Origin of the sequence: Vreelandella aquamarina, assembly GCF_900110265.1 — a bacterium.
Lineage (GTDB): Bacteria > Pseudomonadota > Gammaproteobacteria > Pseudomonadales > Halomonadaceae > Vreelandella > Vreelandella aquamarina.
In genome coordinates this window covers 1-83,911 of record NZ_FODB01000007.1, presented here as the reverse complement: position 1 = coordinate 83,911, position 83,911 = coordinate 1, and the positions used below count along the sequence as shown (strand labels likewise).

Genomic DNA, 83,911 nt, shown 5'->3' with positions numbered 1-83,911 from the left:
GGGTAAGCGGATTAAATGGTTGATCTTACCTTTGCATGAGAGTGAGACAGACCGGCATCTCATCGGATTATCTGGTTGATGCTTCACCTACTGCTGGTGCATGTTTCCTTCGCTAATTCCAGCAAGAATCCCACACGCCTCAACCTCCCGGTCATCGTTGCAACTCGCTCTCAGTGAAACGAGTTGTTTCTCAAGCGCTTGCAGAGCGGTTATCTGCGACCGCACATGAGAGATGTGATCATCGAGCAAGGCGTTGACGGCGGTACAAGGCTGATGAGGGTCGTCCTGATAGCTCTGTAGTTCGTGAATCTCAGCCAGTGACAGGCCCAGGATTCTGCAGCGACGGATGAAGGCCAGCCCCTCACCATGCTTCTCGGTATAGACACGGTAACCGTTGTCCTGCCGATCAGGCGGCGGCAACAAGCCCTGCTGTTCATAGAAGCGGATCGTCTGTGTTTCGACCCCTACCAACTGCGCCAACTGACCAATGCGCATCAGCCTCCTCCCCAACGGATTCTTTACTCTATTGACCTTATAGTAGCTTTATAGTTTTAAATGGTACCACAACATTGTTCAAGTGGAGTCGTATCATGAGCAAATCCTGTGGTGGCGCCTGTGGCGGTGATGCAACGTCCGCAGCGGATACCGATATACAGGCCTCCTCCGAGGCGCCAGGGAGATGGGTCAGTGTTTATGCCGTGCCGAAGATGGACTGTCCATCAGAAGAACGAATGATTCGCCTAGCCCTGAACGGCTTTGAGGAGATTCGGGCGCTGTCCTTCGACTTGTCGAACCGCCGGCTGAAGGTCGTGCATGACGGCGAGGTCGAGCCCGTCACCTCGAAACTGAAGACCTTGGGGCTAGGCGCCTCGCTTCAGGAAACCGTCGCTGCAAATCCGGAGACCATCAAGGCCGCCGAGTTTTCGGCAGCTTCTGCTAAGCAAGAATCCGGGACCCTGCGCTGGTTGCTCGGCATCAATGCACTTCTGTTCGTGGTGGAAATGACTGCCGGTCTGATGGCTCAGTCAACTGGCCTCATTGCAGAGTCCCTGGACAATTTTGCTGATGCGGCAGTGTACGGACTCGCTCTTTATGCGGTTGGGCATAGCGTGAAAAGGCAGCTACGTGCCGCGCATGTTGCTGGTGTACTGCAACTGATCTTGGCTGTGGGCGTACTCATAGAGGTCGTGAGGCGCTTTGTATTCGGTAGTGAGCCTGAATCGCTGGTGATGATGGCTATCGCATTCGTCGCATTGATTGCCAATACCAGTTGTCTGCTGCTCATATCCAAACATCGGGAGGGCGGGGCGCACATGAAGGCAAGCTGGATATTCTCGGCCAACGACGTGGTGATCAACCTGGGGGTCATCACCGCCGGCGCCCTGGTCGTGTGGACCGGTTCCAATTATCCGGATCTGATTATCGGCACCATCGCGGGGGTCATTGTACTTAACGGTGCCAGACGCATTCTGGCGTTGAAGGGTTAAATAATGCTCATTATTGGCAAAAAGCTCTCGCCGTATGCCCTATTGTCCATATCGGGCCTGCTGGCAGCGTCTGATCAGGCTGTAAAGTGGCTGGTGCAGCAATCAATGGCCTATGGCGAGTATGTTTCGGTGACCCCGTTCTTTAACTGGGTGCACCTATGGAACACCGGTGCCGCATTCAGTCTTTTTGCGAATGGTGGAGGCTGGCAGCGCTACTTTTTTATCGGAATCGCGGTAGTGGTCTCGATTTTTCTGATCAAGCTGATCCTTGAAAATCGTCATAAAGGAGAAGCCATCGCTTACAGTCTTATCCTCGGTGGCGCCATGGGCAACCTGATTGACCGGGTCTTTCGCGGCTATGTTGTGGATTCCTTTGATTTCTATTGGCGAGACTGGCATTGGCCGGCCTTCAACCTGGCTGATATTGCAATTGTCCTCGGTGCCTTACTTTTCGTTTCCAGCAGCTTGTTGGGTAAAAAAGCAAACACCAATGCCGAGTCGGATGGATCTGACTGACACCTACGCCTATACAACACCATGACCGAACTTCCCGACAACATCCTTCACCTGCCGCAATACCAAGTACTGGGCTGCAAATCAACCGACGACGAAATGCACTTCCAGGTGGACGTGCCCGATCCCATCGCCTGCGAGGAATGCGGCGTGCAGGGTGAGTTCGTACGGTTCGGCAAGCGTGACGTTCCCTATCGTGATCTGCCCATCCACGGCAAGCGGGTCACTCTCTGGGTGGTCCGCCGCCGATACACCTGCCGGGCCTGCAAGACAACATTCAGGCCCCAGCTACCGGAGATGGTGGACGGATTCCGTATGACACTGCGGCTGCATGAGTACGTGGAGAAGGAATCCTTCAACCACCCCTACACCTTTGTGGCGGCACAGACCGGCCTGGACGAGAAGACGGTGCGCGACATCTTCAACGCCCGCGCCGAGTTCCTGGGGCGCTGGCACCGCTTCGAGACGCCCCGCATCCTGGGCATTGACGAGCTATACCTGAACAAGCGCTACCGCTGCATTCTGACCAACATTGAGGAGCGAACCCTGCTCGACCTGCTGGCCACCCGCCGCCAGGACGTGGTGACCAACTACCTGATGAAGCTGAAAGACCGGCAGAAGGTCGAGATCGTCAGCATGGACATGTGGAACCCCTACCGGGCAGCGGTCAAGGCTGTGCTGCCCCAGGCCCGTATCGTGGTCGATAAGTTCCATGTGGTGCGCATGGCCAACGATGCCCTAGAGAGAGTGCGCAAGGGCCTCAGAAAGGAGCTGAAACCGTCCCAGAGCCGGACTCTCAAGGGAGACCGGAAAATCCTGCTGAAACGCGCTCACGAAGTCTCAGACCGGGAGCGCCTCATCATGGAGACCTGGACAGGCGCGTTCCCGCAACTGCTGGCCGCCTACGAGCACAAGGAGCGCTTCTACGGCATCTGGGACGCCACCACACGGCTCCAGGCAGAAGCCGCCCTGGACGAGTGGATAGCCACCATCCCGAAGGGCCAAAAGGAAGTCTGGAGCGATCTGGTCAGGGCAGTGGGAAACTGGCGCGAAGAGACCATGACCTACTTCGAGACGGACATGCCCGTCACCAACGCTTACACGGAGTCCATCAACCGACTGGCCAAGGACAAGAACCGTGAAGGGCGCGGTTACTCCTTCGAGGTGATGCGGGCACGAATGCTCTACACCACGAAGCACAAGAAGAAGGCACCGACTGCGAAGGTCTCTCCTTTCTACAAGAAAACCATCGGTTACGGACTGCCGGACTTCGCAGAGGAACTCAACTACGGAGTCGATCTATCAACCATCTGAGGGTGGTATCAGATTGATGGGGTGAAGGTGCCCCATCAACCATTAAATCCGTATACCCAAAAAATCTTAACCACGTCACTACTGGACGTGCTGATTATTTGCTTCTAAAGTGGATTTGGTAGGTAGGCAATGAGCCACCTGCTCAATCATTAAGCACGCTAAGGATATGAACGATGGCAACTGGCACTGTCAAGTGGTTCAACGACACCAAAGGTTACGGCTTCATCTCTCCCGATGACGGCGGTGACGATCTCTTTGCCCACTTCTCCGAAATTCAAGCTGAAGGTTTTAAGACCCTGCAAGATGGTCAGAAAGTCAGTTTCGAGGTGACTCAGGGTAAAAAAGGCCTTCAGGCTTCCAACATTCGCGTTGCTTGAACCGCACCGAATGGATAAAGGCCCGGAATGCGGGCCTTTTTTATAGGTTGGGGTTTACTTCTTAAGACGATGTATCCAACGTGTCATCCGAGGAGCTTTCGGCCTCTTGCGCTTCGCTATCGTCATTGGTGGGGCGCTCACTCTCCAAGGCTTGGAACTGCTCTTCTAGGCGCTGCTGGGCCTCTTCGAATTGACGTTCGGTATCTTCGATGAGCGCATCCACATCTTGCGCTTCTAACCCACCTTCCACGGAAGAGCCTTCGGGTAAACTGCTTTCGCGCTCCCAGCTTGGCTCGATGGGATCGTTCTCCATGGGTGCCAGTTCGGGCGACTGCTGCTCGATTTCTTGAAACTGTTGCTCCAACTGACGCTGTGCCTCTTCGAAACGACGCTCAGTCTCGGCAATCACGTCATCGACATCAGAACGCGTGGTTTCACCCGGCATTGCGCTGGCTTCGTCAAGGGCTTCGTCGGGGTCGGCGGCCAGCGTCTCTTCGTCCGCCTGCAGGGGCTCCGAAGTTGACTCACTGACGGTGGAAGACAGGTCTTCCTGAACATTGGAAGGCTCGGACGCCTGACGTTCAATGTCGTCTTCCACCTGGGAGGGCGAAGGAACATCGTCACTACTGGTGTCAGGTGCAGCGGCTAGCGTCTCACTGGGCTGCTCGGCCGCGCTCTCTTCCGGTACGACATTTGCCTCTTCTTGACTGTCGCCGCAGGCACTCAGCAGTAGGGCCAAACTGGCCAGTAGCGGCATCCATACACGGTAGCTCATCGAGTCATGCTCCTTAATGGTTCGAATTCATTAGTGGCGGTCGTTGGCAGACAACAGCGAACAGCCTTCTGGTAAGCGTACCTTCAACGCTAGCGGGACGACTTCAGCGGTGAATCGTTGATAGCGTTTTGCCTCACCATCCAGGGTCAGCGGCCAAGGTTCATCATCGGACCGAGTGGTAACGGTCAACTGGCTGGCAGTGAAGTAGCGCACATAACGCCCTTCTGCGGGGAACTGCTGTAGCTCGCCTAGCAGCGCAGGGAGCTCCGTCACCGAATGAAAATCTTTGACCAGCAGAACGTCCAATCGCCCATCATCAAGCTTGGCACGAGGGGCCAGCACCTGCCCCCCACCCGATTGACGCCCATTGCCCAGTGCCAGCAGCAGCAGTGACGCGGCCTGCTCATGATCGCCCCAGTGCAACGTGCCGCGATAACTGCGATGCCGCCACGCCTTGAGCGCCCCCATCAGTGAGTAGGCTCCTCCCCCTAACATGCGTTTTAACGTTTTGGGGGTAGAGGAGGTAATTTCTGCGCCAAAACCACCGGTGGTCATATTGATGTAATAGCATACCGACGGTTCGCCACTGGTTTCTGCTGTCATACGAATCACATCGATGGGCGCAGACGGCAAGCGAACGGCATCCGCCAGTGCGCGATCCGGCTTCAAAGGTAACCCCACCGAAGTGGCAAAATCATTCGCGCTGCCCATCGGCACCACGCCCAAGCTCGGACGATGGTCATGGGGGATGCGCATTAGCCCGTTAACCACTTCGTTTACCGTGCCATCGCCGCCACAGGCGATCACACTGGTAGCTCCTAGTTCAACGGCTTGGGCCGCAAACTCGGCGGCATCGCCACCTTCCCAAGTAGCGCGAACAATCATCGGCGTCCCTGCCTTGCGCTGCGCTTCAACGGCCTCGCGTAGCGCCGGATTTCCGGCAGACTGACCGTTAATAATCAGTAAATAACACTGCTGTGAATCTGTCACCGGTGTCTTCCCTCTCCATGGTTAATTCACTGGATGCACGTTATGCCAGCGCTTTCTCGACCACCTCGAACACGTTGGACGACAGCGGTTCTTGTTTGATCCGCTCTAGCTCTGCACGCATTAACTGCTGACGCGCCTCATCAAAACGCTGCCAGCGGGTTAAGGGGGTGATTAACCGCGCGGCAATCTCTGGATTCAGGCGGTTTAGCTCAATCACCACATCTGCCAACAGCGCGTACCCTTTGCCATCCAAGCGATGGAAATTGACCCGATTTTGCGCAAAGGCACCTACTAACGCACGCACCTTGTTGGGGTTCTTGATGGAGAACGCTGGGTGCTGCATTAGGTACTTTACGCGCTCCAATACGTCCGGCTGAGGGCGCGATACCTGAATCGTAAACCACTGATCCATCACAAGCGGGTCGTGTGCCCACTTTTCACCAAACGCTTTCAGCGCGGGGTTAGCCAAATCATCACGGTCGCTGTGTACTAACAGTGTCAACGCATGGCGTACATCGGTCATATTATGATCAGCGGCAAACTGCGCTTCACAAAGTGCCACACTCTCGTCGTCCTCAATGGACATTAAGTAAGATAGCGCTATGTTTTTGAGACTGCGCTGGGCAATTTGTTCAGGCGTCGGCGCATAAGCTTCATCAGTGCTATTCTCTTTATACACGGCGATAAATTCATCACGCAGCGCCTGAGCCAAGGATTGGCGCACAAACTCACGCGCGGCGTGAATCGCATCCACATCGACAATCGGCTGCTGCTCGGCGATGTAGGCTTCCGATGGCAGCGTTAGCATCTCAGCCAGTACCGCCTTGTCATCCATGGAGGAAGTCAGGAGCGTTCTAAAGGCTTCTACCACCCGGCTATCCATGACCTTCTCTACCCCGTTGCGGTGGGCGGCGATCAAGTCATCCAGCGCCAACAGTGCGAGCCTTTGCCCCGCGTCCCAGCGGTTGAAACCATCGCTATCGTGGGTCAACAGAAAGGCCAAATCTTCGCGAGAGTATGGGAAGTGCAGTTTTACTGGGGCGGAGAAATCGCGCAGCAGCGATGGAACCGGCGCCTCTGCCACATCGGTGAAGATGAAGGTCTGCTCATCGTCGGTCAGGTGAATGACCGCGTCCTTACCCAGCTTTTCACCTTCAAGCGTCAGAGTAAGATCCTGACCGGACTTTGTGCCCACTAAGCCCATGCGCACAGGAATATGCAGCGGCTGCTTGTCGGGCTGGCCGGGAGTGGCGGGGGTACGCTGGCGCAGCGTCAAATGGTACTCGGCGTTGGCGTAGTCGTACTCACCGTGGGCATCGATTTCCGGCGTGCCCGCCTGGGAGTACCAGCGCATGAACTGGCTTAAATCGATGCCCGATACCTCGGCCATGCAGCCCACGAAGTCTTCGATCGTCACGGCCTGACCGTCAAAGCGCTCGAAATAGAGATCCGAGCCACGGCGGAAGGCCTCCCAGCCCAGCAGGTTACGCAGCATGCGCACAACTTCCGCCCCTTTTTCATAAATGGTCAGAGTGTAGAAGTTGGTGATCTCGATATAGTGATCCGGACGAACCGGATGCGCCGTGGGACCTGCATCTTCGGCAAATTGCGCGGTGCGGAAAAACGAGACGTCTTGAATGCGCTTGACAGGGGCTGAATTGATATCCGCAGAAAAACACTGATCGCGGAAGACCGTAAAACCTTCTTTTAGCGAGAGCTGGAACCAGTCGCGGCACGTCACGCGATTCCCCGACCAGTTGTGGAAGTATTCGTGGGCCACAATGCTTTCGACATTCTGAAACGCCGCATCGGTGGCGGTATTGGGGTGGGTCAGCACGGCAGCGGAGTTAAAGATGTTTAATCCTTTGTTCTCCATCGCCCCCATATTGAAGTCATTCACCGCCACGATCATAAACAGATCTAAGTCATACTCGCGGCCGTAGGTCTCTTCATCCCAAGTCATTGCCCGCTTTAGCGAGGCCATGGCGTGGTCGGTCTTATCGAGATTCTCTTGTTCCACCCAGAGCTGTAACGTCACGTTACGGCCACTCATGGTGGTGAAGTGATCTTCGACCTTGGTTAAATCTCCTGCCACCAGCGCAAAAAGATAGCAGGGCTTGGGGTGCGGATCTTCCCAGGTCACAAAGTGCCGGCCGCTCTCTAAGGTGCCCTGATCAACTGGGTTACCGTTCGCCAACAGCACTGGCTCCCGCTGCGCATCACCTATCACGGTGACCTTAAACGTGGCCATGACATCCGGGCGGTCAGGGTAATAGGTGATACGGCGAAATCCTTCCGCTTCGCACTGCGTGCAGTACATGCCGTTCGATTGATACAGCCCTTCTAAGGCAGTGTTACTGCTAGGAGAAATCTCGACTTCGCTCTCCAGGGTAAACGCTGCCGGAACACTGGGAATTGTGAGCGTCTCATCGGTGAGCTGGTAATCGGCCTCAGCGAGCGCCTGGCCGTTGATCGCGAGCGCGTGCAGCGTCAGGTGTTCGCCGTTCAGCACCAGCGGCGTAGTTTGTTCAGCACTGGCGTGGCGCTCTACGGTAAGGCGTGCTTTAACACGGGTCGCGGTGGGGTCAAGATCAAACGTCAGCTCGGTATGGGTCACTTGGTAGGCGGGCGGCTGATAGTCGCTTAAATAAACCGGCTGCGGATCAGACATAATGCGAAACTCCTGTAAGCTTTAAGTAGTCGAGTAGCGCAAACGCTGCGCTACTCAATGAATATTTCTTATAATCGTTAATCGCGGAAATTATCAAACTGCAGCGGCAAATCAGGCCCTTCTTCACCGCGCAGTAGTGCCATCACACTCTGCAAATCATCGCGCTTTTTACCCGTTACGCGCACCTTCTCGCCCTGAATTTGAGCCTGTACTTTCAACTTACTGCCTTTGATACGCTTTACCACATCTTTGGCTTCTGCTTGGTCGAGGCCCTGCTTGAGCTCTACTTCCTGGCGCGCCTTCACACCAGACAGCACCGCGTCTTTAACGTCCATGCAACGTGCGTCGATACCGCGGGCAATCAGTCGGTTACGCAACACGTCCAGCATTTGCTTGAGCTGGAAATCTACTTCGGCCTCGAGCAGCACCTTATCGCCTTCCAACGTGAAGCTGGCATCGACGCCTTTAAAGTCAAACCGTGACTGTACTTCACGGTTTGCTTGGTCAACCGCATTGGCGGCTTCGTGCTGATCGAATTCTGACACGATATCAAATGAGGGCATGACACTATTCCTGACAAGACATGACCCACCATTCTAGAGCAGCAAGCCCCCAACCGGCCAATTCTCTTAGAAAAAGCTGGACAAAAACTCTGCAAGCCGGTCACATCAAGCTTAAAAGCTATACAAACACCTCTCAGGGCGATGTTAAATTGTGCGCCTCTGTCGTAACCTGCTGACATAGCCCTGTACTCTTTCAACGAGGAGAGACCATGAGTGATCGCGATACCCGCCATAAAGCATCGATGGAAAAACTCAAAGCGCGAGTGGACGAAAAAGTCGCCAATGCCACCGAGCAGCGCGGAATGCTGCTCATCAACACGGGCAACGGAAAAGGCAAAACCACCGCCGCCTGGGGCACCGTCACGCGCGCGCTGGGTTATGGCTACAAAGTAGGCGTGGTGCAGTTCATCAAGGGGTTATGGGAGTGTGGCGAGCGCAATCGGCTGGAAGACGATCCTCATTTGAGCGTCGCTATCATGGCAACCGGCTTTACCTGGGATACGCAAAATCGCGAAGCGGACACCGCCGCCTGTCTGGAGGTCTGGCAAGAAGCGCAGAAAATGCTGGCAGACCCCGAGATGTATCTCGTGGTGTTGGACGAACTCACCTACATGCTGAAGTTTGGCTATCTCGATATCGCCACGGTCAAACAGGCGCTACTGGACCGTCCGCAGGAACAAACCGTGATCATTACCGGGCGAAATGCCCACCGTGAGCTAGTGGCCATGGCCGACACCGTGACCGACATGCAGGAGGTGCGACACGCTTTTAACAACGGCCTTCAGGCCCGGCGAGGCATCGATTTCTAAGCACGAAAAAGGGCGACCAAGCCGCCCTTTTAGTATCACCTGAAGGTGTACGACCTAGCCTTCGAACGGGTTGCGCAGCACGATGGTTTCAATACGATCGGGACCGGTAGAAATGATATCGATGCTAGTGCCTACCTGCTCTTCGAGGAAGCTGATGTATGCACGGGCATTAGCCGGTAAGTCTTCCACCTTCTTAGCGCCCAGCGTGGACTCTTTCCAGCCTGGCAGATCGTGATAGACCGGCTCTACCGCTTCGTAGCCCTCTGAATCCACCGGGTTATCCAGCACGTCGCCATCTTTGCTGCGGTAGCCGACACACACGCGGATATTTTCCAAGCCATCCAGTACGTCCAGCTTGGTCAGGCAGATACCCGATACCGAGTTGATCTGTACCGCGTGACGCAAGGCAACGGCATCAAACCAGCCACAGCGACGCGGGCGGCCCGTAGTAGCACCAAACTCATGGCCACGCTCAGCTAGGTGACGGCCGTGATCGTCAAACAGCTCGGTGGGGAACGGGCCGGAGCCGACACGAGTGGTATAGGCTTTGGTAATACCCAGCACGTAGTCCAGGTAGAGCGGACCAACACCAGAACCAGTCGCCGTACCACCCGCGGTGGTGTTCGAACTGGTCACATAGGGGTAGGTACCGTGGTCGATATCCAGCAGCGAGCCTTGAGCACCCTCAAACAGGATATTCTCACCGGCTTTACGCAGGTCATGAACCATACTGACCGTATCGCTGACCATCGGACGCAGCTCCTCGGCCATTTGCATGGCGCTATCCAGCACTTCCTGGAAGTCTACCGCCGGCTCACCGTGGTAATTCACCAGTACAAAGTTGTGGTAGTCGAGCACTTCACCGAGTTTGGAGGCAAACCGCTCGCGATGAAGCATATCGCCCAAACGCAGGCCGCGACGAGCCACTTTGTCTTCGTACGCCGGGCCAATACCACGACCAGTAGTACCGATTTTGGCAACACCGCGGGCTTTCTCACGCGCTTGGTCTAGGCGCACATGGTAAGGCAGAATCAGCGGGCACGCCGGAGAAAGACGCAGGCGCTCACGCACGGGCACGCCCTTCGCTTCCAACTCGCGGATCTCTTTGATCAGCGCTTCCGGCGAGAGCACAACACCGTTGCCAATCACGCAGGTTTTACCAGGGCGCAGCACGCCTGAAGGAATCAGGTGAAGAACGGTTTTCTCACCGTCGATGACCAGCGTGTGGCCTGCGTTATGGCCGCCTTGGAAGCGCACCACAGCAGAGGCGGATTCGGTGAGCAGGTCAACGATCTTGCCTTTGCCTTCATCACCCCATTGGGTACCCAGGACTACGACATTCTTACCCATTATGCACTCGTCTCTTGTGTCAGGGTCGTTGTCTGCCAACGACCATCGATAAACTCAAGACGGCGGTCACAGCTGTGCTCCGCCGGCCCAGTACGCTGCCCAGGCAGCGCTTGAATTACGCGTTCACCCTGCTCACGCAGCGCCACAATGGCAGCGTTAAGCGACTCTTCTTCTTGGGCAGGAGCCCAAATTGCACCCCGGCTGGGTGAAGCCAGTGCCAGCGATGCCAGTTGTTTCAGGTCCATCGAGAAACCGGTGGCAGGCCGTGCACGGCCAAACGCGCGCCCGGTATCATCATAGCGCCCGCCTTTGGCCAGCGCATGGCCATAACCCGGCACGTAAGCCGCGAACATCATACCGGTGTGGTATTGATAGCCGCGCAGCTCTGCCAGATCAAAATAGAGCGAGACATCAAAGCGCGCCAGAACGCCTTTATAAAGCGCTTCTAGCTGGTCGAGGGCTGCAGTTACAGGCGCAGGCGCACCTGCAAAGCGCTCGCGGGCCTGGGCCAACACACTGGCATCGCCATGTAACTCACCCAAGGCCATCAGCATATCGGCCAGCACAGGATCGCTCACACTGTCGTTCACTTGCTCTGCTAGCTGACCCGGTGATTTTAACGCCAAGGCCTCAAATAGCGCACGCTCTTGCTCATCGCTGAGTGCAGCGGCCTCTACAAGGCTACGGTAAATACCAATGTGGCCCAACGCCAGGTGAATTTCATCAGCGCCCGCCGCATGCAGACTTGCTAATGCTAAGTGGATAATTTCACTATCAGCCTCTAAGCCTGCATGACCAAACAGCTCCACACCAACCTGTACGGGGCTTCGGCCGCCCTGATGCTGGTCGGCCTTTGCGCGCAGCACATTGGTGCAGTAACACAGACGCACCGGGCCTTGGCGTTTTAGGGAGTGAGCATCCATACGCGCAACTTGAGGCGTCACATCGGCAGATGCGCCCATCATACGGCCCGTCAGTTGGTCGGTAAGCTTGAACGTTTGAAGGTCGAGGTCTGTGCCGGTACCTGTCAGCAAGGAGTCCAAAAACTCCACCGGCGGCGGCATTACTTGGTCGTAGCCCCAGCAATGGTAAAGATCAAGCAGCGCACGGCGCAGCTCTTCCATGCGGCTTGCCTGAGGCGGCAGCACCTCATCCATGCCGTCGGGCAATAGCCAGCGGTCAGCGATGGTCATGTGAACAATCCTGCGAGACGATGAAGGCCCCTTCTGACGACACCACCAACAGCCTCACAAGGCGCTGCGTGGAAACGTTCACGAAACGAGGGCCACAAAAAAACCGGGCGACGCCCGGTAGATAAAGTCTATCACGTTTATGCGCTAGATGAACCCCGCCAAGCACACCGCTTGACGGGGTTCCGCGCCATTACTCAGCGCTATTAGGCACTGCGCTACGCAGGTAGCGGAAGAAGTCGCTATCCGGCTCAAGCACCAGCAGGTTGCCATCGCCAGAGAAGCTTTCACGATAGGCGTTTAGACTGCGCCAGAAAGCGAAAAACTCCTGATCCTGGCCGTAAGCCTGGGAGAAGATCGCAGCTGCCTCGGCGTCACCTTCACCACGCAGGGTTTCGGCGCGCTCGTTTGCTTGAGCAAGCAGAACCTGACGGCGGCGGTCGGCGTTAGCACGAATACGCTCAGCTTCTTCTTGACCCTGGGCGCGCCACTCACGGGCTTCACGCTCCCGCTCTGAACGCATACGCTCGAACACAGCGGCAGAGACATCTTCCGGCAGGTCGATACGCTTGATACGGATATCGCGAATCGCCACGCCGAGCTCTTCACGCATCAGCTCGTCAAGCTCTGCTGTCGGGCCTGTCATTAGGTCATCACGGCGCTCGGCAATGATTTCCTGAAGGTTCAAGCGACCAAACTCGTTACGCAGACTCTCATCGACCCGTGGCTGAATCAGGCGAATCGCCATCATCTCATCACCTGCGGTCGCCTCGTAGTAGCGAGTGGGGTTAATCACTTGCCACTTTACGTAGGAGTCTACGATTACCGCTTTCTGCTCAAGGGTCAGGTAACGGCTGGTATCGGTATCCAGTGTCAGCAAACGCGTGTCAAATTTACGAATTGTCTGAGCAATCGGAATTTTGGCATGCAGGCCCGGCTGAATATTCTCTTCGATGACTTCACCAAAACGCAGCTTCACCGCACGCTCGGTTTCATCCACTACGTATAGGCTGTTACTTGCTAGCCACGCCACGGCGGCCAAGCCACCTACGATAAGCAGGGATCGATTATTAATCATTTAGCGGCCCTCCCTGCGGATAGGGTTATTACTAGACGACGATGAGGAGCTGCTTTGGCTGCCCCGCAGCGACTCCAGCACGCGCGGATCAATCGCATCGCTGCTGCTATCGCCACTGCTATCAGTCGTTGAACTGCTGTCACTACCACTGTTACCGCGCATCTGGTCTAGCGGCAGGTACATCAGCGGAGCATTTTCGCTCACATCCAACAGCACCTTGGGCGTGCTACCAAACACTTCTTCAATTGCATCCAGATACATACGTTCACGCATGACCTCTGGCGCATTACGGTACTCAGTTAACAGCGCATTAAAACGGTTGGCTTGACCTTGCGCTTCAGCGACTACTGACTCCCGGTAACCCTGGCCCTGCTCTACAACACGCTGAGCTTGGCCTTGTGCAGCTGGGATGATCGCGTTGGCATAAGCCATACCTTCGTTGATGGTCCGCTGGCGATCTTCGCGAGCACGAATAACGTCATCAAAGGCATCAATAACCGGTGCAGGTGCAGATGTTGATTCAATGTTGATGGTTTGCAGACGAATACCGGCACCATAGGCATCTAAGTATGCTTGCAGACGGCTCGCCACCGAGCTACCCAAAATCTCACGACCAGAGGTCAGGATATCAATCATATCCGTACCACCGACCACATGACGCAGTGCAGAATCCAGCGCATTCTCAATAGAGAGAGCGGGATTACGTACGTTAAGTACAAAGTCACGCGGGTTGGCGACTTGGTACTGCGCAGAGATTTCCACTTCAACGATGTTCTCGTCGCGAGTCAGCATGGACTGGGTCTGAGAGACGGAACGAACGCGTGTTACGTTTACCATGCGCACATCATCAATCAGCGGTGGATTCCACTGCAGGCCTGGCTCAACAATGCCTTGGTACTCACCAAAGCGCAGTACAACCCCACGCTCAGACTGGTCAACCAAGTAAAAGCCTGAGGCAGCCCAAATGGCAAGCGCAACAATAATCAAGAGGCCCGGCAACGCAAAGGAATTGCGAGGTTTACCGCCCCCGCTTTTACCATTACCGCCCCCGCCACTTTTCTTATTGCCGCCGCCAAGCATGCCGTTCAGCTTGTCTTGGAATTTTTTCAGCGCTTCGTCAAGATCGGGTGGCCCTTGATTGTTGCCACCTTTATTGCCGTTATTGCCACCACCATTGCTCCCACCGCGATCGCCGCCGCTGTTACCACGTCGACCACCACCACTCCAGGGGTCGTGCTGGTTGCCACCACCGGGCTCATTCCAGGCCATACTTCGTCTCCACTAAGGTGTTCACCTGCACTTTGCCTTGTGCTTATGCAAGGCCGGGTGCTTTTGATATTGTTGCTATATCAATCGTGTACCGCAACTCCACAGTCAATGACTGTGGAGTAGGTACTTGATGGGCTACCATTCGTCAGATTCGCGTAATGCTTCTGGTAAATAGGTATTGGCACGCTCACCCAGTTGAGCCATCAACTGGTTAAAGTCGCGCCTGGGCAAGCGCACATCCAACACGGAGCGCCCTTGCTCATCAAAACTCTCTTCGCGTACGGCGTTAAGCTCATGCAAGCCAGCGCGTAACTTACCCTGCTCTGGTGACAGTGTAAGCGAAAAACCAATCACGTCATTGGCAAGGCGCTCGGTCAAAGCTTCATGCAATAGATCAAGCCCGTGGCCCTGCTGAGCAGACAGCCAAACTACCTCTGGCACGCCATGGCCGTCGCGCTCAATGCGCGGGGCGCTGTCTAGCTTGTCGATTTTATTCATGACTTTGAGCACCGGCACGCTGTCAGCACCGATCTCTTTGAGCACATTATCGACTTGCTCAACGTTTAGCTCTCGATCTGGGTCAGCTGCATCGATGACATGCACCAGCAAAGTTGCCTCGGCCGCCTCTTGCAGCGTCGCCTGAAAGGCCTCCACCAGCTTATGCGGCAAATGGCGAATAAAACCAACCGTATCCGCCATAACAACGGGCCCAACGTCTTCGATTTCAAGCCGACGGAGCGTTGGATCCAGGGTAGCAAACAGTTGATCAGCCGCATAAACCTCAGCGCTGGTCAACGCGTTAAACAGCGTCGACTTACCCGCGTTGGTATAACCCACCAGCGAAACACTGTGGATCTCCGCCCGAGCCCGAGCACGCCGATTCTGCTCGCGCTGGCTGCGTACTTTATCGAGCCGTTTATGAATAGATTTAATGCGGCCGCGCAGCAGCCGTCGGTCAGTCTCTAGCTGGGTTTCGCCAGGACCGCGCAGGCCAATGCCGCCTTTTTGGCGCTCAAGGTGTGTCCAGCCGCGAATCAGGCGTGTGGACATATACTCAAGCTGGGCAAGCTCTACTTGCAGCTTACCTTCATGTGTTCGTGCCCGCTGCGCAAAAATATCGAGAATCAGACCGGTGCGATCCAAGACACGACACTTGAGTTCCTTCTCAAGGTTACGCTGCTGGGAAGGGCTTAAACTGTGGTTGAAGATCACCAGTTCCGCTTGATGAGCTGCGAGCATTGCCCGCAGCTCATCCAACTTACCTGACCCAATAAACGTACGGGAATCAGGGCGCTGTCGGCTGGCTGTGAGCAATGTCGCGGGCTCTGCGCCAGCAGAGCGCACGAGCTCCAAGAACTCACCCGGGTCTTCACGCGCCTGCTCATCATAGAAATCTACGTGAACAAGAACTGCCGTTTCACCGGCTTCTGGGCGTTCAAAAAACAATCAATACCTCGTGGACTCTCTTGCTATCCAGCAGTGTTAGAGTTCAGCATCAGATGCTGAAGGGTCTTGTGCCGGCAAACGCACATTGCGTGAAGGCACTACCGTGGAAATAGCGTGTTTATAAACCATCTGACTGACGGTATTGCGCAACAAGATGACAAACTGGTCAAACGATTCAATCTGGCCCTGCAGCTTAATGCCGTTTACCAGGAAAATAGAGACCGGAATGCGCTCCTTGCGCAAGATGTTCAGGTACGGGTCTTGAAGGGACTGCCCTTTGGACATGTTGCTCTCCCTAAAACTGTCGTTGGGGTTGGTTATCAAATGGCGTGCCCTACTGGTGCTACGCCGCAATCTTGTTGCCCGAAAGGCCCGGTGTGTCAAAAGCGCTCGCCGGCCACTCGAAATCACTTGCTTACGAAATCACTATCTTACGCTAAGCACCGCTGTCACGCACGAATTTCAGAAGCTTATCCAATGCGTCTGGCTGCTGCGAGTCTATCCAGTTAAGTGACGGCCAGCTACGCAACCAAGTGAGCTGACGCTTCGCTAGCTGCCGAGTGGCAATGACCCCTCGTGACACCAGCTCGCCCTGATCGTAAGCGCCGTCTAAATATTCCCATACTTGACGGTAGCCAACACTCTTCATCGATGGCAAGCCAAGATGAATATCATTACGCTTTCTGAGGGCAGCCACCTCATCTATCAAGCCCTCACCCAACATTGTTTCAAAACGTTGGGCAATACGTTGATGAAGTATCTTACGATCATTAGGCGCTAGCGCTATCGACAACACCCGCCACGGAAAGGTTTCAGGCTGCTGTTCGGCCCACAGTTCGCTCATGGGTCGACCGCTGGCGTAAAACACCTCCAAAGCCCGCATTAATCGCTGGGGGTCATTAGGATGAATACGCGCCGCCGAAGCCGGGTCCACTTCAGCGAGTGCGCGATGCAAGCCCGCTAAGCCTTCGGCTTGTCGCTTCACTTCAAGCTGTTCACGAATAGCGGCATCCGCAGAAGGCAGGTTCGCGACACCTTCCACTAAGCGTTTAAAGTAAAGCATTGTGCCGCCTACCAGCAGCGGCACTTTCCCAGCCGCGCTGATTTGCCGCATCTCTTGCAGGGCGTCTTCACGAAAATCTGCCGCGGAGTAAGGGTCGGCAGGGTCGCGAATATCAATAAGCCGATGGGGTGCCCGCGCAAGCTCCTCAGCGCTGGGCTTAGCGCTGCCCACATCCATTCCCCGGTAGACCATGGCGGAATCCACGCTGATGAGCTCGTGACCTAACTGCTCGTGGAGCGCTATTGCCGCGTCGGTTTTTCCAGCGGCAGTAGGCCCCATCAAAAATATCGCCCAGGGGCGTGTATCAGCCATCTGTTTACCGCACTCCGTTTATTGTCTTCATCATTACTGGCCACGTAAAAAAAGTCGGTCGAGCGCTTTCATGCTCATTTGCGTCCAAGTAGGGCGACCGTGATTGCACTGATCGCTGCGCTCGGTGCGTTCCATATCGCGCAACAGGGCATTCATTTCATCGAGCGTTAAACGACGATTGGCACGCACGCTGCCATGGCACGCCATGGTAGACAGCAACTCATGAATACGCGCCTCTACCTGATGCGTACGGCCAAATCGAGCTAGCTCTTCGAGCATTTCACGCACCAGCGCTTCAGGGTCGGCCTGAGCCAGCAGAGCGGGCAGTTGGCGCACCAGCAGCGTCTCGGGGCCTGCCACATCCAACTCAACGCCTAGCTGAGCAATAGCGTCACGTTCGCTCTCTGCAGTGGCCACTTCGCTGCGACTCGCCGCCAGCGATACGGGCACTAACAGCGGCTGCGTATCGATCCCTTTAGCCGCCGCCCGTTGGTTTTTCATGCGCTCATATACGATCCGCTCATGAGCCGCATGCATATCGACCAACACCAACCCCTGGGCGTTTTGAGCCAGGATATACACGCCATGCAACTGGCCTAACGCAAAGCCCAGCGGCGGTGCCGCGGTGGCATCGTGGGCAGGCATAGCAAGCGGCGCTTCGTGCACTTCGTTAGCAGCTGGGCGCTGGCCGGGCGGGCTTGGTTGAGGCGTTAACAGCGTCTCTTCGTGATCAGGATGGAGCGCCTGATACCCCTGCATAAACCGGCGCACCCGCTCGGCGCCGGGGTGCCGATCCGACCCTTCCGATAGCGGTATGCCCTGCTGCTGCCAACGTGGCGCGGGCGGCTCTTCCGTTGTGGCCGCTTCAGGGCCAACAGGCACCGGATGATCTTCTGGCGAGGACTGCTCCTCTTCGGAAGGCTTTGAAGCCGCCAGACAGTGGTGCAAGCTTGAATAGAGAAAGTCATGGACCATCCGGCCATCACGAAAGCGCACTTCATGCTTGGTGGGATGGACGTTAACGTCGACCACATCCGGGTCCAGCTCAAGATAGAGTACAAAAACCGGATGACGACCGTTATACAGCACGTCTCGGTAGGCCTGGCGCACCGCATGCGCCACTAAGCGGTCACGCACGACCCGGCCATTGACGAAGAAGTACTGCTGGTCAGCCTGGGAGCGGGAGTGGGTCGGCAGCCCCACCCAGCCGCTTAACCTAAGGCCACCCGCTTCGCGTTCAATATAACGCGCATGCTCAATAAAATTTTTACCCAGCAGGGAGGCAATACGGCGCTCGCGCGCAGTGGGCGTATTGCCCGGCGGCAGCTGGTGCACCACTTTTTGATTGTGCCTCAGTACCCAGGCAATGTCGTAGCGCGACAGCGCTTGACGACGAAACGCCTCTTCCACGTGGGCAAACTCGGTCTTTTCAGTGCGCAAGAACTTGCGCCGCGCTGGCGTATTAAAAAACAGATCGCGCACAGAAACACTGGTGCCTCGGGGGTGCGGCGCGGGCGTTACCCTGGCCTCCATGCCACGGCCCTCCGCCACTACCCGCCACCCCTGGCGGGGGTCTTCGTCAGCATTAGAGACTAGCTCTAGGCGCGAGACGGAGCTGATAGATGCTAGTGCCTCGCCGCGGAAACCCAGCGAACTAACGCCTTCTAGATCCTCCAGGCTGCTGATTTTGCTGGTGGCATGGCGGGCCAGCGCCAGCGGCAAGTCCTGCTCGCCAATACCGATGCCATCGTCGCGCACTTTAATCAGCCGGGCACCGCCCTGCTCGATCTCTACTTCAATACGCTGGCTGCCCGCATCAATGGCGTTCTCAATCAGCTCTTTTGTCACTGACGAGGGGCGCTCGACCACCTCGCCCGCCGCGATTTGGTTCGCTAAGCGGGGGTCGAGCACATGAATACGGCCAGGCAGCGAGTTTAATTCAGTCAACCAACACCTCAGAAGCTAATCATCAAAACGATTTCTTAAGCACCCGTTTCTAGCCCAGACGCTTAAACAACGGCTTAAGAACTGGGGATACGCAGCACTTGGCCCACACGGATCACATCGCCATTCAGGTCGTTCGCTTGCTTTAGCTGGTTCACCGGTACGCCGTGGCGAATCGCAATCGCCGATAGCGTATCACCGGACTGAATGCGGTACTCGTTTCCGGTAGGGCTACGCTGATTATCGCGCTGCCACGCCAGCAGGCTCGCTGGGGGCGGGTTACGCTGAAAATGATCGCGCAAGCCACTGAAAATGGCCGTTGCTAGCCCCTGCTGATGCACCGGGTCGCGCAGGCGGCGCTCTTCATCTGGGTTTGAGATAAAGCCCACTTCAATCAGTAGCGAGGGAATATCCGGCGATTTCAGCACCATAAAGCCCGCCTGCTCTACCCGCGATTTATGCAACCGGTTCACGCGTCCAAGCTGTTCAAGCACTTGCCCGCCAATCGAGAGCGAGTCGTTGAGCGTAGCCGTCATGGTGAGATCCAGCAGCACGCCGCGCAGTACTTGGTCTTTATCACGCAGCGACAAACTGCCATCGACGCCACCAATCAAGTCGGAGCGGTTCTCGCTATCCGCCAGCCACTGAGCCGTTTCTGACGTTGCCCCCCGCTGTGAAAGCGCATAAACCGAGCTACCCTGGGGCCTTGGACTGGTAAACGCATCGGCATGTACCGATACAAAGAAGTCAGCTTTCTGCTCGCGGGCAAGCTGAGTACGCTGGCGTAACCCCAAATAATAGTCGCCGTCACGAATCAACACAGCCTTGAAGCCTTGGGTTCGATTGACCTCAGCAGCCAGCCGTCGGGCGATATCCAACACCACATCCTTTTCACGAGTACCCGATGGGCCAATCGCACCGGGGTCTTCGCCGCCGTGCCCCGCATCAACAGCAATAATTATGTCACGCTGTGGGTGAGGCTGAGCGGGCTGAACCTCGACGGGAGGCTGCGCGGGCGTAGGTGTAGAAACGTCAGCTTCCACACCGGACAACTGGGCCTGAGCCGAGCGCTGCGCCAGCATCTCCTGGTCACGAATCATCGCCTCAATAGGGTCGATAGGGTTCTCCACAGCGCTTTCGCCAGGGTACTCCAAATCCACCACGAGACGGTGGCCATACTGATCATTAGGCGGTAGCGTAAAGTGGCGCGGCTCAATATCACGATTCAACTCAAGCACGACCCGCAGGCCACCACCATCCCGCACGCCGGTTCGCACTTCCGCAATCGCACTGCCATCTAGCGGCAGTGTTGATACGTCGGTATTCAGCTGGCTCTCATCAAGATCAATGACTAGGCGCGACGGGTTTTCTAATGAAAACACATTGGCCTCTGCGGCAGCGGTAAGATCAAACACCAAACGAGCATGATCGGGTGCTGCCCAGAGTCGCATGCTCTCAACGGTGGCCGCCTGCAGAGTGGCGGTACCTACCAATAAAACCGCGCAGCCAGTTGCTAACTGACCTATTAAACGAGCCAGTGGGTTTTTCATATACATTGAATCACACCACACTCCTGTTGCACCCCGACACACTGACGCGCCAGTTGCTCTATGACATCTTCGCCAAGAGAACTACCGGCGTTTAATAGCGCGACGCGTCCAGTTTCAGCAACGCTCAGTTGAATACGCAGATCTGGGGCGGGCAACCAGCCCTCCCCTCGGCTCGGCCACTCAATCAGACATAGCGCATCGTCGGCCAGCACATCGCGTCCACCGATGAACTCCAGCTCTTCCGGGTCTGCTAGGCGATACAAATCAAGGTGATAAATACGTTGATTGCCAAGCTCATAAGGCTCTACCAAGGTGTAGGTGGGGCTTTTCACCGCCCCTTGATAACCGTAGGCCCGCAAAATGCCGCGCGTTAAGGTCGTTTTACCTGCCCCTAAGTCGCCTTCTAAATAAACACGCCCGTGACCTTTTAGCGCTTGACCCAGCGCTTCGCCAAAAGCGACGTGGGCCACTTCATCGTTCAATTGCACCTGCATGTTGGCCGCCTTCACGGGTTAATTAACACTCGTGCATAGGATGCCAGATCACTTGCTAACAGGCCACGCTCGCCCGCTGCTTTAGCGGCTTCATCCCCCGCTAAAGCGTGTGCCATCACGCCCAGCCATGCGCTCTGCTCCAGGCTATTAAACTGCCCCACCAAAGCGCCTAACATACCGCTTAATATATCTCCCATCCCGCCACTCGCCATGCCTGGATTCCCGTAAGGGCAAACCACCAATCCGCTCGGCCCGGCAATCAGGCTGCCTGCTCCTTTCAATATCACTATACCGCCACGAGCGCGTTGCAATGCACGGGCAGCCTCAGGCCGGTCGGCTTGGACATCAGACACAGAGCACCCCAGCAGCCTTGCTGCCTCACCAGGATGAGGCGTGAGTATCCAGTTATCCCGGCGGAGGTCTGGCCAGCGGCTTGCCAACAAGTTGAGCGCATCGGCATCCACTACCAGCGGTGAAGAAGCCTTAAGCGCGCTTTGCAACATCGCCTGCCCCCAGGACTCTTGCCCAAGCCCTGGCCCTATCACCACCACATCCGCTGAGGCAGGCAAATCTGCCGCATCAGCACCACCACGCACCGCCCGCACCATGACTTCTGGGCAGCGCACTAGGCTTGCGGTGATATGTTCGTGTGCCGTGGCCAACGTTACCTTACCGGCACCCAAGCGTGCAGCCGCCTGGGAAGCCAGCAGCGCTGCGCCACCAAAGCCCGGCGCACCGCCCATCACCAGCACATGCCCCAAGCTGCCCTTATGGCTAGTACGAGAACGTGGAGTGAAAGCCTCGCCTAGCAGCGCATCATCCAGCCGCCAAGCGGTAGGTGGAATATCAAAAAATGCCTGGGCTTTGACGCCCAGCGGGCGAAAATCGATATCGCCGGTATACGCCGGGGCATCACCGGTATGCAGACCAATTTTGTCGCCAATAAAGGTTACCGTGCAGGTGGCTTCCACTGCTGTGCCTAACATCGCGCCAGTATCGGCTGAAATGCCCGACGGGATATCCAGCGCCAGCACTGGCTGAGATGCCGTATTCATCGCTTTAATGGCCTGCTTAATGCTGCCTTCGACCTCGCCGGAAAGCCCGGTACCCAGCAACGCATCGACAATGACCTCACCGGCAAGCGTAGTGTGCGGGTGCCACTCTTCAAACCCTACCCCGGCGGCCGTTGCCAGCTCCGCGGCACGGGCAACGTCGCCAGAAAGCGCGTCTCGCGGCTTGAGGGAAAGGCGCTGCACCTTAAGCCCCGACTGCATGGCCAGCGCCGCCAATACATGCCCATCGCCGCCGTTATTACCGCCGCCGCAAAGCACCGTGACACTGCGCGCCTGAGGCCAGCGGGAACGAAAGCTGTGCCAAGCGCTAGAGGCGGCTCGCTGCATTAGGGCAAAGCTCTCTATACCGCCTGCAATGGTGCGCTGATCCAGCTCGCGCACTTGAGACGCCTTATAAAGGGGGCGTAGCGAAGAGGTACTCAACGTAGACACGATTGCTCCTTAAATAGGGTACTAAATCAACGCTTAAACACGGCCAGTGTCAGCTTAGGCACGCACGGCATGTTGTGGCAGAGGCTAATGCGTTAGCATAGCGCGCTTAACGCACCACCGTTGACTGACCATGCCAAGTTCCACGACTTTTTCACTGTCTCGCAACCAGCCGTCGCGTGAACACCCGACTCACGAACGGCTATCCGCAGAACAGCTTCGCCAGCTTGCCGCACTGATTAAACAGTGGGGGCGCGAGCTGGGCTTTCAGCAGGTGGGTATCACTGACACTGATCTAAACGACCACGAAACGCACCTCACCAACTGGCTGGATAAAGGCTACCACGGCGAGATGGGCTTTATGGCGAAGCACGGCACCAAACGCACGCGACCTGACGAACTGGAACCCGGCACCCGCCGGGTCATCAGCGTGCGCATGGACTACCTGCCCGCCGAAGTAGAGAGTGCCAAGGTGCTTGGCCAACCCAGCCGTGCCTATGTCTCCCGCTACGCGCTGGGCCGTGATTATCATAAATTAATGCGCAAACGCTTGGCGCAGTTAGCAAAGCACATCGAGCAAGAAGTAGGAAAATTTGGTTTTCGCGCCTTCGTCGACTCCGCCCCGGTGATGGAGCGTGCGCTCGCCCAAAAAGCAGGCTTAGGGTGGTTCGGTAAAAACGCCATGTTGCTGAATCCCAAAGCGGGCTCGCTGTTCTTTCTTGGGGAGCTGTATACCGACCTACCGCTGCCTGTCGATGCACCTTTTGCGCAAGAGCATTGCGGCAGCTGTAGCGCTTGCCGCACCGCTTGTCCCACAGGGGCCATCGTGGACGATAAGGTCGTCGATTCGCGCAAGTGCATCTCTTATCTCACCATTGAGCTGCACGGCGCGATTCCCGTGGAGTACCGTCGCGCCATGGGCAATCGCGTGTATGGCTGCGATGACTGTCAGCTCGTTTGCCCGTTCACACGCTTCACAAAAATCACCCAAGAAGAGGACTTCTCCCCACGCCATGACCTTGACCGCGCATCGCTTATTGCGCTGTTTAGCTGGGGCGAAGAGGAGTTTTTGGACAAAACCGCAGGCAGCCCCATTCGCCGCATTGGCTATGAGCGCTGGCTACGTAATCTTGCCGTCGGGTTAGGCAATGCTCCGTGGAGTGATGCCGTCGAGGCAGCGCTGTGGGCACGTCGTGCCTATCCCAGCGCGCTAGTACGCGAACACGTTGCCTGGGCGCTCGACGAGCAGCGCCATAAGCGAGATGCGCGTATCGCGACACGCGCATGAGGGCTACTCCTCTTCGTCGCCACCACTTTCAATACGCAAAAACGTGCTGCGGTAATGGGCAAGCTCCGCAATCGACTCCTTGATATCATCCATCGCCAAGTGGGCATTCTGCTTTTTGAAGCCCGCCAGCGCACCGGGGTTCCAGCGCTTCGCCAACTCTTTGACGGTCGAGACATCCAAGTTGCGATAGTGAAAGAACGCCCACAAGTCGGGCATTTCCCGCTCTAAGAAGCGGCGGTCTTGATGAATACTGTTGCCGCACATCGGCGAGGAGCCCGCCACCACGTACTGGCGTAAAAAGTCGAGAGTTTGGCGCTCGGCTTCTTTAGTTTCGATGGTGCTCGCTTTCACCCGCGCCACCAGCCCAGACTCACCGTGAGTTTTCTGGTTCCAATCGTCCATTCCGGCCAAGAGGCTATCGGGCTGTTTGACGGCGATCACTGGGCCTTCTGCCACGACATTCAACTGAGCATCGGTGATGAGTGTCGCCACCTCGATAATGCGCTCTTTATCCGGCTCCAGGCCGGTCATTTCCAAATCAATCCATACCAACAGGTCGCTACGCGGTGCGCCGCTTTGCTCGCTCATTGCATTCATTCCTTGGCCAGTTTCGCCCTGACATCGGCGAATAAAGTAAAAGTGTCGCTTATATTGCGCTAACCCGCACCCCATACAGGACAGTTGACCGCCCTGGTGGGTACAATGACGTCTATTGTAACGATCATCAGGTGGTCATGAGCAAACGTAAATTAAGCCGCCAGCAGCAGTGGCGAGTCGAGAAGATTCAAGCCGAACGCGCCCAGCGCGCTGAAAAGCGCGATTCCAAGGATACCGAAAAGCTCTCTGCAGGCGAATACGGCCCAGAGCAGCCGGGTCGAGTGATGGCCCACTTTGGCCGTACGCTGGAAGTGCGTGACGCCGACGGCACACCTATACGCTGCCACCTGCGCGCCAACCTAGATGGCTTGGTAACCGGCGACCGAGTGATCTGGCGGGCAGGCCAGGATGGCTCTGGCGTGGTGGTTGCCCGTGAAGAGCGCGACAGTATTTTGAAGCGCCCTGACCCACGCGGCCAGCTTAAGCCGGTAGCCGCCAATATCGATCAGCTGCTGATTGTATTCGCCGTCGAGCCTGCGCCCCACCCCAACCTGATTGACCGCTATCTGGTAGCCGCTGAAGCTACCGGCATCGCGCCTGTGCTGGTGCTGAATAAAACCGATTTACTGCCAGACGATGGCGGCGAACTCGGTCAGCTGCTGGAGCGCTATCACCAGCTAGGCTATCCGGTGGTACGCACCACCACGGCCAACCCCGAAGGGCTGGACAAGTTGCGCCAGCAGCTCGCGGGCCGCACCTCGGTATTCGTCGGCCAAAGTGGCGTGGGGAAATCATCGCTGATTGACCTACTACTGCCCGACGAAACCCTGCGTATTGGCGCGCTATCGGAAGATTCGCGTAAAGGCACGCACACGACGACCACAGCGCGTCTCTATGCCATGCGCAGCGACGAAGTCAGCAATGGCGAACTTATCGACTCGCCCGGCATTCGCGAGTTTGGCCTGATCCATCTGGACGAGCAGGAAGTGACCGATGGTTTCATCGAGTTCCACCCCTATTTGGGCCTTTGCCGCTTCCGGGACTGCCGCCACCGCAATGAGCCGGGCTGCGCTTTACTGGACGCCGTCGAGGCAGGCAAGATTCATCCAGAGCGTTTTGCCAGCTATCGACGTATTCTCGATAGCTTGAATTCGCAGTGACGAACCTACAATGACCAGGGCGACACCGTCGTTAACCTCGTTGCAGTTGTCTTAATGTTAAGGGAGCCGGATATGAGCACCGCCAGCCACTCATCAGAACACAATCTATTGCCACTCATCGTGGAGCCGGAGCAGTTACAAGAGCACTTACAGGCGCCTGAACTGCTGATTATCGATGTGCCCGCCAATGGCGAAAGCTACCGTCAGGGCCACGTTCCCGGCGCCATTTATCTGGATTTTCGCTACTTGATGCGCGGCGAAGGCCCAGTGCCCAACGACGTGCCGTCGGTGGAGTTTCTCTCCAAGTTATTCAGCGCGCTGGGATTAACCCGCGACACCCATGTAGTGGCTTACGACGACGAAGGCGGCGGCTGGGCAGCTCGCCTGCTCTGGACACTGGAGCTGATCGGCCACACCCGCTACTCCTATCTAAACGGCGGCATTCACGCCTGGCGCGACGCAGGCCTGGAAGAGAGCACCGAGCCCACCGCGCCAACGCCAAGCGAATACCACGCTGAGATTCTCAACCCTAGTGCCGCCATTACTTGCGATGAGATCAAAGAGAAGCTCAGCAACAAACAGTTTGCCATTTGGGACGCCCGCTCCAAAGCGGAGTACGACGGCGAACGCGGCAACAACAAACACTTGGGACATATTCCTGGTGCAGTGAACATGGATTGGCTAGACGCCATGGATCGCAGCCGGGCGCTGAGAATCCGCGACTACGCCGAGCTCATGACCGAACTTAATGCCCTAGGGCTCACTCCCGATAAGGAAATTGCCACCCACTGCCAAAGCCACCACCGCAGCAGCTTTACTTGGCTTGTAGGTAAAGCGCTAGGCTTTAATATACGCGGCTACGCGGGTTCCTGGGGTGAATGGGGCAACCGCGACGATACACCCATCGAGAAATGAAGATATTACTGTGACCCTCTCCCAAAAAGCCTTTTCACTACTTCAATACCCCTTGCCTCAACACGCGCTGTCGCGCCTGACGGGTAAGTTTGCCCAGTGCGATAACCCCTGGGTGAAAGACACCCTGATTAAAGCGTTTATCAAGCGCTTTAAGGTGGATATGAGCCAGGCGCTGGAGCCAGACCCCACCGCCTACGCCACATTCAACGACTTTTTTACCCGCGCGCTGAAAGCGGATGCTCGCCCACTGGGCGAAGGTCTACTGAGCCCTGCGGATGGCACGCTTTCACAGTTTGGCCGCCTCACCACGGCGGGCAAACTGGTGCAGGCAAAAGGGCATACGTTTTCCGTCCAAACCCTGCTGGGCGGCGACAAAGCGTTAGCTGATGAGTTTTTGAACGGCAGCTTCGCGACGGTTTATCTCTCGCCAAGCGACTACCACCGCGTGCATATGCCAGTGACCGGCACGCTGCGGGAAATGATCTACGTGCCGGGGCGACTCTTTTCGGTCAACCAAGCCACCGCCAACTACGTGCCCGGCTTGTTCGCCCGCAATGAGCGTTTGGTGTGCATCTTTGATACCGAGCACGGCCCTATGGCGATGGTGCTGGTCGGCGCCATGATTGTAGCCGCCATTGAAACCGTCTGGTCTGGGCAAGTAACACCGCTGTCGGGCCACCCTCAGCGCATGCGCTTCGGGCAGCCGATTGTGCTGGAGAAAGGTGCTGAGATGGGCCGCTTCAAGCTCGGCTCCACCGTCGTGTTGTGTTTCGCTAAACCCGTGGCGTTTGGCAACCACGCGCTAGGGGCAACAGTGCAAATGGGGCAGAGCCTCGCTACCCCAACGCCCTGAGCCAGGCTGGCCGCGTTGTTAGCAGTTAGCCGTCGAAAACGCCAAGACCTCTTCCAGGCGCGTTTTACCCAGCGCTAATTGGATCAAACGATCCAGCCCCAGCGCCACGCCGGAAGAGGCTGGCAGCCCCTGTTCTAGCGCTGCCAGTAGATGAGCATCGACATCTACTTCAGGTAGCCCCAACCGGCGACGCTCGGCATTATCTGCATCGAAACGCTGGCGCTGCTCCTCGGCATCGGTCAACTCATCGTAGCCATTGGCGAGCTCGATACCGTTCAGGTATAGCTCAAAGCGAGAGGCCACCCATTCGCCATCGGCATCCTGATGACGTCGCGCCAGCGCCGCTTGGCTCGCAGGATAGTCAACGACTACGCTAAGTTCCTGTTGCCCCAAGGTTGGCTCGATAACCATTCCCATGAGCAGATCCAGGCAAGTATCGCGCCCCTCCTCGGCTAGCGCTTGGGCCGACATATTGCCCCGCTCTGCTGCTAGCGACCGCAGCGTGACCAGCGACGTGGTGAACGGGTCCACCTCCAAGTGGCGATGAAAGAGTTCGCGATAACGGTAGTACACCACAGGGCCAGGTGACTGGGGCAATACGTGCGCCACCAGCGCCGTTGTCTCCTCTATCAACTGCGCCAGCGTGAAACCAGGGCGGTACCACTCCAGCATGGTGAATTCGATATTGTGCCGAGCCCCCACTTCGCCATCACGAAAGCTTTTTGCCAGCTGAAAAATGGGGCCGCTGTCGGCCGCCAGCAGTCGCTTCATATGAAACTCAGGCGAGGTTTGCAGCCATAGCTTGCGCTGACCTTTATCGGTGCGGGCAAGCGACGATAGCGACACTAGATGCACGTCGGTGCTGCCCCCTTGGCCGAGCACTGGCGTCTCCACCTCCCATATGCCCCGAGCAGCAAAAAAGGCGCGCACCGTCGCGATCAAACGTGCGCGCTCGCGCAAGGTGCCCATCGTTGCCGTTGGCTGCCAGTTCAGTGTCATTCCCTTCTCCCTAACAACATAAAGCCACGCAACAGTATCGCGTGGCTTTATGAACGAAACGCTTAAGCGACTATGTCTGCCGCTTTTATCATCGCGCGGTTAAGCGCGTGATACGTACTCACCAGAACGGGTGTCGATTTTCAGCACTTCACCCTGATTGATGAACAGCGGTACGCGAACCACAGCACCCGAAGATAGCGTAGCAGGCTTAGAACCACCCTGTGCCGTATCGCCTTTTAGGCCTGGGTCAGTCTCTACGACTTCCAGCTCGATGAAATTAGGCGGCGTTACGGAAATGGCCTTATCGTTCCACAAGGTAAGAATGTAAGGTACCTGCTCTTTTAGCCACTTGACGGTATCACCCAGCGCTTTTTTCTCTACCGCATACTGCTCAAACGAGCCGTCGGTCTTCATGAAGTACCACATATCACCGTCGGTATAGAGGTACTCCATTTCCAGATCCATGACGTCAGCGCCTTCTAAAGAGTCGCCAGACTTGAAGGTTTTCTCACCCACACGGCCTGTCATCAGGTTGCGCAGCTTCACGCGGTTGAACGCCTGGCCTTTACCCGGCTTCACCAGCTCGTTCTCAACGATCGAACAGGGGTCGCCGTCGAGCATTACTTTCAAACCTGCTTTGAATTCGTTGGTAGAATAGTTCGCCATAATGCCTCTCAATGGTCTGTTTCAATTGTCTATGTCGTACGTGCGGCGATCTGCCAGCCACTTACGTTACCGTCAGTTGCGTCATTGCGAATAGCAACGCCGCTAAGTGCGCGCATGATAACCCGAAGGAGGGCTTTTTGCAGGAGAACATCATTATCGCTGGTCACCACGCCCATGCCCAGGTTTCGACCTCCTGGCAGCAGCAGCTTTCTCATGCGATTCGTGATCCCGACACGCTCTGCCAACGCCTTGGTTTAGACGCCCAATGGCTGCCCGAAGTGCAGGCCGGACATCGTCTGTTCGATATTTGCGTGCCCGACGCTTACCTTGCCCGCATTAAGCCCAACGACCCTAATGACCCGCTGTTGCGTCAAGTGCTGCCTATAGGCGATGAAACACTGGCCTCACCGGGCTACGTCACAGACCCGTTAGAGGAAGCCGACCACCGCCCCGTCAAAGGGCTGATCCATAAATATGCAAACCGGGTACTTCTGATAGCAAGCCCAGCCTGCGCAATCAACTGCCGCTACTGCTTTCGCCGCCATTTTCCTTATAGCGAGAACTCGCCTTCCCGCGCCCAGTGGCAGGAAGCGCTGGACTACCTACGTGCCGACACCTCGATTCACGAAGCCATCCTATCAGGAGGCGACCCCTTTGCCGCCAGCGACCGGCAGCTGGCGTGGCTGGTCGAACAGCTAGAGAGCATTCCTCACCTAAAACGGCTGCGCATTCACACCCGCTTGCCGGTGGTCATTCCCGACCGTGTGGATGAAGGCCTGCTAAGCTGGTTAGGCAGCACCCGCTTACAAAAAGTCGTCGTGCTGCATATCAACCACGCCAATGAAATTGATCAGGCCGTGGTGGATGCCTGCACGCGCTTAAAACAGGCAGGCGTCACGCTGCTAAACCAGAGCGTTCTATTACGGGACATTAACGACAACGTGCCTACCCTCGCAGCCCTCTCGGAACGGCTGTTTGAAGCAGGCGTGCTGCCCTACTACCTCCACGTACTCGACCCAGTTCAGGGCGCCGCGCACTTTGACGTGCCTGACAAAGAGGCGCAAGCGCTCATACAAGCACTATTGGAACACTTACCCGGCTTTCTCATGCCACGGCTGGTGCGTGAAGTGCCAGGTAAGATGAGCAAAACGCCTTTGTGATCCTCCCCTGCCATTGGCCTCTTTGTTTCATTGCGGTGCGTAGCGCACCGCTCTACGCACTACGATAATGCATTACTCTATCATCAGCTTCTTAGAGTTAACTATAAAACCTCTATAACCTATTAAAATTAATGATTTTTATAGATGACGGCCAATATTTTGCTGTGTAGTTAAGTGTTACACATGGGGTATTGGCTGCCTTCGCTGCCACACAATCGAGTTTCCAATAGATCGCTAGGGTTCCGACGCCATCAACGATATGCCCCTGATGGACGTGGCTGGTCCGAGAGCAATCGACCTTGCAAGCGCAAGGTTACACGGCGGGATAAAAGCCCGGGAGGATAAGGCACAGTGATGCGCCGATGCCCCTGAGTTTTTTCTTAGCCGCTGGAGGCTCTCATGACCCGTTCCAATCGCTCTGCCCTCAAAAGCCTGTCCCTAGCTCCGCTGACCGCGGCGCTACTAGCATCATCCTTGACGATGACGATCACACCTACCCAAGCGCAAGAACGCAGCGACTTTAGCGTCTGCTGGTCGATTTATGCCGGCTGGATGCCCTGGTCCTATGCCGACGTAGAAGGCGTGGTCAATAAGTGGGCCGACGAATACGGCATTAGTATCGATGTCGTGCAGGTGAATGATTACGTGGAATCCATCAATCAGTTCACTTCTGGCAACGTCGATGGGTGTGCCATGACCAACATGGATGCTCTAACGATTCCATCGGTCAGCGGCGTCGACTCCACCGCACTGATTATCAACGATTACTCCAACGGCAATGATGGCATCGTGCTGAAAGGCAGCGATGACCTAGCCGATATTGCGGGCCGTCAGGTCAATCTCGTTCAATTCAGCGTCTCTCACTACTTTCTGGCCCGTGCTCTCGAAAGCGTTGGCTTGACTGAACGCGATATCGAAACGGTGAATACGTCCGATGCGGATATCGTCGGCCTGTTCGCGAGCGACACCACAGAAGCCGTCGCTGCCTGGAACCCCCAGTTAGGTGCCATCGAGGATATGGCGGATAGCAACGTGGTGTACACCTCAGCTGAGATCCCCGGCGAGATACTCGACATGATGGTCGTAAATACGCAAACCTTGGCGGATAACCCGGCACTGGGTCATGCCCTGGTAGGCGCTTGGTATGAAGTGATGGGACTCATCGAGGCAGATGATGAAAATGCGCTTGGCATCATGGCAGATGCCGCTGGCACTGATATTGACGGTTATCGTCAGCAACTTGCCGCCACCTACCTCTACACCGACCCCGCCGAAGCCATCGCGCTCATGGAAAGCCCAGAGCTGCTCAACACCATGCAGCGAGTGGCTGAATTCAGCTTCCAGCACGGCCTACTAGGCGACATGGCACCAAACGCAGAAGTCGTCGGCATTGAGACACCCAGTGGCGTCTTCGGAGACGAGAGCAACGTGCAACTGCGCTTCGACCCCAGCTTTACCCAAGCTTACCTCGACGCTCAGTAACTAGCCCATGGGAGTAGCCACGGCTGCTCCCTCTGCTTTTATCTTCGATGGACATCCGCCATGAAGCGACTCATTAATCTAGCCCCATCCCGAGGGAGCAGATGGCTGCTGGGACTGTTGCCTTTCCTGTTATTGGCCATGGTTTACCTGAGCCTTTCCAATGCCCGGCTGGCCGAGAACCCTAATGATCGGCTACTGCCCACTCCGGCCACCATGGCAAGCTCATTTTATCATTTGGCCACCGCAGAAAACGTACGCACTGGCCAAATCGTTCTATGGACAGACACTTTCGCCAGCTTAGAGCGGATTCTCATTGGCGTGGCGATCAGCGCTTTCATCGGCCTCGTAGTGGGTATTTTAAACGGCGGCATTCCGCTCATCCGCGCCAAACTCTCACCGCTGGTCACCGTCGCGTCGCTTATCCCTCCGATGGCGATACTTCCGATTCTATTCATCGCCTTTGGCACCGGTGAGGCCGCCAAGATCGCGTTGATCGTGATTGGGGTGACGCCGTTTCTGATTCGCGACCTGCAAGGCCATGCGCTGCGACTTCCCGATGAACAGCTGATCAAAGCACAAACCCTGGGAGCCAGCTCCTGGCAGGTACTGTTGCGGGTGCTACTGCCCCAACTCACGCCGCGGCTACTGAATGCCACTCGCTTGGCCCTCGGCAGCGCCTGGCTGTTTTTAATAGCTGCCGAAGCAATTGCCGCCCAAGAGGGGCTTGGTTACCGCATTTTTCTGGTTCGCCGCTACCTGTCGATGGACGTGATTCTGCCCTACGTGGCGTGGATTACGCTGCTGGCGTTCCTTCTTGACCAGATTCTCGCCTGGACATCGCGCCTTGCCTTTCCCTGGTACCACTCGGGCGAAGGAGACAAATCATGAGCCTACTGTCCGCCAAACGCCTAGAAAAGCATTACGGCCATCACGTCGTGCTTGAGAACCTTAATTTCAGCGTCGAGCAAGGAGAATTTGTCACGCTGGTAGGTGCCTCTGGCTGCGGTAAAACCACGTTTTTAAAGATGCTGCTAGGCACCGAAGCCATTTCAAAAGGCAACCTTCTGCTAGATGGTAAGCCCATTCCTAACGAACCCGGCCCGGATCGAGGGGTGGTATTTCAGAAGTATTCCGTCTTTCCACACCTGACTGTGCTGGGCAACGTGATGATGGCCGATGAGCTGCATAGTGCCAAGCTGCTTGGAAAAAGTTTTGGCACTGCCAAACGGCACGCGATTGAGAAAGCCCAAGCACGTATTGAAGAAGTTGGCCTAAGTCACGCGCTTAATAAGTATCCCCATGAGCTGTCCGGCGGCATGCAGCAACGTCTAGCCATCGCCCAGGCGCTCATGATGCGGCCACGCATGCTGTTGCTGGATGAGCCATTTGGTGCCCTGGACCCCGGCATTCGCCAGGACATGCACGAATTAATCACGCGACTTTGGCAAGAGCAGCAGCTCACCATCTTCATGATCACCCACGACCTAAAAGAGGCCTTTGAGCTGGGCACACGGCTATGGGTGTTTGACAAAACCCGCCACGACCCTCAAGCCCCGGAAGCCTATGGCGCCACCATTACCTATGACCTGCCCATTTCGAGAGACCGTCCAACGGCAGCCTTAACGGAAGCACTTCATCAGGGCGGACTGAAAACCCACACCCAGGAGACGCTGCTATGAATAGCCAGCCCGATTACACCACTCATTTACCCGGCGGGCACCACTGGTCACTCCGCCTACGTCGCGGCACAACACTAACCCTGACCGCCCAGGAGGCCAACAGCAACGTAGGATTACTCTGCTACAACCCAGAAAACCTGCTGGAGCGCTTAAACCTGCCGGACACCTTGAAGTGCCAGCACACGTTCAAACTGACCCAAGGCCACTGCCTTTACTCGGACATGGGCCGCATCTTTGCCTCGATCACGCATGATGACCTTGGCTGGCACGACAGCGTTGGCGGTAACCTGCTGCCCCAACACCTGCTGGCCAAAGGCTGGCAGCCAGTGAGCTACCAGCAGGCCCACAATGACTGGACGCGCACCGGCTTCGACGCCTTCCTGGTCGAACTCGCCAAGTATGGGCTTAGCCGCCGAGACATGGCTGCCAATCTCAACCTGTTCTCTCGCGTCGAGAGCGATGACGAAGGCAAGCTGCACTATGTCAGCAACCACTGCCAGCCGGGCAACAGCGTCACGCTGCGCTTCGAGATGGATACCCTAGTGTTGTTGCATACCTGCCCCCACCCGCTGGACCCTGCCACTGACTACCCGCGCCGTGGCGTCGATATCGCGTTAGGTACGGCTGAGCCACCAACAGAGGACGATCCTTGCTACCGCTCACGGCCAGAAAACGCCCGTGGCTTTGCCAATAACCGCCTATACCACCTCGGCCTTTAAGGGGAAAACCATGATTATCGAGAGTACCTTACGCCCCGAAAACGCGCTTAGCCGCACTACCGTTAATGCGGGCGATCACTATATTGGCACCGTGAAGCAGGGCCAAACCTTGCGGATTTTAGACCTGGAAGGCAACCAAGCGGCTGACACGCTGTTCTTCAGCGCCGACGACACCGCCGAGCGCTACAGCGCCATGGATACCGTTCGCGAACAGGGAGCGGTCTATCTCACGACGGGCTCCAAGCTGATCTCCAGCGAAGGTCGCACGATGCTTACCCTCACCGCCGACACCTGCGGCCGCCACGACACCCTAGGTGGTGCCTGCGCCAGCGAAAGCAACACCGTGCGCTACGACCTGGAAAAGCGCCACATGCACTCCTGCCGGGATAACTGGATGCAGGCCATCGCCAACCACCCAGAGTATGGCCTGAGCAAGCGGGACATCACCCACAACATCAACTTCTTCATGAACGTACCGGTGACCGCTGACGGCGGGCTGACGTTTGAAGACGGTATCTCCGCACCGGGCAAGTATGTGGAAATGGTCGCAGAAATGGATGTCATCGTGCTGATCTCCAACTGCCCTCAGCTCAACAACCCCTGCAACGGCTACAACCCCACGCCCATCGAGCTACTGATTTGGGGTTAAGTAATTCGCCCTAGGGACGACCCTAGAAGGCCAAACAACCTGCGGGACGACCCGCCTTTGTTTGCAGGCAGTGCCATGTCCATCCATAAAACGTTTAGCAAAGTCCTGATTGCCAATCGCGGCGCGATTGCCACCCGTATTCTACGCACGCTTAAAGCTTTAGGTGTGGGGAGCGTGGTGGTGTACGCCGATGCCGACCGCGACGCCCCTTATGTGCATCAAGCCGATGAGGCCTACTCACTCGGTGAGGGGGCGGCTAGCGATACCTACCTGAACATCGACAAACTGATCGCTATCGCCCAACAAAGCGGTGCCCAGGCCATCCATCCTGGCTACGGCTTCCTCTCGGAAAACACGCGATTTATTACCGCCTGCGATGCCGCCGGGCTCGTCTTTCTAGGCCCCACCGCCGAGCAGATACAGCAGTTTGGCCTCAAGCACGAAGCCCGCGCACTCGCCGAAAAGGCAGGCGTACCGCTGGTGCCAGGATCACAGCTGCTGGAGACCCTCGAAGACGCTAAGCAAGCCGCCGAACGAATTGGCTACCCGGTCATGCTGAAATCCACTGCTGGTGGCGGTGGCATCGGCATGCAGGTCTGCCACTCTCACACGGAGCTGGCACGCGCCTTTGAGTCAGTGAAAGGCCTTGGCGAGCGCAACTTTGGCGATGGCGGTGTCTTCCTGGAAGCCTATATCGCACGTGCCCGCCATCTGGAAGTACAGCTGTTTGGCGATGGCCAGGGCAGTGTTATCGCCCTCGGTGAACGAGACTGCTCTACCCAGCGCCGCCATCAAAAAGTACTAGAAGAGTGCCCAGCCCCGAACCTCCCCGAAGCCGTGCGCCAATCACTGCACGCCACGGCGGTGCAACTAGGCAAAGCGGTCAACTACCGCAGCGCGGGAACCGTCGAGTTCATTTACGACGCCGAGCGTGAAGCTTTCTATTTTCTGGAGGTTAATACTCGCCTACAGGTGGAGCACGGCGTCACCGAGCTGGTCTACGGCGTCGATATCGTCGAATGGATGGTAAAGCTCGGCGCCGGAGAACTCCCTCGCCTGGAAACACTTGCCCAGACGCTCTCTCCCACTGGTCACGCCGTCCAGGCACGTCTGTACGCCGAAGACCCTGCTCACGATTTTCGCCCCAGCGCCGGGCTACTGACGGAAGTCATCTTTCCTGAAGCCAGCGGCCTGCGCATCGACCACGCCATTGAGGCAGGCCTGGAAGTGTCACCGCTATTTGACCCCATGCTAGCCAAAGTGATGGTGCATGCCGAAAGCCGCAAGCAGGCGACGGCACAGCTGGCGGATACGCTGGACAACACCAGCGTTTATGGCATTGCCACCAACCGTAGCTGGCTTGCCCACGTTCTGCGTGCCGAACGCTTTCAGCAGGCGGATATCGACACCCACTGGCTTACCACCCTGGCGTGGGCACCTCCCGCCATGGAAGTGATCGCCCCTGGCACGCTCACCACAATTCAGGATTTTCCCGGTCGCCAGGGTCACTGGGATGTGGGTGTGCCGCCTTCCGGCCCGTTTGACGACTGGTCGTTTCGCCTTGGCAATCGCCTGCTCGACAATCCCACGGATGCCGCTGGCCTAGAAATTACCCTCCAGGGCCCCACGCTGCGCTTTCACCGGGCCACACAGGTCGTGCTAGCAGGCGCCAAGTTGCCCGCCTCGCTGGATGGCAACCCCATTAATCACTGGGAAGTCATTGATGTGCCGGCCGGTGCCACGCTTACGTTAGGCAAGGCCACCGCTGGGGCACGCGCTTATCTTCTAGTGCGCGGCGGCATTGAATGCCCTCGCTATCTGGGCTCTCGCAGCACCTTCACTCTAGGCCAGTTTGGCGGCCATGGCGGGCGGGCACTGCGCAGCGGCGATATGCTGGAGCTGCCCACGCTGATGCCTGCGCCCTCACGCACGCTGGATAACGCGCTAGCCCCCGCCATTGGCAACGGTTCCGAAAGCGTGACGGAAATTGCCGTGCTTTATGGCCCCCACGGCGCGCCAGACTTTTTCACTGATAGCGATATCGAACGCTTCTTCGACCACGATTGGGAAGTGCACTACAACTCCAGCCGCACCGGTGTACGGCTAATTGGCCCACGCCCAGAGTGGGCACGGGCAGATGGCGGTGAAGCGGGCCTGCACCCTTCCAATATTCACGATAACGCCTACGCCTTTGGCACTATCGACTTTACCGGCGACATGCCGGTCATTCTTGGACCGGACGGCCCGTCACTGGGTGGCTTTGTCTGCCCGGCCACCGTGGTGCGCGCTGAACGCTGGAAGCTGGGGCAACTCACCGCTGGTGACAAGGTCCGCTTTGTCCCGGTAACCCTCACCACCGCCCGCGACTTAGAGGAGCGCCAACTCACTCAACTCGCGTCACTAGCACCTATCCCCAACGTTGCGTTAACCACAGAGCGGGCTAGCCCGATTCTACGAGATGTACCTGCCTCTGAGGCCGGTGAACGGGTCGTATACCTCCGTGCCGGAGATGACTTCCTGCTGATCGAATTTGGCCCCATGGAGCTGGATATCGCCCTCCGGTTCCGGGTTCACGCCTGGATGCTGTGGCTGCGTGAACATCCGCTTACAGGGCTTCGAGAGCTAACGCCCGGTATACGTTCTCTGCAAGTGCATTTCGAACCGCTAGAGCTGAGCCTTGACGATCTGCTTGTCCACCTACAACAAGCCGAGCAGGCGCTGGTGGATGTGGAATCACTGGAAGTAGAGTCCCGGGTCGTGCATCTACCGCTCTCCTGGGATGACCCCGCCTGCCAGGAAGCTATCGACAAGTATCAGCGCAGCGTACGCCCAGATGCTCCCTGGTGCCCCAGTAATTTGGATTTTATTCGTCGCATCAACGCCCTTGAAAGTGAACAGCAAGTGCGCGATATCGTCTTCAACGCCCGTTATCTGGTGATGGGCTTAGGAGATGTGTATTTGGGGGCGCCCGTCGCGACACCCCTCGACCCGCGCCACCGCTTGGTCACCACCAAATACAACCCCGCCCGTACCTGGACGGCGGAAAACTCGGTGGGTATTGGCGGCGCCTACTTATGCGTTTATGGCATGGAAGGCCCCGGCGGCTACCAGTTCGTTGGCCGCACGCTGCAGATGTGGAACCGTTACCGCACCACACAGTACTTCAATAACCCTTGGCTGCTGCGATTTTTTGATCAACTTCGCTTTTATGAAGTCAGCCACGAAGAGCTACAGCAAATTCGCCGTGACTTTCCCCACGGGCGCTTCGAGCTGCCTATTGAAACGGCCCGCTTCAAACTGGCCGACTACCAAGCCGATATCGATAAAAACGCCGACGCCATCGAGGCATTTCGCACTAAGCGCGAGGCCGCCTTCCAGGCAGAAATGGCAGCCTGGCGCGCCAACGGCCAGTTCACCTTTGAAGACCAAGCACCAGCTAGCGCAGAAGTCGACACTCTGGACGAAAATGAACTGGGTATCGAAAGCCCAGTGACCGGTAGCCTGTGGAAACTGCTGGTCAAGGAGGGGGAGCAGGTAGACGCCGGTCAGCCGGTGGCGCTGGTGGAGTCGATGAAAATGGAGGTAGAGGTCACGGCCCACTGCGCTGGGCGTGTTGCTAGGCTGCCGCTTGCAGAAGGTGCAGCCATTGGACCCGGCCAGCCTCTGGTGGTGCTCACCCAAGAAGAGGAGGCTGACGCATGAATACGTCTGCCGCAGACCAACGCTTAGCAGCCTTTCAGGAGATCCCCATTATCGACATTCATCCCCTGCTGCACGGGGATGAACAGGCACGCCGCGAGGTCGCCGCTGAGCTGGGCCGCGCCGCCCGAGACGTGGGCTTTTTCCAAATGGTGGGCCATGGTATTGATGGTTCACTGCGCGAAGGCCTGATTCATCAGGCCAAGCGTTTCTTCGCACAGTCTGAAGCGATCAAAATGGAGCGCTACATCGGCCTCTACCATCACCATCGCGGCTATGTGCCGCCCGGCGAAGAATCGCCAGACCCAGCCAAGCCCGACATGAAAGAGGCTTTCGACCTCGCTTTCGAGCTACCTAGCGATGACCCGGACGTGCTGGCCGGAACGCCACTGCTTGGCCCTAACCCCTGGCCTAACCTTGATGGTTTCAAGGAGCCAGTGGCCGCTTATTACGACGCGGCGTACCACGTCGGGCGCGCACTGATGGGCGGCTTTGCTATGGCGCTGGGGCTGGCTCCCCAGCAACTGCTTCAGCACGTCAATAAGCCGCCCAGTCAGCTGCGCCTGATCCATTACCCTTATAACCCTAATGCTGAGGATGCCCAAGGCATCGGCGCCCACACTGACTACGAGTGCTTTACCCTGCTACTGCCTACCGCGCCAGGGCTTGAGGTGATGAATGGGAAAGGCGAGTGGATCGATGTACCTTTCAAGGAGGGCGCGTTGATCGTCAATATTGGCGATATGCTTGAGATCTGGAGTAATGGCGAGTTTGTTGCCACCTCCCATCGGGTACGTAAAGTGAAAGAGGAGCGCTACTCGTTCCCGCTGTTTTTCGCCTGTGACTACCACACCGTGGTCGAACCACTCCCCGAGCTGGTCGCTCGCCACGGACAAGCCCGGTACTCAGCACTAAAAGCAGGCGACCACCTCTTCGCCCAAACCATCCAAACCTTCCGCTACCTGCGCGAGCGCTTGGCGAAGGGTGAAATTGCGCTCCCCGAAGGTGCCCGGGAAGTGGGTAGTCTGGGCCAGCATGGTAAGCATAAGGAAGACCCCTTATGAACGTCGGCTTACCTGCCACACCTCAAGCATTTCGTGGCGTATGGCAGCGCACGCTCTACGATGAGCCCGCTAAAGCACCCTACCAACAGACCGACACCACTACTCAGGTTTATTGGCTTCAGGGCAAGCACTGGCATGCCGACCTGCGCCTGCCTGCAGACTCGCCTGACTTTTCAGGCATCACTGGTTTAGACGACTGCAACCGCCGCCAGCTTGAATGGCTGGCGAGACTCACTGCTTTTGCAGGTATTACCCAAATCGATAGTGAGCTAGGGGTATGCACCTGGCATCGCTATCAGGATCTATGCCCTAGCCTGGAAAAGGATGTAGGGCTACTGCGCTGGATTGACGGCACCATTATAGAAGAGCGACATCCGCACGATCAGTACGTTGAGCACTGGCAACAGCTTTCCAACGATGCCGTTGAAGACGTAATTCAAGACGCGCAGGGCCAACTGCGCTGGCTGCAAATCGGCGACCACGCTATGGCAATCACACCTCGCCCTTGGGCAGATAATGCAGACGCACTATTCGCCCCAATCAATAGCTTAACTGACAGCGCTCTTCTCTGGCGCGCCAGCCTATGCTTTGACTACTTAGAGCGTAGCCAAGACGGTTGGCGGGTAGTGCTATCTACCCAGCCGTGGCGGAAGGGAGTGATTTATGACAGTGCAGCAAACCGGCTTCATTCTTCTTTAGTGACACCGATTTAATTAAGGAATTTATTATGACGCTTCCTATTGCACTCGATATTGCCAGCCTGCATGCAGCCTACCGTAGCGGCAAACTCACCCCTTCTGATCTTATCAGTCAGCTGTTGGCAGCGGCCGAAAACCACGGTAAAGAGCCCGCCTGGATTACCCGCTTAAGTCGCGAGCAGTTGGCGCCCTATTTACAGCGCCTAGAAGGTGAGTCACCGGAAACGTTGCCGCTTTACGGCATTCCCTTTGCGCTGAAAGACAACATCGACCTCGCAGGGATACCCACCACTGCGGGCAGCCCGGCCTATGCTTACACGCCCTCGGAAAACGCTTTTGTGGTGCAGCAGTTGATCGATGCGGGCGCTATTCCCATGGGTAAAACCAATCTGGATCAGTTCGCCACCGGGCTGGTAGGCGAGCGGGCGCTGGAAGTTTATGGCACCCCTGCCAATGCCTTCGACCCAACGCTGGTGCCTGGCGGCTCCAGCAGCGGCTCTGCGGTGGTTACAGCCGCTGGCATGGTCAGTTTTGCACTGGGCACCGATACGGCAGGCTCTGGCCGCGTGCCTGCATGCTTTCATAACTTATACGGAGTTAAACCGAGCTTGGGGCTGCTTAGCACCCGGGGCGTGGTACCCGCTTGCGCCACACTGGATACCATTAGCCTGTTTGCGCTGACCGCTGACGATGCCGCAAAGGTGCTGGATATTACCGCAGCCTATGATGCCGAGTGCGCTTGGTCGCGCCAGCATGACTTTGCCGTACACGGCAAACGCTACGGAAAAGCGCCCGCTACGTTTCGCTTTGGAGTGCCACTGGAATCCCAGTGGCAAACCGATGCGGCCTATACCCAAGGCATGCACCATGCAATTGCTGAGCTTGAAGCACTGGGCGGTGAAAAGGCCGAGCTGGACTGTTCGCCGTTACTGGCTGCTGCGCGCTTACTTTATGAAGGCCCCTGGGTGGCCGAACGCTACCATGTTATTCGTGAGCTAATGAAGAGCAACCCGGATGCGGTACACCCGGTGACTTTCCAAATCACCCAGGGTGGGGCAACGCCGCTGGCAGTAGACGCCTTTGATGCGCGCTATAAACTCGCTGAATATAAGCGCCAGGCCGACGCACTCATTAGTCAGGTGGATGTGATGCTCACGCCTACAACGGTGACTCACCCAAGCAAGGCCGAGGTGGCAGCGGACCCTATCGGTGTTAACTCCCGCCTGGGTACCTGGACCAACTTTATGAACCTGCTCGACTATAGCGCCCTGGCGGTGCCAGTGGGATTTAGCGAGCGCGACCTACCGGTGGGCGTCACGCTGTTTGGGCCAGCATTTGCAGACTTAACGCTACTCTCCCTCGCCCGCGCCCTTGAAGCGCGCCTAATGCTACCGTTAGGCGCAACCAGCATTCCACACCCGCCTTTAGAGGAACTACCCGCTCCTGCCCAGGATGGCAGCATGGAGCTGGTGGTGTGCGGTGCGCACTTAAAAGGCCTGCCGCTTAACCATCAGCTCACACAGCGGGGTGGCGTATTGGTGAGCACCACCCACAGCGCCCCGCGCTATAAGCTCTTTGCTCTGGCAGGTGGGCCTCCAAAGCGCCCGGCGATGCTTCGCGACGACACCGGCCAAGCCATTGAAGTAGAAGTTTGGCGTTTGCCTATCGAAACCCTGGGCAGCTTTTTAGCGGGCATTCCTGCCCCGCTCGGCTTAGGCCAGGTGGAGCTTGCCGACGGCAGTTGGAAGTGTGGCTTTATCTGCACCGCGGGGGCGCTAAATGAAGGCGGTGAAGCTGAAGACATCACCGAATTTGGCGGCTGGCGGGGGTGGTTGGCAAGTCAATCTTAACGCTGATATACAAGGCCCATGCACATGTAAAACATTGCGTATGGGCTTCTTTACACAAGCTCCTTCGCTTGCTCTTGAGTTCGCTTGCCAAGCGAACGATTAGCGGCTTTAAAACATACCCGCATCAGTGGCATCAACAGCCACAAAAGTGGTGTAAGTAGCCAGCGATAAATAAAGCGCGCAATGAACATTACCGGTAATAGCACAATTAACCAGACAAGAAACTGCCCGAGCCACGTTGGCCAGCCTAACCACTGAGATAGATTGGCACCCAATGCACTGACTAGGCTGGGGTGGCGAATGACCACATAAGCCGTGCCGGCTACCGCTGCAACTTTGGCCATGCGCGGCAGCGTTGCGAAGCGCCCGCTTGTGGCAACGATCCCTTGACGCACACCCGTGCGAGCGGCCTGTGCCTCAACGCTTCCCACACGAGCCGTACGAGCGGCTCTTCCAGCGCGGAGTACTTTCACGGCACTGGCCATTACCAGTAGATCAACACCCGCCCAGCCCAGATCGCTTGCGCCTATTGCCTCGCCACGCCGCCACTGGCTTTCCAGATCACGTAGGCCGCTAGTAAAAAAGTCGCCTACGCCGGAAACCAAGCGTTCGCCCTGCAGCCACGCTACGTTGCCTTCGTCATCCACGACAAACTGGTTGAGCAGCCCATGGCCGTTGCTGCCGAGTAACGCGATACCCATCTGGCCACGCCGCAAAGGGGTTAGCTCGGCCATGGCCGCCTCTACGTCTGCGTCACCTAGCTCATTGGTATCCGATGGCTCATCGCCCCACCAGCGGCTGACTTGCTGATAGCGCACTCCTATCCAGTGCTGAGCGCGCAGCGTCGTCACGTCGTGATCGCGGAAGTAGCTGATAGGCAGCACGGCATCCGCTCCGAAGCGCACCAGCACCTGTTGGAATTGGGGCGATAACCCATAGTCGAGAAGCGTGCTTCGAGCGATATCACCGTGACGTAATATCGCCAACGCGGCGCTCATCCATAGCGCTTGATCCGACGCATAGTGAAGAAACAGTGCGTTGATCTCAGCAGACTCTTCTTGAAACGTGGGCTCAAGAGCGGGCAGTGCCCGCTCTACTTCCAAGCGTACCAACGTCTCTTCAAACGGCTCATGGGAGGCCGTCTGCGAGAACAGCCCAGCCAGGGCCATGGCGACTAATACGATGAACAGCCAAGGCCGTTTGAGCATTTACCCCAGCGACTCCGCCGTCACATTGGCAGCAGGCGCTTGGGTAGAGTGATGGCGATTGATTGCACTCAGCACACCTTTCATGGAGGCACTGGTGATACTTTCATCGGTGCCTACGCCGAACACGGCTTTGCCATCAATACGCACTTCCACGTACGCGATCGCTTCGGCATCCGCCCCTTGGCCGCGGGAGTGTTCATGATAGTCAATGATTTCGACCTCTTGGCCGCTCGCCACCAGCGCCTTGATGAACGCGGCCAGCGGGCCGTTGCCTTCACCGGTCAGGGTCTGGCGTTGGCCGCCGTTTTCGACAATAGCCTCTAGCGCGACTTTGGGGCTATCTGGCTCGGAGGAAAGACGGTGATTCACCAGTGCCAGCGGTGACCGCTGCTCTAGATACTCATCGGCAAAGGCTTGGTAGATCATTTGTGAGGTGATCTCTTTACCGGTGCGGTCCGCCACTTCCTGCACCACTTGGCTGAACTCGATGGAGAGCCTGCGGGGCAGCTCGATACCGTGCTCCTGTTCTAACAGGTAAGAGATGCCGCCTTTGCCTGACTGGCTGTTCACGCGGATAACCGCTTCGTAGCTGCGACCTACGTCCAGCGGATCGATGGGTAGGTAGGGAACGTCCCACGGCGCTTCTGGATGGGCGCGACGGTCGGCCATGCCCTTCTTGATGGCGTCCTGATGCGAACCGGAAAACGCCGTGAACACCAGGTCGCCCACGTAAGGATGGCGCGGATGAACCGGCAGCTGGTTGCAGTACTCCACTTCGCGCATGATCGGCGTGATATTGGAAAAATCGAGCTGGGGGTTTACCCCTTGGGTATACATGTTCATCGCCAGCGTGACGATATCTACGTTACCAGTACGCTCGCCGTTGCCAAATAGCGTGCCCTCGACGCGATCCGCCCCCGCCATCAACGTGAGTTCGGCCGCCGCCACGCCGGTGCCGCGGTCGTTGTGCGGATGAACGCTAACGATCAAGGTATCGCGCTTTTTGACATGGCGACAGAACCACTCAATCTGATCAGCGTAGTTGTTGGGCGTAGCGACTTCGACTGTGGCTGGCAGGTTGACGATCATTTTGTTGTCGACGCTGGGGCCAAAAGTGTCCATCACCGCTTCGACGATCTCGACCGCGAACTCCATCTCCGTGGTGGTGAATAGCTCGGGAGAGTACTGGAAGGTCCAGTTCGTTTCCGGGTTGGCCGCCATCAAATCGCGAATCTGCGCGGTGGCATCCACAGCAATTTGGATACACTCGGTTTTATCCACGTTGAACACCACCCGGCGGAACATCGGGTCGGTGGCGTTATAAACGTGCACGATGGCGTTCTTGACGCCTTTCAGCGCTTCGAAGGTGCGTTCAATCAGGTGCGGACGCGCTTGGGTCAGCACTTGAATGGTCACGTCTTCGGGAATCTTGTTTTGCTCGATCAGCGAGCGAACGAAATCAAAATCGGTCTGCGATGCAGAGGGAAAGCCCACTTCGATCTCTTTGAATCCGATCTTCAACAGCATGTCGAACAGGCGCTGTTTGCGCTCTTGATCCATCGGGTCAATCAGCGACTGATTGCCGTCGCGCAGGTCAACGCTACACCAGATGGGCGGTGTTTCGATACGTTGGCTTGGCCACTGGCGGTCAGGCAGATCCACGGCCACGAAAGGGCGATACTTTTTAGAAGGGTCGGACAACATCATAGCGGCGCTCCTGTCGTTAATCTGTTTTAGCGGAATCAGTAGGACTATTGGGGGGAGGCGAAGCTGTATTTCGCTCTGCCAACGCGGCTTCCATACGATCGAGCTGCGCTTTGAGCGAGTGAACGTCGCTACGCAGTGCCTGCAGCTGTGCAGGCTCCCCTTCGCCACTGTCAAAATCGAGCTGGGCACTCTCTTTCTGCATCACGTCCAGCACAATACCAATCATCATATTAAGAAAAATAAACGCAGTAAGGAAAATGAACGTCAGGTAGTAAATCCAGCTCCAGGCATATACCTCCTGGGTGGCGTACATCACGTCCGTCCAGTCTTCAAATGTGGCGATACGAAACAGCGTTAACATGGCAACGGAAATGTTGCCCCACAAAAACTCATCCACGTTGTGGAAGAGAAAACTACCCAGCGCCGCATAGATGTAGAAAATAATAAACATGAGCAGCACCACGTAGCCCATGCGGGGAACCGATTTCACTAGCGCGCCCAGCAGCATCTGCAGCTCTGGAATCATCGACACCAGGCGCAGCACGCGGAAAATGCGTAGTAGCCGCGCCAGCAGCACCATCTCTGAATCGTCCATAGGAATCAGACTGGCGGTGACGATTAAGAAGTCAAAAACGTTCCAGCCCTTCTTAAAAAAGCTGACTAAGTTGCGCTCGGCTGCCATTCTGATCAAAATCTCGACCAGGAAAAATACTGTGACTGCGACATCCAGGTAGAGCAACCACTGCTCAATTCGAGAGGTTTCTTCGTAGGTTTTCGCGCCAATGACCAACGCAGAAATGACGATAATGGAAATCACTACTCCCTCAAAAAGCTTGTTACTACGCAGCTTTTCAAAGCGGGCTTGCCAGGTATTGAAAGGTTCACTCATGGAACAAGGAGTCTCTAAACGGTTAACGTCAACACTTTATACTAAAATCACACACCTTCCATACAAGTGATATCCTGTTGTTTCACTTGATGTATCTTCGCCTCCAGGGCAACCCTCTTTGCTCTGGCGATTTTTTTGATTTTTTGCGCTGGATGACCTCATGACACTGCTGTGGATCGCCTTACTGCCGTTACTGGGCGTACTGGTGCCGGCACTGACTGCCCAACGCGGCCGCACTTGGTGCTCGCTCGCAACGGGCATACTGCCAGCAACAGCACTGCTACTTACGCTGCTGCAAATACCTGCCCTGATGGAGGGTGAAGCGCTGCGTTTTGCTGCCACCTGGATGCCCGCACTCGGCCTGGAGCTTGCGTTTCGTCTCGATGGCCTATCGCTGCTCTTCAACCTGCTCATTTTGGGCATTGGGCTATTGATTCTATTGTATGCCCATTTTTACTTGGCAAGCGATGAGCCTTTTGGACGCTTTTACGCCTTCTTGATGCTGTTTATGGCCTCGATGGTCGGCATCTCGATGTCCGATAACCTCATCTTGCTCTGGCTGTTTTGGGAGTTGACCAGCCTTTCATCGTTTCTACTGATTGGCTTTTGGTCCTACCGCAGCGATGCCCGTAAAGGCGCGCGTATGGCGCTGACGGTCACCGGCGCAGGCGGCCTAGCACTGCTAGCAGGCTTACTGCTGCTGGGCGATATGGCCGGTAGCTATCGGATGGATGACGTGCTGGCCAGCGGCGCCACCATCGTGGCTGATCCGCTTTATCCGCTCATGCTCGGGCTTGTACTACTGGGCGCGTTCACCAAATCTGCCCAGTTCCCGTTTCAGTTCTGGCTCCCCCACGCCATGGCAGCCCCTACGCCCGTCTCTGCCTACCTGCACTCAGCCACGATGGTAAAAGCGGGCATTTTCCTAATGGCTCGTCTACACCCTGCCATTGCGGATAGCGCGCTGTGGAGCGTGGTCGTGCCACTGGTGGGTACTATTACGCTGCTCTACGGCGCGTGGTTTGCGCTGTTCAAAACCGACTTGAAAGGCATTCTGGCATTTTCGACCGTTAGCCACCTAGGCTTAATCACCGTTCTGCTGGGCATTGGCAGCCCCATGGCCGTGTTGGCTGCGCTGTTTCATATTCTGAACCACGCTACCTTTAAAGCGGCGCTGTTCATGAGCGCGGGCATCATCGACCACGAAACCGGCACCCGGGAGCTGAAGCAGCTTGGCGGGCTCAGAAAGGCAATGCCCGTCACCGCACTGCTGACCACCTTAGCCGCCGCCGCTATGGCGGGGGTGCCGCTGTTTAACGGTTTCCTCTCGAAAGAGATGTTCTTTACCGAAACCCTCGCCACTCCAGTACTCGGCGGTTTGAGCTGGGTGCTGCCCGCCCTGGCGACGCTGGGCGGCATTCTCTCCGTCGCATACTCACTGCGGCTGGTTCATGCGGTGTTCTACAAACCCGCCCGCGAGCAAACGCCGAAAGCTCCCCACGAGCCGCCCCACCTGATGCGCTTGCCCGTAGAGCTGCTGGTGGCGCTATGTGTGCTGGTGGGTTTATTCCCTGCCTTTTTCGCGACGGGCATTTTGGAATTAGCCACTCAATCCGTTCTGGTCGAACCGTTGTCGTTCCATCTCGCCATCTGGCACGGCGTGAATTTGCCGCTGATGATGAGCTTGCTGGCCTTTGCAGCGGGCATTGCCATGTACTGGCGTCATGCCGATCTGCGCCGCTTTGTGCAGCCCTTCGCCAGTGTGGATGCGCGTCGCGTGTTCGAGCGGTTTATCATCACCGTGGGCTATCGCGCCGAGCAGATCATCACCAAGCTGGAAGGCAACTCGCTACAGCGCTATATGGGATGGTTGCTGGGTGCCGCCCTGCTGATGGGGCTGATCGGCCTTGCCAGCGTGCAAGAATTGACCGGCACCAAAGGCAACCAGCCGATAGATGGCGTGGTGCTGCTAGGCGCAGGCATGCTAATTTTTGGTGGTATTGCCACCGCAGCGACTCACCGCTACCGCTTAATTTCGCTGCTGATGCTGTCAGTAGTAGGGCTCTTTGTCGCCCTCACCTTCGCACGTTTCTCGGCCCCTGATCTCGCTTTGACCCAGCTATCGGTAGAAGTCGTCACCATGATTCTGCTGATGCTGGCGCTATTCTTCTTGCCACAAAAAACCCCCACCGAATCGAGCCCGTTGCGCAACGTGCGCGATATTCTGCTAGCCGGTGCGCTAGGGCTGGTGGTCGCCAGCTTGAACTACGCGGTGATGACCCGAGAAACGCTATCGATCTCCAACTTCTTCGTGGAGAACAGCAAACCCGGTGGCGGCGGCTACAACGTAGTCAACGTCATCTTGGTCGACTTCCGGGGCTTCGATACCCTGGGCGAAATTACCGTACTGGCCATTGCAGGCCTGGCTATCTTCAAGCTGCTCAACCGCTTGCGTCTGTTCATGCCCCACAGCGACGGTGAAGGCCGTGCTTGGTCGCCGGATCGCTACCCGGCCATTTTGACGTCTATCTCAATGACGCTACTACCACTGGCGCTGCTGGTCTCGGCCTTCATCTTCTTACGCGGCCATAACCAACCCGGCGGCGGCTTTATTGCCGGTTTGATCACTGCGGTTGCGTTGATCCTGCTGTACATGGCGCGGGGCGTTGAGTGGGCGCAGGAGCGCCTGAACTTCCCCTTCCAGCCGGTCGCCGTGGTGGGTGTGGCCATTGCCACGCTCACCGGGCTAGGCAGCTGGCTATTGGGCTATCCCTTCCTGACCTCGTCGTTTGGGTATTTCAGCCTGCCGCTGATTGGCACGTTCGAGCTTGCCACGGCCCTGCTGTTTGACCTGGGTGTGTACCTTGCAGTGGTAGGTGCCACGCTGATGATTCTGGCCAACCTGGGTAAGGTGACGACACCACACCGCCCGGTGACCGACCCGAAAACGTCAGACACCCACGACACGCCGAATGAAAAGGAATCCCACTAATGGAAATGCTCTACGCCATTACTACGGGCATCTTAACCTCCTGCGGGCTCTACCTGACGCTGCGTGGAAGAACGTTCCCGGTCGTTGTGGGCCTGACGCTGCTCTCCTACGCGGTCAACCTGTTCCTGTTCTCCATGGGCGGGCTGACGACGGACGGTGCTGCGCTGGTGAACGAAGGCTCTCAGTTTGCCGACCCGCTGCCCCAGGCGCTGGTTCTCACCGCTATCGTCATCGGCTTTGCCATGACGGCGTTCGTCGTCATTCTTGCCATGCGGGCGCGCAGCGAAGTGGGTAACGACCACGTGGATGGTAAAAAGGAAGACCGCGAATGATTCAGCATCTAATTGTGTTGCCCGTGGTACTACCCCTGGTCGCGGGTATTTTATTGCTCTACCAGCGCCAGGGGCTGGCGCACTACAAGCGCGCTGTGAGCGTTATTGCCACCCTGCTTCTGCTGCTGGTGTCGATTGCCCTGGTGCGCCAAGCCGCCAGCGGTGAGATCACCTATTACGCCCTAGGCGACTGGCAGCCACCGTTTGGCGTAGTGCTAGTGCTCGACCGCCTCTCCGCGCTGATGGTGCTGCTCACGTCCCTTCTCGCCGTGGGCGCCGTGGTGTTTGCCTGCGGTGGAGACGACGAAAAAGGCAGCAACTTCCACGGTTTGTTTCAGTGGCAGTTGCTAGGCATCAACGGCGCGTTTTTGACAGGGGACTTGTTCAACCTGTTCGTCTTCTTTGAAGTGCTGCTGCTGGCCTCCTACGCGCTGCTGCTGCACGGTGGCGGCAAAGCGCGCATTCAGGCAAGCGTTCACTATGTGGTGCTTAACCTAGCGGGCTCGTCGCTATTTTTGATTGCCGTGGGCATTCTGTATGGGGCCACCGGCACGCTCAATATGGCGGATATGGGCTATAAGCTTGCTAGCCTGCCCGCCGAGCGCGAGGGCTTAGTGACCGCAGGCGCGCTAATGCTGCTGGTCGTCTTTGGCCTCAAAGCCGCTATTTTGCCGCTCTATTTCTGGCTCCCCCGCGCCTATGCGGCGGCCCCTGCCCCGGTGGCAGCGCTGTTTGCGATCATGACCAAGGTGGGCATCTACGCCATTCTGCGGGTCTATTCGCTGATTTTTGGCGAGCAGGCTGGCGGACTTGTGGCGCTTGAGCAGCCTTGGGTGTGGTGGTTAGCACTAGCCACCTTGGCAGCCGCTGGCGTTGGTGTGATGGCCGCTCGCGACCTGCGCCTGCTGGTAGCCTACTTGGTGCTGATTTCGGTCGGCACGCTACTGGCGGGCGTCGGCATGCGCTCGGTAGAGGCCACCTCCGCTCTGCTTTACTATCTCATCCATACCACGCTAGTCACTGGTGGCCTGTTCCTGCTGGCTGAGATGATTGGCCTGCAGCGCGGCAAGCCGGGTACGCGCATCGTCAAAGGGCGCCCGCTGGTTCAGGGTAACGCCCTGGCGATCACCTTTTTCATCGGTGCGATTGCCGTGGTGGGGATGCCACCCCTTTCAGGCGCGCTGGGTAAAGCGATGGTGCTAGTAGCCGCAGAAGGCACTCAGCGCGTGTGGCTATGGCCACTGCTGCTGCTCGCCAGCCTAGCATCACTCATCGCGCTCTCCCGTGCAGGCTCTACGCTGTTTTGGCGCAGCCACCGGGGTAGCCCAAGCGGTAGCTCGCTATCCCGTTACCAGTGGTTCGGCATGCTCTGGCTACTCAGCGCCGCGCCTTTACTGGTGGCGTTTGCCGGGCCGGTGAGCAGCTATACCCAAGCCACCGGCGAGCAGCTCGCCAACCCACAGCTGCTAATTAAAACGCTGCTGCCTGATGCAGGAGAGATGCCATGATTACCCCTCGCAAATGGCTGCCCACCCCAGTTCTTTCGATACTGCTGCTGTTGGTGTGGCTGCTGCTGGTGCGCAGCTACGCCTTTGGCCAGCTCGTTCTGGGGGGTGCGCTGGCTATTCTGATCCCTTTGTTAACCCACCGCTTTTGGGATGCTCGGCCACGGATCAGCAAGCCTATGATGCTGCTGCGTTTTGGCCTGCGGGTATTGGGCGATATCGTCACCGCCAACTTTGAGGTCGCGTACCTGATCGCTAACCCATGGCGCAAGCTAAAGCCTCACTTCATCGAGTATCCGCTGATGTTGGAGGAGCGTTTTACCATCACGCTGCTGGCCAGCACGATCAGCCTGACCCCGGGCACCGTTTCGGCCAACCTGCGAATGGATGGCAAATCCCTGCTGATTCACGCACTGAACGTGGATGATGAAGAAGCGCTCATTGAGCAAATACGCGAACGCTACGAACGGCCGCTCAAGGAGATTTACGAATGCTGAGTATTGCGCTCTATATCACCTTAGCGCTGGTGGTGATGGCCCTACTAATGAACCTTTATCGGCTTACCGTAGGCCCCGATCTCCCTGACCGGGTACTGGCGCTAGACACCATGTACGTCAACTCCATCGCGCTAATCGTATTGCTCGGCTTGTGGCTCAACAGCAAGACTTACTTTGAGTCAGCGCTGTTGATCGCCATGCTCGGCTTTATCAGTACGGTAGCCGTGTGCAAGTACATTCTACGCGGGGATATTATTGAATGAGCCCGATCAATGAGGTGCGTTTATGCCATTCTTAGTTGAAGCGCTGATTTCCCTACTGTTAATAGCCGGAGGCGTGTTTGTGTTTATAGGCTCGCTAGGCATGGCCCACCTGCGCGATTTCTATATGCGCCTACATGGCCCTACTAAAGCCACTACGTTGGGCATCGGCTGCATGCTGATTGCCTCCATGGGGTATTTTTGGAGCGTCGATGGTAAGCCGGATATCCAAGAGCTGCTGATTACGCTGTTCCTGTTTATTACCGCCCCAGTAAGCGCTCACCTGCTGGCCAAAACCGGCTTGCATATGCAGTTAAAGCACAGCCAAAAAACCCAGGGCAAACCGGTCGAGTTGCGCCCTGAAGAGGTCGGCGAAAAGCCGGTACCTCACCCGGACAAAGGGCACGGCTAAGCTTCGCTGCCCTATTTGCTCAAGCGCTGGCAACCGCCAGCGCTTTTTATTGCCCGCTATGCTAAACCGCTGAGCGAGCACCAAAAGTGTCAGCCTCACGCATGATCTGCTCTCAAGAGAAAGTAGTGGCGGATGCCACTTTCCGGTAAGCTCTTGCCGATTGATTTTTTGTGGTGAGGTACATCTATGTGGAGCCTACTCAGGCTATCTGCACTTTCATTATCCGCCTTGGTACTCGTAGGCTGCTCCGACCCGAAAGTCGATACGAGTTCCATGCCTGCAGCGGTGGTCTCAATCGAGAAAGTGCGTGAGTCGCTGCCCACCTATAAGCGCGACGAGTTTGATACCGCGCTGAAGATCATAGCCATGTCATCGTTTAACGGTATCGATCTCTTTAACCCCCAACGCATGAACGCTGCTGAAATTGCTGAATCGGCTAATGCCTATATGCACGGGCTAACGGGCGACGAAATTATTGAGCGCGCTGATGAGATGCTGCGTCAGCGGCGTGCTAGAGAGCGAGAACAGGCGCTACGCACGCTGAACCGGCTGGAAGCTAAACAGACTAGCGCCCAGCAAGCGCAGGAGCATTTAACACAAATCAGTATTGATAGTGCTCGCTACTACCTCAGCACCAGCCCCTACGGCGCGCTGGAACCCGTGATCGAGCTAACGGTGACGAACGGTGCTGATCAAGCCGTTTCAGAGCTCATGCTGCGTGGACTACTGGAAAGCCCAGAGCGGGAAATCGCCTGGGTAGATGAAACCTTCTACTACGTGATTGCCGGCGGTTTAGCCCCCGGCGAAAGCGCCACATGGAGCTTGGCACCCAACCGCTTTGGCCCCTGGGGCAATGATCAAATCCCCCGCAATGCCGAGCTATCGCTCACGCTGCAGGGCGTCAATAACGCCGAAGGCGAGCCACTATGGAACGCGCCTCCGCTGACCGAAAGCGAGACAGCCCGGCTAGAGTCGCTGCGCACCGAGTACGGCGGCATACGCCCCAAAGCTACGGATAGCCAAGCGGCAGACAGCTAAACGACGAACAGTTGATCAACAAAAACGGCGGTGCTAACAAGCACCGCCGTTTTACGTTGACCCGCGTCGTCTGGCTTAGCTTAGGTTAGCTCAGCGTCGCTATAGCCAAGCAGGTAAAGCACGCCATCCAACCCCGCGACAGAGATCGCTTGGCGCGCTTCGGCACGTACCAACGGTTTAGCGCGAAACGCCACGCCTAAGCCCGCCGTCGCCAGCATTTTCAGATCGTTCGCGCCATCGCCCACAGCAACGGTTTGCGCCAGCGGCACCCCTTCCCGTTCAGCGATTTGCTCAAGCAAAGCCGCTTTACGTTCGGCATCGACGATGGGCTCCTGCACCGTGCCAGTCACTTTGCCCTGCTGGATGACGAGTTCATTAGCATGAATTTCATCAAAGCCAAGCCGCTCCTGAAGGTAGCGAGCAAAGTAGGTGAAGCCGCCAGACAAGATCACCGTTCGGTAGCCCAAGCGCTTCAAATTCACCATCAGACGCTCAACGCCATCCATCAGCGGCAGCTCAGCGGCAATACTGGCCAACACCGTCTCTTCCAAACCCTCCAGCTTGCTCATGCGCTCGCGAAAGCTAGCTTTAAAATCCAGCTCACCGCGCATGGCGCGTTCGGTCACTTCCGAAACCTCGTGCCCCACTCCATGACGCCGCGCCAGCTCATCAATGACTTCCGCTTTAATCAGCGTGGAGTCCATATCGAAGCAGACCAGGCGAGGCGTGGCCTCGGGCCTTGCTGGCTGCACCACAAGATCCACACCGTGGGTTTCGCCTAGTTCCAACGCTGCCTGGCGCAGGGCGGTTAATTCGTCGGGCGCGCCGCTCAAATGAAGCTCCAAGCAATCCATGCCGCCGCCTTGTGCCGTATCTGCCAACGTCTGGCGACGCTCTTCCTGCAGGCCAAACTGCACCATTAACGCCGCCATCGCCGACTCTATTGTGGCGGTCAAGCGCGGCGCTAACAGAGTGACCAGAATATTTCCGCGTGCCATCCGTTACTCCCCTGCTTCTAAACGATCAACTTTTTGGAAACCACGCGGCAGCTTGCTGCCCCTTCTGCCACGCTCCCCACGATAATACGCGAGATCATCCGCCTTGAGGGTCAGTTTGCGCTTACCCGCATGAATGATCAGCTCTCCGCCTTCCGGCACAATGGCGATATCACGCAGGAACTCTTCGCGCCGCGCCGCCCGGGGGCCGGGGATATCGAGCATCTTGTTGCCCTTGCCCTTGGCCATCTCGGGCAACTGGTCTAGCGGGAAGAGCAGCAGCCGCCCTTCGTTGGAAACCGAAGCCACCCACAGCCCTTCGCCCTCCGGCACCTCCACGGGCGGCATGACGCTGCAGCCTTTCGGCACGCTGAGCACGGCTTTACCCGCTTTGTTTTTGCCGGTGAGCGCTTCGAGCTGGGCCACAAACCCATAGCCGCCGTCGCTGGCCAGAAGATAGCGTTGGGTGGGCGGCGCGAGCATCAGACCCGCCATCTGCGCCCCCGCTGCCACGTTCACCCGACCGGTCACCGGCTCTCCCTGCCCTCGGGCGCTGGGTAAATTGTGCGCCGCCAGGGTATAGGCGCGGCCTGTATCGTCCAGCAGCACCAGCGGCTGGTTGGTTTTACCCCGAGCGGCTAGTCGGAAACTATCCCCCGCTTTGTAGGAGAGCCCTTCGGGGTCGATATCGTGGCCTTTGGCAGCACGAATCCAGCCTTTATCCGACAGCACGACGGTAATCGGGTCGGCACCTAGCAGCTCCACCTCGGAGAGCGCTTTAGCCTCGCTGCGCTCCACCAGCGGCGAACGGCGTTCGTCGCCGTGCTCTTTACCCGCTGCGCGGATCTCTTTCTCGATCAGCGTGGTGAGCTTGGCTTCGCTACCCAGCAGCCCCTGCAGGGTTTTACGCTCTTTTTCCAGCTCATCCTGCTCGCCGCGAATCTTCATCTCTTCCAGCTTGGCAAGATGGCGCAGACGCAGCTCAAGAATGGCTTCAGCCTGACGCTCGGTCAGGCCAAAGGTGCTCATCAGGGCAGGCTTGGGCTCATCCTCTTCGCGGATGATGCGGATCACCTCATCAATATTCAGGTAAGCGGTCAGTAGGCCTTCTAGAATATGCAGGCGATCTTCCACTTTGCCTAAACGGTGCTCAAGGCGGCGACGCACCGTTGCACGGCGAAACCGCAGCCACTCACCCAGCATATCGGTCAGCGGCATCACCCGTGGACGGCCATCCAGGCCAATCACGTTCATGTTCACCCGCACGTTCTTTTCCAGATCCGTAGTGGCAAACAGGTGCGCCATCAGCGCTTCGACATCCACACGGCTCGAGCGCGGCTCAATCACCAAGCGGGTTGGCTCTTCATGGGTCGATTCATCGCGCAGGTCGGCCACCATAGGCAGCTTTTTCGCCTGCATTTGCGCGGCGATTTGCTCCAATACTTTGGCACCGCTGACCTGATAAGGCACGGCAGTAATGACGATATTGGCGTCTTCACGTACATAGCGGGCGCGTAATTTGACCGAGCCTCGGCCAGTCTCATAGAGCTTACGCAGATCCGCTTTCGGCGTGATGATTTCTGCATCCGTCGGGAAATCCGGTGCAGGCACGAACGCCATCAAATCCGTCGTGGTGGCCTCGGGATGACGCAGCAGGTGGCAAGTGGCTTCCACCACTTCCGAGACGTTATGGGGCGGAATATCGGTCGCCATGCCCACCGCAATACCGGTGCCGCCGTTGAGCAGCACGTGGGGCAACCGCGCGGGCAGTACTACAGGCTCTTGCATGGTGCCATCGAAGTTCGGCGCCCACTCTACGGTGCCCTGGCCCAATTCACTCAGCAGCACGTCGGCAAATTTGGAAAGCTTGGCCTCGGTGTAGCGCATGGCCGCGAAAGATTTCGGGTCGTCTGGGCTACCCCAGTTACCCTGGCCATCCACCAGCGGGTAGCGGTAGCTGAACGACTGCGCCATCAGTACCATGGCTTCATAGCAGGCGCTGTCCCCATGGGGGTGGAACTTACCCAGTACGTCACCGACGGTACGCGCCGACTTCTTGTACTTGGCATTGGCATGCAGCGCCAGCTCGCGCATGGCGTAGATGATCCGCCGCTGCACGGGTTTCATGCCATCGCCAATGTTGGGTAAGGCGCGGTCTAGAATGACGTACATCGAGTAGTCGAGGTACGCTTTTTCGGTGTAATCGCGCAGGGACAGACGCTCGACGTCGCCTTCCGCTACCTGAATATCCATGGTCATCGGGGGGTCATACCTCAATGTCTGCCAAATTACCGTAATCTTCCAACCACTTCTTGCGGTCGCTGGCGCGCTTTTTGGCGAGCAGCATGTCCATCATTTCCAGGGTGCCGTCGCCCTCGTCCAGGGTGAGCTGTACGAGACGGCGGGTTTCCACGGCCATGGTGGTTTCACGTAGCTGCAGCGGGCTCATTTCCCCTAGCCCTTTAAAGCGCTGCACGTTGGGGGTGCCCCGCTTTTTCGCCAGCTGTTTCAAAATGGCGGCTTTCTCGCTCTCATCCAGGGCGTAATGCACCTCTTTACCCAGGTCGATCCGGTAGAGCGGCGGCATGGCCACGAAAACATGCCCGGAATCGACCAGAGCGGGGAAGTGTTTGACGAACAGCGCGCAGAGCAGCGTGGCGATGTGCAGCCCGTCGGAGTCGGCATCCGCCAGGATGCAGATCTTGTGATAGCGCAGCTTTTCAAGGTCGGCGCTGCCGGGGTCGGCACCAATCGCCACGGCAATGTCGTGAACTTCTTGAGAGCCATAGATATCGTGGGTTTCGACTTCCCACGTATTTAGGATCTTCCCGCGCAGCGGCAGGATGGCTTGGGTGTCGCGATTACGCGCCTGCTTGGCACTGCCGCCTGCCGAGTCACCTTCTACCAAAAACAGCTCGCTCAGCGCCGGGTCCTGGCCGGAACAGTCCGCCAGTTTGCCGGGCAGCGCGGGGCCCGAGGTGACCTTTTTACGGGCGACCTTCTTCGATTTCCGCTGACGCTGCTGGGCAGCGCTGATCACCATCTCCGCTAGCTGCTCGGCCTGCTCGATGTGGTGGTTCAGCCACAGCGAGAACGCGTCTTTCACCACGCCCGAGACAAACCCGGCAATGGTGCGCGAGGAAAGCCGCTCTTTTGTTTGGCCAGCAAACTGCGGGTCGAGCATTTTCACCGAGAGCACGAAGGAAGCGCGCTCCCACAGGTCTTCGGCGGTGAGCTTGATGCCACGGGGCAGCAGACTGCGGTATTCACAGAATTCCCGCAGCGCGTCTAACAGCCCAGAACGAAAGCCATTAACGTGGGTGCCGCCTTGAGGCGTAGGGATCAGGTTGACGTAGCTCTCAAGCAGCGCCTCGCCACCTTCAGGCAACCACTGAATGGCCCAGTCCACACCGTGCTCGTCGTCGCTGAAGTGGCCGACGAACGGCTCTTTGGGCAGTACTTCGTAGCCATCGGTGGCTTCGGCCAAGTAGTCGCGCAGGCCATCAGCGTAGGCCCACTCGGTTTTGGTGCCATCCGGCTCTACTAGCGTGACCGCTAAACCGGGACAAAGCACTGCTTTGGCGCGCAGCAGGTGTTTCAGTTTGGAAAGTGCCAGCTTCGGGCTGTCAAAATAACTCTCATCTGGCCAGAAGCGTACCAGAGTGCCAGTAGCGCGCTTGGGGGCTTTGCCGATTTCGTGAAGCTCTTCGACTTTCTCGCCATGTTCAAAGGCGATGGCATGGCGGGCACCGTTACGGGTCACTTCGACTTCTAAACGCCGTGATAGCGCATTGACCACCGAGACGCCCACCCCGTGCAAACCGCCCGAGAAACGGTAGCTGGAGGAGGAGAATTTACCGCCCGCATGGAGCTTGGTAAGAATCAGCTCGACCCCTGACACACCGTGCTCCGGGTGCAGGTCGATGGGCATGCCCCGGCCGTTGTCTTGCACTTCAATGGCACCGTCACTATGAAGTACCACGCTGATGCTGGAAGCGTGCCCGGCGAGCGCCTCATCGACACTGTTGTCGATCACCTCTTGGGCGAGGTGGTTGGGCCGCGAGGTATCGGTATACATTCCCGGGCGCTTACGCACCGGTTCAAGCCCTGACAGGACCTCGATAGAACTCGCGCCGTACTGGGAGGCATCAAACTGGGTCATGTAACGTCGGTTCCTGAAAAAACATACTGAACAAAAGCGTACTGTCGGCTTCAATAGGAGCCGTCACAGGACGGCCTCTTGAGTACTCTTAAAATAGGGCCGCTTGGAAAAGCACATAGGATAGCTGAAAACCAAAAAGCTGTATATCCAGCCATATGAATTGAGCACTCTACTCCTGCTCGGCGGCCCAAAACGCTTCAATCAAGCCACGGCTGGAAGCATCCATACGGCTGATACTCTTTTCACCGTCGATAATGGCCTGGGTGTCAGTGGCAATTTGTTTGCCAAGCTCAACCCCCCACTGGTCGAAGGGATTGATATCCCAAATCACGGCCTGCACGAAGACTTTGTGTTCATACAGCGCTATCAACGACCCTAGCGTGGCAGGCGTGAGCTTATCCAGCAGCACCGTTGAAGAGGGCTGATTACCCCGGTAGCGCTTGTGTTCGGGGCGAGGGCCATCCTCTTCCAGCGCATCGTCGCCCAACATCAGCACACGGGACTGGGCAAAACAGTTGGCCAGCGCCAAGCGATGCTGCGACTTCAAATGGCGGCGGGTATCCAGATTTTCGACCTCATCGTAACGCTTAAGCGGCGCGATAAAATCGCACACCACCGGCTGCGTGCCCTGGTGAAGCAGTTGATAAAACGCATGCTGGGCATTAGGGCCCAACTGGCCCCACAGCACCGGGCAGGTGGAGTAGTTCACCGCTTGGCCCTGGCGCGTCACCGATTTGCCATTGGACTCCATTTCGAGCTGTTCGAGGTAAGCGGCAAAGTACTCAAGCCGCCCGTCGTAGGGCAGAATTGAGTGGGCGCGAATATCCAGAAAGTTCACGTTCCAGATGCCTGCCAAGCCCAGTAACACCGGCAGATTGTCCTCCAGTGGCGCATCGCGGAAGTGGCTATCCATAGCATGGGCGCCCGCCAACAGTTCGCGGAAGTTCTCCATGCCAATGACCAGCGCAATCGGCAGCCCAATGGTGCCCCACAGCGAGTAGCGCCCGCCGACCCACTCCCAAAACATCAGCTGGTGGTCCGGGGCAATCCCCCACTCGCTCATCTTGTCAGGGCTGGCGGATACACCAATAAAGTGCTGGCGCACAATCAGCTCTGCGCTGATCGGTTTGGCATGGGGGCTGACTTCTGGCAGGTCGGCGTGCTGTGTAAGCCGCCCGATTAGCCAGTCGCGGGCCGTGTTGGCGTTGGAGAGCGTATCAATGGTGGTGAACGACTTGGACGACAGCACAAACAGCGTGGTTTCAGGATTGAACCGGCTGAGGTAGTCCGCCAATTGGGAGCCATCCATCGTGGAGGCAAAATGCACCTCCACCGGGTGAATATCGCTGGGGCGATAGTCCGCGAGGGCATGGGTCACCATCAGCGGCCCTAAATCCGAGCCGCCCACGCCTAAATTCACCACGTGACGAATAGGCTTGCCGGTGGCCCCACGCCACTGGCCCGCATGTAGCCGCTGAACTAGGCGCTCCATTTGCGCCAAGCTGTCATGCACGGCCCCGACGATATCTTCGCCTTCCACTTCCAGGCTCGCATCCGCAGGTAGGCGCAAGGCGGTATGCAGCGCTGGGCGGTTCTCACTGACGTTCACCCGCTTACCGCTCAGCAGCGCCTCGATGGCCCCTGGCACGCCCGCCTCTTGAGCCAGCGCCAGCAGGTGCTCCAGCGTATCGTCGTCCCAACGCTGCTTGGAAAGATCGAGAGTGAGCCCCGCCACCTGACGAGTAAAGTGCTGCCAACGGCCAGGGTCATCCCCAAACAGGTTTTTCAAGTGGACATGCTTAAGCGCCTGGGCGTGCTGTGAGAGCGTTTGCCAAGCGGGTAGCGTATCGGGAGTTGCTGTTGCTGAAGCCATGTGCCTTCTCCTGTGGCGTCGTTCCGTGAGGCAGGAATCTGTGTTGATCAGGCCTGTTCTGCGTTAACAAGGGCGCGTAAACTACGCAGCCTCATTAACCATCCTGGCTTGCCCATGAGTGATGCATCTTACCGCGACGCTATCTTTTCAACACCCCTAGACAAGGTGGCTAGGTTCTCCTTTGACGAGCAGGTCGTCGCGTGCTTCCCCGACATGATCCGCCGCTCGGTGCCCGGCTACGGCCAAATTCTGGGCATGCTGAGCCTGATTGCCAAACGCCACCTGCGCCACGGTGCCCATGTTTATGATCTGGGCTGCTCGCTGGGCGCATCCGGACTCGCCCTGGCAGGCGCGCTGCCCGCCGATGCGTTCCGCTATACCGGTATCGACCTTTCCCCGGCCATGGCCGCCCGAGCCAAGCAGACCTTTCTCGATGAGTGCCCCGAGCACTCCATGCAGGTGGAAGAAGCCGATATTCGTACCTACGAGTATGCGCCTTCGGGGATGATTATTCTCAACTTCACGCTGCAGTTTTTGCCACCGGCCGATCGTGATGCGCTACTCACGCGGCTTTACAACACGCTTGAGCCCGGCGGCGTGCTGATTCTTTCGGAAAAAACCGTCGATGCCGACGAGCGCGACAACGCTTGGCGGGTCGAGCGCTACCACGACTTCAAGCGTGCCAATGGCTACAGCGATATGGAGATCAGCCAAAAGCGCACCGCGCTTGAGAACGTGCTGATTCCCGATACGCTCGATGCGCTGCACGAGCGCTTGTCGCTGGCGGGTTTTCCCCGCTCCATGACCTGGTTCCAGTACCTGAACTTCACCTCGCTGATCGCCTTTAAGGAGGGTTAAGGTGGCGCTACTCCCCGACGATCATCGCGTGCTGTATCAAGCGTTTTTAGATCAGGCCACTCAAGATGCCTCGCTCACGCCCTGGCTTGCCAAGCTCCCCGAGCAGCTCTCCAGCGGGCTGGACCGCCAGCGCCACGGCGATCTCTCTGCCTGGGAAAAAGCCGTGGCCAAGCTGCCGCCATTGCCGGAAGAGCGCCGTGTGGATCTAAACAGCGACACGCTGACGGTGGAAATAGACCTCACCGACAGCCAGCAGCGCCAGTGCTTCAATCTGCTGCGCAAGCTGGCCCCGTGGCGCAAAGGGCCATTCAACCTGGGTGGTATCGAGATCAATACCGAGTGGCGCTCTGACTGGAAATGGCAACGCGTCGCGCCGCATCTCGCGCCGTTGAAGTACCGCAAAGTGCTGGACGTGGGCGGCGGCAGCGGCTACCACGCCTGGCGTATGGCGGGTGCAGGCGCGGCTTTCGTGTTGGTGATTGACCCTTCCCCACGCTTTTACTGGCAGTTTCAGGCGGTGCGCCACTTTGTCGGCAACGCCGATGAAGGACGTACACAGTTTCTGCCGGTGGGTATCGAGGACATACCGGAAAACCTGGGCTTCTTCGACACGGTGTTCTCCATGGGCGTGCTGTACCACCGCCCTTCGCCCCTTGAGCACCTGCAACAGCTAAAAGGCGCGCTGGCCCCCGGCGGTGAGCTGGTGCTGGAAACGCTGGTGGTAGAAGGCGATGAGCAGACCGTATTCGTACCCGGCGAGCGCTACGCCGCCATGCCCAACGTCTACTTTCTGCCTTCCTCCAAAGCACTGTGCCACTGGCTGGAGCGCTGCGGCTTCACCAATGTACGGGTGGTAGATGAAGCGATGACGACGCTCGATGAGCAGCGCTCCACCGAGTGGATGACCTACCAGTCGCTGGCGGACTTCCTCGACCCGAATGACCGCAGCCGCACCATTGAAGGCTACCCCGCCCCACGCCGTGCGGTGATTCTGGCGAACAAGCCGGAGTAGTGAGTGATGGCCGCCCACCATTTTTAAACCAGTACTTTTAAATCAGCACTTTTAAATCAGCGCCTTAAAATCACCAGCCAGCGACCCAGGTTCATCACGCTGGCTAGCGACGCGGCCACATAGGTAAAGGCGCAGGCGGTGAGTACGTGGCGGGCACCGGCCATATCGGCAGGCGGCACGTACTCTTTCAACAACGGTAACGCACGATTGAAACTGGCATCGAACTCCACCGGCAGCGTGACCAGATGCACCAGCGCGGCGGTGCCGAAGCTAATCACCGCCATGACGACTATCATCGCAAGCCCACCGGGTAGCCGCGTCAGCAGGAACAGAAACGGCGCGGCCATCATCAAAATAGCGCCTAGCTTTTCCGCTTTTTGCGCCACTTGCACCAAACGGCTGCGGGCCAGCAGCGGCGCATAACCTTCATGGTGCTGAATAGCATGGCCCACCTCATGGGCGGCAACGGTTACCGCCGTAAGCGAACGGCCATCGTAGTGATCGGGCGTTAAGCGTACACAGCGTGCCTCAGGGTCGTAATGGTCGCCCTGTTCGGTGCGCTCTACCCGTACGCCCTCCACACCCATACGGCGCAGCAGATGTTTGGCCAATTCCGCACCGGTACCTGGGTAATCATCACGCCCTCGGGTATGGCGCCTTAATACCCATTTTGCCCATAGGTTGGGCAGCACAAAAATAGCCAACGCCAGCACAATTAAGAGGATGAGCATCACAACACCGGAACCCGCCAAGTAAGAGAGACATCAACGCTCATTTTTACCACGAATGGCGGGGGAACACAGCTTAGTCAGGCTCGTTACGATGGGCTTCGACGTCGCGCTGAACCGCTTGCAGCCCGCGGGCGGAGATATCGCCTTTGGCGTGGGCATGCTCTGCCATCAAAATGCTATCTACGGCCAAGACCAGCTCACAATCGGTATGGGCTAACTCATCGCGCAGACGCTGAATGGCGGCTTCCCGCTGGGGGTCGCTGTCGACGCGGCGAATATAAATCGCTTTGATCCGATCCGGATAAGCTTTAACGACCTCCGTGTAGACTTCCGGGTCGTGCTGGCCGCTATCGCCAATCAAAATGCAGGGCATGTCGTCATACAGCGCCAGCATGCGGTCGATCAGGTCACGCTTATGATCCTCCGCTCGGCGGGGCCACGGCTTACGCCATGAGATCCCCCACTCCCGTAAAAACAGAATAGGACCCACTGGAATCCGGTTGATTTGGAAGAAAGCTTCCAACATTTCATAAATCGCCCACGGGCCACGAGAAACATAAAGAATCGGCCGCTCGGCCTTTTCGGTCTGCCCACGGTAAAGCGCCTGATAGAGCGATGCTACACCGGGAAACGCCGTCCGTCGGTGGGGCTTGCGCACAAACAGTCGGTAAAGCATTTTAAACTTTTCCGCCACGCCGGTGAACATCACCGTATCGTCGATATCGCTGATCACCAACAGGTCCGCCTCAGGAGGCGGTACGTACACTTCTACGCTGGTACGGATCGGTGGGTGCCCCTCGGCATGGACCAAAATATCGGCGCGATGCCAGGAAACATCGACCGGCAAAGGCGTACTAATCGGCAGGTGGGCATCAAAGTAGCCGTCTCGGTCGGTGGTTAAACAGAGCTCATTGCCCCCCACCCGAATATCGACTTTGGCATTGGCGAGGCCACGCCGGAACACTCGCCGCGCGACGTCGGCGGTATCGCGCAGCATACCGCGTCTAGGAATGGCACGGCCGAGTGCCGCTTGGCGGAACACCCGGCCCATCACAAAGATTTCCCGCTGGGAACCGTAACCGCGGTAGGGATGCACCATCATCCCGCTGCGGCCACTGTCCCGCTTCATCGGTTTTGCAACAACGTGGGCAAGCCTTTTGGCAAAGCTTGCCCACTGGTGATACCACGCCATTAAGCGTGCTGGCCTGAGTGGCGCCCTTCCTGCAGCTCTTCCAGCAGTTTGGAATTAAAGGCGTCCAGGTCTTTGGGTGTGCGGCTGGTCACGAGGCCGCTATCGACTACTACCGGCTCATCCACCCAGTTCACACCCGCATTTCGCAGATCTTGGGCGACACTCGGCACGGAGGTCATCTTGCGCCCTTCGACCACGCCAGCGTTAATCAAAATCCACGGCGCGTGGCAAATGGCGGCGACGGGCTTGCCCGCTTGGAAGAACGCTTTTACAAAGCTCAGGGCGTCTTCGTTCAGGCGCAGCTCGTCAGGGTTGAACAGGCCGCCGGGGAGTACCAGGGCGTGGTAGTCGGACTCGCTAACGTCTGCCAGTGCCTTGTCGGCCTCGTAGGTATCGCCCCAGTCGGTTTCTGCCCAAGCGCGAATGCCCTTGCCTTCCGGCGAGACAATATGCACTTCAACACCCTCTTTTTGGAGCGCCGCGCGAGGCACGCTCAGCTCGGACTCTTCAAAACCGTCGGTGGCTAAAATAGCAACACGTTTACCATTCAGTGCTTGATTCATCGTGCTCTCCTTTTCGTGATGATCTTTTCGTGATGAGGTTACGTCTACAACACCTCTCCAGTGTGGCGCATCTTATACAATCGTCAAGCGTAGAGGCCGAATCAGACTAGTCGCTACGCGCTTAAGCGTTGTACAACACGCGGCCTAGCTGGCTCACATCATACCCTCTTAGCGTACTCGCACGCTGGGCAAACCGGGGCTCTCTGGCAAATTCAAACAAGGCTTGGACGGCAGGCTCAAAGTAGCTGCGACGATGCATCACCAGATCAAACGACTCCTCCACCAGCGGGATAAAGTCCAGCTGCTGGCGTTGCGCGGCAGACTCCATCCCCAGCCCAACATCGGCTTCACCTTGGGCAATGGTCAGCGCTAAATCGTCCTCGCTGAGCGCAGGATGTGCCGCCCATCTCAGCGCTTCGGGCACAATGCCCGCCTGCTGCAGCATGCAGTTCAAGAGCTGCGCGGCCCCTGCGCCTGGCTGGCGGTGGGCAAGCATGGCTTTGCGCTTGGCAATGTCGCCTACCGACCGAATGTCCAATGGATTCCCCAGCGCCAAGAGCAGCCCCTGGCGGCGCGTGGCCCAGTGCAGCACGATCAGATCGCGCACTCCGCCTAGGCCCAACGCAGCAGGTTCGTTATAGCGCTCAGAAGCCGCGTCGAGCAGATGGATCCCCGCTAGCATCGCCCTGCCTTTCAGCAAGCGGCGCACGCCGTCGCCACTGCCTTGACACAACGAGGCCAAGTCACTCCCGCTCTCTCGCACAGCCCACTCCAGCAGCGGGTCTTGGCTGCCCGCCAATACCGGCGGAGGCGGCTGCCGCTGCGCCTGGTCGCCTTCCAAGTGGCTAAGCACCCACATATCAATATGCTGTCGAGGAAACAGCAGCTTTCCCGTCGCACGGCTGCAGGGGATATGGCCCTGACGCACCAGGTCGTACACCTTGCGCTCTTTCAAACGCAGATAATCCGCCACCTCAGCGGTAGTCAAATAGTCGTTTGGCATCGCTCACCCTGCATTTAGCTGCGTATGGCTGCATATATTTCAGTAGCCAATGCATAACATCAAGTAAACGTACACTATGCAGCCTACTGAATACACTTTGCTCACCCGTTTCTTCCGTGGCCATCGCACTGGCATGTGCGCGACCCAACGCTTCTACATCAGGTACTTATGTCAGCAAGTGATAACCCTTTTTATACGGCGCTCGCGCTGATTCTGGGCATGGACTCAGATTTGATCGACATCGTGGTGCTCTCTTTACAGGTGTCGCTGGTCGCCGTGCTAATCGCCAGCGCCTTGGCGCTGCCAGTGGGAGCGGCGCTCGCCCTATGGCGTTTTCCTGGGCGTAACGGACTGATCGTCGTACTCAATGCACTGATGGGGCTACCGCCGGTCGTGGCAGGGCTATGTGTCTATTTGCTGCTCTCCCGGGCAGGACCATTAGGCTCGTTTGGGCTGCTGTTCACGCCCAGCGCCATGGTGATTGCTCAAGTCATCCTGGTATTTCCGATTATCGCTGCGCTGACGCGCCAGCAGGTGGAAGCCCTGCAGCATGAGTACGCCGAGCAGCTACGCTCGCTGGGGCTGACCCAGCTACGCATGATGCCCACCCTACTGTGGGATGCGCGCTTTGGCCTGCTGACGGTGATTCTAGCGGGCTTTGGCCGGGCCAGCGCCGAAGTGGGCGCGGTGATGATCGTCGGTGGCAATATCGACGGCGTGACTCGGGTGATGACCACCAGCATCGTGCTGGAGACCAGCAAGGGGGATCTTCCCCTGGCGCTCGGGTTGGGCATCGTACTGCTGACGCTGGTCACCCTCATCAATGCGCTGGCCCATGCGGTCAGTGAAGCGGCCAAGAGGCGGTTAGGATGAATGCACCGCTCACTACCTCCTCTTTCACCTCACAGGCCGATGTGCCAGCCCTGCACTTTCAGCAGGCGAGCTTTACCCATCGTGGACACGCCTTGTTGGTGCCCACCACCCTCACGCTGTCTGGCTGTCAGCGCACGTTGATCATGGGGCCTAACGGGGCGGGTAAAAGTCTGTTCATGCGTTTGGCTCACGGTCTACTCCGCCCTAGCAGCGGCCACGTTAGCTGGGAAGGCGTACCTCCCGTGCAGGCCATGGTGTTTCAGCGACCGGTGCTGCTGCGTCGCTCGGTGATCGATAATCTGATCTACGCCCTGGCCGTCAAACGCGTGCCTCGCCGGGAGCGTAAAGCACTCGCCTGGCAGGCACTGGAGAAGTTCGGCTTAGCAGCTCTGGCCAAGCGCCCCGCGCGGGTGCTGTCTGGCGGCGAGCAGCAGCGGCTCACCCTGGCCCGCGCTTGGCTGTTAACCCCTTCCGTGCTGTTTTTGGATGAACCCACCTCCGCCCTTGACCCCGCCGCCATTAAGGCGGTGGAAGATGCCGTGAACGAGTTTCACCAAAGCGGCACGCGCATCGTCATGACGACCCACGACCTGCATCAGGCGAAGCGGCTCGCCGACGATGTGCTGTTTATGTACGGCGGCCAGGTGCTGGAGCACACCAGCGCCGAGCGATTTTTCGACACCCCGACCTCCTCGCAGGCCAGGGCGTTTATCCGGGGCGAACTGGTTTGGTGACCCCCAATCAGCGTTGAACAACACCCAAAGGAGCAGACCGTGAAGACAACGACCACGCTTATCACCGCCAGCGTATGCACGACCGCCTTGGCCTGGAGTGCTTCGCCACTCGCGGATGACGACTTCATTACCCTCGCCTCCACGACGTCCACCGAGAACTCAGGGCTGTTCGATGCCATTATCCCCACGTTCACCGAGGCCACCGGCATCGACGTGCGCGTGGTGGCCGTCGGCACCGGGCAAGCATTTGAGATCGGCCGCCGTGGTGATGCTGACAGCCTACTGGTACACGATACGGCAGGCGAGGAGCAGTTCGTGGCGGACGGTTACGCCACGGAGCGTTTAGACGTCATGTATAACGACTTCGTGATCGTAGGCCCCAGCGACGACCCGGCAGGCATTAGCGACAGCGAGAGCGTGGCAGACGCCTTTGCGCGTATCGCCGAGAGCGGGTCACCATTTGCCTCACGAGGCGATGACAGCGGCACGAACCGCGCCGAACTGCGTTTGTGGGAAGATGCGGGCGTGACACCCCAAGGCGACTGGTACCGCGAGCTGGGCAGTGGCATGGGCCCGACCCTAAACACCGCTGCGGGTATGGACGCCTACACCTTTACCGACCGCGCCACCTGGGTCGCGTTCGATAATCCGCAAAACCTCACGCTGCTGTTCGAAGGTGACGAAGCGCTGTTTAACCAGTACGGCAGCCTGCTGCTCTCGGAAGAACGCCACCCGCACTTAAAGCATGATTTAGCCGCTCAGTGGCACCAGTGGCTCGTCTCTGAGGAGGGTCAGCAGGCGATTGCTGACTTCGAGGTAGGCGGCCAACAGCTGTTTTTCCCTAACGCCAAGTAGTCTTTTGCAGAAGAGCCTTTGGCGGTATTGGCATACACCGCCACTGAGGCAAACGCAACAAGGCCTGCTGCACCAAGTGCAGCAGGCCTTGTTTTATGACTATGGTTTTAGGACTATGATTCTAGGGCTATGATTTAGATAACGCGGCGTCAGCTCAGCGGCTCAGCAATTCGCGAACATCCTTTGCTTCCCAATGGGGGAAGTGCTTGCGTACCAGCGCGTTCAGGTCACGCTCAAAGGCGGCCCAATCGGTGGTAGCGGCCTGTTCACGGGCGTTAGCCACGCCGCGAATCATACCGGCACCTACCGTCACGTTGGTCAAACGGTCAATCACGATAAAACTGCCGGTACCCGGGCTAGTACGGTAGTCGTCTACCGGAATGGACGCCGTTAACTCCACCTCGCAGCGGGCGATGGCGTTCAGCCCCAGTGAATCGGTAGCGTGCTTTTCCAGCGTATTAACGTCAATCTGGTACTCAATGGCACTCACCTGCCCCGCTAAGTCGCGGGTGGCGAGCTTGATGTCGTAGAGCTTGCCGGGCGTGAGAGCGTCTTCATGCATCCACACGATATCAGCGTTGAACACGTTAGAGAGCGGAATTTCAGCATCGGCGCTCACGATCCAGTCGCCACGGGAGATATCAATCTCATCTTCCAGAGTGACGGTAATCGCTTGGCCTGGGTACGCCGCGTCTAAATCGCCATCAAACGTGACAATGCGGGCCACGCGGGATGTTTTACCCGACGGCAGCGCTTTGACCGCCTGGCCAGGGCGCAACACGCCTGCCGAGAGCGTACCGCAGTAGCCACGGAAATCCAGGTTCGGGCGGTTAACGTACTGTACCGGCAAACGCAGGTCGGTGAGGTTTTGATCGCGGCTGATTTCGACGCTTTCCAGCAGCTCGATCAGCGTTTTGCCTCCGTAGCGCTGGCTATCGTCAAAGTACCAGGGCGTTTGCTCGCTGGGGTTGACCACGTTGTCGCCGTTGAGTGCCGACATCGGCACGAAGCGGATATCCGGGGCTTGCAGGTTCTTAGCGAACGCCCGGTACTCCTCGACAATCTCGTTAAAGCGCGCTTCTGAGAAGCCCACCAAATCCATCTTGTTGACCGCAATGACTAAGTGCTGAATGCCCAGTAGGTCGGCAATGAAACTGTGGCGGCGTGTCTGGGTCTGCACGCCGTAGCGCGCGTCGATCAGAATAATCGCCAAGCTTGCGGTGGAGGCACCGGTCGCCATGTTACGGGTGTACTGCTCATGCCCAGGGGTATCGGCAATAATGAACTTGCGCTTCTCCGTCGAGAAGAAACGGTAGGCCACATCGATGGTGATGCCCTGCTCGCGCTCGGACTGCAGACCATCCACCAACAAAGCAAGATCCACCGCATCCCCTGTGGTACCGCTGGTTTTAGAGGCCTTGGTGATCGCCGCCAGCTGATCTTCAAAGATCATCTTGGAGTCGTGAAGCAGCCGCCCGATCAGGGTGGATTTACCATCGTCGACGCTGCCGCAGGTAATAAAGCGCAGCAGGTCTTTGTTTTCGTGCTCGTGCAGGTATTGCTCAATGTTATCGGCAATTAACGTTGACTGGTGCGCCATTAGAAGTACCCCTCACGCTTTTTCTTCTCCATGGAGCCGGCCTGATCGTGGTCGATGGCACGGCCGCTGCGCTCACTGGTTTTGGTCAACAGCATCTCTTGGATAATTTCCGGTAGCGTTGCTGCCGTGGATTCCACCGCGCCGGTGAGCGGGTAGCAGCCAAGGGTTCTAAAACGCACCCACTTCTCCTCCGGCACCTCGCCTGGGGCCAATGGAAGGCGGTCATCGTCCACCATGATCTGCATACCGTCGCGCTCAACCACCGGGCGCTTGGCGGAGTAGTACAGCGGCACAATCGGAATCGACTCAAGGTAGATGTACTGCCAGATATCCAGCTCGGTCCAGTTGGAAAGCGGGAAGACGCGAATCGATTCGCCTTTATTGACCTTGGCGTTATAGACGCTCCAAAGCTCAGGGCGCTGATTTTTGGGATCCCAACGGTGGTACTTGTCGCGGAAGGAGTAGACGCGCTCTTTGGCACGGGAGGCTTCTTCGTCACGACGCGCACCGCCGAAGGCAGCATCAAACCCATACTTGTCCAGCGCCTGCTTGAGCGCCTGGGTTTTCATGATATCGGTGTACTTCGCGCTACCGTGATCAAAGGGGTTGATGTTAGCTGCCCGCCCCTCTTCGTTGGTGTGCACAATCAGCTCCATGCCCGCCTCTTCCGCCATACGGTCACGGAAAGCGATCATTTCGCGGAATTTCCAGGTGGTGTCCACGTGCATCAACGGAAACGGCGGCGTGCCAGGGTAAAAGGCTTTACGCGCTAGGTGCAGCATCACCGAGGAGTCTTTACCGATGGAGTACATCATCACCGGATTGCGAAACTCTGCCGCTACTTCCCGGATGATATGGATCGATTCAGCTTCGAGCTGCTTCAGGTGGGTCAGTCGGGCGGCATCCGGTGCGATGGGCACCTCTTGCGTCGCTGCCGACGGCGCAGAAAACTGGTTCATTACCTACTCCCTCACAAAACGGTGCTTGCTTTTATGGGTAGGGTAACGCTATGCCAATAATAACCCAAAAGAATTAATAACTATCTTTTTATACCTATAACGCCTAACAGGCTCTTTAGACAACCACACGCTCAATCCAGGTCTGCCACTCGTGAGCGTTGAAGTCGACCACGCGATAGCCAGGGCGTGAGGCTTCATCGATGGCAAACTGCTCCGCTCCCGGCAAAAACTGGTCAGCCATGGCGGGGCAACCGTAGACACCAATATCGGTACCAGCTGCTTGATGATGCTGGGCGTAGGCTTGGTGAGCATGACCAAACAGAATCATTTTCACCTGCGGATAGGCACTGAGTAACTGCCAAAAAGCGTCGCGGTCTTGCAAGCCAATGGCATCCATCCAGGCAGCACCTACGTCCACAGGCGGGTGGTGCATGGCAATAAGGGTTGGCCGGTCGTCTTGCTCAAGCCGTTCTGCCAAAGCGCTTAAGGCAACACTCCCCAGCTCGCCGTGGGGTTTGCCCACTACCTGGGTGTTGAGCAGCAGTAAGCGCCATTGCTCCAAGTCCACTTCCTCTAACAGCGGATGTTCGGCGGCCATCAGCTCTGGCTGGTCATGGTTGCCAGCAATCCAGAACCACGGGCATGGCAGCGCCGAAAGCGCCTCGCAAGCAAGGGCGTAGGAAGCGGCGGTTTCATCCTGACTGATATCACCCGTGAACACGACGACATCGGGTCGTTCAGTAATCACAGCCTCCAGCACACGTTGAAACTGCTGCCAGGGAATTCCCGCCCGGGAGCGTGCCTGCTTATCGGCATAAAGATGGGAATCAGTGATTTGAATCAGCCTCATGACAGTAGCTCCATTAACGACATTCCATCAACGCAATTCGGGCATGTCCACAGCATGGCCGTGGGCCAGCCCGTGGGCCAACCACTCACCCAGGAAGCAGTTGAGCTGCAGCTTTTCATCCGGCTGGTGCATGCGGGCATTGGGGTAGCGATAGCGGCCGCTAAAATGGCGCTCGCGTTGAAAGTCGACCACTTCCGCCATACGCACATCATGGTAGAGATGTACGCGCATGCGCGGGCCTTCGATCACTGCGTCCAGCGGCCCGCTCTGGGTCACTTCTACCAGGGTGGTATAGGGCGCTTCCTGCAGTATCGCTAAATGCAGGTCACCAAAGTGCTGATGGTCGCTGTGTAGTGCGATATCACGGCGCTGACCGCTCTCCATATCCCCTACCAAGCGCAGCAGACGCAGATAGTTCGCACTGCATTCGCCCTGCAGGGTTTTTAAATCGGTGACGTAGGCGGCTCTTGCCATGATGACTCCTTACTAGATTCGCTTGGCGTCAATATTCGAGAGGGCGGCGCGTTGAGACGCGGCACGCAGCGATGCCCGCTGCCCCGCCAGCCAATGCAGCCCAATCAAAGACATGGCGTTGTCGAGTCTTCCCTGCTCTAGGAGTTCCCAAGCGGTGGTAAACGTTACAATGTGCACGCGGATATCTTCGTGCTCATCTTCGACCCCATACACACCGCCTAAGCCGTGAGTATCCACCAACCCGCAAAAGAGCGTCACACGTTCGTTGCAGGCACCCGGGCTTGGGTAGTAGGTATGCAACTTGGTTAATTGCCCCACTTGGCAACCCGCTTCTTCCATGGCTTCGCGACGGGCTACGTCTTCCAGGGATTCATCCTTATCTACCAAGCCTGCCACAAGTTCTAATTTCCAGGGGGAGGTCGGGTCGTCAATTGCCCCAGCGCGAAACTGTTCGATGAGTACCAGGGCATCACGGTGCGGGTCGTACAGTAGCACACCTACTGCATCGAAACGGTTATGCACTTCGCGGCGCATAGTAGCGCTCCAGCCGCCTTCAAACAGCCGGTGGCGCAACTCCAGTGCTTCTAGGCGAAAAAAACCTTGATAAAGGGTGTCGCGTTGGATGAGTTCGACATCATCACGACCAAGCGTAGGGCCCATACGGCACTCCCGATGATAACAATCGAACTATTATCAATGCTGCCCACCGGGAATGCCAATACGGTGATTAACCGCGTGTCATCGTCATCGAAAGGATACTGGCTACGTTAGAGCTGGCTGAGTAGAGCCTCGGCATCCCGTCGTAGCGCTTCATCTGACACTTGGCGATTCTCTCGGGCCGTGCCGTTCACCGCGCGCTGGGCATGCTCCCGTGCCGCCTGAGTGTTGCCCTCTTCTTTTAAAAACGCCGCGTAGTAGTAGTTCACGTCGATGCCGTCGGGGCGAAGCTCAAGCGCGCGCTGGAACATGCGCTCGGCAGTATCGCTGTTACCAAATCCCAGCGGGCGACCTGGGGCACGGTCATATAATGCGCCCAGCGTGACATAGGCCGAGCCGTTGCCACCGGTGGGGTCGATCTCAATGGCACGCTCCAGCACATCACGAGCGTCACCGGCCGTACCCAAAGCCCCCAAACCGCCGCGCTCGCGGGCGTAAGAGGCCAGCACAATGCCCTGCCAAATCAGCACCTCGGCTTCATTAGGATGCTGGCTTGCTAGCTGTTCGGCTTCGCTGGCGAGCGCTTTTAGCGTCTCTTCCCTCTGGTTGGCAGGCATTTCCGTTACTGTATGCTCCCAGCGGTTTTTCAGCGAGAAAACTTCCCCTTCAAATGCTGAGGCATTGAGAGGCGCCAGGGCCAGCGTGCTGCCCAGGGCTGCGGCGATTAATAGGCGGGAAAATGGAATAGCGCGCATAGTCACTCCAGGTTTGTTGTTGTAACGGCTGTATTCATAAGGCTCTGTAAGCCAAGTATCGGCTTACTTAGACAATGTAACGAACGTTTGAATGATTCGCCAGAGAATCGCGACTTTGTTATAAAACCTTCCCGTAGCGTAAGCTTGTTGCCCTGGTAGGAAAGCCTTACAAGGCACTTAAGGAGAAGATTGGCTTATGAAAGGTCGCAACATGACCCGCTGGCGGGATCCGGCCAAAGATCCTCGCCAAGAACCGAAAAGTCATTTGATTACTGCAGAAGGTGCCGCCCGTCTGCGCGGCATTTTGGATCACCTTTCGCGGGTAAAACGCCCTGAGCTATCAGCGAAAGTGGGCGAAGCCGCCGCGCTTGGAGACCGCAGTGAAAACACGGATTACACCTATAACAAAAAGGAGCTAAACCGGGTCATTGCCCGCATCCGCTATTTAACCAAACGGCTTGATGAACTGCAGGTGGTGGATCGTCTGCCCGCTAACACCGATAAAATCTTTTTTGGCGCGTACGTAAGCTTGGAGGATGAAGAGGGAGAAACGCTGGATATTCGTATCGTCGGCCACGATGAGCTCGATACCCAAAAGCGTTGGATTAGCATCGACGCCCCCCTGGCGAAGGCGCTGCTGGGCAAAGAGGTCGACGACGATGTCACGGTGCTAACGCCCAACGGCGAAACGTTCTATACCGTGACGGCCATTCGCTATGGCCATCCGTAACAGCTATTTAGTAGCGCGATACACCCGAAAACGGCGGTTATCGGATAGCGTCTCAAAGCCACCCAAGGCACGCTGCAGCCGCTCAGGGTAAGGCAGGAACGCATTGGCCACCAGAATGAGCTGTCCTTTTGCATTGAGATGCTCCGGCGCCTCGTCGATTAACCGCGTGCTAGGCCCATAGCTAATATCTCGCTCCTGATGAAACGGCGGGTTGCTAATAATCACATCAAACCGCTCGCCCTCCAGCGCGGAGTAAACGTCGCTCTCCAGCACCGTGCCATCCAGCGCATTGTCGTGAAGGGTACGGCGGCAAGCTTCGGCGGCAAAGGCGCTGACATCGACAGCCGTGACCGCATGGCCACGTTTAGCCAGCCAGGCGCTGATAATGCCGTCGCCGCAGCCCATATCCAGCACTTTCAGCGTTTTTTTCGGTAGTGTTTCTTCAAGGGCTTGCAGCAGTAGCTGCGTTCCCTCGTCGACTTTGCCATGGCCAAACACGCCAGGATGGCTCACTAAGCGCATATCCAGGGCATCAAAGGTTTGCCAGGCACTTTCGGGCGCTTCCATTTTCACCGTGCGGGTGGCAAACAGCGAGCAGCGGCGGGCGTTATCGAGCTTGTCGCAGCTCATGCCCAGCTCGTCTAGCATCTTGGGAACACGTTTGATGCCCCCTTGGTGCTCACCGACGATATCGAGCGGCGTCTTGTCAGGTAGCACGTGGCAAAGCCACTCAAGCCACCACTTGCCTAGCTGGTGGGCTTTGGGCCAGAACAGCACCACCTGCCCGTCGGGTAGGTAGTCGAACGGCTCGAAAGGGCTAACGGCTAGGCGTCCGCTGGCCTGCCACTGCTGCCGCAGAGCGACGTTGTCGCTCACCATCGCGGCGGAGTGGGTTAACAGCCATGTATCTTCCGGGGGCGCGACAGGCCATAACCGGGCGGCCTGCCCATAGTAACGTTCAAGCAGTTGGCAGGCGGGCAGTTGTGCACTCATACATCAGCCTCAGGTTTGGTAACGGTATAAAGTAAATAGCGGCCTAAGCGCCAATGAGGGTCTTGCTGGCAGTACTGCTTTTCAAGCGCTAGCAGTGCTGCTTGATCGCTTGCCTTCTCTGGGGCCTGGCGCACGTAATCCTGAAAAATACGGATGCCCGCAACGCTCTCGATATGTAAGCCGTTCTGGCCCACCCACTGGCAAATCTCATCATGGGTAACTGGGGAGATCGGCGTTAAGCGCTGGCGCTTGCCCTTGCCTTCTAACTGGTCACTCAAGGCTTTTTGATAGTTGCCCTTCACCACGTTAGAAAAGCGCAGCGCGTCGCGGTTAAACACCATCAGGCTGAGTTGACCACCAGGCGCCAGCAGCGTTGCCAGGGTTTGCAGCGCGTGCTCGGGATTGCCCAACCACTCTAATACCGCGTGGCAGGTGATCAGCGGCCAGGGGCCGGGCGCTTGGCTCGGCAGCGCCTGTAGAGGAGCTTCCACATAGCGAAGCTGCCCCGGTGGCCACACCGCAGCGGCCTCTTGCTCAGCGTGCCACGCCTTAGCGTGGGCCAGCATATCGTGGGAAGGCTCTGTCATGCTGACAGTGTGACCGCGTGCCGCGAACCAACCGGAGAGCTGCCCCAACCCACCGCCGACATCCAGCACCGGCTGGGCCTTTAAGTGCAGCATTTGCGGCAGAAGATAATCCAGCATCGCGAGGCGCAGCTCGCCCCGGGGTGCTTGGTAGAGCGAGCGAGAGAACTTATCTGCCAAGCCATCAAAGTAGCGGTCGCCAGCGTCGGTTAATTCGTAGGTCGGGTGCATGCCTCTAGCCACCACAGTTTAAAGGGGCGCTAGTTTACCCGTTATCGTCAGGAAAATCGCACCCCTGGCAGCATGGTTGAGCAGTCCAAGGCGCGATGGTCACAGCTAGGACTAGAACTGCTCCCACTCACCCGCAGACGACTGTTTGGAGGGCAGCACTTTGGCGGCTTGCACCACCGCTGGCAGCTGCCAACGGCTTTTTTCTCTTTACGCTCACCATTACGTATATGCTGAGCATCATAGCCGCTAGCTACTGCTCGCTGGACGACACGGCCCCTTCCCATACTTCACAACGGTCGCGGCCGTTATTCTTAGCTTTGTACAACGCTGTGTCGGCCAAGCGCAGTAGCCTTTTAGGGTCCATGGTGTGAGCCGGATACGTGGCGATTCCGCAAGAGAGCGTAATGCGTCCAAGCGGCTGATGAAGGTGACTCAACGCTTGGTTACTCTGTGCCTTCAGCAGTTTCTCGGCACGCGTTTGGGCCTCGGCCGCTCCGGTACCCGGTAGGAGTGCGACGAACTCCTCGCCCCCCAACCGGCACACCACGTCCGTACCGCGAAAATGCTTCTTTAACAGCGCCGCGACCTCAATCAGAACGGCATCGCCAGCGTCGTGGCCAAAGTTATCGTTCACTTTCTTGAAATGATCGATATCGATCATCAGCAGCGAAAGCAGGCTTCCCTTACGCTGCGCGAGCGCCATTTCCTGATGTAGCAAGGCGTCGAAATGGCGACGGTTATTGAGACCGGTCAGGGCATCCTGAAGCGAGAGCCCCTTGAACTGCTCGACCAAGGTATCTAGCTCTGCCGTCCGCGCCATCACCTGTGCTTCTAGCGTCTGGTTGGCCGAAGCAAGCTGACGCTGCGTATGACGGTAGTGCCACAGCGAAATCCCCACGATAGCCAAAGAGAAGCCCAACGCCCCATAGCTCAGTGGCACGTCACGCCGAGGTATCAGCTCGTGCGCCACCAACATGTCCAGCAACAGAAGTGGCGCAAACAGCAGGAAACTAGTGACGAACAGCCGCTGCTCTAAATTCAAACGACGCACCCGCAGCAGCGCCAGCAGAAGCATGAGGGGGAGCGTGAGCAACAGCAGCACATCGAATATGGGGAACGTCAGTGCCAAGTTCACCACGCCAAGTGCGACCAGACCAATCGAAACCACGAGGTACGCCAAATGGAGCTGCCATAAACGTCTCATCCAGCGCTTTGGTACACCCTCCAACCAGTGGCTCAGCAACAAGCCTATGGCAATGGGCAGTGTAAAGTAGCTGGCGGCTCTTAAAATGTCCCAGGTAAGCGGCGCGTCTGCCAACAGCTGCCGAACGGGGGTCTCTGCCAACAGCATCAACCCTGACGAAAACGCAAACAGCGCGATGGCGAAAAAGCCCCGACGCTCAGGCCCAATCATAGCAAAAATCGCTGCCAACATCGCCAGTAGCAGGCTGAAGGCACTCACCGCAAGGTCCTGTACCGAAGCGTGGAGCATCCCCTTCAGCGCATCGATACGATCGGTGATCTCTACATCGCCCCACAGCCCGATGCTGGTGTAATCGGAGTGGATACGCAGCGCCAGCGTCTTGCCCGCCGAATTCTCCGGCAGCGGAACCAAATGCCACGGCCAACCGATGAAACGAGGCGCCTCCATATCGCCATGCTGATAAATCAGCGTGCCATCGAGGTAGATCTGCCCCACCAAGTTAATGCTGGTAATGTGCAACACTGGGTCACGCCACTCTCCCTCTGGCAAGACCGTTTTAAACCAAACGGACTTCTGGCCGTTGCGCTCCGGTGGGTTAGAAGGAAAATCGATGGGGCTCCAAGGCGCGTCATCTTCTAAAGGAGCATCTCCCCAGCGATACTCCCAATCGGTCAGCGGTGCAGGCGCGCTAGCGTAGGCCAAAGAACCGGACAGCAACAGCAAGCAAGCCATTATTCCTACGCATAAAAAGCGCAACAAGACGTTGAACGTACCCATCCGATCCCCTAGCTGGCGTGACCCACCAGCTCACCCTATTTTTTATTAACGCTAACCTTATACACTCAAAATTGCGTTGATAGCACGTTTGATGCGTTTCAAACGCCTATTCGTTGGTGGCGTTAATCATTATCCAATCGCTCTGTTCGATATAAATGCCACTCGTTTTCGACCCGGCCATCCGGCAGTCGACAGTAACGCCCCGTTCCCAAAGCACTTTCGCGGGTGAGGCGCTCGCCGCCCAGGCTTACGCAATACGCCGCAGCTGCCGTCTGCATATCAGCGCCTTCTCCTCCCGCACAGCCTACTAACGCCACCATCATTATTAAGACGCTATGTTTCATTCGTGGCACTCCTCACTCTACTTCGCTGCATCAGGCCCGCCAAACGGCGCTCCACAATTTTTCACATCTCAACGACGCCTTGACGCTGCCCTCCGGCTATACCCGCGACGAGTTCGTCAAGCTCAGCTACTGGGACCTTACGCCCCGAGAGTACCAAGCCATGGAAGAACAAGTACTCGTGAGCCTCAAAAACGAGGGCCGCTACGGGCCTTTCGAAAAAGAGTACATCCGCAAGGATGGTAGCCGCTACCCGATTCGTTTGCAGGGCATGCTGAGCCATTACCCCGATGGGCGCCCCGTCATCTGGTCACTGATAGAGGACATTACCGAGCGACGACGGCTGGATAAGATGAAAAATCAGTTCATCGCTACCGTGAGCCACGAACTGCGCCCCCCCCGCCCACCTCCATCAATGGCTCGTTAAGTGCCTATTCAAAATTAATCGCGTGATCAGTTCCGTAACCACTGAGTAAGCAGTGTACCTCTTCACATAGACGTTCAAACGAGAGATAGGCACTCAAAGGCAGCCAGGTGTACTTCATCTGCCGCCACAGAATCCCTATCTGATTCAGCTCTGGTGAGTAGGCAGACAGATAGATCAGATGCACACGTTGCGACATCCACTCCACCCTCTTTCGCCTAAAGGCCTTGGAGCGATGCAAGCTGGCATTGTCGAGCACCACAACGGCGAAGATGTCTGGATCCTTCTGGATCACAAACTGGTCAAACGCTTCTATGACCGTTTCCGTGGTCACTGTCTCGGTTGTCGTGTGAGAGACCAGTTTTCCGGCTCGGCTTATAAGAATCCCAACACGTTTAGCCTTCGGCTGCGGGAGTAGGCAGTGACTTCCCGGGGCTTGCCGATAGGACTCCACGCATACGGCACCGACGACGCTTGTGAAAAACCTGATTCATCAAAGTAATAGAGCTCGTGCTCGCCTTGGTCCTCTCGCTCGTGAAGCGCTTTCATCAGGTCTTGCGTTTTGCGAAAGTCCGTTTCGTCACGCTGGGTCTTGAGTGAATGCCGAATGCTCTTGAAGCTATAGCCATTTTTTTTTCAACGCCCGACGCAGTGTCACCGTGGCGACAGACTTGCCGGTCTCTTCTTGAAAGCGAGCCTGTAAGGCGCGAATATGATGGGGATGCTCGGCTACCAACGCTTGCAAGCGCTTGTGATCGTGTTCATCGAGGACGGGTGTTCGTCCACTACGCGGTTTGTCGATGAGACCATCCAAACCGGACACTTCCCATTGCTTGAACCATCGTGATACGGCATCGCGGCGAACCTGAAGTATCTCACTGATTTGGTTAATCGTATGGCCTTGGTCGCTCAGTAGAATGGCATGCGCCCGACGACGGAGAGCGCGCTTCTCGCCATGGTGATAGGCGGAAGTCAGCGTCTGTTGTTCAGGCTCAGTGAGAGGGGCAACGAAGCGTTTTTCCATGGTTCTGTCCGTGTCAGAAATCCTGGCATGGATATTACACGAAAACTTTAGACCAGGCACTTACACTAATAATTTCCATCAAGATGAACGTTACGCGTCAGCGTCATCATCAGTCGCCAAAGATTCTGTTTCGGCAATTTCGATCAGCCGGCGTACCGCCGACAGCCCTGAATCCCTGCGCCATACCAGCATCAAAGGCAAAGCCAGCTTGAGATCCTCCAAGCGATGACTTACTACGCCTTCTGGTGCCCCTGCCATGGTCATAGCCGGCAAAATACTGCAGCCCATGCCAGCAGCTACCAAACACAACATAGTAGCGTTGTCAGTTCCCTCCTGAACCACATGGGGCGTGAAACCCTCTCGCTGAAAAGCGTGGATCAGCTTGTCGTGATAGACCGGGGTGGCACTACGATCAAACCAGATAAAATTTTCGTCATTGAGTTCGGATAGGTATCGCGGCGGTTGTCGCGCTAGGCGTGAGGTGGCACTGGTAACCAATACGAGGTAATCCTCATACAAGCAATGGCTACAGAGGCAGTCATCATCTTCTGGAGGGAAAAACAACATGCCAGCATCCAGTCTCCCACGGCGGATTGCATCGACCTGAGGCCCCGAAAGCACTGACTCTACTTTCAGCGTGACCTCGGGATATTGCTCGCGGAAACGGTTGAGCAAACCGATTATCTGGGGTACCCATAAATGCATCACCGTCACCCCTAGACGCAACTCACCGAATTGGCCATCGGCGATGCGCCGTGCATTGCGCTTGGCCTGTTCGAACTCGCCAAGCAAACGCCGAGTATCACGGTAGAACGATTCGCCTGCGGCGGTCAGGCGAACGCCATGCCGTGAACGAGTTAGCAACGTGGTACCGACCTCATCTTCAAGCAGCAGCAATTGACGTGACAGGGCTGGCTGAGCAAGTGGTATCCGCCGTGCTGCTGAGGAGATAGCTCCCTCCTCTACGACGGTCTGAAAATATTTTAAGCGTTTGAAGTCCATCTCATTCCCATTGAATGACACGCCGTGGCTCTCTCCATCCAATATAAGCATGGAAAGCCAATAAAAAAACTATTTTCTCTATGTCACCGAAACAGCCAAGATGAATTGGTCCATCCAACAACTATGCGAATCGACTATGACAGAACTCATCAACGCAAATTTCTTCGAGCGTCACCACGCCGAGCTGACCCAAATGCGGCACGAGCTGCATCGTCACCCAGAGCTAGGGTTTCAGGAACATGCCACGGCTAAGCGCATCGCTGAAGAACTAGAACGTCTCGGTTTGACCTTTGAAACTGGCATCGGCAAAACCGGTATCGTTGCAACTGTCACCGGTGACCAGCCCGACAATGGACGCCAGATTGGTCTACGCGCCGATATGGACGCTCTACCGATCCAAGAGCTTAGCGAGCACAACCATACATCCGAAGTGCCCGGTCGCATGCATGCCTGCGGCCATGATGGTCACACGACCCTGCTGCTTGGCGTCGCCCGCTACCTGGCTGAACACCGCGACTTCGCTGGCACCATTCACCTAGTCTTTCAGCCCGCAGAAGAAGGTTTAGGTGGTGGCCGGGCAATGATTGAAGAGGGGTTGTTCGAGCGCTTTCCTATGCAGGCCATCTACGCCCTGCACAACTGGCCTTCTCTGCCTGCTGGCCAAGTGGCCGTCCGCTCAGGTGCCATCATGGCAGCCACCGATCGGCTCGATATCCGGGTACGCGGAAAAGGGGGCCATGGAGGCGTCAACCCACACCTATCGACAGATCCTGTGCGTATGGCGGGTGCCCTGATTCAAAATCTTCACTCCGTGGTCGCCCGTGATATTAATCCTCTCTCCCCCGCGGCTCTCAGCCTGTGTGGATTGCAGGGGGGCGATATTGACGGTTTCGCCATTATTCCCGACGAAGTGCGCATCAGCGGTACAGCGCGAAGCCTTGATGCCGACACTCAGGACCGTATTGAGCATGCTGTTCGCCGTGTTTGTGAAGGGGTGGCCATTGCCCATGGCGGCGACATTGAGGTCGACTACCAGCGCATATTCCCAGCAACGGTCAATAGCGAGGCGGAAACCCGCCACGTGGAATCCTGCGTAGTGCAAACACTCGGCGAAGCTGCCCTGGTGCGCGACGTCGATCCTAGCCTTGGCGGCGAAGACTTCTCCTTCATGCTGCAGCGCTGTCCAGGAGCCTACTTCTTCCTCGGTACAGCCAAGGATGAAGCCACCGCACCACTACACAACGCTCGTTACGACTTTAACGACGACATTATTCCCACTGGTTGCCAACTACTGTTGGCCATCGGCCTCGGCGCACTCGCTGCCGCCTAAACGAGGCCTGCTCTACTACCGATAACACCACAATAATGAGGTATGCATATGAAATCCCGGCCATCGCTTCCCCCTAGAGGGTTGCTGATTTACTTCACTATCTGTGCACTGGCGATGATCTGGCCTGGCGCATTAGTGGCCAACCGCATCGAACCGATGGTGATTGGCTTGCCCTTCTTCATGTTTTGGTACGTCGCTTGGGTCTTTGTCCTATTTGTGGGACTAGTGATTGCCTATCGCCATGATGCCGCACAGGAGGTGAACGATGAGTGATTCACTGCTGATCACTACCATCACCCTAGCCTACCTGCTGATCGTTCTAGCGGTGGGCCTGCGAGCAAGGCATAACCAGAGTTCGTCTTTGGAAGGCTACGTCGCTGGTGGGCGCCACATGGGGCTACTGGTGCTGTTTTTCATCCTCGGAGCGGAGATATTCTCTGCTTTCGCCTTTCTTGGAGCTCCCGGCTGGGCCTACAGCAAAGGGGCGCCGGCACTCTATATCATCGCCTACCTGGCCCTCGCTGTGATTGTATGGTGGTTAATCGCGCCACACATTTCGCGGCTTGGCCGTCGCCATGGTTTTCTGACCCAGGCGGAGTTCCTCTCTGCCTGTTATCCAACTCGGGGGAATCTGCTGGGGCTGTTCATCGGTGTGGTCAGCGTACTGGCGATGATCCCCTACCTAACTATTCAGATCGCGGGTGCGGGACTGCTCTTCGAGGCGGCAACCTCAGGCACCATTCCGTTCTGGCTCGGCAGCTTACTGGCCTGTGGCGTGGTGGCGGCTTATGTCTATGCGAGCGGCTTACAAGGCATCGGCTGGACCAACTTGCTCCAGGGCGTGATGATGGTGGGTGTCGCGTGGTTTCTAGGCTTGGCAACGGCTGACCAGTTCTTTGGTGGAGTCGGTGAAATGTTCCGCGAACTGCAGCGCGAAGCGCCGGAATATCTAACCATGCCCGGTGCTGGCGGCATGGGCTGGGGAGCCTTCTCGACAGCCATCCTAGTAAGTGCTCTAGGTTGCGTAATGTGGCCGCACATTTTCATGAAGTTTTATAGTGCGCGCAGTGAGCGAACCCTGAAACAGGTGTTCGTACTCTATCCACTTTATAGCTATTTGCTGGTGCCATTGCTGGTTATCGGCTTCGCAGGAGTATTACTACTCGAAGATAGCCCGCTCGACTCTGCTGATCGCGTGCTGTTGACGTTAGTGGTCGAACTAGCTGACTTCCCTGCGTGGCTAATCGGTATAGCCCTCTCCGGCGCGCTGGCCGCGGCAATGTCTACGGCTGCCAACTTGGCTCATACCTCCGCCACTATTCTGGTAAGAGACGTGGGGCAGCACCTACCCGTGCTGCGTGGTATATCTGATGACAAGGCACTCAGGCTAACTCGCTACGGTGTGGTGGTAATCTCCTTAGCAGCCTACTTGCTAGCCCTAGCCAACCCTGGCTCATTGGTTGGCTTGTTACTCGGCGCCTATGGCATCGTGGTGCAGTTGCTGCCGATGCTGCTTGGCGCACTATTCTGGCGGCGAGCATCACGCTCTGGTGCCTTTGCAGGTTTAGCAGTAGGCGCGGCTCTAACCCTATTGTTCCAGTTTGGGGTCAGTACTCCATTCGGCTGGCACGCTGGCTTCTGTGGCCTAGTCGTCAATACCGTAGTATTCATCGGCGTGAGTCTCGTGACACACAGTGCATCATCGTACTCACCGGCTCAGGCTCTCAGCTCCAAAGGCTGACGCTTGGCTTTAACGCTCTCTCCTGGCTACCGAGACCCTGGCTACGGAGAGGGCGTTGATGGCATCAATTAGAGTCATACCCCCGCTTCTCAGCCCATGCTCAAGCGAGCATGGTTACTGGCGACCAGTTCAATAAGAAAGTCCGGCACGGGTTCGGCGTGACTGCGTCAGGTCTGTTTGGATAACGAGGTAAATAGGCTGATCCACGCCAAGATCAGAAGCAATACAAACTAATCCCGCTTCCTGAGCCAAAAAGTGCGGTAATACTGCAATCCCTAGCAGCCTGTCGGTCTTTCCGTTGCACCGTGAGATACTGACCACCGTCATCGCCGAGCTGAGAAGATCGCCATGAGCCGCTTCATCCCTGTG

General features: G+C 57.2%; 77 protein-coding genes, 2 pseudogenes and 1 riboswitch. Of the genes and pseudogenes, 36 read left to right on the top strand and 43 right to left on the bottom strand.

From position 1 onward, the window contains the following. Positions 1–87: 87 nt before the first annotated feature. Positions 88–495, bottom strand: coding sequence for a Cd(II)/Pb(II)-responsive transcriptional regulator (gene cadR / locus BMY49_RS03415; RefSeq protein WP_074210454.1), 408 nt, complete (start codon positions 493–495; stop codon positions 88–90). A gap of 95 nt (positions 496–590) precedes the next feature. Here cadR and BMY49_RS03410 point away from each other — a divergent pair, with 95 nt between their 5' ends. The 4 genes from BMY49_RS03410 to BMY49_RS03390 all read left to right on the top strand — a co-directional run bounded on the left by BMY49_RS03410 (position 591) and on the right by BMY49_RS03390 (position 3,691). After that, positions 591–1,487, top strand: a complete 897-nt coding sequence (locus BMY49_RS03410; RefSeq protein ID WP_044630762.1) for a cation transporter — start codon at positions 591–593, stop codon at positions 1,485–1,487. A gap of 3 nt (positions 1,488–1,490) precedes the next feature. Next, positions 1,491–2,003, top strand: a complete 513-nt coding sequence (gene lspA / locus BMY49_RS03405) for a signal peptidase II (protein ID WP_003821921.1) — start codon at positions 1,491–1,493, stop codon at positions 2,001–2,003. A 21-nt stretch (positions 2,004–2,024) separates the two neighbouring features. Further along, the gene (locus tag BMY49_RS03400; protein WP_004574636.1) at positions 2,025–3,314 is read left to right on the top strand and encodes an ISL3-like element ISPpu12 family transposase; all 1,290 of its coding nucleotides are present in this window, start codon (positions 2,025–2,027) and stop codon (positions 3,312–3,314) included. A 173-nt stretch (positions 3,315–3,487) separates the two neighbouring features. Continuing rightward, positions 3,488–3,691 carry a cold-shock protein gene (locus BMY49_RS03390; RefSeq protein WP_044630763.1) on the top strand — a complete coding sequence of 68 codons (204 nt, stop codon included), beginning with the start codon at positions 3,488–3,490 and terminating at the stop codon, positions 3,689–3,691. Positions 3,692–3,752: 61 nt separating this feature from the next. Here the strand turns inward: BMY49_RS03390 and BMY49_RS03385 are convergent, their stop codons facing one another. The 4 genes from BMY49_RS03385 to BMY49_RS03370 form a co-directional block, all read right to left on the bottom strand. Next, positions 3,753–4,466, bottom strand: a complete 714-nt coding sequence (locus tag BMY49_RS03385; protein WP_089674846.1) for a hypothetical protein — start codon at positions 4,464–4,466, stop codon at positions 3,753–3,755. A 30-nt stretch (positions 4,467–4,496) separates the two neighbouring features. Beyond that, positions 4,497–5,456 carry a lipid kinase YegS gene (yegS, locus tag BMY49_RS03380; RefSeq protein WP_058576428.1) on the bottom strand — a complete coding sequence of 320 codons (960 nt, stop codon included), beginning with the start codon at positions 5,454–5,456 and terminating at the stop codon, positions 4,497–4,499. A 40-nt stretch (positions 5,457–5,496) separates the two neighbouring features. Further along, a complete protein-coding gene (gene pepN, locus BMY49_RS03375; protein WP_089674844.1) occupies positions 5,497–8,127 on the bottom strand; it encodes an aminopeptidase N in 2,631 nt (876 codons plus the stop codon). A 77-nt stretch (positions 8,128–8,204) separates the two neighbouring features. After that, complete coding sequence (locus BMY49_RS03370; protein ID WP_044630767.1) at positions 8,205–8,690, bottom strand: YajQ family cyclic di-GMP-binding protein; 486 nt, start codon at positions 8,688–8,690, stop codon at positions 8,205–8,207. 209 nt (positions 8,691–8,899) lie between these two features. Here BMY49_RS03370 and cobO point away from each other — a divergent pair, with 209 nt between their 5' ends. After that, entirely contained in the window at positions 8,900–9,499 is a 600-nt protein-coding gene (cobO, locus tag BMY49_RS03365; protein WP_062361200.1) for a cob(I)yrinic acid a,c-diamide adenosyltransferase, read from the top strand. 54 nt (positions 9,500–9,553) lie between these two features. Here the strand turns inward: cobO and BMY49_RS03360 are convergent, their stop codons facing one another. The 11 genes from BMY49_RS03360 to BMY49_RS03310 all read right to left on the bottom strand — a co-directional run bounded on the left by BMY49_RS03360 (position 9,554) and on the right by BMY49_RS03310 (position 22,700). Further along, a complete protein-coding gene (locus tag BMY49_RS03360; protein WP_044629100.1) occupies positions 9,554–10,849 on the bottom strand; it encodes an adenylosuccinate synthase in 1,296 nt (431 codons plus the stop codon). Continuing rightward, a complete protein-coding gene (locus BMY49_RS03355) occupies positions 10,849–12,042 on the bottom strand; it encodes an ATP phosphoribosyltransferase regulatory subunit (RefSeq protein WP_044629099.1) in 1,194 nt (397 codons plus the stop codon). Before BMY49_RS03355 ends, BMY49_RS03360 begins: the two co-directional genes overlap by 1 nt. 190 nt (positions 12,043–12,232) lie before the next feature. Beyond that, positions 12,233–13,117, bottom strand: coding sequence for a protease modulator HflC (gene hflC, locus BMY49_RS03350; protein ID WP_044629098.1), 885 nt, complete (start codon positions 13,115–13,117; stop codon positions 12,233–12,235). After that, positions 13,118–14,386: an FtsH protease activity modulator HflK gene (gene hflK / locus BMY49_RS03345; protein ID WP_044629097.1), complete on the bottom strand. Its 1,269-nt coding sequence runs from the start codon at positions 14,384–14,386 to the stop codon at positions 13,118–13,120. 135 nt (positions 14,387–14,521) lie between these two features. Next, positions 14,522–15,832 (bottom strand): ribosome rescue GTPase HflX, encoded by a 1,311-nt coding sequence (gene hflX / locus BMY49_RS03340; RefSeq protein ID WP_044629096.1) that lies wholly within the window; start codon positions 15,830–15,832, stop codon positions 14,522–14,524. Between the two features lie 36 nt (positions 15,833–15,868). Further along, on the bottom strand, positions 15,869–16,117 hold the full coding sequence (hfq, locus tag BMY49_RS03335) for an RNA chaperone Hfq (protein WP_044629095.1): 249 nt from the start codon (positions 16,115–16,117) through the stop codon (positions 15,869–15,871). A gap of 151 nt (positions 16,118–16,268) precedes the next feature. Beyond that, on the bottom strand, positions 16,269–17,207 hold the full coding sequence (gene miaA, locus BMY49_RS03330; RefSeq protein WP_044629094.1) for a tRNA (adenosine(37)-N6)-dimethylallyltransferase MiaA: 939 nt from the start codon (positions 17,205–17,207) through the stop codon (positions 16,269–16,271). 33 nt (positions 17,208–17,240) lie between these two features. After that, on the bottom strand, positions 17,241–19,154 hold the full coding sequence (gene mutL, locus BMY49_RS03325) for a DNA mismatch repair endonuclease MutL (protein ID WP_089674841.1): 1,914 nt from the start codon (positions 19,152–19,154) through the stop codon (positions 17,241–17,243). Between the two features lie 74 nt (positions 19,155–19,228). Continuing rightward, entirely contained in the window at positions 19,229–20,602 is a 1,374-nt protein-coding gene (locus BMY49_RS03320; protein ID WP_253556913.1) for an N-acetylmuramoyl-L-alanine amidase, read from the bottom strand. A gap of 95 nt (positions 20,603–20,697) precedes the next feature. Then, complete coding sequence (gene tsaE / locus BMY49_RS03315) at positions 20,698–21,195, bottom strand: tRNA (adenosine(37)-N6)-threonylcarbamoyltransferase complex ATPase subunit type 1 TsaE (protein ID WP_089674840.1); 498 nt, start codon at positions 21,193–21,195, stop codon at positions 20,698–20,700. Positions 21,196–21,206: 11 nt separating this feature from the next. Next, the gene (locus BMY49_RS03310; protein ID WP_089674838.1) at positions 21,207–22,700 is read right to left on the bottom strand and encodes an NAD(P)H-hydrate dehydratase; all 1,494 of its coding nucleotides are present in this window, start codon (positions 22,698–22,700) and stop codon (positions 21,207–21,209) included. Between the two features lie 130 nt (positions 22,701–22,830). On the opposite strand from BMY49_RS03310, the gene queG reads away from it, so the two are divergent. Then, positions 22,831–23,985 carry a tRNA epoxyqueuosine(34) reductase QueG gene (gene queG, locus BMY49_RS03305; protein ID WP_089674836.1) on the top strand — a complete coding sequence of 385 codons (1,155 nt, stop codon included), beginning with the start codon at positions 22,831–22,833 and terminating at the stop codon, positions 23,983–23,985. Positions 23,986–23,988: 3 nt separating this feature from the next. Here queG and orn read toward each other — a convergent pair whose 3' ends face one another. Next, entirely contained in the window at positions 23,989–24,573 is a 585-nt protein-coding gene (gene orn / locus BMY49_RS03300; RefSeq protein ID WP_089674834.1) for an oligoribonuclease, read from the bottom strand. Between the two features lie 146 nt (positions 24,574–24,719). Here orn and rsgA point away from each other — a divergent pair, with 146 nt between their 5' ends. The 3 genes from rsgA to asd all read left to right on the top strand — a co-directional run bounded on the left by rsgA (position 24,720) and on the right by asd (position 27,510). Further along, positions 24,720–25,742: a small ribosomal subunit biogenesis GTPase RsgA gene (rsgA, locus tag BMY49_RS03295; protein WP_089674832.1), complete on the top strand. Its 1,023-nt coding sequence runs from the start codon at positions 24,720–24,722 to the stop codon at positions 25,740–25,742. Between the two features lie 72 nt (positions 25,743–25,814). Continuing rightward, entirely contained in the window at positions 25,815–26,657 is an 843-nt protein-coding gene (locus tag BMY49_RS03290; protein ID WP_074210443.1) for a sulfurtransferase, read from the top strand. Between the two features lie 10 nt (positions 26,658–26,667). Further along, positions 26,668–27,510, top strand: a complete 843-nt coding sequence (gene asd, locus BMY49_RS03285; protein ID WP_058576416.1) for an archaetidylserine decarboxylase — start codon at positions 26,668–26,670, stop codon at positions 27,508–27,510. Positions 27,511–27,528: 18 nt separating this feature from the next. Here the strand turns inward: asd and epmA are convergent, their stop codons facing one another. Further along, positions 27,529–28,509: an EF-P lysine aminoacylase EpmA gene (gene epmA, locus BMY49_RS03280; protein ID WP_089674830.1), complete on the bottom strand. Its 981-nt coding sequence runs from the start codon at positions 28,507–28,509 to the stop codon at positions 27,529–27,531. A 99-nt stretch (positions 28,510–28,608) separates the two neighbouring features. Next, positions 28,609–29,175 (bottom strand): elongation factor P, encoded by a 567-nt coding sequence (efp, locus tag BMY49_RS03275; RefSeq protein ID WP_054641005.1) that lies wholly within the window; start codon positions 29,173–29,175, stop codon positions 28,609–28,611. 137 nt (positions 29,176–29,312) lie between these two features. Between efp and epmB the strand changes: the two genes are divergently transcribed. From epmB to atzF, 10 genes are all read left to right on the top strand, one after another. Then, a complete protein-coding gene (gene epmB, locus BMY49_RS03270; RefSeq protein ID WP_089674828.1) occupies positions 29,313–30,335 on the top strand; it encodes an EF-P beta-lysylation protein EpmB in 1,023 nt (340 codons plus the stop codon). A 223-nt stretch (positions 30,336–30,558) separates the two neighbouring features. Next, positions 30,559–30,677, top strand: a riboswitch (guanidine-I (ykkC/yxkD leader). A gap of 57 nt (positions 30,678–30,734) precedes the next feature. Further along, entirely contained in the window at positions 30,735–31,817 is a 1,083-nt protein-coding gene (locus tag BMY49_RS03265; protein WP_074210442.1) for a putative urea ABC transporter substrate-binding protein, read from the top strand. Positions 31,818–31,877: 60 nt separating this feature from the next. Continuing rightward, complete coding sequence (locus BMY49_RS03260; protein WP_074210441.1) at positions 31,878–32,705, top strand: ABC transporter permease; 828 nt, start codon at positions 31,878–31,880, stop codon at positions 32,703–32,705. Further along, positions 32,702–33,496: an ABC transporter ATP-binding protein gene (locus tag BMY49_RS03255; protein WP_074210440.1), complete on the top strand. Its 795-nt coding sequence runs from the start codon at positions 32,702–32,704 to the stop codon at positions 33,494–33,496. The genes BMY49_RS03260 and BMY49_RS03255 overlap by 4 nt, the downstream gene beginning before the upstream one ends. Continuing rightward, positions 33,493–34,215, top strand: coding sequence for an urea amidolyase associated protein UAAP1 (locus BMY49_RS03250; RefSeq protein ID WP_074210439.1), 723 nt, complete (start codon positions 33,493–33,495; stop codon positions 34,213–34,215). Before BMY49_RS03255 ends, BMY49_RS03250 begins: the two co-directional genes overlap by 4 nt. Positions 34,216–34,225: 10 nt before the next feature. After that, positions 34,226–34,864, top strand: coding sequence for an urea amidolyase associated protein UAAP2 (locus BMY49_RS03245; protein WP_074210438.1), 639 nt, complete (start codon positions 34,226–34,228; stop codon positions 34,862–34,864). 75 nt (positions 34,865–34,939) lie between these two features. After that, complete coding sequence (gene uca / locus BMY49_RS03240; protein WP_074210437.1) at positions 34,940–38,566, top strand: urea carboxylase; 3,627 nt, start codon at positions 34,940–34,942, stop codon at positions 38,564–38,566. After that, a complete protein-coding gene (locus tag BMY49_RS03235; RefSeq protein WP_074210436.1) occupies positions 38,563–39,627 on the top strand; it encodes an isopenicillin N synthase family dioxygenase in 1,065 nt (354 codons plus the stop codon). The genes uca and BMY49_RS03235 overlap by 4 nt, the downstream gene beginning before the upstream one ends. Continuing rightward, a complete protein-coding gene (locus BMY49_RS03230; protein WP_062372566.1) occupies positions 39,624–40,340 on the top strand; it encodes a hypothetical protein in 717 nt (238 codons plus the stop codon). Before BMY49_RS03235 ends, BMY49_RS03230 begins: the two co-directional genes overlap by 4 nt. 14 nt (positions 40,341–40,354) lie before the next feature. Further along, positions 40,355–42,175, top strand: a complete 1,821-nt coding sequence (gene atzF, locus BMY49_RS03225; RefSeq protein WP_062372563.1) for an allophanate hydrolase — start codon at positions 40,355–40,357, stop codon at positions 42,173–42,175. 50 nt (positions 42,176–42,225) lie between these two features. Here atzF and BMY49_RS03220 read toward each other — a convergent pair whose 3' ends face one another. Genes BMY49_RS03220 through BMY49_RS03210 form a run of 3 tightly spaced genes read right to left on the bottom strand, consistent with a single transcriptional unit; the run spans position 42,226 to position 45,979 of the window. Next, positions 42,226–43,383: a hypothetical protein gene (locus BMY49_RS03220; RefSeq protein WP_074210435.1), complete on the bottom strand. Its 1,158-nt coding sequence runs from the start codon at positions 43,381–43,383 to the stop codon at positions 42,226–42,228. Next, a complete protein-coding gene (gene leuA / locus BMY49_RS03215) occupies positions 43,384–45,090 on the bottom strand; it encodes a 2-isopropylmalate synthase (protein ID WP_074210434.1) in 1,707 nt (568 codons plus the stop codon). 16 nt (positions 45,091–45,106) lie between these two features. After that, on the bottom strand, positions 45,107–45,979 hold the full coding sequence (locus BMY49_RS03210) for an ion transporter (RefSeq protein ID WP_054641007.1): 873 nt from the start codon (positions 45,977–45,979) through the stop codon (positions 45,107–45,109). A gap of 160 nt (positions 45,980–46,139) precedes the next feature. Between BMY49_RS03210 and BMY49_RS03205 the strand changes: the two genes are divergently transcribed. The 7 genes from BMY49_RS03205 to BMY49_RS03175 all read left to right on the top strand — a co-directional run bounded on the left by BMY49_RS03205 (position 46,140) and on the right by BMY49_RS03175 (position 53,015). After that, the gene (locus BMY49_RS03205) at positions 46,140–48,971 is read left to right on the top strand and encodes a monovalent cation/H+ antiporter subunit A (RefSeq protein WP_044629078.1); all 2,832 of its coding nucleotides are present in this window, start codon (positions 46,140–46,142) and stop codon (positions 48,969–48,971) included. Then, a complete protein-coding gene (locus BMY49_RS03200) occupies positions 48,971–49,303 on the top strand; it encodes a Na+/H+ antiporter subunit C (protein ID WP_044629077.1) in 333 nt (110 codons plus the stop codon). The genes BMY49_RS03205 and BMY49_RS03200 overlap by 1 nt, the downstream gene beginning before the upstream one ends. Beyond that, positions 49,300–50,811: a monovalent cation/H+ antiporter subunit D gene (locus BMY49_RS03195; RefSeq protein WP_089674827.1), complete on the top strand. Its 1,512-nt coding sequence runs from the start codon at positions 49,300–49,302 to the stop codon at positions 50,809–50,811. The genes BMY49_RS03200 and BMY49_RS03195 overlap by 4 nt, the downstream gene beginning before the upstream one ends. Further along, positions 50,808–51,305, top strand: a complete 498-nt coding sequence (locus BMY49_RS03190) for a Na+/H+ antiporter subunit E (RefSeq protein WP_044629075.1) — start codon at positions 50,808–50,810, stop codon at positions 51,303–51,305. The genes BMY49_RS03195 and BMY49_RS03190 overlap by 4 nt, the downstream gene beginning before the upstream one ends. Further along, positions 51,299–51,568 (top strand): K+/H+ antiporter subunit F, encoded by a 270-nt coding sequence (locus BMY49_RS03185; RefSeq protein WP_044629074.1) that lies wholly within the window; start codon positions 51,299–51,301, stop codon positions 51,566–51,568. Before BMY49_RS03190 ends, BMY49_RS03185 begins: the two co-directional genes overlap by 7 nt. Before the next feature lie 22 nt (positions 51,569–51,590). Further along, complete coding sequence (locus tag BMY49_RS03180; RefSeq protein ID WP_074210431.1) at positions 51,591–51,977, top strand: Na+/H+ antiporter subunit G; 387 nt, start codon at positions 51,591–51,593, stop codon at positions 51,975–51,977. A gap of 186 nt (positions 51,978–52,163) precedes the next feature. Then, on the top strand, positions 52,164–53,015 hold the full coding sequence (locus tag BMY49_RS03175; RefSeq protein WP_323133628.1) for a DUF6694 family lipoprotein: 852 nt from the start codon (positions 52,164–52,166) through the stop codon (positions 53,013–53,015). Between the two features lie 80 nt (positions 53,016–53,095). Here BMY49_RS03175 and serB read toward each other — a convergent pair whose 3' ends face one another. The 4 genes from serB to pgi form a co-directional block, all read right to left on the bottom strand. Next, a complete protein-coding gene (gene serB / locus BMY49_RS03170) occupies positions 53,096–54,013 on the bottom strand; it encodes a phosphoserine phosphatase SerB (RefSeq protein WP_089674826.1) in 918 nt (305 codons plus the stop codon). A 3-nt stretch (positions 54,014–54,016) separates the two neighbouring features. Continuing rightward, positions 54,017–56,269 carry a DNA topoisomerase IV subunit A gene (parC, locus tag BMY49_RS03165; RefSeq protein ID WP_089674825.1) on the bottom strand — a complete coding sequence of 751 codons (2,253 nt, stop codon included), beginning with the start codon at positions 56,267–56,269 and terminating at the stop codon, positions 54,017–54,019. 7 nt (positions 56,270–56,276) lie between these two features. Further along, on the bottom strand, positions 56,277–58,172 hold the full coding sequence (gene parE, locus BMY49_RS03160) for a DNA topoisomerase IV subunit B (RefSeq protein WP_089674824.1): 1,896 nt from the start codon (positions 58,170–58,172) through the stop codon (positions 56,277–56,279). A 169-nt stretch (positions 58,173–58,341) separates the two neighbouring features. After that, positions 58,342–60,045: a glucose-6-phosphate isomerase gene (gene pgi / locus BMY49_RS03155; RefSeq protein WP_089674823.1), complete on the bottom strand. Its 1,704-nt coding sequence runs from the start codon at positions 60,043–60,045 to the stop codon at positions 58,342–58,344. A 114-nt stretch (positions 60,046–60,159) separates the two neighbouring features. Here pgi and cmoA point away from each other — a divergent pair, with 114 nt between their 5' ends. Both cmoA and cmoB read left to right on the top strand, forming a co-directional pair. Further along, on the top strand, positions 60,160–60,903 hold the full coding sequence (cmoA, locus tag BMY49_RS03150) for a carboxy-S-adenosyl-L-methionine synthase CmoA (RefSeq protein WP_054641011.1): 744 nt from the start codon (positions 60,160–60,162) through the stop codon (positions 60,901–60,903). A 1-nt stretch (position 60,904) separates the two neighbouring features. Continuing rightward, a complete protein-coding gene (cmoB, locus tag BMY49_RS03145) occupies positions 60,905–61,915 on the top strand; it encodes a tRNA 5-methoxyuridine(34)/uridine 5-oxyacetic acid(34) synthase CmoB (protein WP_054641012.1) in 1,011 nt (336 codons plus the stop codon). A 56-nt stretch (positions 61,916–61,971) separates the two neighbouring features. Here cmoB and BMY49_RS03140 read toward each other — a convergent pair whose 3' ends face one another. The 4 genes from BMY49_RS03140 to BMY49_RS03125 form a co-directional block, all read right to left on the bottom strand. Beyond that, positions 61,972–62,646, bottom strand: a complete 675-nt coding sequence (locus BMY49_RS03140; protein WP_054641026.1) for a zinc metallopeptidase — start codon at positions 62,644–62,646, stop codon at positions 61,972–61,974. A gap of 73 nt (positions 62,647–62,719) precedes the next feature. Then, complete coding sequence (locus tag BMY49_RS03135) at positions 62,720–63,838, bottom strand: App1 family protein (protein WP_062372534.1); 1,119 nt, start codon at positions 63,836–63,838, stop codon at positions 62,720–62,722. Beyond that, complete coding sequence (locus tag BMY49_RS03130) at positions 63,838–64,401, bottom strand: type 1 glutamine amidotransferase domain-containing protein (protein ID WP_054641013.1); 564 nt, start codon at positions 64,399–64,401, stop codon at positions 63,838–63,840. The genes BMY49_RS03135 and BMY49_RS03130 overlap by 1 nt, the downstream gene beginning before the upstream one ends. Before the next feature lie 121 nt (positions 64,402–64,522). Beyond that, the gene (locus tag BMY49_RS03125; protein WP_062372531.1) at positions 64,523–65,404 is read right to left on the bottom strand and encodes a helix-turn-helix transcriptional regulator; all 882 of its coding nucleotides are present in this window, start codon (positions 65,402–65,404) and stop codon (positions 64,523–64,525) included. A gap of 168 nt (positions 65,405–65,572) precedes the next feature. On the opposite strand from BMY49_RS03125, the gene BMY49_RS03120 reads away from it, so the two are divergent. Genes BMY49_RS03120 through BMY49_RS03110 form a run of 3 tightly spaced genes read left to right on the top strand, consistent with a single transcriptional unit; the run spans position 65,573 to position 67,866 of the window. Then, positions 65,573–66,277: an ABC transporter permease gene (locus BMY49_RS03120; RefSeq protein ID WP_054645031.1), complete on the top strand. Its 705-nt coding sequence runs from the start codon at positions 65,573–65,575 to the stop codon at positions 66,275–66,277. Further along, positions 66,274–67,011 (top strand): ATP-binding cassette domain-containing protein, encoded by a 738-nt coding sequence (locus BMY49_RS03115; RefSeq protein WP_054641014.1) that lies wholly within the window; start codon positions 66,274–66,276, stop codon positions 67,009–67,011. The genes BMY49_RS03120 and BMY49_RS03115 overlap by 4 nt, the downstream gene beginning before the upstream one ends. 39 nt (positions 67,012–67,050) lie before the next feature. Beyond that, positions 67,051–67,866 carry an ABC transporter substrate-binding protein gene (locus BMY49_RS03110; RefSeq protein ID WP_089674822.1) on the top strand — a complete coding sequence of 272 codons (816 nt, stop codon included), beginning with the start codon at positions 67,051–67,053 and terminating at the stop codon, positions 67,864–67,866. Positions 67,867–68,020: 154 nt separating this feature from the next. On the opposite strand, the gene cysN is transcribed toward BMY49_RS03110, so the two are convergent. The 6 genes from cysN to BMY49_RS03080 all read right to left on the bottom strand — a co-directional run bounded on the left by cysN (position 68,021) and on the right by BMY49_RS03080 (position 73,161). Continuing rightward, a complete protein-coding gene (gene cysN / locus BMY49_RS03105; RefSeq protein WP_058576392.1) occupies positions 68,021–69,466 on the bottom strand; it encodes a sulfate adenylyltransferase subunit CysN in 1,446 nt (481 codons plus the stop codon). Next, positions 69,466–70,425, bottom strand: coding sequence for a sulfate adenylyltransferase subunit CysD (gene cysD, locus BMY49_RS03100; protein ID WP_089674821.1), 960 nt, complete (start codon positions 70,423–70,425; stop codon positions 69,466–69,468). The genes cysN and cysD overlap by 1 nt, the downstream gene beginning before the upstream one ends. Before the next feature lie 115 nt (positions 70,426–70,540). After that, positions 70,541–71,275 carry a phosphodiesterase gene (locus BMY49_RS03095; RefSeq protein WP_054641016.1) on the bottom strand — a complete coding sequence of 245 codons (735 nt, stop codon included), beginning with the start codon at positions 71,273–71,275 and terminating at the stop codon, positions 70,541–70,543. A 27-nt stretch (positions 71,276–71,302) separates the two neighbouring features. Beyond that, a complete protein-coding gene (locus tag BMY49_RS03090) occupies positions 71,303–71,749 on the bottom strand; it encodes a DUF1249 domain-containing protein (RefSeq protein ID WP_054641017.1) in 447 nt (148 codons plus the stop codon). Positions 71,750–71,761: 12 nt separating this feature from the next. Continuing rightward, positions 71,762–72,409: an NUDIX domain-containing protein gene (locus BMY49_RS03085; protein WP_054645030.1), complete on the bottom strand. Its 648-nt coding sequence runs from the start codon at positions 72,407–72,409 to the stop codon at positions 71,762–71,764. 107 nt (positions 72,410–72,516) lie between these two features. Then, positions 72,517–73,161, bottom strand: a complete 645-nt coding sequence (locus BMY49_RS03080) for a TRAP transporter TatT component family protein (RefSeq protein ID WP_089674819.1) — start codon at positions 73,159–73,161, stop codon at positions 72,517–72,519. 196 nt (positions 73,162–73,357) lie between these two features. Between BMY49_RS03080 and greB the strand changes: the two genes are divergently transcribed. Further along, positions 73,358–73,891 carry a transcription elongation factor GreB gene (gene greB / locus BMY49_RS03075; protein ID WP_089674817.1) on the top strand — a complete coding sequence of 178 codons (534 nt, stop codon included), beginning with the start codon at positions 73,358–73,360 and terminating at the stop codon, positions 73,889–73,891. 3 nt (positions 73,892–73,894) lie between these two features. On the opposite strand, the gene BMY49_RS03070 is transcribed toward greB, so the two are convergent. The 4 genes from BMY49_RS03070 to BMY49_RS03055 all read right to left on the bottom strand — a co-directional run bounded on the left by BMY49_RS03070 (position 73,895) and on the right by BMY49_RS03055 (position 78,024). Continuing rightward, positions 73,895–74,884, bottom strand: coding sequence for a methyltransferase (locus BMY49_RS03070; RefSeq protein WP_089674815.1), 990 nt, complete (start codon positions 74,882–74,884; stop codon positions 73,895–73,897). Then, positions 74,881–75,699, bottom strand: a complete 819-nt coding sequence (locus BMY49_RS03065) for a methyltransferase domain-containing protein (protein WP_089674813.1) — start codon at positions 75,697–75,699, stop codon at positions 74,881–74,883. The genes BMY49_RS03070 and BMY49_RS03065 overlap by 4 nt, the downstream gene beginning before the upstream one ends. Before the next feature lie 250 nt (positions 75,700–75,949). Continuing rightward, positions 75,950–77,635, bottom strand: a complete 1,686-nt coding sequence (locus BMY49_RS03060; protein WP_089674811.1) for a GGDEF domain-containing protein — start codon at positions 77,633–77,635, stop codon at positions 75,950–75,952. Positions 77,636–77,802: 167 nt separating this feature from the next. Beyond that, the gene (locus tag BMY49_RS03055; RefSeq protein ID WP_062361259.1) at positions 77,803–78,024 is read right to left on the bottom strand and encodes a DUF333 domain-containing protein; all 222 of its coding nucleotides are present in this window, start codon (positions 78,022–78,024) and stop codon (positions 77,803–77,805) included. Positions 78,025–78,103: 79 nt separating this feature from the next. On the opposite strand from BMY49_RS03055, the gene BMY49_RS03050 reads away from it, so the two are divergent. After that, positions 78,104–78,448 (top strand): PAS domain S-box protein, encoded by a 345-nt coding sequence (locus BMY49_RS03050; RefSeq protein ID WP_062361260.1) that lies wholly within the window; start codon positions 78,104–78,106, stop codon positions 78,446–78,448. A 4-nt stretch (positions 78,449–78,452) separates the two neighbouring features. On the opposite strand, the pseudogene BMY49_RS03045 reads toward BMY49_RS03050, so the two are convergent. Then, positions 78,453–79,469: pseudogene (locus BMY49_RS03045) on the bottom strand (IS630 family transposase). A 90-nt stretch (positions 79,470–79,559) separates the two neighbouring features. Then, the gene (locus BMY49_RS03040; protein WP_084354788.1) at positions 79,560–80,522 is read right to left on the bottom strand and encodes a LysR family transcriptional regulator; all 963 of its coding nucleotides are present in this window, start codon (positions 80,520–80,522) and stop codon (positions 79,560–79,562) included. A gap of 85 nt (positions 80,523–80,607) precedes the next feature. Between BMY49_RS03040 and BMY49_RS03035 the strand changes: the two genes are divergently transcribed. From BMY49_RS03035 to BMY49_RS03025, 3 genes are read left to right on the top strand one after another with little or no spacing between them, the layout of a single operon-like run. Continuing rightward, a complete protein-coding gene (locus BMY49_RS03035; RefSeq protein ID WP_062363611.1) occupies positions 80,608–81,801 on the top strand; it encodes a M20 aminoacylase family protein in 1,194 nt (397 codons plus the stop codon). Positions 81,802–81,849: 48 nt separating this feature from the next. Continuing rightward, a complete protein-coding gene (locus tag BMY49_RS03030) occupies positions 81,850–82,074 on the top strand; it encodes a DUF3311 domain-containing protein (protein ID WP_054641024.1) in 225 nt (74 codons plus the stop codon). Beyond that, the gene (locus tag BMY49_RS03025; protein ID WP_062363614.1) at positions 82,067–83,542 is read left to right on the top strand and encodes a sodium:solute symporter family protein; all 1,476 of its coding nucleotides are present in this window, start codon (positions 82,067–82,069) and stop codon (positions 83,540–83,542) included. Before BMY49_RS03030 ends, BMY49_RS03025 begins: the two co-directional genes overlap by 8 nt. A gap of 129 nt (positions 83,543–83,671) precedes the next feature. On the opposite strand, the pseudogene BMY49_RS17710 reads toward BMY49_RS03025, so the two are convergent. Further along, positions 83,672–83,911 (bottom strand): annotated as a pseudogene (locus tag BMY49_RS17710) (hypothetical protein); the annotation flags it as partial.

Excerpts from the sequence above, each read along its gene's own strand:
- BMY49_RS03320 (WP_253556913.1), bottom strand. The coding sequence starts at position 20,602 with ATGCGACTCTGGGCAGCACCCGATCATGCTCGTTTGGTGTTTGATCTT.
- BMY49_RS03175 (WP_323133628.1), top strand. The coding sequence starts at position 52,164 with ATGTGGAGCCTACTCAGGCTATCTGCACTTTCATTATCCGCCTTGGTA.
- BMY49_RS03355 (WP_044629099.1), bottom strand. The coding sequence starts at position 12,042 with ATGACCATCGCTGACCGCTGGCTATTGCCCGACGGCATGGATGAGGTG.
- BMY49_RS03185 (WP_044629074.1), top strand. The coding sequence starts at position 51,299 with ATGCTGAGTATTGCGCTCTATATCACCTTAGCGCTGGTGGTGATGGCC.
- BMY49_RS03410 (WP_044630762.1), top strand. The coding sequence starts at position 591 with ATGAGCAAATCCTGTGGTGGCGCCTGTGGCGGTGATGCAACGTCCGCA.
- BMY49_RS03035 (WP_062363611.1), top strand. The coding sequence starts at position 80,608 with ATGACAGAACTCATCAACGCAAATTTCTTCGAGCGTCACCACGCCGAG.
- BMY49_RS03085 (WP_054645030.1), bottom strand. The coding sequence starts at position 72,409 with ATGGGCCCTACGCTTGGTCGTGATGATGTCGAACTCATCCAACGCGAC.
- hfq (WP_044629095.1), bottom strand. The coding sequence starts at position 16,117 with ATGTCCAAAGGGCAGTCCCTTCAAGACCCGTACCTGAACATCTTGCGC.
- BMY49_RS03220 (WP_074210435.1), bottom strand. The coding sequence starts at position 43,383 with ATGCTCAAACGGCCTTGGCTGTTCATCGTATTAGTCGCCATGGCCCTG.
- BMY49_RS03140 (WP_054641026.1), bottom strand. The coding sequence starts at position 62,646 with ATGCTCATCCTCTTAATTGTGCTGGCGTTGGCTATTTTTGTGCTGCCC.
- serB (WP_089674826.1), bottom strand. The coding sequence starts at position 54,013 with ATGGCACGCGGAAATATTCTGGTCACTCTGTTAGCGCCGCGCTTGACC.
- BMY49_RS03065 (WP_089674813.1), bottom strand. The coding sequence starts at position 75,699 with ATGCACCCGACCTACGAATTAACCGACGCTGGCGACCGCTACTTTGAT.
- BMY49_RS03260 (WP_074210441.1), top strand. The coding sequence starts at position 31,878 with ATGAAGCGACTCATTAATCTAGCCCCATCCCGAGGGAGCAGATGGCTG.
- BMY49_RS03195 (WP_089674827.1), top strand. The coding sequence starts at position 49,300 with ATGATTCAGCATCTAATTGTGTTGCCCGTGGTACTACCCCTGGTCGCG.
- BMY49_RS03250 (WP_074210439.1), top strand. The coding sequence starts at position 33,493 with ATGAATAGCCAGCCCGATTACACCACTCATTTACCCGGCGGGCACCAC.
- greB (WP_089674817.1), top strand. The coding sequence starts at position 73,358 with ATGAAAGGTCGCAACATGACCCGCTGGCGGGATCCGGCCAAAGATCCT.
- rsgA (WP_089674832.1), top strand. The coding sequence starts at position 24,720 with ATGAGCAAACGTAAATTAAGCCGCCAGCAGCAGTGGCGAGTCGAGAAG.
- BMY49_RS03125 (WP_062372531.1), bottom strand. The coding sequence starts at position 65,404 with ATGCCAAACGACTATTTGACTACCGCTGAGGTGGCGGATTATCTGCGT.
- BMY49_RS03205 (WP_044629078.1), top strand. The coding sequence starts at position 46,140 with ATGACACTGCTGTGGATCGCCTTACTGCCGTTACTGGGCGTACTGGTG.
- tsaE (WP_089674840.1), bottom strand. The coding sequence starts at position 21,195 with ATGCAGGTGCAATTGAACGATGAAGTGGCCCACGTCGCTTTTGGCGAA.
- BMY49_RS03210 (WP_054641007.1), bottom strand. The coding sequence starts at position 45,979 with ATGAGTGAACCTTTCAATACCTGGCAAGCCCGCTTTGAAAAGCTGCGT.
- queG (WP_089674836.1), top strand. The coding sequence starts at position 22,831 with ATGCCAAGTTCCACGACTTTTTCACTGTCTCGCAACCAGCCGTCGCGT.
- BMY49_RS03095 (WP_054641016.1), bottom strand. The coding sequence starts at position 71,275 with ATGAGGCTGATTCAAATCACTGATTCCCATCTTTATGCCGATAAGCAG.
- BMY49_RS03025 (WP_062363614.1), top strand. The coding sequence starts at position 82,067 with ATGAGTGATTCACTGCTGATCACTACCATCACCCTAGCCTACCTGCTG.
- BMY49_RS03080 (WP_089674819.1), bottom strand. The coding sequence starts at position 73,161 with ATGCGCGCTATTCCATTTTCCCGCCTATTAATCGCCGCAGCCCTGGGC.
- BMY49_RS03070 (WP_089674815.1), bottom strand. The coding sequence starts at position 74,884 with ATGAGTGCACAACTGCCCGCCTGCCAACTGCTTGAACGTTACTATGGG.
- efp (WP_054641005.1), bottom strand. The coding sequence starts at position 29,175 with ATGGCGAACTATTCTACCAACGAATTCAAAGCAGGTTTGAAAGTAATG.
- BMY49_RS03255 (WP_074210440.1), top strand. The coding sequence starts at position 32,702 with ATGAGCCTACTGTCCGCCAAACGCCTAGAAAAGCATTACGGCCATCAC.
- pgi (WP_089674823.1), bottom strand. The coding sequence starts at position 60,045 with ATGGCTTCAGCAACAGCAACTCCCGATACGCTACCCGCTTGGCAAACG.
- BMY49_RS03190 (WP_044629075.1), top strand. The coding sequence starts at position 50,808 with ATGATTACCCCTCGCAAATGGCTGCCCACCCCAGTTCTTTCGATACTG.
- BMY49_RS03090 (WP_054641017.1), bottom strand. The coding sequence starts at position 71,749 with ATGGCAAGAGCCGCCTACGTCACCGATTTAAAAACCCTGCAGGGCGAA.
- lspA (WP_003821921.1), top strand. The coding sequence starts at position 1,491 with ATGCTCATTATTGGCAAAAAGCTCTCGCCGTATGCCCTATTGTCCATA.
- BMY49_RS03230 (WP_062372566.1), top strand. The coding sequence starts at position 39,624 with ATGAACGTCGGCTTACCTGCCACACCTCAAGCATTTCGTGGCGTATGG.
- cmoA (WP_054641011.1), top strand. The coding sequence starts at position 60,160 with ATGAGTGATGCATCTTACCGCGACGCTATCTTTTCAACACCCCTAGAC.
- BMY49_RS03030 (WP_054641024.1), top strand. The coding sequence starts at position 81,850 with ATGAAATCCCGGCCATCGCTTCCCCCTAGAGGGTTGCTGATTTACTTC.
- BMY49_RS03290 (WP_074210443.1), top strand. The coding sequence starts at position 25,815 with ATGAGCACCGCCAGCCACTCATCAGAACACAATCTATTGCCACTCATC.
- parC (WP_089674825.1), bottom strand. The coding sequence starts at position 56,269 with ATGACCATGGATATTCAGGTAGCGGAAGGCGACGTCGAGCGTCTGTCC.
- BMY49_RS03135 (WP_062372534.1), bottom strand. The coding sequence starts at position 63,838 with ATGGCGTGGTATCACCAGTGGGCAAGCTTTGCCAAAAGGCTTGCCCAC.
- BMY49_RS03180 (WP_074210431.1), top strand. The coding sequence starts at position 51,591 with ATGCCATTCTTAGTTGAAGCGCTGATTTCCCTACTGTTAATAGCCGGA.
- cadR (WP_074210454.1), bottom strand. The coding sequence starts at position 495 with ATGCGCATTGGTCAGTTGGCGCAGTTGGTAGGGGTCGAAACACAGACG.
- epmA (WP_089674830.1), bottom strand. The coding sequence starts at position 28,509 with ATGACACTGAACTGGCAGCCAACGGCAACGATGGGCACCTTGCGCGAG.
- hflK (WP_044629097.1), bottom strand. The coding sequence starts at position 14,386 with ATGGCCTGGAATGAGCCCGGTGGTGGCAACCAGCACGACCCCTGGAGT.
- BMY49_RS03265 (WP_074210442.1), top strand. The coding sequence starts at position 30,735 with ATGACCCGTTCCAATCGCTCTGCCCTCAAAAGCCTGTCCCTAGCTCCG.
- orn (WP_089674834.1), bottom strand. The coding sequence starts at position 24,573 with ATGAGCGAGCAAAGCGGCGCACCGCGTAGCGACCTGTTGGTATGGATT.
- uca (WP_074210437.1), top strand. The coding sequence starts at position 34,940 with ATGTCCATCCATAAAACGTTTAGCAAAGTCCTGATTGCCAATCGCGGC.
- BMY49_RS03360 (WP_044629100.1), bottom strand. The coding sequence starts at position 10,849 with ATGGGTAAGAATGTCGTAGTCCTGGGTACCCAATGGGGTGATGAAGGC.
- BMY49_RS03235 (WP_074210436.1), top strand. The coding sequence starts at position 38,563 with ATGAATACGTCTGCCGCAGACCAACGCTTAGCAGCCTTTCAGGAGATC.
- BMY49_RS03385 (WP_089674846.1), bottom strand. The coding sequence starts at position 4,466 with ATGAGCTACCGTGTATGGATGCCGCTACTGGCCAGTTTGGCCCTACTG.
- BMY49_RS03120 (WP_054645031.1), top strand. The coding sequence starts at position 65,573 with ATGTCAGCAAGTGATAACCCTTTTTATACGGCGCTCGCGCTGATTCTG.
- hflC (WP_044629098.1), bottom strand. The coding sequence starts at position 13,117 with ATGATTAATAATCGATCCCTGCTTATCGTAGGTGGCTTGGCCGCCGTG.
- cobO (WP_062361200.1), top strand. The coding sequence starts at position 8,900 with ATGAGTGATCGCGATACCCGCCATAAAGCATCGATGGAAAAACTCAAA.
- BMY49_RS03130 (WP_054641013.1), bottom strand. The coding sequence starts at position 64,401 with ATGAATCAAGCACTGAATGGTAAACGTGTTGCTATTTTAGCCACCGAC.
- cysD (WP_089674821.1), bottom strand. The coding sequence starts at position 70,425 with ATGAACCAGTTTTCTGCGCCGTCGGCAGCGACGCAAGAGGTGCCCATC.
- BMY49_RS03055 (WP_062361259.1), bottom strand. The coding sequence starts at position 78,024 with ATGAAACATAGCGTCTTAATAATGATGGTGGCGTTAGTAGGCTGTGCG.
- cysN (WP_058576392.1), bottom strand. The coding sequence starts at position 69,466 with ATGGCGCACCAGTCAACGTTAATTGCCGATAACATTGAGCAATACCTG.
- BMY49_RS03040 (WP_084354788.1), bottom strand. The coding sequence starts at position 80,522 with ATGCTTATATTGGATGGAGAGAGCCACGGCGTGTCATTCAATGGGAAT.
- BMY49_RS03400 (WP_004574636.1), top strand. The coding sequence starts at position 2,025 with ATGACCGAACTTCCCGACAACATCCTTCACCTGCCGCAATACCAAGTA.
- BMY49_RS03060 (WP_089674811.1), bottom strand. The coding sequence starts at position 77,635 with ATGGCTTGCTTGCTGTTGCTGTCCGGTTCTTTGGCCTACGCTAGCGCG.
- BMY49_RS03390 (WP_044630763.1), top strand. The coding sequence starts at position 3,488 with ATGGCAACTGGCACTGTCAAGTGGTTCAACGACACCAAAGGTTACGGC.
- BMY49_RS03370 (WP_044630767.1), bottom strand. The coding sequence starts at position 8,690 with ATGCCCTCATTTGATATCGTGTCAGAATTCGATCAGCACGAAGCCGCC.
- miaA (WP_044629094.1), bottom strand. The coding sequence starts at position 17,207 with ATGGCTGATACACGCCCCTGGGCGATATTTTTGATGGGGCCTACTGCC.
- parE (WP_089674824.1), bottom strand. The coding sequence starts at position 58,172 with ATGACCCAGTTTGATGCCTCCCAGTACGGCGCGAGTTCTATCGAGGTC.
- BMY49_RS03115 (WP_054641014.1), top strand. The coding sequence starts at position 66,274 with ATGAATGCACCGCTCACTACCTCCTCTTTCACCTCACAGGCCGATGTG.
- leuA (WP_074210434.1), bottom strand. The coding sequence starts at position 45,090 with ATGATGTTGTCCGACCCTTCTAAAAAGTATCGCCCTTTCGTGGCCGTG.
- atzF (WP_062372563.1), top strand. The coding sequence starts at position 40,355 with ATGACGCTTCCTATTGCACTCGATATTGCCAGCCTGCATGCAGCCTAC.
- BMY49_RS03245 (WP_074210438.1), top strand. The coding sequence starts at position 34,226 with ATGATTATCGAGAGTACCTTACGCCCCGAAAACGCGCTTAGCCGCACT.
- pepN (WP_089674844.1), bottom strand. The coding sequence starts at position 8,127 with ATGTCTGATCCGCAGCCGGTTTATTTAAGCGACTATCAGCCGCCCGCC.
- BMY49_RS03200 (WP_044629077.1), top strand. The coding sequence starts at position 48,971 with ATGGAAATGCTCTACGCCATTACTACGGGCATCTTAACCTCCTGCGGG.